The 115343-nt window shown below is 72.6% G+C and carries 92 protein-coding genes, 3 pseudogenes and 1 riboswitch (2 of these 96 cut by a window edge); of the genes and pseudogenes, 42 read left to right on the top strand and 53 right to left on the bottom strand.

Translation table 11 applies throughout. From position 1 onward, the window contains the following. Window positions 1-52: the start of a ferrochelatase gene (locus ACIPXC_RS09050; RefSeq protein ID WP_401615097.1), read on the bottom strand. Its footprint begins 1103 nt before the window's first position; 52 of the gene's 1155 nt are visible here — the first part of the coding sequence; it begins with the start codon at window positions 50-52; the stop codon falls past the left edge of the window. 170 nt (window positions 53-222) lie between these two features. Here ACIPXC_RS09050 and ACIPXC_RS09055 point away from each other — a divergent pair, with 170 nt between their 5' ends. Continuing rightward, complete coding sequence (locus ACIPXC_RS09055) at window positions 223-1476, top strand: MFS transporter (RefSeq protein ID WP_401615099.1); 1254 nt, start codon at window positions 223-225, stop codon at window positions 1474-1476. Then, window positions 1427-2755 carry a D-arabinono-1,4-lactone oxidase gene (locus ACIPXC_RS09060; protein ID WP_401615100.1) on the top strand — a complete coding sequence of 443 codons (1329 nt, stop codon included), beginning with the start codon at window positions 1427-1429 and terminating at the stop codon, window positions 2753-2755. The genes ACIPXC_RS09055 and ACIPXC_RS09060 overlap by 50 nt, the downstream gene beginning before the upstream one ends. Window positions 2756-2757: 2 nt before the next feature. Here ACIPXC_RS09060 and ACIPXC_RS09065 read toward each other — a convergent pair whose 3' ends face one another. After that, the gene (locus ACIPXC_RS09065) at window positions 2758-3540 is read right to left on the bottom strand and encodes a hypothetical protein (RefSeq protein ID WP_401615102.1); all 783 of its coding nucleotides are present in this window, start codon (window positions 3538-3540) and stop codon (window positions 2758-2760) included. 527 nt (window positions 3541-4067) lie between these two features. Here ACIPXC_RS09065 and sepH point away from each other — a divergent pair. Beyond that, a complete protein-coding gene (gene sepH, locus ACIPXC_RS09070; protein WP_401615104.1) occupies window positions 4068-5093 on the top strand; it encodes a septation protein SepH in 1026 nt (341 codons plus the stop codon). 34 nt (window positions 5094-5127) lie between these two features. On the opposite strand, the gene ACIPXC_RS09075 is transcribed toward sepH, so the two are convergent. Next, on the bottom strand, window positions 5128-5973 hold the full coding sequence (locus ACIPXC_RS09075) for a sulfurtransferase (RefSeq protein WP_401615106.1): 846 nt from the start codon (window positions 5971-5973) through the stop codon (window positions 5128-5130). 175 nt (window positions 5974-6148) lie between these two features. Between ACIPXC_RS09075 and ACIPXC_RS09080 the strand changes: the two genes are divergently transcribed. The 13 genes and pseudogenes from ACIPXC_RS09080 to ACIPXC_RS09140 form a co-directional block, all read left to right on the top strand. Then, on the top strand, window positions 6149-6937 hold the full coding sequence (locus ACIPXC_RS09080; protein ID WP_401615279.1) for a VOC family protein: 789 nt from the start codon (window positions 6149-6151) through the stop codon (window positions 6935-6937). Window positions 6938-7228: 291 nt separating this feature from the next. Continuing rightward, window positions 7229-7675 (top strand): DUF6325 family protein, encoded by a 447-nt coding sequence (locus tag ACIPXC_RS09085; protein ID WP_401615108.1) that lies wholly within the window; start codon window positions 7229-7231, stop codon window positions 7673-7675. 124 nt (window positions 7676-7799) lie between these two features. Then, the gene (locus tag ACIPXC_RS09090) at window positions 7800-8108 is read left to right on the top strand and encodes an SHOCT domain-containing protein (protein WP_401615109.1); all 309 of its coding nucleotides are present in this window, start codon (window positions 7800-7802) and stop codon (window positions 8106-8108) included. A gap of 45 nt (window positions 8109-8153) precedes the next feature. Next, complete coding sequence (locus tag ACIPXC_RS09095; RefSeq protein ID WP_401615111.1) at window positions 8154-9521, top strand: chloride channel protein; 1368 nt, start codon at window positions 8154-8156, stop codon at window positions 9519-9521. A 19-nt stretch (window positions 9522-9540) separates the two neighbouring features. Then, entirely contained in the window at window positions 9541-9981 is a 441-nt protein-coding gene (locus tag ACIPXC_RS09100; protein WP_401615113.1) for a hypothetical protein, read from the top strand. 5 nt (window positions 9982-9986) lie between these two features. After that, window positions 9987-11501, top strand: a complete 1515-nt coding sequence (locus ACIPXC_RS09105; RefSeq protein WP_401615114.1) for a gluconokinase, GntK/IdnK-type — start codon at window positions 9987-9989, stop codon at window positions 11499-11501. 32 nt (window positions 11502-11533) lie between these two features. Beyond that, window positions 11534-12451 carry a cyclase family protein gene (locus ACIPXC_RS09110; RefSeq protein WP_401615116.1) on the top strand — a complete coding sequence of 306 codons (918 nt, stop codon included), beginning with the start codon at window positions 11534-11536 and terminating at the stop codon, window positions 12449-12451. Between the two features lie 151 nt (window positions 12452-12602). Further along, window positions 12603-14183 (top strand): GMC oxidoreductase, encoded by a 1581-nt coding sequence (locus ACIPXC_RS09115; protein WP_401615118.1) that lies wholly within the window; start codon window positions 12603-12605, stop codon window positions 14181-14183. A 212-nt stretch (window positions 14184-14395) separates the two neighbouring features. Beyond that, window positions 14396-15190, top strand: coding sequence for an SDR family oxidoreductase (locus ACIPXC_RS09120; RefSeq protein WP_401615281.1), 795 nt, complete (start codon window positions 14396-14398; stop codon window positions 15188-15190). A 39-nt stretch (window positions 15191-15229) separates the two neighbouring features. Continuing rightward, a complete protein-coding gene (locus tag ACIPXC_RS09125) occupies window positions 15230-16702 on the top strand; it encodes a cytochrome ubiquinol oxidase subunit I (protein ID WP_401615119.1) in 1473 nt (490 codons plus the stop codon). After that, on the top strand, window positions 16699-17754 hold the full coding sequence (locus ACIPXC_RS09130) for a cytochrome d ubiquinol oxidase subunit II (RefSeq protein WP_401615121.1): 1056 nt from the start codon (window positions 16699-16701) through the stop codon (window positions 17752-17754). The genes ACIPXC_RS09125 and ACIPXC_RS09130 overlap by 4 nt, the downstream gene beginning before the upstream one ends. A 63-nt stretch (window positions 17755-17817) precedes the next feature. Beyond that, a complete protein-coding gene (locus ACIPXC_RS09135) occupies window positions 17818-19584 on the top strand; it encodes a cation:proton antiporter (protein WP_401615123.1) in 1767 nt (588 codons plus the stop codon). 57 nt (window positions 19585-19641) lie between these two features. Continuing rightward, window positions 19642-20037, top strand: a pseudogene (locus tag ACIPXC_RS09140) (DUF2254 family protein); the annotation flags it as partial. A gap of 4 nt (window positions 20038-20041) precedes the next feature. Here the strand turns inward: ACIPXC_RS09140 and ACIPXC_RS09145 are convergent. Genes ACIPXC_RS09145 through ACIPXC_RS09160 form a run of 4 tightly spaced genes read right to left on the bottom strand, consistent with a single transcriptional unit; the run spans window position 20042 to window position 25388 of the window. Continuing rightward, window positions 20042-20692: a thymidine kinase gene (locus ACIPXC_RS09145; protein ID WP_401615125.1), complete on the bottom strand. Its 651-nt coding sequence runs from the start codon at window positions 20690-20692 to the stop codon at window positions 20042-20044. Between the two features lie 54 nt (window positions 20693-20746). Then, entirely contained in the window at window positions 20747-21949 is a 1203-nt protein-coding gene (locus tag ACIPXC_RS09150) for an alkaline phosphatase family protein (RefSeq protein ID WP_401615127.1), read from the bottom strand. Further along, the gene (locus tag ACIPXC_RS09155; RefSeq protein WP_386394243.1) at window positions 21949-22548 is read right to left on the bottom strand and encodes a DUF5998 family protein; all 600 of its coding nucleotides are present in this window, start codon (window positions 22546-22548) and stop codon (window positions 21949-21951) included. Before ACIPXC_RS09155 ends, ACIPXC_RS09150 begins: the two co-directional genes overlap by 1 nt. A 50-nt stretch (window positions 22549-22598) precedes the next feature. Then, the gene (locus ACIPXC_RS09160) at window positions 22599-25388 is read right to left on the bottom strand and encodes a GNAT family N-acetyltransferase (RefSeq protein ID WP_401615128.1); all 2790 of its coding nucleotides are present in this window, start codon (window positions 25386-25388) and stop codon (window positions 22599-22601) included. Between the two features lie 185 nt (window positions 25389-25573). Here ACIPXC_RS09160 and ACIPXC_RS09165 point away from each other — a divergent pair, with 185 nt between their 5' ends. Further along, window positions 25574-25855, top strand: a complete 282-nt coding sequence (locus ACIPXC_RS09165) for an HPr family phosphocarrier protein (RefSeq protein WP_031146520.1) — start codon at window positions 25574-25576, stop codon at window positions 25853-25855. 243 nt (window positions 25856-26098) lie between these two features. Here the strand turns inward: ACIPXC_RS09165 and ACIPXC_RS09170 are convergent, their stop codons facing one another. The 4 genes from ACIPXC_RS09170 to ACIPXC_RS09185 form a co-directional block, all read right to left on the bottom strand. Next, window positions 26099-26776, bottom strand: coding sequence for a GntR family transcriptional regulator (locus tag ACIPXC_RS09170; RefSeq protein ID WP_401615131.1), 678 nt, complete (start codon window positions 26774-26776; stop codon window positions 26099-26101). Between the two features lie 209 nt (window positions 26777-26985). Further along, a complete protein-coding gene (locus ACIPXC_RS09175) occupies window positions 26986-27786 on the bottom strand; it encodes a M23 family metallopeptidase (RefSeq protein WP_401615133.1) in 801 nt (266 codons plus the stop codon). A 12-nt stretch (window positions 27787-27798) separates the two neighbouring features. Continuing rightward, window positions 27799-27958, bottom strand: a riboswitch (cyclic di-AMP (ydaO/yuaA leader). Between the two features lie 213 nt (window positions 27959-28171). Then, on the bottom strand, window positions 28172-29539 hold the full coding sequence (locus ACIPXC_RS09180) for a M16 family metallopeptidase (RefSeq protein ID WP_401615283.1): 1368 nt from the start codon (window positions 29537-29539) through the stop codon (window positions 28172-28174). Window positions 29540-29559: 20 nt separating this feature from the next. Beyond that, entirely contained in the window at window positions 29560-30936 is a 1377-nt protein-coding gene (locus tag ACIPXC_RS09185; RefSeq protein WP_401615134.1) for a M16 family metallopeptidase, read from the bottom strand. A gap of 240 nt (window positions 30937-31176) precedes the next feature. Between ACIPXC_RS09185 and ACIPXC_RS09190 the strand changes: the two genes are divergently transcribed. The 3 genes from ACIPXC_RS09190 to ACIPXC_RS09200 all read left to right on the top strand — a co-directional run bounded on the left by ACIPXC_RS09190 (window position 31177) and on the right by ACIPXC_RS09200 (window position 37350). Then, on the top strand, window positions 31177-33633 hold the full coding sequence (locus tag ACIPXC_RS09190) for a DNA topoisomerase (ATP-hydrolyzing) subunit A (protein WP_401615136.1): 2457 nt from the start codon (window positions 31177-31179) through the stop codon (window positions 33631-33633). A 105-nt stretch (window positions 33634-33738) separates the two neighbouring features. After that, window positions 33739-35808, top strand: coding sequence for a restriction endonuclease (locus ACIPXC_RS09195; RefSeq protein ID WP_401615138.1), 2070 nt, complete (start codon window positions 33739-33741; stop codon window positions 35806-35808). A 759-nt stretch (window positions 35809-36567) separates the two neighbouring features. Further along, window positions 36568-37350, top strand: a complete 783-nt coding sequence (locus tag ACIPXC_RS09200; RefSeq protein ID WP_401615139.1) for a CAP domain-containing protein — start codon at window positions 36568-36570, stop codon at window positions 37348-37350. Window positions 37351-37374: 24 nt separating this feature from the next. Here ACIPXC_RS09200 and ACIPXC_RS09205 read toward each other — a convergent pair whose 3' ends face one another. Next, window positions 37375-38559 carry a CobW family GTP-binding protein gene (locus ACIPXC_RS09205; protein ID WP_401615142.1) on the bottom strand — a complete coding sequence of 395 codons (1185 nt, stop codon included), beginning with the start codon at window positions 38557-38559 and terminating at the stop codon, window positions 37375-37377. 24 nt (window positions 38560-38583) lie between these two features. Then, complete coding sequence (locus ACIPXC_RS09210) at window positions 38584-39744, bottom strand: citrate synthase/methylcitrate synthase (RefSeq protein WP_401615144.1); 1161 nt, start codon at window positions 39742-39744, stop codon at window positions 38584-38586. An 80-nt stretch (window positions 39745-39824) separates the two neighbouring features. Between ACIPXC_RS09210 and ACIPXC_RS09215 the strand changes: the two genes are divergently transcribed. The 3 genes from ACIPXC_RS09215 (at window position 39825) to ACIPXC_RS09225 (ending at window position 43491) form a co-directional block, all read left to right on the top strand. After that, complete coding sequence (locus tag ACIPXC_RS09215) at window positions 39825-41060, top strand: citrate synthase (RefSeq protein ID WP_401615146.1); 1236 nt, start codon at window positions 39825-39827, stop codon at window positions 41058-41060. Window positions 41061-41176: 116 nt separating this feature from the next. Next, a complete protein-coding gene (locus ACIPXC_RS09220; RefSeq protein ID WP_401615148.1) occupies window positions 41177-42793 on the top strand; it encodes an ATP-binding protein in 1617 nt (538 codons plus the stop codon). After that, window positions 42790-43491 carry a response regulator gene (locus ACIPXC_RS09225; protein ID WP_401615149.1) on the top strand — a complete coding sequence of 234 codons (702 nt, stop codon included), beginning with the start codon at window positions 42790-42792 and terminating at the stop codon, window positions 43489-43491. Before ACIPXC_RS09220 ends, ACIPXC_RS09225 begins: the two co-directional genes overlap by 4 nt. Before the next feature lie 48 nt (window positions 43492-43539). Here ACIPXC_RS09225 and ACIPXC_RS09230 read toward each other — a convergent pair whose 3' ends face one another. The 3 genes from ACIPXC_RS09230 to ACIPXC_RS09240 all read right to left on the bottom strand — a co-directional run bounded on the left by ACIPXC_RS09230 (window position 43540) and on the right by ACIPXC_RS09240 (window position 47911). Continuing rightward, window positions 43540-45132 carry a cation acetate symporter gene (locus tag ACIPXC_RS09230; protein ID WP_401615152.1) on the bottom strand — a complete coding sequence of 531 codons (1593 nt, stop codon included), beginning with the start codon at window positions 45130-45132 and terminating at the stop codon, window positions 43540-43542. Then, window positions 45129-45614 (bottom strand): DUF485 domain-containing protein, encoded by a 486-nt coding sequence (locus ACIPXC_RS09235; RefSeq protein WP_386394260.1) that lies wholly within the window; start codon window positions 45612-45614, stop codon window positions 45129-45131. The genes ACIPXC_RS09230 and ACIPXC_RS09235 overlap by 4 nt, the downstream gene beginning before the upstream one ends. Before the next feature lie 176 nt (window positions 45615-45790). Continuing rightward, entirely contained in the window at window positions 45791-47911 is a 2121-nt protein-coding gene (locus tag ACIPXC_RS09240; protein ID WP_401615154.1) for a type IIA DNA topoisomerase subunit B, read from the bottom strand. 447 nt (window positions 47912-48358) lie between these two features. Between ACIPXC_RS09240 and ACIPXC_RS09245 the strand changes: the two genes are divergently transcribed. Continuing rightward, window positions 48359-48592 (top strand): hypothetical protein, encoded by a 234-nt coding sequence (locus ACIPXC_RS09245; protein WP_030028922.1) that lies wholly within the window; start codon window positions 48359-48361, stop codon window positions 48590-48592. A gap of 112 nt (window positions 48593-48704) precedes the next feature. Here the strand turns inward: ACIPXC_RS09245 and ACIPXC_RS09250 are convergent, their stop codons facing one another. The 7 genes from ACIPXC_RS09250 to ACIPXC_RS09280 form a co-directional block, all read right to left on the bottom strand. Further along, entirely contained in the window at window positions 48705-49631 is a 927-nt protein-coding gene (locus ACIPXC_RS09250; RefSeq protein ID WP_401615155.1) for a S1 family peptidase, read from the bottom strand. Window positions 49632-49767: 136 nt separating this feature from the next. After that, the gene (locus ACIPXC_RS09255) at window positions 49768-51372 is read right to left on the bottom strand and encodes an RNA polymerase sigma factor (RefSeq protein WP_401615157.1); all 1605 of its coding nucleotides are present in this window, start codon (window positions 51370-51372) and stop codon (window positions 49768-49770) included. A 373-nt stretch (window positions 51373-51745) separates the two neighbouring features. After that, window positions 51746-52633 carry a FadR/GntR family transcriptional regulator gene (locus ACIPXC_RS09260; RefSeq protein ID WP_401615159.1) on the bottom strand — a complete coding sequence of 296 codons (888 nt, stop codon included), beginning with the start codon at window positions 52631-52633 and terminating at the stop codon, window positions 51746-51748. 191 nt (window positions 52634-52824) lie between these two features. After that, window positions 52825-54606 carry an ATP-binding cassette domain-containing protein gene (locus ACIPXC_RS09265; protein WP_401615161.1) on the bottom strand — a complete coding sequence of 594 codons (1782 nt, stop codon included), beginning with the start codon at window positions 54604-54606 and terminating at the stop codon, window positions 52825-52827. Window positions 54607-54830: 224 nt separating this feature from the next. Continuing rightward, window positions 54831-55577, bottom strand: coding sequence for an NUDIX domain-containing protein (locus tag ACIPXC_RS09270; protein WP_046779647.1), 747 nt, complete (start codon window positions 55575-55577; stop codon window positions 54831-54833). A gap of 168 nt (window positions 55578-55745) precedes the next feature. Continuing rightward, window positions 55746-57734, bottom strand: a complete 1989-nt coding sequence (locus ACIPXC_RS09275) for a glycogen debranching N-terminal domain-containing protein (protein WP_401615163.1) — start codon at window positions 57732-57734, stop codon at window positions 55746-55748. A 209-nt stretch (window positions 57735-57943) separates the two neighbouring features. Beyond that, complete coding sequence (locus tag ACIPXC_RS09280; RefSeq protein WP_401615165.1) at window positions 57944-59209, bottom strand: DUF4192 domain-containing protein; 1266 nt, start codon at window positions 59207-59209, stop codon at window positions 57944-57946. Between the two features lie 122 nt (window positions 59210-59331). Between ACIPXC_RS09280 and ACIPXC_RS09285 the strand changes: the two genes are divergently transcribed. Together ACIPXC_RS09285 and ACIPXC_RS09290 are read left to right on the top strand one after the other, a co-directional pair. Then, window positions 59332-61491, top strand: a complete 2160-nt coding sequence (locus tag ACIPXC_RS09285) for a RecQ family ATP-dependent DNA helicase (RefSeq protein ID WP_401615166.1) — start codon at window positions 59332-59334, stop codon at window positions 61489-61491. A gap of 214 nt (window positions 61492-61705) precedes the next feature. Further along, window positions 61706-62332, top strand: coding sequence for a hypothetical protein (locus ACIPXC_RS09290; protein WP_386454593.1), 627 nt, complete (start codon window positions 61706-61708; stop codon window positions 62330-62332). Window positions 62333-62580: 248 nt separating this feature from the next. Here the strand turns inward: ACIPXC_RS09290 and ACIPXC_RS09295 are convergent, their stop codons facing one another. From ACIPXC_RS09295 to ACIPXC_RS09305, 3 genes are all read right to left on the bottom strand, one after another. After that, window positions 62581-63213, bottom strand: coding sequence for a hypothetical protein (locus ACIPXC_RS09295; protein WP_401615168.1), 633 nt, complete (start codon window positions 63211-63213; stop codon window positions 62581-62583). Between the two features lie 59 nt (window positions 63214-63272). Next, window positions 63273-63983, bottom strand: coding sequence for a ribonuclease HII (locus ACIPXC_RS09300; RefSeq protein WP_401615170.1), 711 nt, complete (start codon window positions 63981-63983; stop codon window positions 63273-63275). Between the two features lie 115 nt (window positions 63984-64098). Further along, window positions 64099-64701 carry a TetR/AcrR family transcriptional regulator gene (locus tag ACIPXC_RS09305; protein WP_401615172.1) on the bottom strand — a complete coding sequence of 201 codons (603 nt, stop codon included), beginning with the start codon at window positions 64699-64701 and terminating at the stop codon, window positions 64099-64101. A 142-nt stretch (window positions 64702-64843) separates the two neighbouring features. Here ACIPXC_RS09305 and ACIPXC_RS09310 point away from each other — a divergent pair. Then, window positions 64844-66431 (top strand): annotated as a pseudogene (locus ACIPXC_RS09310) (MFS transporter). Window positions 66432-66509: 78 nt separating this feature from the next. Here ACIPXC_RS09310 and ACIPXC_RS09315 read toward each other — a convergent pair. From ACIPXC_RS09315 to nrdR, 7 genes are all read right to left on the bottom strand, one after another. Beyond that, window positions 66510-68219 carry a DUF4153 domain-containing protein gene (locus ACIPXC_RS09315; RefSeq protein WP_401615174.1) on the bottom strand — a complete coding sequence of 570 codons (1710 nt, stop codon included), beginning with the start codon at window positions 68217-68219 and terminating at the stop codon, window positions 66510-66512. A 184-nt stretch (window positions 68220-68403) separates the two neighbouring features. Further along, window positions 68404-69318 carry an ADP-ribosylglycohydrolase family protein gene (locus tag ACIPXC_RS09320; protein ID WP_401615176.1) on the bottom strand — a complete coding sequence of 305 codons (915 nt, stop codon included), beginning with the start codon at window positions 69316-69318 and terminating at the stop codon, window positions 68404-68406. A gap of 11 nt (window positions 69319-69329) precedes the next feature. After that, the gene (locus ACIPXC_RS09325; protein WP_401615177.1) at window positions 69330-69989 is read right to left on the bottom strand and encodes a histidine phosphatase family protein; all 660 of its coding nucleotides are present in this window, start codon (window positions 69987-69989) and stop codon (window positions 69330-69332) included. A 72-nt stretch (window positions 69990-70061) separates the two neighbouring features. Further along, the gene (locus tag ACIPXC_RS09330) at window positions 70062-70667 is read right to left on the bottom strand and encodes a YdbC family protein (protein ID WP_063838155.1); all 606 of its coding nucleotides are present in this window, start codon (window positions 70665-70667) and stop codon (window positions 70062-70064) included. 32 nt (window positions 70668-70699) lie between these two features. Continuing rightward, window positions 70700-71326: an arylamine N-acetyltransferase gene (locus ACIPXC_RS09335; protein ID WP_401615179.1), complete on the bottom strand. Its 627-nt coding sequence runs from the start codon at window positions 71324-71326 to the stop codon at window positions 70700-70702. Between the two features lie 267 nt (window positions 71327-71593). After that, a complete protein-coding gene (locus tag ACIPXC_RS09340; RefSeq protein WP_401615181.1) occupies window positions 71594-74479 on the bottom strand; it encodes a vitamin B12-dependent ribonucleotide reductase in 2886 nt (961 codons plus the stop codon). A 145-nt stretch (window positions 74480-74624) separates the two neighbouring features. Continuing rightward, window positions 74625-75137: a transcriptional regulator NrdR gene (nrdR, locus tag ACIPXC_RS09345; protein ID WP_386454616.1), complete on the bottom strand. Its 513-nt coding sequence runs from the start codon at window positions 75135-75137 to the stop codon at window positions 74625-74627. A 469-nt stretch (window positions 75138-75606) separates the two neighbouring features. Here nrdR and lexA point away from each other — a divergent pair, with 469 nt between their 5' ends. Further along, on the top strand, window positions 75607-76404 hold the full coding sequence (gene lexA, locus ACIPXC_RS09350) for a transcriptional repressor LexA (RefSeq protein WP_401615183.1): 798 nt from the start codon (window positions 75607-75609) through the stop codon (window positions 76402-76404). A 110-nt stretch (window positions 76405-76514) separates the two neighbouring features. Here lexA and ACIPXC_RS09355 read toward each other — a convergent pair whose 3' ends face one another. The 5 genes from ACIPXC_RS09355 to ACIPXC_RS09375 all read right to left on the bottom strand — a co-directional run bounded on the left by ACIPXC_RS09355 (window position 76515) and on the right by ACIPXC_RS09375 (window position 84999). Beyond that, window positions 76515-78485 carry an ATP-dependent DNA helicase gene (locus tag ACIPXC_RS09355; protein WP_401615185.1) on the bottom strand — a complete coding sequence of 657 codons (1971 nt, stop codon included), beginning with the start codon at window positions 78483-78485 and terminating at the stop codon, window positions 76515-76517. 54 nt (window positions 78486-78539) lie between these two features. Continuing rightward, entirely contained in the window at window positions 78540-80396 is a 1857-nt protein-coding gene (locus ACIPXC_RS09360; protein ID WP_401615187.1) for an IucA/IucC family protein, read from the bottom strand. A gap of 98 nt (window positions 80397-80494) precedes the next feature. After that, window positions 80495-81211, bottom strand: coding sequence for a GNAT family N-acetyltransferase (locus ACIPXC_RS09365; RefSeq protein ID WP_401615189.1), 717 nt, complete (start codon window positions 81209-81211; stop codon window positions 80495-80497). A gap of 32 nt (window positions 81212-81243) precedes the next feature. Next, window positions 81244-83595: an IucA/IucC family protein gene (locus ACIPXC_RS09370; protein ID WP_401615191.1), complete on the bottom strand. Its 2352-nt coding sequence runs from the start codon at window positions 83593-83595 to the stop codon at window positions 81244-81246. A 21-nt stretch (window positions 83596-83616) separates the two neighbouring features. Beyond that, window positions 83617-84999, bottom strand: a complete 1383-nt coding sequence (locus ACIPXC_RS09375) for a diaminobutyrate--2-oxoglutarate transaminase family protein (protein WP_401615193.1) — start codon at window positions 84997-84999, stop codon at window positions 83617-83619. A 237-nt stretch (window positions 85000-85236) separates the two neighbouring features. On the opposite strand from ACIPXC_RS09375, the gene ACIPXC_RS09380 reads away from it, so the two are divergent. Then, window positions 85237-86406: a trypsin-like serine peptidase gene (locus ACIPXC_RS09380; RefSeq protein ID WP_401615195.1), complete on the top strand. Its 1170-nt coding sequence runs from the start codon at window positions 85237-85239 to the stop codon at window positions 86404-86406. Between the two features lie 193 nt (window positions 86407-86599). Here the strand turns inward: ACIPXC_RS09380 and hflX are convergent, their stop codons facing one another. The 6 genes from hflX to miaA all read right to left on the bottom strand — a co-directional run bounded on the left by hflX (window position 86600) and on the right by miaA (window position 94694). Further along, the gene (gene hflX, locus ACIPXC_RS09385; RefSeq protein WP_401615197.1) at window positions 86600-88105 is read right to left on the bottom strand and encodes a GTPase HflX; all 1506 of its coding nucleotides are present in this window, start codon (window positions 88103-88105) and stop codon (window positions 86600-86602) included. 133 nt (window positions 88106-88238) lie between these two features. Further along, on the bottom strand, window positions 88239-89783 hold the full coding sequence (locus tag ACIPXC_RS09390; RefSeq protein WP_401615285.1) for a M1 family metallopeptidase: 1545 nt from the start codon (window positions 89781-89783) through the stop codon (window positions 88239-88241). 85 nt (window positions 89784-89868) lie between these two features. After that, the gene (locus tag ACIPXC_RS09395; RefSeq protein ID WP_401615199.1) at window positions 89869-91968 is read right to left on the bottom strand and encodes a RelA/SpoT family protein; all 2100 of its coding nucleotides are present in this window, start codon (window positions 91966-91968) and stop codon (window positions 89869-89871) included. Window positions 91969-92108: 140 nt separating this feature from the next. Then, window positions 92109-92984 (bottom strand): diaminopimelate epimerase, encoded by an 876-nt coding sequence (gene dapF / locus ACIPXC_RS09400; protein WP_401615201.1) that lies wholly within the window; start codon window positions 92982-92984, stop codon window positions 92109-92111. Between the two features lie 126 nt (window positions 92985-93110). Then, window positions 93111-93623 carry a hypothetical protein gene (locus ACIPXC_RS09405; RefSeq protein ID WP_401615287.1) on the bottom strand — a complete coding sequence of 171 codons (513 nt, stop codon included), beginning with the start codon at window positions 93621-93623 and terminating at the stop codon, window positions 93111-93113. A 132-nt stretch (window positions 93624-93755) separates the two neighbouring features. Next, window positions 93756-94694 carry a tRNA (adenosine(37)-N6)-dimethylallyltransferase MiaA gene (gene miaA, locus ACIPXC_RS09410; protein WP_401615203.1) on the bottom strand — a complete coding sequence of 313 codons (939 nt, stop codon included), beginning with the start codon at window positions 94692-94694 and terminating at the stop codon, window positions 93756-93758. A gap of 227 nt (window positions 94695-94921) precedes the next feature. Between miaA and ACIPXC_RS09415 the strand changes: the two genes are divergently transcribed. Both ACIPXC_RS09415 and ACIPXC_RS09420 read left to right on the top strand, forming a co-directional pair. Next, a complete protein-coding gene (locus tag ACIPXC_RS09415; RefSeq protein ID WP_401615205.1) occupies window positions 94922-95089 on the top strand; it encodes a gliding motility protein in 168 nt (55 codons plus the stop codon). 23 nt (window positions 95090-95112) lie between these two features. Beyond that, complete coding sequence (locus ACIPXC_RS09420; protein WP_351000840.1) at window positions 95113-95358, top strand: antitoxin; 246 nt, start codon at window positions 95113-95115, stop codon at window positions 95356-95358. A 98-nt stretch (window positions 95359-95456) separates the two neighbouring features. Here the strand turns inward: ACIPXC_RS09420 and ACIPXC_RS09425 are convergent, their stop codons facing one another. Both ACIPXC_RS09425 and miaB read right to left on the bottom strand, forming a co-directional pair. Continuing rightward, window positions 95457-96179: a class III extradiol dioxygenase subunit B-like domain-containing protein gene (locus ACIPXC_RS09425; RefSeq protein ID WP_401615207.1), complete on the bottom strand. Its 723-nt coding sequence runs from the start codon at window positions 96177-96179 to the stop codon at window positions 95457-95459. 43 nt (window positions 96180-96222) lie between these two features. Beyond that, a complete protein-coding gene (gene miaB, locus ACIPXC_RS09430; RefSeq protein WP_401615209.1) occupies window positions 96223-97746 on the bottom strand; it encodes a tRNA (N6-isopentenyl adenosine(37)-C2)-methylthiotransferase MiaB in 1524 nt (507 codons plus the stop codon). A gap of 175 nt (window positions 97747-97921) precedes the next feature. On the opposite strand from miaB, the gene ACIPXC_RS09435 reads away from it, so the two are divergent. Continuing rightward, the gene (locus ACIPXC_RS09435) at window positions 97922-98917 is read left to right on the top strand and encodes a TAXI family TRAP transporter solute-binding subunit (RefSeq protein WP_401615211.1); all 996 of its coding nucleotides are present in this window, start codon (window positions 97922-97924) and stop codon (window positions 98915-98917) included. Between the two features lie 3 nt (window positions 98918-98920). Here the strand turns inward: ACIPXC_RS09435 and ACIPXC_RS09440 are convergent, their stop codons facing one another. Next, window positions 98921-99910: an ROK family protein gene (locus ACIPXC_RS09440; protein WP_401615289.1), complete on the bottom strand. Its 990-nt coding sequence runs from the start codon at window positions 99908-99910 to the stop codon at window positions 98921-98923. Window positions 99911-100065: 155 nt separating this feature from the next. Between ACIPXC_RS09440 and ACIPXC_RS09445 the strand changes: the two genes are divergently transcribed. After that, a complete protein-coding gene (locus ACIPXC_RS09445) occupies window positions 100066-100650 on the top strand; it encodes an IS607 family transposase (RefSeq protein WP_401615213.1) in 585 nt (194 codons plus the stop codon). Next, window positions 100647-100832 carry a helix-turn-helix domain-containing protein gene (locus ACIPXC_RS09450; RefSeq protein ID WP_401615215.1) on the top strand — a complete coding sequence of 62 codons (186 nt, stop codon included), beginning with the start codon at window positions 100647-100649 and terminating at the stop codon, window positions 100830-100832. The genes ACIPXC_RS09445 and ACIPXC_RS09450 overlap by 4 nt, the downstream gene beginning before the upstream one ends. Window positions 100833-101020: 188 nt before the next feature. Here ACIPXC_RS09450 and ACIPXC_RS09455 read toward each other — a convergent pair whose 3' ends face one another. Beyond that, complete coding sequence (locus ACIPXC_RS09455) at window positions 101021-102133, bottom strand: LacI family DNA-binding transcriptional regulator (protein ID WP_401615217.1); 1113 nt, start codon at window positions 102131-102133, stop codon at window positions 101021-101023. A gap of 430 nt (window positions 102134-102563) precedes the next feature. On the opposite strand from ACIPXC_RS09455, the gene ACIPXC_RS09460 reads away from it, so the two are divergent. Both ACIPXC_RS09460 and ACIPXC_RS09465 read left to right on the top strand, forming a co-directional pair. Next, entirely contained in the window at window positions 102564-103817 is a 1254-nt protein-coding gene (locus tag ACIPXC_RS09460) for a glycosyl hydrolase (protein WP_401615219.1), read from the top strand. A gap of 163 nt (window positions 103818-103980) precedes the next feature. After that, window positions 103981-106152: an endo-beta-N-acetylglucosaminidase gene (locus ACIPXC_RS09465; protein WP_401615221.1), complete on the top strand. Its 2172-nt coding sequence runs from the start codon at window positions 103981-103983 to the stop codon at window positions 106150-106152. 15 nt (window positions 106153-106167) lie between these two features. Here ACIPXC_RS09465 and ACIPXC_RS09470 read toward each other — a convergent pair whose 3' ends face one another. Together ACIPXC_RS09470 and ACIPXC_RS09475 are read right to left on the bottom strand one after the other, a co-directional pair. Then, window positions 106168-107580: an ATP-binding protein gene (locus tag ACIPXC_RS09470; RefSeq protein WP_401615223.1), complete on the bottom strand. Its 1413-nt coding sequence runs from the start codon at window positions 107578-107580 to the stop codon at window positions 106168-106170. Between the two features lie 12 nt (window positions 107581-107592). After that, on the bottom strand, window positions 107593-108297 hold the full coding sequence (locus tag ACIPXC_RS09475) for a response regulator transcription factor (protein WP_401615225.1): 705 nt from the start codon (window positions 108295-108297) through the stop codon (window positions 107593-107595). Window positions 108298-108636: 339 nt separating this feature from the next. Here ACIPXC_RS09475 and ACIPXC_RS09480 point away from each other — a divergent pair, with 339 nt between their 5' ends. The 6 genes from ACIPXC_RS09480 to ACIPXC_RS09505 all read left to right on the top strand — a co-directional run bounded on the left by ACIPXC_RS09480 (window position 108637) and on the right by ACIPXC_RS09505 (window position 114042). After that, the gene (locus ACIPXC_RS09480; RefSeq protein WP_401615227.1) at window positions 108637-109422 is read left to right on the top strand and encodes an amino acid ABC transporter ATP-binding protein; all 786 of its coding nucleotides are present in this window, start codon (window positions 108637-108639) and stop codon (window positions 109420-109422) included. 118 nt (window positions 109423-109540) lie between these two features. Further along, window positions 109541-110392, top strand: coding sequence for a glutamate ABC transporter substrate-binding protein (locus ACIPXC_RS09485; protein WP_401615228.1), 852 nt, complete (start codon window positions 109541-109543; stop codon window positions 110390-110392). A gap of 83 nt (window positions 110393-110475) precedes the next feature. After that, a complete protein-coding gene (locus ACIPXC_RS09490) occupies window positions 110476-111150 on the top strand; it encodes an amino acid ABC transporter permease (RefSeq protein ID WP_401615230.1) in 675 nt (224 codons plus the stop codon). Further along, window positions 111147-112040: an amino acid ABC transporter permease gene (locus ACIPXC_RS09495; protein ID WP_401615232.1), complete on the top strand. Its 894-nt coding sequence runs from the start codon at window positions 111147-111149 to the stop codon at window positions 112038-112040. Before ACIPXC_RS09490 ends, ACIPXC_RS09495 begins: the two co-directional genes overlap by 4 nt. Before the next feature lie 188 nt (window positions 112041-112228). Beyond that, window positions 112229-113803 carry an FAD-dependent oxidoreductase gene (locus ACIPXC_RS09500; RefSeq protein WP_401615234.1) on the top strand — a complete coding sequence of 525 codons (1575 nt, stop codon included), beginning with the start codon at window positions 112229-112231 and terminating at the stop codon, window positions 113801-113803. Between the two features lie 8 nt (window positions 113804-113811). Beyond that, window positions 113812-114042: a rhodanese-like domain-containing protein gene (locus tag ACIPXC_RS09505; protein WP_401615291.1), complete on the top strand. Its 231-nt coding sequence runs from the start codon at window positions 113812-113814 to the stop codon at window positions 114040-114042. Window positions 114043-114107: 65 nt separating this feature from the next. Here the strand turns inward: ACIPXC_RS09505 and ACIPXC_RS09510 are convergent. The 3 genes and pseudogenes from ACIPXC_RS09510 to recA form a co-directional block, all read right to left on the bottom strand. After that, a pseudogene (locus tag ACIPXC_RS09510) lies at window positions 114108-114547 on the bottom strand (hypothetical protein); the annotation flags it as partial. Between the two features lie 93 nt (window positions 114548-114640). After that, window positions 114641-115207, bottom strand: coding sequence for a recombination regulator RecX (gene recX, locus ACIPXC_RS09515; RefSeq protein ID WP_401615236.1), 567 nt, complete (start codon window positions 115205-115207; stop codon window positions 114641-114643). Between the two features lie 3 nt (window positions 115208-115210). Then, window positions 115211-115343: the final stretch of a recombinase RecA gene (recA, locus tag ACIPXC_RS09520; RefSeq protein WP_386462059.1), read on the bottom strand. It continues 983 nt past the right edge of the window; 133 of the gene's 1116 nt are visible here — the last part of the coding sequence; its start codon lies off the right edge, out of view — the gene reads right to left on this strand; its stop codon occupies window positions 115211-115213.

Here is a 115343-nt window from a genome sequence, read left to right on the forward strand (position 1 = left end):
CGTCGTACGGGGCGGCGGACTCGGCGCCGGGGGCACGGAACTGGTCTGACATGCCTCGAATCCTGCCACCCGGCCCCTGCACCCGGTAACGCACCCGGGCCGTCTCACACGTTGGATGACAGGTAAGGTCACCCTAAGTTCCTGCCGTCGTATTCCCCGTGCGAGCGCTTCACCGGCAGACGTAGCCTGTGTGAGCCGATCCAGTCCCTTACGGAGGGCACCGTGCCCAGTCCCTACCGCGCGATATTCGCGACCCCCGGCACCAAGGGGTTCACAGCCGCCGGCCTCATAGGCCGGATGCCGCTGTCCATGGTGGGCATCGGTGTCCTCACGATGATCACCGAGCTGGGCGGCAGCTACGCCCTCGCCGGCGGGATCACCGCCACCATCGCCCTGTCCGCCGCCGCCGTGGGCCCCCAGGTCTCGCGGCTGGTCGACCAGTACGGACAGCGCCGGGTGCTGCGCCCCGCCACCCTGGTCGCGGCCGCCTCGGTGACCGGCCTGCTGGTCGCGGCCGCGGGCGGCTGGCCGAGCTGGACCCTGTTCGTCTTCGCCGTCGTCGCCGGGTGCGTGCCCAGCGTCGGCTCGATGGTCCGGGCCCGCTGGACCGCCCTGTTCCGCGACACCCCCCAGCTGCACACGGCCTACTCCTTCGAGTCCATCCTCGACGAGGTCTGCTTCATCGTCGGCCCGCCCCTCGCCGCCACGCTCTCGGCCGGCTGGTTCCCCGAAGCCGGACCGGTGGTCGCGGTCGTCTGCCTCGTGACGGGCGTGTGGTGGCTGACGGCCCTGACGGCCACCGAGCCGAAGCCGCACCCGCGGCACGAGCACTCGGACCTCTCGTCCGCGCTGCGCTCCCCCGGCCTGCAGGTACTCGTGGCGACCTTCGTGGCGACCGGCGCGATCTTCGGCTCCGTGGACGTGGCCACCCTCGCCTTCGCCGAGGAGCACGGCAGCAAGTCCCTCGGCGGTGTCTTCCTCGCCGTGTGGGCCTTCGGCTCCTGCCTCGCGGGGATCGTCTTCGGTCTGCTGCACTTCAAGGGAAAGGCCGAACCTCGCTGGGTGGTGGGCATCAGTGCGATGGCCGTGAGTATGATCCCCCTCCTACTGGCCGGGAACCTTCCGTTTCTGGCCGTGGCGCTCTTCGTCTCGGGCCTCGCCATCGCTCCCACGATGATCACCACGATGGCCCTGATCGAGGCGCACGTACCACACGCGAAGCTGACCGAGGGCATGACCTGGATCAGCACCGGCCTCGCGGTCGGTATCGCGCTCGGGTCCTCCGTGACCGGCTGGGTCGTCGACGCGGCCGGCGCGGGGACCGGGTACGTCGTCTCCCTCTCGGCGGGGACGGCCGCGGCGGCGGTTGCGTTCGCGGGATACCGCCGGCTGACGAGGCCGGCGCAAGGGGAGGAGCCTGCAACCGATGGGGACGGCGACAGCACGGAACGGCAGCACGGCGACCGCGTGGCGTAACTGGGCGGGCAACGTCACCGCCACGCCCACCCGCGTGGTGACCCCGGCTTCGGTCGGGGAGCTCCAGGAGGCGGTCCGCCGGGCCGCCGAGGACGGGCTGCGGGTGAAGGCGGTCGGAACCGGCCACTCCTTCACCGCGGCCGCCGCCACCGACGGGGTCCTTCTGCGGCCCCAGGCGCTGGCGGGGATCCGCTCGATCGACCGCGCCGCGGGCACCGTCACGGTGGCGGCGGGCACGGCCCTGAAGGACCTCAACCGGGCCCTCGCCGCCGAGGGCCTCTCGCTCACCAACATGGGCGACATCATGGAGCAGACCGTCTCCGGCGCCACCAGCACGGGCACCCACGGCACCGGCCGGGACTCGGCCTCCATCGCCGCCCAGATCCGCTCCCTGGAACTGGTCACCGCGGACGGCGAGCTGCTGGTCTGCTCCGAGAAGGAGAACCTTGAGGTCTTCGCGGCGGCCCGGGTGGGCATCGGCGCCCTCGGCATCGTCACCGCGATCACCTTCGCCGTGGAGCCGCTCTTCTTCCTGACCGCCCGTGAGGAGCCCATGGGCTTCGACCGGGTGACCGCGGAGTTCGAGGAGCACTTCGCGGAGAACGAGCACTTCGAGTTCTACTGGTTCCCGCACACCGGCAACTGCAACACCAAGCGCAACAACCGCAGCCAGGGCCCCGCCGCCCCACCCGGACCGGTCAGCGGCTGGATCGAGGACGAGCTGCTCTCCAACGGCCTCTTCCAGGCCGTCAACACACTGGGCCGCGCGGTCCCGGCCACCATTCCCTCCATCGCCCGCGTGGCCAGCCGCGCCCTGTCGGCGCGCACCTACACCGACATCCCGTACAAGGTGTTCACCAGCCCGCGCCGGGTGCGCTTCGTGGAGATGGAGTACGCCCTCCCGCGCGAGGCCGTGGTCGAGGCGCTGCGGGAGCTGCGGGCGATGGTCGACCGGTCCCGGCTGCGGATCAGCTTCCCGGTGGAGGTCCGCACGGCCCCGGCGGACGACATCGCGCTGTCGACGGCCTCGGGGCGCGACACGGCCTACATCGCGGTGCACATGTACCGGGGCACCCCGTACCAGGCCTACTTCACCGCGGCCGAGCACATCTTCACCGCGCACGGCGGGCGCCCGCACTGGGGCAAAGTGCACACACGGGACGCCGAGTACTTCTCCCGGATCTACCCGCGCTTCGGCGAGTTCACCGCGCTGCGCGACCGCCTCGACCCGAACCGCGTCTTCGGCAACGACTACCTCCGGCGCGTCCTGGGAGCCTGAGGTCAGGGAGCACTCGGCGTCGACGACGGGGCCCCGCCGCCGGCGCTCGGCGTCGGCGGCGGGTCCGGATCCGGATCCGACGGCGTGGGGGTCGGCGTCGGCCCGTGCGCCGGCACCGAGGGGCTCGGCGCCGGCCCGCCGGAGCGTGACGGTCCGGGGTCCGGGCCCGGACTCGGGCTCCCGTCCTGCCGCGAGGGGCTCGGGGAACCGCCCGGCCCGGGGGTGCCGGACCCGTCCCGCCGCTCCTCCTCCCCGCCGGCCGGACCGTGTCCGGGCGGGGTGGGCCGCTCCCCGCCCGCCGTGCGGGTCCCGCCGGAGAAGAGGGTGCCGCCGCCACTGCTGACGGACGTGCCCGCCAGTGCCTCGTAGGTGCCGAGGCCGCCGATGGCGAGGGCGAAGGCGGCGCCGGAGGCCACCGCGGTGCGCTTCCATCCGCGCGTCCGGGTGCCGTGCACGGTGGCCGCGCCGAACTCCTCCGCCGGGCCCGCGGCCACGGCGGCCTCCTGCTCCTCGTGGCGCGGCGGCACCTGACGGGCCCTCGGCCGCGTGCTCTCGCGCAGCTGGTCGCCGGTGCGCCGGAACAGGTGCTGGATGACGGGTCCGCCGGCGGTGGCGACGACGCTGACCACGCCGGCGCCGAGGATGGTCCCGTAGACGCCCATCTTCGAGGCGAGCAGGGCGGCGGCGACGGTGGCGAGGGAGGAGCCGGCGACCTGGGCCACGCTCAGGTCGAGCTTTTTCGCCTCCGGTTCGGCCTCGACGTCACCCGTCGTCCTCTGACCCATCGCCATCCCCTGTGTGCCCGGCCTCTCGTGCTTCTGCTCTTTCAGCAGTTACTGACAGCTGAGCGAAGGGGATAGTTCCGTTTCGGGTGATTCTGTGAAGCAGGACACCCGCGACAAGTCGGTACACACGGGCGGGACCCGACAGCGGGCAGCCCAACTCCCGCCGTCCGGGGAAACTTCGGCGGCGCGGCGGTCCACCCGGGTGGCCCGAATGGAGTACTGTGGCGAGCCCTGGGTCTGTCCTTCCTTTCGGATGTCCGGACCCGGGAGAGGGGGCCGGCTGACGGAAAGCGGCACTCGAAGACCGGCGATGCCGCGGCATTGCACGGTTCCTGCTGCGCACAGTAACCACTTGGTCACTGTGCGTGCCCAACAGGTAACCGTGCCATAACGGCGATCAAGGGCGCATGCCCGACACGCCGGTTTAACTCGGCAAGGTTGTGGCAGGCTGCACCCGGGCAGGCCACACTCGACTAGCGGAAGCAGCGACGCACGTGACGTCGGCAGGCACCACCCGGGAGGTCCCCATGCCCGAACTGCGTGTCGTGGCCGTCTCCAATGACGGCACACGACTGGTGCTCAAGGCTGCGGACAGTACGGAGTACACGCTTCCGATCGATGAGCGGCTTCGGGCTGCGGTACGCAACGACCGCGCACGCCTGAACCAGATCGAGATCGAGGTCGAGAGCCACCTCCGCCCCCGCGACATCCAGGCCCGCATACGAGCCGGTGCCTCCGCGGAGGAGGTCGCCCAACTCGCCGGCATCTCCGTCGACCGCGTCCGCCGCTTCGAGGGCCCCGTGCTCGCCGAGCGCGCCTTCATGGCCGAACGCGCCCGCAAGACCCCGGTGCGCCGCCCCGGCGAGAACACCGGGCCGCAGCTGGGCGAGGCCGTGCAGGAACGTCTGACCCTGCGCGGGGCCGAGAAGGACTCCGTCCAGTGGGACTCGTGGCGCCGCGACGACGGCACCTGGGAGGTCCTCCTGGTCTACCGGGTGGCCGGTGAGCCCCACTCGGCGAGCTGGACCTACGACCCGCCGCGCCGGCTGGTCGTAGCCGTGGACGACGAGGCGCGTTCGCTGATCGGCGAGTCGGAGGACCTGCCGGCGGCGCCGGAGCCGAGCTTCCCCTTCGTGCCGAGGATCGCGCGCCTGCCGCGCGACCGGCCGCTGGACCGTGCCCTGGACCGGCAGCTGGAGCGGGTCGAGCCCCGGCCCGCGCCCGTACCGGAGCCGGAGGAGGAGCGGGACACCCTGACCAGCCTGCTGGAGGCGGTACCGAGCTTCCGCGGCGACATGGTCGTCCCCGAGCGCACCGAGCCGACGGACACCGAACCGGAGGCGGAGGAGCCGCCGGCCCCCGCCGCGTCGGCGGGTGCGGGCGCCGCGTACGCGGACGTCCTGATGCCCCGGACGGTGGCGGGCCACCGCGACCGGCTGACGGGCACCACCGACCGGCAGGCCGAGGCCGACGGGGTCCGCCCCGGGCGCCGCGCGGCGGTGCCGAGCTGGGACGAGATCGTCTTCGGCACCCGTCGCAAGAAGCAGGAGTAGCTCCCGGGGCCGGGCCGTGCCCGGCCCCGGCCGGCTACTGGGGGTCCGGACCCGTGGCCACCGGACGGGCCGGGTCCGCGCACCAGTGCGACCAGCTGCCCGCGTAGAGGTCGGAGTCGATACCGGCCACCTGCAGCGCGAGCACCTCATGGGCTCCGGAGACCCCCGAACCGCAGTACACGCCCACGGGCGTGCCCGCCGAGGCGCCGAGCGCCGCGAACCGGGCCCGCAGTGCGTCCGCCGGCAGGAAGCGGCCGTCGGGGCCCACGTTCTCGGTGGTCGGGGCCGACAGCGCGCCGGGGATGTGGCCGCCCACCGGGTCGATCGGCTCCACCTCACCGCGGTACCTCTCCCCCGCCCGGGCGTCCAGGAGGACGCCTTCGCGCGCCCGCAGCGCCGCCGCATCGGCGTCGAGCAGCCCCAGAGCACCCGGGGTTGGCTTGAAATCGCCCTCAACCGGAATCACCCGTTCGGCCGTGAGTTCGCCTCCCGCCGCCGTCCACGCGGCCAGGCCGCCGTCCAGGACTCGCACGTTCGGGTGACCCGTCCAGCACAACAGCCACCACGCGCGGGCCGCCGCCCAGCCCTGGCCTCCGTCGTACACGACCACGGGCGCGTCCGCCGGGACCCCGGCCCGGCGCATCGCCGCGCCGAAGGCCTCCGCGTCCGGCAGCGGGTGGCGTCCGCCCGCCCCGGCCGGACCTGCCAGTTCGCGGTCGAGGTCGACGTACGCGGCGCCCGGCAGGTGTCCGGCCTCGTACGCGGGCCGCTGGTCGGGGCCGCCGAGCTGCCAGCGGACGTCGAGCAGGACCGGCGGCCGGGAGCCCGCCAGCTCGTTCCTCAGTTCGGCGACGGAAAGGATCGCAGTTTTCGCAGTCATGGCGGCCATCTTCCTCCCCGCCCGGCACCCGCGTAACAGGGCTGTCATCAGCGGGGCACCCTCTTCCGGTCAACTCCGTTCCGGACCACCGGAATGCGGCGCGGTCGGGGAGCGCGGCGTGCGCCGGAGTGGAACCATCAGCACCGGTGACGGCACGACGGAGGAGACGGCTGACATGACCCAGGCGGCGGAAGCGACCCGGCGCACCCCCGGCACCCCGTGCTGGGTGAGTCTCATGGCGCACGGCCTCGGGAGCACCGAGGACTTCTACGCCGACCTGTTCGGATGGGAGTACGTGCCCGGGCCGGAGCAGCTCGGCCCGTACGTCCGTGCCGTGCTGGACGGCCACGAGGTGGCGGGGATCGGCGAGATGCCTCCCGACGGGCATCTTCCGATGGCGTGGACCACGTACCTGGCCACGGACGACGCCGACGCGACCGCCGAGTCGGTCCGGGCGTGCGGCGGCACGGTCGCGGTGGGACCGCTGGACGCCGGTATCGCGGGACGGGTGGCGATCTGCTCGGACCCGCTGGGAGCGGTCTTCGGGCTGTGGCAGGCGCAGGCCCACCTGGGCGCCGGGCCGCACGGCGGTCCGGGCACCCCCGTCTGGCACGAGCTGATCACCCAGGACACCTCGACGGTCGGCAAGTTCTACGAGCACGTATTCGGCCATGAGGCGCAGACGCATGTCACCGCCTCCGACGATTTCGACCACCTCACCCTGAACCTGGCGGGCCGGCCGGTCGCCGCCGTGCACGGCGTGGGCCGTTCGCTGCCGCACGACCGGGGTCCGCACTGGCTGGCCTACTTCGAGGTGGAGGACGCCGACGCCGCCGCGAGCCGGGTCGAGGAGCTCGGCGGACGTGTCGTCGAGCCGCCGCGGGAGGGCATGCGCGGTCGGCAGGCCACGGTCGCGGACCCGGAGGGCGCCGTGTTCGCCCTCCTGCGGCCACGGCGTCCTTAGGGGTGTCCCTCGGGGCCGGCGCCGAGGGACCGCTCGGCTCCAACGCCTCGGGCACGTCCGCGCTGCACCGGACGTGCGCTCCGGCCCCTGGGCCACTCGGGCACCCGGTCGCGTGGTGCTTCGGGTGCGACCGCAGGCGCACCGCGCGGCGGGGCGGAGGGGGCGCCGCGGCCGTCGGCCGGAGGTGCGAAGGCGTCGTGGGGGTGCTGCAATGAGCTGGTGGGCTGCCCCACCGCAGTGGCGCGGCTCACGGCGCGGTCACCCCCACCGCATCGCACGTGAGGAGTGGTGATGAGCGACGACATGAGCGAAAACATCGAGACGATGGGGCCTGTCGACTACCTGATCGTCGAGTTCCCGGGCAACAGGATGAACGGTGAGGGCCTGCCCCTGCTCGTCGACCTCGTGGACCGCGGCATCATCCGCATCCTCGACCTGGTCTTCGTCCGCAAGGATGCCGATGGTTCGGTCGTCGCCCTGGGGCTGAAGGACGCCGGTGGCGGCGAGATGGACCTGACCGTGTTCGAGGGCGCGGCCTCGGGCCTGCTCGGCCAGGACGACATCGACGAGGCCGGTGCCGCCCTGGAGGCCGGCAACTCCGCCGGGATCCTGGTGTACGAGAACGTCTGGGCGGCGCCGTTCGCCCGTGCCCTGCGGCGCAGCGGTGCGCAGCTCGTGGCCGGCGGCCGGATTCCCGTCCAGGCACTGCTGGCCTCGCTCGACGCGATGGAGGCGTGAGCCCCGTCCGCGGCCGGCCGGCGGCGGGCAGCCGCCCGGGCCACCGGCCTGCGGCACATGACGACCCGCGGACCGGACGCGCGGTGCGCCCGGCCGCCCCTTGGCAACCTGGGAGATGACCCCCATGCCCGGACTTCTTCGCGGTGTCGCCCGCACGGCCGTCGTGGCCGGAACCGCCACCGCGGTCTCCAACCGCGTGTCACGGCGGCAGGCGGGCCGCTGGTCCCAGCAGGAACAGCAGCAGGCGTACGAGCAGCAGCAGGCCGCCGCCGCGCCGCCGCCCCCGCCGCCCGCCCCCGCCGCCCCGGCCCCGCCCGCCGGCGACGACATGACCAGCAAGCTCGACCAGTTGCAGAAGCTGGGCGAGCTGAAGGCCCAGGGGCTGCTCACCGAGGAGGAGTTCACCCAGCAGAAGAGCAGACTCCTCGGCTGAGGCTGAGGAGCCGGTCGCTCACGGGGGACGGGAAGGGATGGCCCCATGACGGCACCGCGTACCCCGGCACCGGCGTCCGCCGAACCGCCTGCGGAGGGCGACCGGTTGCGGGACGTGCTCCGTACGCCGGGCTACCTGAAGCTCCTCGTCCTCTGCGCCCTCATCGGCATCCCCATCTCCCTCGCGGCGTTCTGGTTCCTGGTCGGTCTCCACCAGCTGGAGCACCTGATGTGGAACGACCTCCCGGAGGCGTTCGGCTGGAGCGCGCCGCCCTGGTGGTGGCCGCTGCCCCTGCTGGCGGTGGCCGGTGTCCTGGTCGGGCTGGTGGTGACCCGCCTGCCCGGCGCGGGCGGGCACATCCCCGCGTCGGGACTGCATGCCGGCGGTTCCTCCTCCGCCGCGCTGCCGGGTGTGATCCTGGCGGCCGTGCTCAGCCTGCCGCTGGGTGCGACCCTCGGCCCCGAGGCCCCGCTGATCGCCCTCGGCGGGGGGCTCGCGCTGCTGTTCCGGGACCTGGCGCAGGCGCCGGCGACCCCGCAGAGCACGGCCATCCTGGGTGCGGCCGGCGCCGCGGCGGCCATCTCCGCGATCTTCGGCAATCCGCTGATCGGTGCCGTGCTGCTGATGGAGGTGGCCGGCGTGGGCGGACCGCAACTGTTCTCGATCATGCTGCCGGCCCTGCTGTCCAGCGGGGTCGGCGAGCTCGTGTTCACCGGCTTCGGCCGCTGGACGGGCCTGGCGACGGGCAGCCTGACGCTGGACCTGGACTCGCCCTTCCCCCGGCTCGACGCCGCCGACGTGCTGTGGTCGCTGCTCCTGGCGGTCGTCATGGGCGTCTTCATCCACATGGTGCTGGCCGGCGGCCGGTTCGCGTCCGTCTACGTGGCCCGGCGGCCGGTGGCCCATACGACGGTCTGCGCCGTGGCGGCCGGTGCCTTCGGCGCGCTCTACGCGCTCGTCACCGGCAACTCCCCCGTCGACGTGGCGTCCTCGGGCCAGGCCGTGATGGGCAGCATGGCCGCCGATCCGCAGGCCTGGGGCATCGGGGCGCTGATCGCGGTCCTGCTGTGCAAGGGCGCGGCGTACGCGCTCTGCCTGGGCAGCATGCGCGGCGGCCCGATCTTCCCCGCACTGTTCCTGGGCGCCGCCGCGGGCCTGCTGTTCGCGCCGCTGCCCGGACTGGGTGTCGTACCGGGCATGGCGGCCGGCATGGCGGCCGCGGCCACCTGCGCGCTGCGGCTGCCGGTCAGCAGCGTGGTGCTCGTCGTCCTGCTGCTCGGCAGCGGCGCGATGATCCCCGTGATCATCCTCGCGTCCGTGGTCGCCTTCGTGGTGACCGAGCTGCTGCCGCCCGGGCCGGAAGTCCCCCCTGTGGGCAGGGCGGTCGCCGTTCCCGCGGCCGGGGCGAAGTGAGGAAGGAAGGAGGCACGTCATGACGAGTCATGCGGGCGGAGCACGCCCGAACGGCGTGGCGTCGACCGCGCGGAAGGGCGGCTTCAGCGCCCGCAACGGCTGGCTGCTCTTCGCCGGGTTCCTGATGATCTTCGGCGGACTGATGATGGTGTTCTCGGGCATCTCCGCGCTCGCCGGGGACGACGTCTTCGTCCCCACCCCGCACTACGCCTACGAGCTGGACCTCACGGGCTGGGGCTGGATCCACCTCGTCCTGGGCGTCGTGCTCTTCCTCGCCGGGTTCGCCGTGATCAAGGGCGCCCTGTGGGCCCGCGTCGTCGGCCTGGCGCTGGCGGGCCTCAGCATGGTCGCGAGCTTCATGTGGCTCCCGTACACGCCCTTCTGGGCGCTGGTGCTGCTGGTGGTCGACGGTCTGATCGTCTGGGCCCTGTGCACGGCGCCCGGTCTCCTGGAGGACTGATCCCGGTGCCGGTGGAAGCCGCGCCGCCGACCCCGCTGGTGCTCGTCGTCGGGGTGTCCGGCTCGGGCAAGACCACGGTGGCCCGGCTGCTCGCGAAGCGGCTCGGCTGGCCCCACCGGGACGCCGACGAGTTCCACTCCCCGGCCAACCGGGCCAAGATGGCCGCCGGCCACCCCCTCGACGATGCCGACCGGGCCCCCTGGCTCGCCGCCATCGGCGCCTGGCTGGACACGGAGTCGGCGGCGCACCGTCCTGCGGTCGTCACCTGCTCGGCGCTCAAGCGCTGCTACCGGGAGGAGCTGCTGCGCGGCCGGCCCGGGGCCCGCCTGCTGTACCTGCACGGGACGCCGGAGCTCGTACGGGCCCGCCTGGGGGCCCGGCACGACCACTTCTTCCCGCCGGCCCTGCTGGACAGCCAGTTCGCCGACCTGCAGGAACCGGGGCCCGACGAGCACCCCGTCGTCGTCGAGGTCGACCAGCCGCCGCAGGCCGTGGCGGCGGCCGCGCTCTCCCTGCTGGACCTCGCCGTCCCTTCCCCGTCGTCCGAGGAGGCCCCCATGTCCGAGCAGACGCCCCGGTGCGCGGGCCCCACGGGTGAGCAGTGGGAGCTGCGCCACGGCGGGCAGCGCGCCGTGGTCGTCGAACTCGGGGGCGCCCTGCGCCACTACGAGGCCGACGGCGCGGACCTGCTGGACGGGTTCGCCGCCGACGAGCCGGTCACCTCGGGGCGCGGCCAGCTGCTCGTGCCCTGGCCCAACCGGGTGGGCGGCGGCCGCTACCGCTTCGACGGCGCCGACCTGCAGCTTCCGCTGAGCGAGCCGGAACGGCACAACGCGATCCACGGGCTGCTGCGCTGGACCCCGTGGCGGCTGCTCGCCCACTCCGGCGACGCGGTCCGGGTGGGCACCACCCTCCACCCTCAGCCCGGATACCCCTTCCTGCTGGAGGTGTTCGCCGAGTACCGGCTCGACGACGACGGCCTGGCGGTCCTGGTCGGCGCGGTCAACGCGGGCCCCACGAGGGCCCCGTACGGGGTGGGGCAGCACCCGTACCTGACGGTCGGCACCGCTCTCGTCGACACGGCGCTGCTCACCGTGCCCGCCCGTCGGCGGCTGACCACGGACGAGGAGGGCCTGCCGACGGGCGAGGAGCCCGTCGAGGGCACGGCGTACGACTTCCGCTCCGCCCGGCCCATCGGCGCACAGGCGTTGGACACCGCCTTCACCGCACTCGAACGCGACGCGGCCGGGCGGGCCGTGGTGCGGCTGGCGCACCCGTCGGGGCGGCGCGGGACCGACCTGTGGCTCGGCGAGGGCACCCGGTACGTGCAGGTCTACACGGGCGACACCCTGGGAGAGCCCGGGCGGCGCCGGCGCGGTGTCGCCGTGGAGCCCATGTCCTGTCCGGCGGACGCCTTCCGTACCGGCAGCGGCCTCACCGTCCTGGATCCGGGGGCCGGCCATGTGCTCCGCTGGGGCCTGCGCCCCTGGGGAAGCGCGGGCCCGGGCGGGATCCGATGACCCGGCCCCCCGGACCTCCGGCGCCACCGCTCATGAGCACGGAGGAGTTCCGGACGCTGTACGGGCGGCTGCACCGGGCGGCGCGGTCCGGCGGGGACGGCCACCGGCGCGGGGCGCTGCGCCACCTGACGCCCGCACGCGTCACGGCGGCCGCGGCCGAGGTACGGCTCGGGCACACGGTGTCCCTGGCCGCGCCGATCGAGACCTGGCCGGGGCCGGACAACCCCGAGCCGGCGAAACACCGGATGACCGGTCCCGCCCCCGGTGAAGCCGGGGCCGACGGGCTGCACTTCGCCCTCGACCGGTTCGCCATGAACGTCCACGGGGACGCCGACAGCCACCTCGACGCGCTGAACCACGTGCTGTACGACGGCGAGCTCTACGACGGGGTCCCGGCCGGCGACGCGACGGCCCCGGAGGTCCGTGCGCTCTCCGTGGACCTGGTCCGGGAGGGCATCGTCGGCCGGGGTGTGCTGCTGGACGTCCCGCGGCTGCGCGGCGTGCCCTGGCTGGAGCCGGGGGACCACGTGACGCCGGAGGACCTGACGGCCGCCGAGGCCGCCGAGGGGGTCCGTGTCGGTCCCGGGGACCTGCTGCTGGTCCGGGTGGGGCACCGGCGCCGCCGCGGGGAGCTGGGGGCGTGGGAGGCGGCCCGGGCCCGGGCGGGCCTGCACCCGCGGGCCCTGACGTTCCTGGCCGAGCGGGAGGTCTGCGTGCTGGGCGGCGACGGCAACAACGACACCGCCCCCAGCCCGGTGGCGGGCGTCGCCTTCCCCGTGCACGTGCTGGCGGTGCACGCGATGGGCGTGCACCTCATGGACTACCTGCAGTTCGAGGAACTGGCGGGGGCCTGCGCACGGGCCGGCCGCTGGAGCTTCCTGTGCGTGGTCGCGCCGCTGCGCCTGCCGGGTGCCACCGGCTCCCCCGTGAACCCCCTCGCCGTCCTGTGACGGGGCCCCGCGCCGGGGCCGCCCGGCCGGGTCGCCGTCCGGTGGAAGGGCGGCTAGCTTCGATGGAGTGGGAATGCTTGGCCTCCGCACCGCGGAGGGAGAGGTCCCCGGCCCGACGGGCGGGGCCACGAGCCCAAGGACGGTGGTCGACGTGGGCGACTCTCCCCACTACGACGTCATCATCATCGGCACCGGCGCCGGGGGCGGCACCCTCGCCCACCGGCTGGCGCCCTCCGGCAAGCGTGTGCTCCTCCTCGAACGCGGCGGCTGGCTGCCGCGGGAGCGGGACAACTGGGAGTCCACGGCCGTGTTCGTCAAGGGCAAGTACCGGGCCCCGGAGTTCTGGTTCGACCGGCACGGCAACGAGTTCCCGCCCGAGGTCAACTACTACGTCGGCGGCAACACCAAGTTCTACGGAGCCGCCCTCTTCCGGCTGCGGCCCGAGGACTTCGGTGAGATCCGGCACCACGGCGGCCTCTCCCCCGCCTGGCCGCTGCGGTACGAGGACCTGGAGCCGTACTACACGCAGGCCGAGCACCTCTACCGGGTGCACGGGCGGCACGGGGAGGACCCGGGCGAGGGCCCGGCGAGCGCCCAGTACGCCTATCCGCCGGTCGAACACGAGCCGCGCATCCAGCAGTTGAGCGACGACCTGGAGAAGAGGGGGCTGCACCCCTTCCATCTGCCCATCGGGGTGGACCTGGTGCAGGACGCCGACGGGCGGGCCGTCCCCTCCAGCGTGTGCATCCGCTGCGACCGGGTGGACGGCTTCCCCTGCCTGGTGCGCGGCAAGTCCGACGCCCAGGTGATCTGCGTGGAGCCCGCCCTCGAACACCCCGGTGTGGAGCTGGTCACGGACGCCCACGTGGTCCGGCTGGAGACCGACGCGGCCGGGCGCAGCGTCACCGCCGCCGTGGTCAGGCTGCCCGACGGTTCCGAGACCCGGTTCTCCGCGGACGTCGTGGTCGTCTCCTGCGGGGCGGTCAACTCCGCCGCGCTGCTGCTGGCCTCGGCCAGTGACCGTCACCCGCGCGGGCTGGCCAACAGCTCCGACGTGGTGGGCCGGCACTACATGCGGCACAACAACCTGGCCCTGATGGCGGTGTCGAAGGAGCCCAACCCCACGCAGTTCCAGAAGACCCTCGCGCTGCACGACTGGTACCTGGGCGCGGACGACTGGGACTTCCCGCTGGGCGGCATCCAGATGCTGGGCAAGTCGGACGCCGAGCAGATCCACGGCGAGGCCCCGCGCTGGGCCGGTGCGCTCACCCCGGACATGCCCTTCGAGGTGCTGGCGCACCACGCGGTCGACTTCTGGCTGTGTGGCGAGGACCTGCCGCAGCCCGGCAACCGGGTCACCCTGGACGGTGACGGCGCCATCCACCTCGCACTCGACGAGAAGAACAACATCGAGGGCCTGAAGCGGCTGCGGCACAAGCTCCAGAGCATGCTCGGACACCTGGGCATGCACGAGCACCACCTGCTGCCGCACAGCATCTACCTGCACAAGGGCATGCCGATCGGGGCGACCGCGCACCAGGCGGGCACCGTCCGCTTCGGCACGGACCCGGCCTCCTCCGCCCTGGACGTCAACTGCAAGGCGCACGACCTGGACAACCTGTACGTGGTCGACACGAGCTTCTTCCCGAGCATCGGCGCGGTCAACCCCTCCCTGACCGCGATCGCCAACGCCCTGCGGGTCGGCGACCACCTCCTGGCCCGGCTGAACTGACCGGCCCGCCCGGGCCTGCGCCGACCGGAGGAAGATCCTCGGCCGAACGGCCCAACCGGGACCCGGCCGGCGGGCCCCCCGCCACGGCCGGTGATTACGTGGGCGGTCGGTCCGGGCCGCCCGCGGCCCGGGCGCGCCGGAACCGCTCGTCGAGGAGGCAGCACAACGTGGATTCCACCGTGGGCGCACCGCAGGGTGTGTTTCCGGCTCACCTGCTGAAGGGCCAGAAGGCGCTGGTCACGGGCGCCAACTCCGGTATCGGGAAAGCGACCGCCATCGGGCTCGGCAAGGCGGGCGCCGATGTGGTCGTGAACTACGTGGCGGACCGGGAGTCCGCGGAGGCGGTCGTCCGGGAGATCACCTCCTTCGGGGTGCGGGCGGCGGCGTACGAGGCGGACGTGTCCCAGGAGGACCAGGTCGTCGCCATGGTGGACCGGATGGTCCGGGAGTTCGGGACGATCGACATCATGGTCGCCAACGCCGGCCTGCAACGGGACGCCGCGTTCACCGAGATGACCCTCGCCCAGTGGCAGAAGGTCCTGGACGTCAACCTGACGGGCCAGTTCCTGTGCGCCCGGGAGGCGACGAAGGAGTTCCTGCGGCGCGGCGTCGTGCCCGAGGTGTCCCGGGCGGCCGGAAAGATCATCTGCATGAGCTCGGTGCACCAGGTCATCCCGTGGGCGGGCCACGTCAACTACGCGTCCTCCAAGGGCGGCGTGCAGATGATGATGGAGACCCTGGCCCAGGAGCTGGCGCCGCAGAAGATCCGGGTGAACGCCGTCGCCCCCGGGGCCATCAGGACGCCGATCAACCGCGGTGCCTGGGAGACCGAGCAGGCCCGCGAGGACCTGCTGAAGCTGATCCCGTACGACCGGATCGGCGATCCGGACGACATCGCCCAGGCGGTCGTCGCGCTCGCCTCCGACCTCATGGACTACGTGGTGGGAACCACCCTCTACGTCGACGGCGGGATGACCCTCTTCCCCGGATTCGCCACCGGCGGCTGACCGCTCCCCCCTCCGCTCGTTCTAGCAGCGAAGGCACGCATGCACACGATGTTCCAGCTGCTGGCGGCGGACGCGCCGGCCCAGTTGCTCCCGGCCCGACAGCTCATGGCCTTCACCCTGGCGTCGCACATCATCCTGGTGCCGCTGGGGGTGGCCCTGCCCTTCATCACCCTGCTGATGCACTACCGCGGCATCCGCCGCAACGACCCCACCGCCCTGCTGCTGGCACGGCGGTGGTCGGCCGTCATGGCGGTGCAGTTCGCCGTCGGCGTCGTCACCGGCACTGTCCTGTCCTTCGAGTTCGGGCTGCTCTGGCCGGGGCTCATGGGGAAGTGGGGCGACGTGTTCGGCATCGGCTTCGGTGTCGAGGCGTGGGCCTTCTTCCTCGAAGCCGTGCTCATCGCCGTGTACCTGTACGGCTGGCGCCGGCTGAAGCCCCGTACGCACTTCCTGCTCGGCCTGCCGCTGCCGGCCGCCGCGCTGATGGGGGCGTTCGGCATCCTGGCCGCCAACTCGTGGATGAACACCCCGCAGGGCTTCACCCTCGACTCCGCGGGCAATCCGGTCGACGTGGACATCTGGAAGGCCGTCTTCACCCCGATGTTCGGTCCGCAGTACTGGCACTTCGTCGTGGCGATGGTGCTGACCGCGGGGTACGTGGTGGCCGGGGTCTACGCCGTCGGCTGGCTGCGCGGCCGCCGGGACCACTACCACCGGCTCGGCTTCACCGTCCCCTTCACCGTCGCCGCCATCGCCACCCCGATCCAGTTCTTCCTCGGCGACTCCATCGCCCGGCAGGTGTTCCACAAGCAGCCGGTGAAGTTCGCCGCCCTGGAGATCGTCTGGGAGACCGACACCCACGTCCCCGAGTACCTGTTCGGGCGGCTGCACCCGGACGGGACGGTCTCGGGCGGCATCAAGGTCCCGCAGCTCGACTCCATCCTGGCCGGCTTCAGCCCGGACACGAAGGTGATCGGGCTGTCCTCGGTGCCCGAGAGTGACCGGCCGAACGCCACGCAGGCGACCATCGCCCACTGGGCCTTCGACCTCATGGCCGTGATCGGGTCCGTGCTGGTGCTGCTCGCCCTCTGGTACGCCGTGGTCTGGTGGCGGCGCCGGAGGCTGCCGGAGTCCAGGTGGTTCTGGCGCAGCGCCGCCTGCGCGGGCGTCGCGTCCGTCGTGACCGTGGAATGCGGCTGGATCGCCACCGAGGTGGGGCGCCAGCCGTGGATCGTCTACCAGAACATGCGGGTCGCCGAGGCGGTGACCGCGACGCGCTCGACCACCTTGTGGATCATGTTCGGGCTGGTGATCGTGGTGTACGTGTTCGTCTTCGGCGCGTTCCTCGCGGTCCTGTTGAAGATGCGCACCCGATGGCGGCTCGCCGACGAGCAGGAGGGGGCGGGGCCTGTGGTCGAGGCACCGGAGACGGACACACCGTACGGTCCGCGCTCGTCCGTCCCGTCCTCGTCGTCCTCGTCCTCGTCCTCGTCCGGGGAGGGCCGCCCGTGACCGCCGACGTCATCGCCTTCGTGCTGCTGCTCGCCGTGACCGCGTACACCTGCGCGGGCGGCACCGACTACGGGGCCGGGTTCTGGGACCTGACCGCGGGAGGGACGGAGCGGGGCAAGCGGCCCCGGTGGCTCATCACCCACGCGATGGCCCCGGTCTGGGAGGTCAACAACGTCTGGCTGGTCTTCATCTTCGTCATCATGTGGACGGGGTTCCCGGTCTTCTTCCAGACGGTGTTCTCCGCCATGTGGGTGCCCCTCGCCCTGGCCGCCGTCGGCATGGTCCTGCGCGGCGCCGGCTTCGCCTTCCGCAAGGCCTCGCAGCGGACCGCCGGGCGGCGCCTGTTCGGGGCCCTGTTCGCCGTGTCCTCACTCGTGACCCCCTTCTTCCTCGGCGCGGCCGTCGGCGGGATCGCCTCCGGCCGGGTCGCGCTCGGCACGGAGGCCTCGGCCAAGGCCTGGTCCAACCCCACCTCCCTGATGTTCGGGCTGCTGGCCATCGCGACCACCGCCTTCCTCGGAGCCGTGTTCCTCTCCGGCGACGCCCGCCGCTTCGACGCGCCCGATCTGGTCGACCACTTCCGGGGGCGGGCGCTGGCCTCGCTGGCCGTGGTCGCCGTACTGGCCGTGGTGGCGCTGTTCGTCACCCGCACGGACGCCCCGTACGTGTGGCGCGGCCTCACCCACGGCCCGGGGCTCGTCTTCGTCCTCCTGGCCGCGGCAGCCACGTTCGCCACGGCATGGCTGCTGCTGCGCCCGCCGGGCATCTGGGTACGCGTCACGGCCGTCGGGGTCGTCGCGGCGGCGGTCCTGGCCTGGGGCATGGCGCAGCGTCCCTACCTCATCCCCACCTCGATGACCGTCGCCGACGCCGCGGGCTCCCCGTCCACCCTCACGTGGCTGGTGTTCGTCACGCTGGTCGCCCTGGTGATCGTCGCCCCGGCCGTCTTCCTCCTGTACTGGCTGGACACGCACGGCGAGCTGGAGTCGCTCACCGACGCCGACCTGCGGCGCGGCGGCGCCGGACCGGGCGAGGGCGCCGATGGGGCCTGAGCGCCGTTCCCGGGGGCCGGGCGGCCGTCCGTCGGGCCGGGGAGGCCGGAGGGCGACGCCGTCGTGACCGAGGACCAGATCCTCCTCGGCGTCGCCCTGACGGTGGCACTGGCCGCCTGCTGCCAGATCCTCGCCGGGAAGCTGCACGTACCGGCGCTGCTCCTGCTGCTGCCGGCCGGTTTCGTCGCCGGGGCGCTGACCGGCGTCATCCATCCGAACAACCTGATCGGGGCGGAGTTCTCCGCCGTGGTCTCCCTGTCGGTGGCGGTCATCCTGTATGACGCCGGGCTCGGGCTCGACCTGAGCCGGCTCACCGGCCGCACCCGGGGGATCGTCGGCCGGCTGCTGGTGGCCGGCGTTTTCATCACCTTCCTGGCCGTCGTCGCCGTCGCCCCCGCCCTGTTCGGCATGTCCCTGGCCAGTGCCGCGATGCTGGGCGTGATCCTCGTGGTGTCGGGCCCGACGGTCGTGGGGCCGCTCCTCGAATACGTGCGGCCCACCGACAAGCTGCGGCGCGTCCTCGTCTGGGAGGGGACGCTGATCGACCCGATCGGCGGCATCCTGGGGGCGCTCGTCTTCCATGCCCTCTCCTCCTCGCAGACCGTCCTGGGCCGGGGCTACCAGCTGGGCCAGTTCGCGCTCAGCATGGCCGTCGGCCTGGCCGGCGGCGTCGCGGGCGTGGCTCTGCTGTGGCTGACGCTGCGCGTGCTGCGGCTCGGCGAGACACTCGGCACGATCGCCCAACTGGCCGTGGTGATCGTGGTGTCGGCGGGGTGCGACGTCGTCCGCGACGACACCGGGCTGATCGCCGCGACGGTCACCGGTCTGGCGGTCGCCAACCTCCCCGGATTCGACATGCCCGCCCGCCGGCCCTTCTTCGAGACACTGGTCCAGCTGATCATCGGTCTGCTGTTCGTCTCGATCTCCTCGACCGTCACCCCGGCCTCCCTGCGGCCCGTACTGCTCCCCTCGCTCGCCCTCGCCGCGTTCCTGGTCCTGGTCGTACGGCCGCTGGTCGCCTTCCTGTCCACGGGGAAGTCGGGGCTGACCCGCGGGGAACGGGGGTTCATCGGCTGGATGGCCCCGCGTGGGATCGTCGCCGCCTCCACGGCGTCCGCCTTCGCCACCGGCCTGGCCGACCAGGGCCTGGCCGGGGCCGGGAAGATCCTGCCCGTCACCTTCCTGGTGATCGTGGGAACGGTCCTGCTCTACACCCTGACCGCCGCGCCCGTGGCGCGCAGGCTCGGCGTGGCCCGCCCCTCCCGCTCGCGCCCCCTGCTGGTCGGCGGCGACCACTGGGTCGTCGACATGGGCAGGGCCCTGAGGTCGGCCGGGCTCGACGTCCTCATGTGGGCCGGCGACGCGGAAGCACGGGAGCGGATCAGGGACGCCGGACTCGAACTGGCCCAGGGGGAGCTCCTGGCCACCGCCACCAACCCGCGCGCCCGGCTGGAGGGCGTCACCACCGTCTTCCTGCTCACGGACGACGACGACTTCAACGCGCTGGCCTCGGTCGTGGTGGAGGGCAACGTCGAGGGGCCCGTCTACCGGGTCGGGCCCCCGCACGAGGGCACCGGCGTCGTCGCCCCCTACACGGGCGGCGACGTCCTCTTCGGCGCCCCTCTGGTCCGGCACGTCCTGGCCGAGCGGTACCGACGGGGCGCCCGCTACCTGGTGCAGCCGGCCTCCCGGCCCGTCCCGGCGGACTCCGAGACGCTGTTCGTGGTGCGCGCCGACGGCAGGCTCCACCCGGTCACCGAGGGCGGGACCGTCTCCCCGGCGGCGGACGACCTCCTCGTCCTGCTCGGTCCCGTACCGCGTCTGGAGTGACCGCGGCGGGGGCGACCGCACCCGGGGTGACCGCGTCCGCCACCTCTCTCCCCCGCCGTCAACGACCCGACCACCGCGCTCCAGGTGCTCGACCAGATCGAGGCGTTCCTGCACACGGTCGGCCGCACCGGCCTGCGCAACCGCTACGTGCTGGCCGACCGGGACGGCACGCCGCGGCTGGTGGTGCAGGGCCGGGACTGGGAGGACTATCTGCAGCTGACCGTGACCGAGATCCGCGAGTACGGCACCTCGTCCGTCCAGATCTGCCGACGGCTCCGCGCCCTGCTGGAGGGCCTGCTCAGCGCCCTGCCGCCGGGCCCCCTGCCGGCCGTCCGCACCGAACTGACCCTGCTGCGGGAGGCCGTCGAGCGCGAGTACCCCGACCCCGCCCGCCGCACCCGGGCCCGCACCCCCGACCCCCAGGGCATCGGCGCCCGCCCCCGCTCCGACTGACCGGTCAGGTGGTGGCGACCGGGAGGACGTCCGGGGAGAGGGCGGCGGCGTGGGCCGCGGCGGAGGTCATGCGGCGGCGGTGGTGGCGGCGGCAGAGGACCTCGTAGCCGATCTCCTCCGACGGGCGGTTCACGTCGCCGACGACGACCTGCTCGCCCTCGACGACCATCACGCCGCCGATGGTGCGGGCGTTGTGGGTGGCCCGGGCGCCGCACCAGCACAGGGCCTCGACCTGGAGCTGCTCTATCCGGTCGGCGAGTTCGATCAGGCGCTGCGAGCCGGGGAAGAGCTTCGTGCGGAAGTCCGTGGTGATACCGAAGGCGAAGACGTCCTTGCCGAGGTCGTCGACGATCCGGGCCAGTTGGTCGATCTGCTCCGGCGCCAGGAACTGGGCCTCGTCGACGATCACGTAGTCCGCCTTGCCGCCCTGGGAGAGCTCGCCCACGAGGTAGGCGTAGAGGTCCATGGCGTCGGCGACCTCCACCGCTTCGGTGACCAGGCCCAGACGGGAGGACAGCTTGCCCTCGCCGGCCCGGTCCTGGCGGGTGAAGATCACGCCCTGCAGGCCGCGGGCCGAGCGGTTGTGCGTGATCTGGAGCGCCAGAGTGCTCTTTCCGCAGTCCATCGTTCCGGAGAAGAACACCAGCTCGGGCATGGGGAGTACGGACCTTTCGGGTCGTGGGCGGGTACGGAGTGGTGACCGGAGGGGTCAGGTACGGATTTCGAGCAGCGGGACGAGCTGTTCCGCCGCGGTCATGGAGCCGTGCATTCCGGTGAGTGCCGACTCGTTGGGCTCGTTGCGCGAAGCGGTGATCGCGACGTCTGCCTGGGCCGCCGCGACGACATCGCCGATCCGGCCGAACACGCGCTCGTCGCACTCCCCCGGCGGGCCGAACCAGCCCAGTTCCAGGGCCTCTTCGCGGCTCGCGACCCAGAAGCGGTCGCCGAGCACCTCGCGCCACACCGTCAGCACGTCGGCCTCCGCCCCCGGCACCGCGTACACGTGCCGGGCCCGGCCCTCGCCGCCCAGCAGGGCGACGCCTGCGCCCAGCTCCCAGTCCTCGTCGAAGTCGATCCGCGCGTCCTCGTCGAAGGGGACGTCGACCATGCCGTGGTCGGCGGTCACGTACAGCGCGGTGCGCGGCGGAAGCTGTTCGGCGAGCCGCTGGACGAGCCGGTCCACGTACATGAGCTGGCCCCGCCAGGCGTCGGAGTCCACGCCGTGGCGGTGTCCGGCCCCGTCGAGCTCGCTGTAGTAGGTGTAGACGAGCGAGCGGTCACCGGCGGCGAGGCGTTCGGCGGCCACGTCCATCCGCTCCTCGCCGGTCATCCGGCCGAGGAAGGTGCCGCCGCTCAGGGCGACCTTGGTGAGCGGGGTGGTCTGGAAGGCGGGCGAGGACACCTGGGCGGTCGCCACGCCGGCCTTGTCGGCCTCGTGGAAGACCGTCGGGTACGGCTGCCACGGCTTCGGCGGCGCCCACGGGTGCCAGCGGAGCTGGTTCATCAGCTCGCCGGTCGCGGGGTTGCGCACGGCGTAGCCGGGCAGTCCGTGGCGGGCGGGCGGCAGCCCGGTGCCGACGGAGGCCAGCGAGGTGGCGGTGGTCGCCGGGAAGCCCGCGGTGATCGGGCGCCCGGTGCCGCCGCGCGAGCTGCCGAGGAGGGAGGTGAGGTACGGGGCCTCGTCCGGGTGGGCCTTGATCTGCTCCCAGCCCATGCCGTCGACGAGGAAGACGCAGTTGCGGTCGGCCGGGGTCAGCTCCGCGATGGCGGCGGTGTAGCCGGGGACGCCCTGGCCCGCCACGAGCGTGGGCAGCAGGTCGGCGAGCGAGCCGGCGCCGTACTCCGGGAGGGGGGCGCCGGCCAGGTCCAGCAGCTCCGGCTCGGTCCAGTCCTGCGGTGCGGGGTACACCATCAGCGGGCGGAGGTGGTGGAGGTCGCCGCGGTCGCCTCGGACAGGGCCTGCGCGAAGACCAGGGTCTGGCGCACCGCCTCCGGTCCGTCGCCGGCCTCGCTGACCCGCAGGCTGAGGTCGTCGGCGGTGGAGTTGCCGGTGTAGCCGTGGTCGGAGTCGCAGTTGGGGTCGCCGCAGGCGGCCGGCTCCAGGTCGATCCGGGAGACCGCGCCCCAGCCGATGGTCAGGACGACCTCGCGGGGCAGGGTGCCGGGGGTGTAGGACTCCGGGTTCGCGACGACACGGCTCAGCACCACGGAGGAGATGCTGGAGAGCTTGACCGACTCGGTGGAGGTCGTCGCGTACGGGGACGGGGACCCTGCGTCGGCGGCCTGCTCGTCGGTGTGGCTGACGATGAAGCGGTTGCCGGTCAGGACGAGGACGGTGACATGGCGGCGCACCTCGTTGGAGTCGAAGGTCGTCTCCTGGTGGACCAGGTACGACGAGATCGGCTCGCCGCCCACCGCGGCCTCCACCGCCTCGGCCACGAGGGCCGGGTAGTAGCCGCTGCGCTCGATCGCCGTGCGCAGCCCCTGGGTCGTCGTACCGGATTTCGCCATGGGGTCAATGGTAAGGCCCCTCGGGTGCCCTCCTACCGCGCCGTACCCGGTCAGTAACTGGGGAGGGTCCGCGGCCCGAGATCGCCACGGGCGGGCGGATGGGCGACCCGGACGGTGGCGCTCAGCACGGAGGTCCCTTCGGCGGCGACGACGACCGGCTCCAGGGAGACGCCGATCACCTCGGGATGGTCGTCGACGAGCCGGGACAGCCGCAGGAGCACCTCCTCCAGCGCGGGGGTGTCGACGGGGTCGCTGCCGCGCCAGCCGAAGAGGAGGGGCGCCGCCCGGATGGACCGGATCAGTCCGGCGGCGTCCCGGTCGGTGGCGGGCACCAGCCGGTGGGCGGTGTCGCCGAGCAGCTCGGAGGCGACCCCGGCGAGCCCGAAGGAGAGGACGGCGCCGGCGGCCGGGTCGATGACGGACCGGACGACGGTGTCGACGCCGCGCGGCACCATGGCCTGGATCACGGGCTGGAGCTCGGCGGGCTTGCCGAGCGCGTCGGTGAGCTCCTCGTAGGAGCGCCGCAGCTCGGCCTCGTTCGTGAGGTCGAGCCGTACGCCGCCCAGGTCGGCGCGGTGGCGCAGGTGCGGGGCGGTGGTCTTGAGGGCGACCGGGTAGCCCAGGATCCCGGCGGCCCGGGCGGCGGCGTCGGGGCTGGGCGCGGGGAGCGTGGGCAGGACGCGGATCCCGTAGCGCGCGAGCAGTTCGCGGGCGTCCCCGTCGCTCAGGGTCAGTACGGCCCCGCCGTCGACGTCCGCGAGCAGCCCGGCGAGCTGGGCCGCGGCGCCGGCCTCGTCGATGTCCTCGTACTCGGGGACCTGCCCGGCGTCGGCGAGGGCCCGCCGCCACTGCCCGTACCGCACGGCCTCCGCGAGGGCCTTCACGGCGCGCTCGGCGGCGGGGTAGCCGGGGATCCGGTCCGGGTCGGCGGTGGCGGTGGCGGTGGCCGCGGGGGCAGCCGGGGTCCACGGGCCGCCCGCGGCGGGGCGGTCCGGCGCCCCGGCGTCGGGGGCCCGGGTCGCGGACAGGGCCCGCACCAGCTCGGCCAGTTCCACGTGCACGACCGCCACCGGCTTGCCGGGGGCCTCGGCGACGGCCTCGCGGAGCGCGTCCGCCAGGTCGTCGGCGAGGGCGTGCTCGCTGACCCACGGGATGGCGGTCACGATCACCGCGTCGCAGTCGTCGGAGGCGAGGGCGGCGGCCAGGGCGGTGCGGAAGTCCTCCGGGGACGCCGCGGTCGTCAGGTCCAGGGGCGGCAGCGGCCGCAGGCCCTGGGTCAGGCAGGCGTCGTAGGTGAGGACGCCGAGGGACTCGGAGTTGCCGAGGATGGCGATACGGGGTCCGGCGGGCAGGGGCTGCGAGGCCAGCAGCAGGCCGACGTCCACCAGCTCGGTGACCGTGTCGACCCGGATGACGCCGGCCTGTCGCAGGAGGGCGGAGACGGTGTCCTCCGACAGGCGGGTGCCGGGGACAACGTGTCCGGCGGGGGTGTGGCGGCCGCCCTTGGCGACGACCACGGGCTTGACGGCCGCCGTGCGGCGGGCGAGGCGGGTGAACTTCCGCGGGTTGCCGAGGGTTTCGAGGTAGAGCAGGGCGACGTCGGTCGCCTCGTCCTCGTACCAGTACTGGAGGATGTCGTTGCCGGAGACGTCGGCCCGGTTCCCGGCGGAAACGAAGGAGGACAGGCCTTCGCCGCGCCGGAGCAGCGCCGAGAGCAGGGCGATGCCGATCGCGCCGGACTGGGTGAACAGGCCTGTGCGGCCGCGCACCGGCATCGGCGCGGGGGTCAGGGAGGCGTTGAGCTCCACCTCCGGGGCGGTGTTGATCACCCCGTAGGCGTTGGGTCCGATGAGGCGCATCCCGTACGAGCGCACCTGCCGCAGCAGCTCGCGCTGGCGGGCGAGTCCGGCCGGGCCGCTGTCCCCGTATCCCGCGGAGAGGACGACGAGCCCCTGCACGCCGTGCTCGCCGCAGGCGGCCACCGCGTCGGGGACCCGGTCGGCCGGGACGGCGATCACCGCGAGGTCGACGGGGGCGTCGATGGCCCCGACGGTGCGGTAGGCGCGCACCCCGTCGAGGAGGTCGCGGGTGACGGCCTCGTTGACGGCATAGAGGTGGCCGTGGAAGCCGCTGTCGCGCAGGTTGCGCAGTGCGGCCGCGCCCACGCCTGCGCCGGAGCGGCTGACGCCGACGACCGCCACCGAGCCGGGGGCCAGCAGGCGCTGCACGGAGCGGGCCTCGGCGCGCTGTTCCCGTGCGCGCTGCACGGCGAGGGACTCGGCGGTGGGTTCGAGGTCGAGGGTGAGGTGGACGGAACCGTCCTCGAAGCTGCGCTTCTGCTGGTAGCCGACGTCCGTGAACACCTTGATCATCTTGGTGTTGGCGGGCAGTACCTCGGCGGCGAACCGGCGGATGCCGCGCTCGCGGGCCACCGCGCCGATGTGTTCGAGGAGTGCGGAGGCGACCCCGCGGCCCTGGTGGGCGTCCTGGACGAGGAAGGCGACCTCCGCCTCGTCGGCGGGGGCGGAGGCGGGCCGGCCGTCGGGTCCGATGCGGTCGTAGCGGACGGTGCCGATGAACTCCTCGCCGATGGTCGCGGCGAGGCCCACCCGGTCCACGTAGTCGTGGTGCGTGAAGCGGTGCACGTCGCGGTCGGAGAGCCGGGGGTAGGGCGCGAAGAAGCGGTAGTACTTCGACTCGTCCGAGACCTGCTCGTAGAAGCTGACGAGCCGGCCCGCGTCCTCGGTGGTGATGGGCCTGATCCGGGCGGTGCCGCCGTCGCGGAGGACGACGTCGGCTTCCCAGTGGGCCGGGTAGGACGGGTCCGACTCTATGGTCATGCGCCTACCTTACGGCCGGACCGAGGCGGACAGCGCTCGCGCGGCGTAGCAGGCAAGCCGGGTCGAACCGGTGCAAGCTGGGGAAGGTCGAGGGGCGGCGGCATTGAGGCCGAAGGCCGGTAGGAGCATTCGGGATGCCGTGAGAGACTGGTCTAGACAACGTTGAGAACCTGAAGGGCATCACCATGGCAGAGCGCCGCGTCAACGTCGGCTGGGCCGAGGGCCTGCACGCTCGTCCCGCCTCGATCTTCGTCCGTGCGACGACCGCTTCCGGCGTCCCGGTGACCATCGCGAAGTCCGGCGGCGACCCCGTCAATGCCGCCTCCATGCTGGCGGTACTGGGCCTGGGTGCCCAGGGTGGCGAGGAGATCGTCCTCGCCTCCGAGGCCGAGGGCGCGGAGGTCGCACTGGACCGCCTCGCGAAGCTGGTCGCCGAGGGTCTCGAAGAGCTCCCCGAGACCGTCTGACCCTTCGGGTTCACCCCGTACGACACGAGCGGCCCGGCCGCGGCCCCGGACGGGGGGCCGCGGCCGGGCCGTTCTGTCGTTGCGCAGAGGCACGGAAGGCCGGGCCCGGGGAATTCGGCTCCGGCTGAAAAGGGCCGATGCGACAGCGCCGTGCGAGATCACGCGCGGTCCGCAGGAATTCGGCGCAGCGAATTACGCCGCGCACAGAATTCGCGCGATGCCATCCTTTGTATACGGCTCCTGTTAATGCCGGCCGCTCGACATGTTTACGGCAGGTTGCGAAGAGCTCACCGCCGGCCGTTTCCGCAGCCGGTGCGCGGCGGCCGCGCGGTCGGCGTGGACCGCGGCCAGCGCCCGCGCCCGCTCGGCGTCCCCGCGCGCCACCGCGTCCACGATCGCGCCGTGTTCCGCCCAGGACTCCGCCGGCCGGGCCGGCACCTCCACCACGAACATCCACGCCACCTTGTGCCGCATCTGCGTGAGCAGCGCGATCAGCCCGGGACTGCCGGAGGCCTGCGCGAGGGTCTCGTGGAACCAGCCCCCGAGCGACCGCAGGTCCTCGCCCTGCCCCCGCCTGGCCCGCTCCTGCCCCAGCCTGACCAGCCCCCGCAGCACCTTGAGGTGCGCGTCGGTGCGGCGCCGGGCGGCCCGGGCGGCCGCCAGCGGCTCCAGCAGCATCCGCAGCTCCAGGAGGTCCGCCGCCTCCTGCGCCGTCGGCTCGGCCACACAGGCCCCGGCGTGGCGCCGCGTGGTCACGAAGCCCTCGGACTCCAGGGTCCGCAGGGCCTCGCGGACCGGGACGCGCGAGACCCCGTACCGGCGGGCCAGCACCTCCTCGGTCAGCCGACCGCCCGGTTCGAACACCCCGGAGACGATGTCGTCGCGAATTGCCGTGCATACCGCGTGCGCAGGAATACGCAAGACTGAACCTCCGCCTATTTCCGATCACCAGCCCCCATGCGCACCCACGCGCATGCCACGACTCTATTGCAGCACAGCATAATTTCGAGAGCGGGCGGGAATCCGAAACATTGCGTCCGGGCGCAAAAACACGAAGACCCCGGCTCGGGAGGCGGGGTCTTCGTGAAGCTGTGCGCCGTACGCGCGGCGCGGTGAGCGGCGCCGAGGGGTCAGAGGCTGACGCCGTGTGAGCGCAGGTAGGCGATCGGGTCGATGTCCGAGCCGTACTGCGAGCCGGTACGGGCCTCGAAGTGCAGGTGCGGGCCGCTGGAGTTGCCGGTGGAGCCCGACAGGCCGATCTGCTGGCCCGGGGTGACCTGCTGGCCGACGGAGACGCTCAGCGAGGACATGTGGCCGTACTGCGTGAAGGTGCCGTCGTTGTGCTTGATGACGACGTTGTTGCCGTACGCACCGCCCCAGCCGGCCTCGACGACGGTGCCGAAGCCCACCGCGTGGACCGAGGTGCCGGAGGCGGCGTGGAAGTCGATGCCGGTGTGGCTGCCGGAGGACCACATGCCGCCGCCCGCCTTGTACTGCGTGCTGACGTACGAGTCGCCCAGCGGCGCGACGAAGGTGTTGAGGCGCTTGCGCTCCTCCTCGCGGGCGGCGCGCTCGGCGGCCTCGCGCTCGGCCTTCGCCTTGGCCTCGGCGAGGCGCTTGGCCTCGGCGGCCTTCTGCTTGGCGTCGGCCTCGGCCTGGGCCTGGGCGGCGGCGTGCTCGGCGGCGCGCTGCTGGGACTCGGCCTGGTCCTGGATGTCGCCCGCGAGGTCCTCGGCGACGACGACGGCGCCCAGCCCGTTCTCCGGGGCGGAGCTGCTGTGGTTGTCCGCGGCGAAGGCCGGGGCGGCGAGGGAGCCGACCACACCCGTGGTGGCGATCGCGGCGATACCGGCGTAGCCGGCGGTCTTCTTGCTCAGGCGGCTGGAACCACGGTGCTTGCCGGTACCAGCGGGACGACTGCCAAACGCCATGAAGGGTTTGATCCTTTCCTTCCTTCTCGCCTACCGGGTTAGCTGACGGGTTCGGAGCAGGAAGGTCTCCTACGGGCCTCCTCTTGCGAGGGGGTCCGATTCACCCCAGGGACTGATGTGGGTCCCCGGCTCCCCAGGCTCGCGCCTGACGGGGACTCGGCGATCGCTGCCCGGTGCCGCGGGTGCGGCGGGCCGACTGACGGACAGCACGGCCGACGCTAGGCGGATCATCAGTCAATCGCCAAACAGACGCGTCTTTTTGTTGCGTACGCCACATCACATACAAGCAACCTCACCACTAAACGGACAAAAGAGGCTCCGGCGGAAAATCGCCGGAGCCTCTTGCGCAGTGCGTCAGTTGCCCGTCGTCCGGGCTCCCGTGAGGTCAGTTGGTGACGACGGTGACCTCGCCGATCCCGAGGGCCCGCACCGGCTCCTCGATCTGCGCCGCGTCGCCCACCAGGACCGTGACGAGCCGGTCCGCCGGGAAGGCCTTCACGACCGCCGTGGTCGCCTCCACCGTGCCGGTTTCGGCCAACTGCGCGTACAGCTGCGCCTGGTAGTCGTCGGGCAGCTCCTGCTCGACCTGGTCGGCCAGGGTGCCGGCGACCGAAGCGGCCGTCTCGAACTTCAGCGGGGCCACGCCCACCAGGTTCTGCACGGCCACATCGCGCTCGGCGTCGGTCAGACCGCCCTCCGCGAGGGTGCGCAGCACCTTCCAGAGGTCCTCCAGCGCCGGTCCGGTGTTGGGGGTGTCCACCGAGCCGCTGATGGCGAGCATGGAGGCGCCCTTGCCGTCGGCGGTGGAGCGCAGCACCTGGCCGAAGGCCCGCACCCCGTAGGTGTACCCCTTCTCCTCGCGCAGCACCTTGTCCAGGCGGGAGGTGAGGGTGCCGCCGAGGCAGTACGTGCCGAGCACCTGGGCCGCCCACACGCGGTCGTGGCGGTCCGGCCCGATGCGGCCGATCAGCAGCTGGGTCTGGACCGCGCCGGGCCGGTCGACGATGACCACGCGGCCGGTGTCGTCGGCGGTCACGGCAGGCACGGGGCGGGGCTCGGCGGTGTCGCCGGTCCAGGCGCCCAGGGTGTCCGCCAGTACGGCGTCCAGGTCGATGCCGGTCAGGTCGCCGACGACCACCGCGGTGGCGGTGGCGGGGCGTACGTGGGCCTCGTAGAAGGCGCGTACGGCGGCGGAGTCGATCCGGGCGACCGTCTCCTCGGTGCCCTGACGCGGCCGGGAGATCCGCTGGGAGGCCGGGAAGAGCTCCTTGGAGAGCTGCTTGGCGGCGCGGCGCTGGGGGTTGGCCAGCTCGTGCGGGATCTCGTCGAGCCGGTTGCGCACCAGCCGGTCCACCTCGGCGTCGGCGAAGGCGGGGGCGCGCAGCGCCTCGGCGAGCAGGCCCAGCGCCTTGGCCAGCCGGGAGGCCGGGACCTCCAGGGAGACCCGCAGGCCCGGGTGGTCGGCGTGCGCGTCGAGGGTGGCTCCGCAGCGCTCCAGCTCGGCGGCGAACTCCTCGGCGGAGTACTTGTCGGTGCCCTCCGACAGGGCGCGCGCCATGATGGTCGCCACGCCGTCCAGGCCCTCGGGCTCGGCGTCGAGCGGCGCGGCGAGGTTGATCTCGACCGCGACCACCTGCTGGCCCGGGCGGTGGCAGCGCAGCAGGGTCAGCCCGTTGGGCAGCGTCCCGCGCTCGGGGGCCGGGAAGGCCCACGGCTGCGGCTCGCCGGCCTGCGGGCGCGGGTGGAAGGTCATCGTGACGGCTGCGGTGTCGCTCACTGCTCCGCCCCCTCGTTCTCGTCGCTGTCGGCGTTCTCTTCGCCCTCTTCGCCCTCTTCGCCCCCGGTCCCGTCCGCCGCGAGCGGCTCGTAGACGAGCACCGCGCGGTTGTCCGGGCGCAGTCGGGCCGCGGCCACGGCCTGCACCTCCTCGGCGGTGATGTCGAGGACGCGCTGGACGGCGGTGAGGGCCAGCTGCGGGTCGCCGAACAGCACCGCGTACCGGCACAGTTCGTCGGCGCGGCCGGCCACCGTGCTCAGCCGGTCCAGCCATTCGCGCTCCAGCTGCGCCTGGGCGCGCTCCATCTCCTCGGCGGTCGGGCCCTCGGCGGCGAACCGCGCGAGCTCCTCGTCGACGGCCGCCTCGATGGCGGGGATCTCGACGCCGCTGGAGGTCTTGACGTCCAGCCAGCCCAGGGACGGCGCCCCGGCCAGGCGCAGCATGCCGAAGCCGGCGGCGACGGCCGTCTGGTCGCGGCGTACGAGACGGTTGTGCAGCAGCGAGGACTCGCCGCCGCCCAGGATGGTCAGGGCCACGTCGGCGGCGTCGCACTCGCGGGTGCCGTCGTGCGGCAGCCGGTAGGCGGCCATCAGCGCGCGGGCCGGGACCTCCTCGACGATCTCCTCGCGCAGCTGCTCCCCGATGACGTCGGGCAGCGAGCCGTCACGGGGCGGCTGCTTGCCGTCGTGGGAGGGGATGGTGCCGAAGTACTTCTCGATCCAGGCGAGGGTCTGCTCCGGGTCGATGTCCCCGACGACCGACAGCACCGCGTTGTTGGGCGCGTAGTACGTACGGAAGAAGGTGCGCGCGTCCTCCAGGGACGCGGCGTCCAGGTCGGCCATGGAACCGATCGGGGTGTGGTGGTACGGGTGGCCCTCGGGGTACGCCAGTGCGGTCAGCCGCTCGAAGGCGGTGCCGTACGGGACGTTGTCGTAGCGCTGGCGGCGCTCGTTCTTGACGACGTCGCGCTGGTTCTCCATGGACTCGTCGTCCAGGGCGGCCAGCAGGGACCCCATCCGGTCCGCCTCCAGCCAGAGCGCGAGCTCCAGCTGGTGGGTCGGCATCGTCTCGAAGTAGTTGGTGCGCTCGAAGCTGGTGGTGCCGTTGAGGGAACCGCCCGCGCCCTGGACGAGCTCGAAGTGGCCGTTGCCCGGTACGCTCGCCGAACCCTGGAACATCAGGTGCTCGAAGAGGTGAGCCAGGCCGGTGCGCCCCTTGACTTCGTGGCGCGAGCCGACGTCGTACCAGAGGCAGACCGCGGCGACCGGGGTCAGGTGGTCCTCGGACAGCACCACGCGCAGGCCGTTGGCCAGCCGGTGCTCGGTCGCTGTCAGGCCGCCGGAGCCGGCTCGGGCTGTGGCCGTGTGACCCATGGGCATGTGGTCCCTTCGATCGCGATGCAGAGATTTCCGTCAGACCTGCCACTGTATGCAAGCGCGTCGGCCACCGGATAAGTTCCCGGCCCAGACCTGGGTCGGAGTCGGCGTTGTCGGCGCCTCGGGCCACAATGGTCGGCGTCGTACCCCGCCGGACACCGGCGGGACCCAGCCAGACCCCGCCAGACCAGCCAGACACCCAGCACATCCCATTCTTGGTTAAGGAGCCGCGCAGCGATGGCCCGCCGCAGCACGAAGACCCCGCCGCCGGAGGATTTCGAGGAGAAGATCCTCGACATCGACGTCGTCGACGAAATGCAGGGCTCCTTCCTCGAGTACGCGTACTCGGTGATCTACTCCCGTGCCCTGCCCGACGCCCGGGACGGCATGAAGCCGGTGCACCGCCGCATCGTCTACCAGATGAACGAGATGGGTCTGCGTCCCGACCGCGGGTACGTGAAGTGCGCCCGCGTCGTCGGCGAGGTGATGGGCAAGCTCCACCCCCACGGCGACGCCTCGATCTACGACGCCCTCGTGCGCATGGCCCAGCCCTTCTCGATGCGCCTGCCGCTGGTGGACGGCCACGGCAACTTCGGCTCGCTCGGCAACGACGACCCGCCGGCCGCGATGCGTTACACCGAGTGCCGGATGGCCGACGCCACGTCGCTGATGACGGAGTCGATCGACGAGGACACCGTCGACTTCACCGCCAACTACGACGGCCAGGAGCAGGAGCCGGTGGCGCTGCCCGCCGCCTACCCGAACCTGCTGGTCAACGGCGCGTCCGGGATCGCGGTCGGCATGGCCACCAACATGCCCCCGCACAACCTCGGCGAGGTCATCGCCGCCGCCCGCCACCTGATCCGCTACCCGCACGCGGACCTGGAGGCGCTGATGCGCTTCGTCCCGGGTCCCGACCTGCCGACGGGCGGCCGGATCGTCGGGCTCTCGGGCATCAAGGACGCCTACGAGAACGGCCGCGGCTCCTTCAAGATCCGCGCGACGGTGGCCGTGGAGAACGTGACGGCCCGCCGCAAGGGCCTGGTCGTCACCGAACTGCCCTTCACGGTCGGCCCCGAGAAGGTCATCGCGAAGATCAAGGACCTGGTCGGTTCCAAGAAGCTCCAGGGCATCGCCGACGTCAAGGACCTCACCGACCGCGCCCACGGCCTGCGCCTGGTCATCGAGATCAAGAACGGCTTCCACCCGGAGGCCGTGCTGGAGCAGCTCTACAAGCTGACGCCGATGGAGGAGTCCTTCGGCATCAACAACGTGGCGCTGGTGGACGGGCAGCCGCTCACCCTGGGCCTCAAGGAGCTGCTGGAGGTCTACCTCGACCACCGCTTCGAGGTCGTCCGGCGGCGCAGCGAGTTCCGCCGCACCAAGCGCCGGGACCGCCTGCACCTCGTCGAGGGCCTGCTGGTGGCCCTCATCGACATCGACGAGGTCATCCGGCTCATCCGCGACAGCGAGAACTCCGCCCAGGCCAAGGCCCGGCTGATGGAGCGGTTCTCGCTGAGCGAGACGCAGACCCAGTACATCCTGGACACCCCGCTGCGCCGGCTCACCAAGTTCGACCGCCTGGAGCTGGAGTCCGAGCGCGACCGGCTGACGGGCGAGATCGACGAGCTGACCGGGATCCTGGAGTCGGACAACGAGCTGCGCAAGCTGGTCTCCGCGGAACTGGCCGCCGTCGCCAAGAAGTTCGGCACCGAGCGCCGTACGGTCCTGCTGGAGTCGGCGGGCACCGCGGTGGCGGCCGTCCCGCTGGAGGTCGCGGACGACCCGTGCCGGGTACTGCTGTCCTCGACGGGCCTGCTGGCCCGTACGGCGACCGGCGAGCCGCTGCCGCAGGACGGGGGCGGCGCCAGGGCCAAGCACGACCTGATCGTCTCGCAGGTCGCCGCGACCGCACGGGCCGACGTGGGCGCGGTCACCTCCGCGGGCCGGCTGCTGCGGCTCTCGGTGATCGACCTGCCGCAGCTGCCGGACACGCACGCAGCACCGAACCTCGCGGGCGGCGCGCCTCTCTCGGAGTTCCTCTCCGGGCTGGAGCCGGACGAGAAGGTGGTCTGCCTGACCTCGCTGGACGAGTCCTCCCAGGGTCTGGCGCTGGGCACCGAGCAGGGCGTGGTCAAGCGCGTCGTGCCGGACTACCCGGCCAACAAGGAGGAGCTGGAGGTCATCACCCTCAAGGACGGTGACCGGATCGTCGGCGCGGTCGAGCTGCGCACGGGCGAGGAGGACCTGGTCTTCATCACCGACGACGCCCAGCTGCTGCGCTACCCGGCCGGTCAGGTGCGTCCGCAGGGCCGCCCGGCGGGCGGTATGGCGGGCATCAAGCTCTCCCAGAACGCCAAGGTGATCCACTTCTCGGCGGTCGACCCGGGCCGGGACGCGGTGGTGTTCACGGTGGCCGGCTCGCACGGGACCCTGGACGACTCGATGCTGTCGGGGAAGCTGACCCCCTTCGACCAGTACCCGCGCAAGGGCCGGGCCACCGGCGGCGTGCGCTGCCAGCGGTTCCTGAAGGGCGAGGACCTGCTCGTGCTGGCCTGGGCCGGCGGTGCGCCCGCCCGGGCGGCGGCGGCGAACGGCGCCCCGGCCGAGCTGCCGGCGGCGGATCCGCGCCGGGACGGTTCGGGAGCGCCGCTGCCGGCGGCGGTGGCGACGCTGGCGGGACCCGCGCTGTAGGGATTCCGGACCGTTCGGGTGGTACGTCAGGGGGACGTACCACCCGAACGGCGACTAGTGTTTTCCCTCTGGCACTGTCGGGTGGGGCGGGAGAACACAGAGCTGATGAGTCGTCGGTCGGGCGGGTTGATCGGGGACTGGGCCGAGGCCCAGCGCCGGATGCAGCAGACACAGCTGATCCAGCACCGCGAGGCGGAACGCCGACAACGGGCGTACGAACGCGAGGCGGCCCGTAGTCACCGGCAGCACCGAGAGGCCGAGGCGCGTCGGCGCACCGCCGAGATCGACGCCGAGGTGGCCGCCCTGCAGGGCCTGCTGGTCGCGGGCTGCCGGGCGCCAGCGTTCCGGATGGCCACCCTGGTGCGGTCCGAACAGCTGGAGCCGTTCAGCCCCGGCACCCTGGCGCAGCCGGTACCCATGCCCCGCATGGAGCAGTTCCAGCACCAGAGCAGCGGGTGGACCCTCGGCTCGCCGAACCGGGCACAGGCCGAGCGGGACGCGCACGCCCGGTACACCCGGGCCTGGCAGACCGCCAACGCCGCCGAGGCGCAGCGCCAGCAGCAACTGGCTGTGTACCGGCAGCAGTACGACCAGTGGGCGGCGCAGCAGATCGCCGGGATCCGGGCGCACAACGAAGGGCTCACCGAGCTGGCCGGAGCGCTGCGCGCGGGTGCCCCGGAAGCGGTGGTCGAGTACTTCTCGGCCGCTCTCTACACCTCCACGGCCTGGCCCGAGGCCCTGCCCCGCCAGGTGGCGGCGGCGTACGACCCGGCCAAGCGCGAGCTGGTCCTCGACTGGGAGCTGCCGGGGTACACGGTGGTACCGGAGGCCCGGTCGGTCCAGTACCTGCCGAGCACGGACCAGGACAAGGTGAAGCCCCGGCCGGTCACGGAGCGACGGGGGCTGTACCGGGACCTGCTGGCGCAGTCCATGCTGCTGGTCGTGCGCGAGATGTACGCGGCGGACGAGTTCGGTGTGCTGGACGCGGTTGTGGTGAACGGCTTCGTCGAGTGCCCCGACCCCGTCACGGGTCAGGAGGCGCGGTTCGTGCTCGCCTCGGTGTCGGCGCCGCGCAGCACCTTCACCGGACTCCGCCTCGAGCAGGTCAGCGCGGTGGACTGCCTGGTGGAGGGGTTGCGCGGGCAGCTGTCGGCGCGGCCCGACCAGCTGACGGCCGTCCGCCCGGGGCGCAGGCCCGACGAAGTGGGTGGAGGAGTCGTCAGCCACGGCGGGCACGCGGCCGGCGGCGAGGAGGAGCCGGACCTCTTCGTGATGGACCCGATCGCCTTCGAGAACCTGGTGGCGGAGCTGTTCCGGGCGATGGGCATGGAGGCGGTGACCACACAACGGTCCGGCGACGGCGGCGTCGACATCGAGGCGAACGACCCGTCCCCGATCACCGGCGGCCGGATCGTGGTCCAGGTCAAGCGCTACCGCAACACCGTGCCGCCCACGGCGGTACGGGACCTGTACGGCACGGTCCAGGACAAGGGCGCGAACAAGGGGGTGCTGGTCACCACCTCGTCCTTCGGGCCGACGTCGTACACCTTCTCCAACGGCAAGCCGCTGGAGTTGGTTCCCGGGGAGAAGCTGGTGGAGCTCCTGCACCAGTACGGGCTGCGCGGGCGTCTCGGGGGCGGCCCTGGGGCAGCGGTACCGGCGCAGCGCGCTCCCGAACCGGAGCCGTCGGCCGACCACAACGTGCTCGGTATGACCTGGTCGGGCCGGGTGGCGCTGGACGTGTGCGCCCTGGTCTGCGCCGGCAACCGGGTGCTCAGCGAGGACCACTTCGTGTTCTTCAACAACCCGTGCACACCGGACGGTTCGGTGCGCGCCCGGGCGCACGCGGCGCCGGACAAGGCGGCGCTGGAGGTCTCCTTCGACGCGCTGCCCGCCGAGGCCGACCGGCTGGTGCTGGTGGCCGCCGTCGACCCGGAGGCCGATCCGCAGGCCGACCTGGCCGGTTTCACCGATGCCCGGATCCGGCTGCTGGACGCGGCGGGCGCGGAGGCCGGGCAGCTGGAGGTCTCCGACGGCCGGGCCGGGGAGACGGCGCTGGTGCTCGGCTCGTTCCGGCGCCGGTCGAACGGCGACTGGGACTTCGTGATCGGCGGGAAGGGCTACCGGGGCGGCCTGGAGGACCTGCTGCGCGAGTACGGCGTCGAGGTCGCCTAGAAGGCTCGGTTCCGGCGAGTCCGACGACGGGTCGCCGGAGCCGGTCCGGGTGGTGGCCGCGAACGTCGTGGCCTGGCGTCGCTGCGGGGTCGGCGGCCGGGAACTGCGCCCGGGGGCGAAGTTGTTCAAGGGCGGGGCCAAGGTGTACGTGGCCCATGTGTACTGCGGTCCCGGCGGCGACCGGTCACGGTGGCGGGGCGTGAACGGCACACCGGCCGGTGGATCGTCATCGACACCGCGACGCGCCACCTGTACGGCTTCCGGCCGCAGCTCGTGACACGCCGCGCGGTCCTGGAACGGCTGCGCGAGGAGCGCTACGCGCGCGGCTTCGCCACGGCGGACCACGCGGTGGAGGCCGCCCCGACGCTGGAACGGTACGCGCGGCGGTACCGCGCCGCGACAGCGCCGGGCAGTCCGCATCCGGACCGCTGCCTGTGCCACGCCTGCCTCACCGGCGAGGCCCTGTACACGGACGACTCCCGCGACGGGCCTGCCACCACCGATGAGGCGCGCGTCGGTCCGGATCACGCTCACCACGGGGAGAAAGTGTTATCGCCGCCCGCCCCGCGGGTCTCCTCATGTGTCAGGCCGAGTGGGCCGTCACACCTCCGAGGAGATGCGATGCAGTTGCGCGACGACGAGTTCGGGCAGGACGTGGGCAGGGCAGGGGTGGAAGGGACGGGGCACGAGCGGCCTTCCGGGCCGCGCCACGCGGGTGGGAAGGCCGGTGGCCGCCGTCGGACCCGCAGGAGGATGCCGGTGCCGGCGGCGGTCGCCACCGTGGTCCTGCTGACCGGAGCCGGGAGCGCGTACACGCTCATATCCGGCGAGGCTCCTGCCCGCAGCGCGGCAACGGCCTCCTCCTCCTCGTCCTCCGACGCCGTCGGCCCGGGCCCTCTGGGCGGCCCGTCGGGCGGCCCCGCCTCACCCGCCGTCGGGTCCGGTGCGGCGGAAGGGACCCCCACGGTCACGGCGACACCGGGCGCGAGCGCCACCTCCGCCTCCCCCTCGCGCACCGCGGCGTCGGCCGGACCCTCGTCCGGGCCGTCCGCGAAGACCGTCCGGCCCGCGCAGCCGACCCGCGGCCCTTCGGGCAACGGTCCGGTGGGACCGGATCCGAAGGTGCCCGGTGCCCGTACCTCTACGCAGGACGTCCGAACGGCCCAGTCGTTGTCGCTGCAGCTGCTCAACGGCGAACGGGCCACCGTCGGCAGGCCTCCGCTCGTGCTCAGGCAGGATCTCAGCGACTTCGCCCGCACATGGGCCGAGCACATGAAGAACAACGGATTCGGCCACTCCTCCAACGCGGAGCGGGCCTACCTGAACACCGGTTCGCGTACCTGGACGGGCGAGAACATCGTGTGGTGGAGCGATGCCTCGATGACCGCCCAGGAAGCCGCCGAGAAGTTCCAGTCGATGTGGCGGCACAGCCCCGGCCACTACAAGGCGCAGGTCAACCCGGAGTTCACCGAGGTGGGCGTGGGTCTCTACCACGACGCCTCCGGCTGGTGGGGCGTGCACAACTTCTCGGACGGCACGTAGGGGCCCCTGCCCGGCCCTCCGTGATCAATACACCAGGGGCGTCCCGGAGGTGTCCGGCTCGGAGACGTCCGGCTCCGGGTTGTCCGGCTCGGAGACGTCCGGCTCGGAGACCTCCGGCTCCGGGATGTCCGGCTCGGAAGTGTCCGTATCCGGGGCGTCGCCCCAGTCCTGCGCGGGCCGGTCGACGTATCGGAGCACGCCCCACATGCTCTCGGGGTTCGCGTCCTGCGGGGCCTCCTCGCGGCAGGCCTCCAGCGCGCGCACCAGCCCTTCGCCGTCGGTGCCCGCGCCGATCAGGACCAGCTGGGTCAGGCGTGCTTCGCCCCGCCCCCAGGGCTGCGGGACGAAGCGCAGGAAGCGGCCGACCGCCTGGACCTCGTAGCGCTCGTCGTGTCCGGTGACCCCGAACCACACGAAGCCCTTGATCCGGTAGAGCCCGGCCGGGCGCCGGTCGAGGAAGTCCATGAACCGGCGCGGGGAGAGGGCCCGCTCCGAGCGGAACTCCGTGCTCTCGTAGGCGGCGTGCGCGTGGGTGCAGTGGTCGTGGCCCTCGGCCTGCGCGAGCAGGTCCTCGAAGGACAGCTGTCCCCGGGTCTCGGTCCAGGGCCGGCGGTCGAAGAGCAGTTCCGGGTCGATGCGGCCGTGGTCGGCGCCCACGACCGGGGTGCCCGGCGCGCAGAGCGCGGCCAGTTCGGTCTCGATCCTGGCCCGTTCGCGCGCGTCGACCCGGTCGGTCTTGTTGAGTACCACCAGGTCCGCGACGGCGAGGTGGCGGTCGGTCTCCGGGTGTCGGGACCTGGTGTCGTCGAACTCCGCGGCGTCCACGACCTCCACCATGCCGCCGTACCGGACGGCCGGGTTCTCGCTGGCCACCAGCATGCGGATCATTTCCTGGGGCTCGGCCAGGCCGCTCGCCTCGATGACGATCACGTCGATCCGGTGGACGGGCGCGGCGAGCTTCTCCAGGTAGGCGTCCAGCTCGCTGCCGTCGACGGCGCAGCACAGGCAGCCGCCCCCGAGGGAGACCATGGAGTCCCCGACCTGGCCGGCCACCGACATCGCGTCGACCTCGATGGAGCCGAAGTCGTTGACGACGACCCCGATGCGGGTCCCGCCGCGGCTCGCGAGGAGATGGTTCAGCACGGTGGTCTTCCCGGATCCGAGGAATCCGGCGAGGACGACGACGGGGATGGGCTGCCTGCTGTTCACCCGGTCGATCGTAGCCAGGCCCGGTCAGTCCATCAGCGGCACCGGCTGCGGAGGGGTGGGTCCCGTGTACCGGGCGGCAGGTCGGATGATCTTCGAATCGGTGGCCTGCTCCAGGATGTTCGCGCTCCAGCCGACGACCCGTGCGGCGCAGAAGGTCGGGGTGAACATCTCGCGCGGCAGTCCGCACAGCTCCATGACCACGCCCGCGTAGAACTCCACGTTGGTGTGCAGCTCCCGGCCCGGCTTCAGCTCGGCGAGGATCTCCTCCACCTGGCGCTCGACCTCCACGGCGAAGTCCACCAGGGGGCCGCCGAAGCCGAGGGCGATGTCGCGCAGCATCCGCGAGCGGGGGTCCTCGGTGCGGTAGACGGGATGCCCGAAGCCCATGATCCGGTCGCCGGCGAGGACCCGTTCGCGGATCCACGGCCCGATCCGGTCCACCGTTCCGATCGCGTCGAGGGTGTCCAGGGCCCGGCTCGGGGCGCCTCCGTGCAGCGGGCCGGAGAGGGCGCCGACGGCTCCGGTCAGACAGGCGGCGACGTCGGCGCCGGTGGAGGCGATCACCCGGGCGGTGAACGTCGAGGCGTTGAAGCCGTGGTCGACGGTGGATATGAGGTACCGCTCGATCGCGCGGGCCCGGGCCGGATCGGGCTCCTCGCCGGTCAGCATGTAGAGGTAGTTGGCGGCGTACGGGAGGTCCTCGCGCGGCTCGACCGGCTCCAGGCCCAGGCCCAGCCGGTGCAGGGCGGTCAGCAGGGTCGGCACCGCGGCGCAGGCGGCCAGGGCGTCCGCCGTGCGGCGCGCCGGGGCGAGGTCGTAGACGGGGCGGAAGCCGGCGGACGCGCCGAGCAGCGAGAGCGCGGTGCGCAGTCCGGCGAGCGGTCCGGAGAGCCGGCCGGCGCGGGCGATCCCCGGCAGGGCCTCGCTCACCTCTTCGGGCAGTCGGCGCAGCCCGGCGGTCTCGGCGGCGAAGGCGGCCCGCTCGGCGGCGTCCGCCGGGAGCGTGCCGCGGAACATCAGGTGCCACACGTCCTCGAAACTGCGGCCGGCCGCGAGCTCCACGGCCGAGTACTGGCGGTAGTGGTAGAAGCCCTCCCGGCCCCGGACGTCGCCGAGCTCGGTTTCGGTGACCACGACTCCCGCGAGGCCCCGCGGTCCTTCGATGGTGCTGTCGGTGGTGTTCATGCATCGACCATCCATGATGGATTCAATCCTTGTCAATATTGATTGAATCAATACAACGGTCCATCTGTAGGGTGTTCGGCATGAGTGACCAGACGGACGGCGAACGCAGGCTCAGCACGCAGGAGGCGGCGCGGGTGCTCGGCGTGAAGCCGGCGACGGTGTACGCCTACGTCAGCCGGGGCCAGCTGGCCAGCCGCCGCGATCCGGCCGGGCGGGGCAGCAGCTTCGACGCCGCCGAGGTGGAGGCGCTGGCCCGGCGCAGCCGGCGCGAGGCGGCGGCTGCCGCTGTCGGCGAGCTCTCCGTCCGCACGGCGCTCACCCTCATCGAACCCGACCGGTTCTACTTCCGGGGCGTCGATGCCGTGGCCCTGGCCTCGCGGTACCGCTACGAGGAGGTCGCCGAGTGGCTCTGGACGGGAGCGCTCACCCCCGGGACCCGGTTCACCGCTCCCCCGGAAGCGCTGGAGGCGGCCCGGCGGGCGGTGGACGCCCTGCCCGCGCACAGCGGTCCGGTCGACCGGCTGCGGGTGGCGGTCGCCGCCGCCGCGGTGGCGGATCCGCTGCGCTTCGACCTGTCGGAGGAGGCCGTACTCGGCTCGGCCCGCTGCCTGATCCCGACGCTGGTCGGCGCACTGCCCGCGACGGGCACCGGGTGGGCCGGCGACGGCCGGGTCGCCCGGCAGCTGTGGTCCCGGCTGACCCCGCGGGAGCCGGACCCGGACGCGCTCGCCGTACTGGACCTGGCACTGGCGCTGCTGGTCGACCACGACCTGGCCGCCTCCACGCTGGCCGTACGGGTGGCGGCGTCGGCGCGCGCGCATCCGTACGCGGCGGTGTCGGCCGGGCTCGGCGCGCTCGAAGGACCGCTGCACGGTGCCGCGGGTCGGCTCGCGCACCGGATGCTGGTGGAAGTCCTCGAACAGGGCGGGGCCGCGCCGGTGATCGCCGAGTACCTGCGGGCCGGACGCCGGGTCCCGGGCCTGGGCCACCGCCTCTACCAGGGCGAGGACCCCCGGGCGGGGGCGCTGTTCGCCCGCCTGGAAGGGCTGGAGCAGGCCGGACCCGCCCTGGCCGCGGCCCGCGAGGTGGCCTCGGTGATGGCCCGTCAGGGCGGGCTGCACGCCAACGTGGATCTGGCACTGGCGGTCCTGACGGTGTCGTGCGGCATGGCCGCCGAGGCCGGCGAGACGGTCTTCGCGGTGGCCCGCACCGCGGGATGGATCGCCCACGCCCTGGAGGAGTACCAGGAACGCCCCCTGCGCATGCGGCCCAGCGGCCAGTACCACGGACCCCGCCCGCCCCGGCCGATGCCCTGAAGGACGTCCGCCGGGCCTGCCGACGGCGCCCGGACCGCGCGGGACGTGAGTGGCGTATCCGACAAGCGGGGCGCAAACGTTCCGCTTGCGGCGGGGCCGACCTACCGTTGCTGCCCATGCGGTTCCCCCAGATGAGCGCTCGGCGCCTCGGGCTGCCCAGACGGGCCGTCTCGCAGATCCTCGTGACCCAGCTGGCCATCGCCGCCGGCGTCGTCGTCCTGGCCACCGGGCTGTTCCTCGCACCGCTCGGCGCCCAACTCGACGACCAGGCCATGCGGCGCGCCCTGGCCATCGCGCAGAGCGCAGCCGCCGACCCCGCGACAGCCGCCGGCCTGCTGGACTCCGAGGCGTCGGCGGACAGCCCGGTGCAGGCCGCCGCCGAACGGATCCGCCGGGCGACCGGCGCCGAGTACGTGGTCGTCCTCGACCTGGACGGCATCCGCCGCTCGCACCCCAGCCCCGACCGGATCGGGCTGCCCGTCTCCACCGACCCGAGCGACGCCCTGGCCGGCCGCGAGGTCATGGAGATCGACGACGGCACCCTGGGGCGTTCCGCACGCGGCAAGGTCCCGCTCGTCGCCTCCGACGGCGAGATCGTCGGCGCGGTCTCGGTCGGCATCGCCTACGACAGCGTCCGCGAACGCCTGCTCGGGGCCGTCCCGGGCCTGCTCGCCTACGCCGGCGGCGCTCTGGCCGCGGGCGCCCTCGCCGCCTACCTCCTCTCCCGCAGGATCCACCGCCAGACCCGCGACCTGGCCTTCTCCGACATAGCCGGACTGCTCGCCGAACGCGAGGCCATGCTGCACTCCATCCGCGAAGGCGTGATCGCCCTCGCCCCGGACGGCCGCGTCCGGCTGGTCAACGACGAGGCCGCCCGCCTGCTGGGCCTCGCCCCGGACTCCGCCCTCACCTTCGCCGGACGCCCGCTGGACGACGTCCTCACGGCCGGTCGCACCGCCGATGTGCTCTCCGGCCGCGTGACGGGCCGCGACCTGCTCACCGTCCAGGGCCCGCGGGTCCTGGTCGCCAACCGCATGCCCACCGCGGACGGGGGTGCCGTCGCCACCCTGCGCGACCGCACCGAGCTGGAGCACCTGAGCCGCGAACTCGACTCCACCCGTGGCCTGATCGACGCCCTGCGCGCCCAGGACCACGAACACGCCAACCGGCTCCACACCCTCCTCGGCCTGCTGGAGCTGGGCCTGCACGAGGAGGCGGTGGAGTTCGTCACCGAAGTCGTCGGCGTGCACCGGACCACCGCGGAGCAGGTCACCGAGAAGGTCCACGACCCGCTGCTCGCCGCCCTCCTCGTGGGCAAGGCGACCGTCGCGGCCGAACGCGGCATTCCCCTGCGGCTCGCGGCCGCCACTCTCCTTCCCGACCGCCTGGTCGACCCGGGCGGGCTCGTCACGATCGTCGGCAACCTGGTGGACAACGCCCTGGACGCCGCCGCCGGCGGAACGGCGCCCTGGGTCGAGGTGGAACTGCGCGCGGAGGGCCGGACCGCCGTCCTGCGGGTGCGCGACAGCGGCCCCGGGGTCCCCGCCGGGCGCCGCGAGGAGATCTTCACCGAGGGCTGGTCGACCAAGCAGCCCAGGGCCCACCGCGAGCGCGGGCTGGGCCTCGCCCTCGTACGCCGCCTCGCGGAGCGGCAGGGCGGCAGCGCCCGGGCCGGTGAAGCAGCGGACGGAGGGGCGGAGTTCTCCGTCGTACTCCCGGAGGCCCTGCGATGAACGAGACCCCGATCCACGTATTGGTCGTCGACGACGACATGCGTGTTGCCCGGATCAACGCGGCGTACGTGGCGAAGGTTCCCGGTTTCCGCGTGACCGCGCAGGCCCATTCCGCTGCGCAGGCACTGGACCTCCTCTCCACCCACCCCGTGGACCTGGTCCTCCTGGACCACTACCTCCCCGACGGCAGCGGCCTGGACCTGGTCCGGCGCCTGCGCCAGCGCGGCGACGGCACCGATGTGATCATGGTCACCGCCGCCCGGGACCTCGCCACCGTGCAGGCCGCCATGCGTCTCGGGGCCCTCCAGTACCTGGTCAAACCGTTCACCTTCGCCGGGCTGCGCGCCCGGCTGGAGGCGTACGGCTCGCTGCGCCGCGCCCTGGACACGGGCGGTGAGGCCGAACAGGCCGAGGTGGACCGGATCTTCGGCGCCCTCGCCGGCGCGAGCTCCGTGAACGAACTCCCCAAGGGCCACTCCCCCACCACGGCGGAGCTGGTCCGCCAGGTCCTGCGCTCCGCCGACGGCCCCCTGTCCACCCAGCAGATCGCCGACCGGGCGGGCATCAGCCGCCAGACCGCCCAGCGCTACCTGAAGCTCCTCGAACGGTCCGGCCGCGTCTCGCTGGCCCTGCGCTACGGGGAGACCGGCCGCCCGGAGCACCGCTACGCCTGGCTCCCGTCGGAGGGCCCTGCCTGACGCGTCCGGCGGGTCTCCTCCGGCCGGGCCCTCCGCTCGGGGCTGTGGTCAGACGGCTCCGGCGCCGGTCAGTGAGCGGACCTCCGTCTCCGCGTACTTCGCCTCGTCCGGTTCCTCGCCAGAGGTGACCGTCCCCAGCCAGCCGGCGAGGAAGCCCAGCGGGATCGAGACGATCCCGGGGTTCTGCAGCGGGAAGAACTGGAAGTCCGCTCCGGGGAACAGCGACTCCGGGCTGCCCGACACCAGGGGCGAGAACAGCACGAGAAGCACCGCGGGGACCAGGCCCCCGTACACCGACCAGACGGCTCCGCGCGTGGTGAAACCGCGCCAGAAGAGCGAGTACAGCAGCACCGGCAGGTTGGCCGAGGCGGCCACCGCGAAGGCCAGCCCCACAAGGAACGCCACATTCAGGTCCTGGGCGAGCAGTCCGAGGGCGATGGCCACCGCCCCGATACCGACGGCCGCGGCCCGGGCCACCGAGACCTCGCTGCGCTGCCTGGCGTGCCTGCGCTTGAGGGAGGCGTACAGATCGTGTGCGACGGAGGCGGACGAGGCGAGGGTGATGCCGGCCACCACGGCCAGAATGGTGGCGAAGGCGATGGCGGCGACGAGGGCGAACAGCACCGCGCCACCGGTGGTTTCGGCGCCACCGCCGAGGTAGGCCGCGAGCAGGGGGACGGCCGTGTTCCCCGATGCGTTGGAGGCCCGTACCTCGTCCGGACCGACCAGGGCCGCCGCCCCGAAGCCGAGCACGATGGTCATCAGGTAGAAGCCGCCGATCAGCGCGATCGCCCACACCACCGAGCGGCGGGCCGCGCGGGCGGTGGGTACGGTGTAGAAGCGCGACAGGATGTGCGGCAGTCCGGCGGTCCCCAGGACCAGCGCCAGACCGAGGCTGATGAAGTCGAGGCGGGCGGTCCAGTCCCCGCCGTACTTGAGGCCGGGACTCAGGAAGTCGAGCCCGTACCCGCTGCGTTCGGCGGCGGTCGTGAGCAGCCGGCCGAAGTCGCCGTGGAAACGCAGCAGCACCAGCACGGTCAGGGTGATCGCACCGCCCATCAGCAGCACGGCCTTCACGATCTGGATCCAGGTGGTGGCCCGCATGCCGCCGAAGGAGACGTAGACCACCATCAGGGCGCCCACCCCGATCACGGTGAGGGTCCTGGCTGCGGCGCTCGAGTTGCCCAGCAACAGCCCGACCAGGCTGCCCGCACCGACCATCTGCGCGACCAGGTAGAGCACCGAGACGACGACCGAGGAGGTGCCGGCGGCGATCCGTACCGGGCGCTCGCTCATCCGGGCGGCGACCACGTCGGCGAGGGTGAAGCGCCCGCAGTTGCGGACCAGTTCGGCGACGAGGAACAGCACCACCAGCCAGGCGACGAGGAAGCCCACCGAGTAGAGCAGGCCGTCGTAGCCGAAGAGGGCGATCAGACCGGAGATGCCGAGGAAGGAGGCGGCGGACATGTAGTCGCCGGCGATGGCGAATCCGTTCTCCATCGGCGAGAAGAGCCTCCCGCCGGCGTAGAACTCCTCGGCCGAGCCGTGCCGGTTGCGGCTGACCCAGGTGGTGATGCCGAGGGTCACCGCGATGAACAGGCTGAACAGCATCAGCGCCAGGGTCTGGTGCTCGGAGGTCACCGGCCCGCCCTCCTCGCCCGGTTGCGGTCCTGGCCTCGCTCCTGCTCGAAGACCGTCCAGCGCAGGTCCAGCGCGGCCCGGTCCCGGCGCAGCCGGGCGTGCCGGGCGTAGGCCCAGGTGAGCAGGAAGGTGCTGAGGAACTGGCCGAGCCCCGCCAGCATGGCCACGTTGACCGCGCCCAGGACGGGCCGGGCCATCAGGCCGGGCGCGGCCGTCGCGGCGACCACGTAGGCGACGTACCAGAGGAGGAAACCGGCGGTCGCGGGGACGACGAACCGGCGATAGCGACTGCGGACCTCCTGGAAGGCGGCGCTGCGCTGCACTTCCAGGTAGATGTCGGATGCGCCGGGCGCCGGGGGGCCGGCAGCGGCCGGACGTGGCGGGGACGGCTCCTCGCCCTCGCCCCAGCCGACGGCCAGCGCGTCGTACCAGGGGTCGTCCAGCCGGATCGTTCCGGCATCGCGACCTTCGTGCTTGTCCACCGAACTCTCCTTGTCCGCTGCCGCATTGGCCACGTGCCCACAAGGATGTGCGGAATGGACGGTTTCCGGACTGGTGTACCGGTGCTCTTCACTCCAACAGGTGATGGGGCGAAGGGCACCGGTATGCCGTGGCGCCCGCCCGTGTCAGGCGTCGCCGGCGACCGTTGCCCTTCGGCTCAGGCGTCGATGCGCGAGCGGTCCAGCGTCGCCGCGGAGCTCGTGATGAACTCCTTGCGCGGCGCCACCTCATTGCCCATGAGCAGGTCGAAGACCTGCTCGGCCGAGTCCAGGTCGCCGATGTTGATCCGGCGCAGCGTACGGAAGCGGGGGTCCATGGTGGTCTCCGCCAGCTGGTCCGCGTCCATCTCGCCGAGGCCCTTGTAGCGCTGGATCGAGTCCTTGTACCGGATGTTCTTGCGCTGGTACTCCAGAAGGGTCTGGCGCAGCTCGTTGTCCGAGTACGTGTAGACGTACTTGTCCTGGCCCTTCTTGGGCTGGACCAGCTCGATCCGGTGCAGCGGTGGCACGGCCGCGAAGACCCGGCCGGCCTCGACCATCGGCCGCATGTACCGCTGGAAGAGCGTGAGCAGCAGGCAGCGGATGTGCGCGCCGTCCACGTCGGCGTCGACGAGCAGCACGATCTTGCCGTAGCGGGCCGCGTCGATGTCGAAGGTCCGGCCCGAGCCGGCCCCTATGACCTGGATGATCGCCCCGCACTCGGCGTTCTTGAGCATGTCCGAGACGGAGGACTTCTGGACGTTGAGGATCTTGCCGCGGATCGGCAGGAGCGCCTGGAATTCGGAGTTCCGGGCGAGCTTCGCGGTGCCGAGCGCGGAGTCGCCCTCGACGATGAAGAGCTCGCTGCGGTCCACGTCGTCGCTGCGGCAGTCGGCCAGCTTGGCCGGGAGCGAAGAGGTCTCCAGCGCGGTCTTGCGGCGCTGCGCCTCCTTGTGCTGGCGGGCCGCGATCCGGGTCCGGGCGGCCGCGACGATCTTCTCCATCACGGCGCGGGCCTGCTGCTTGTCGTCGCGCTTCGTCGAGGTCAGAAAGGCCTTGAGCTCCTTGGCGACCACGGCGGAGACGACCCGGGTGGCGGCGGAGGTACCGAGCACCTCCTTGGTCTGCCCCTCGAACTGCGGCTCGGCGAGGCGGACGGTGACGACGGCCGTCATGCCCTCCATCGCGTCGTCCTTGACCACGTCGTCCTCGGCGACGCGCAGCAGCTTGGCCGAGCGCAGCACCTCGTTGACGGTCTTGGTCACGGAGCGTTCGAAGCCGGTGACGTGGGTGCCGCCCTTGGGGGTGGCGATGATGTTCACGAAGGACTTGACGTTGGTCTCGTAGCCCGTGCCCCAGCGCAGCGCGATGTCCACGCCGAGCTCGCGGGTGACCTCGGTGGGGGTCATGTGGCCGCGGTCGTCGAGGACCGGGACGGTCTCCTTGAACGTGCCCGATCCCGTCAGCCGGAGCACGTCGCAGGCGGCCTTGTCCTGGGCGAGGTACTCGCAGAACTCGCTGATGCCGCCGTCGAAGCGGAAGGTCTCCTCGGTCTTGCCGGCCCCGTCGATGGCCCGCTCGTCGCGGACGACCAGGGTCAGGCCGGGGACGAGGAAGGCCGTCTGGCGGGCGCGCTGGTAGAGCGTCTCCAGGCTGAGGCGGGCGTCCTTGAGGAAGATCTGGCGGTCGGACCAGTAGCGGATACGGGTGCCGGTCCTGCCCTTGGCGATGCGCTTGACCTTGCGCAGGCCGTTCGCCGGGTCGAAGGGGCTGTCGGGGCCCGGCTCGGTGAACATGCCCGGGACACCACGGCGGAAGCTGATGGCGTGCGTGGAGCTGCCCCGGTCGACCTCGACGTCCAGGCGGGCGGAGAGGGCGTTGACCACCGAGGCGCCGACGCCGTGCAGGCCGCCGGAGGCCGCGTAGGAGCCGCCGCCGAACTTTCCACCGGCGTGCAGCTTGGTCATGACGACCTCGACGCCGGACAGGCCGGTCTTGGGCTCGACGTCCACGGGGATGCCGCGGCCGTTGTCCCTGACCTCGACCGAGGAGTCCTCGTGGAGGATCACTTCGATGTGGTCGCAGTACCCGCCCAGGGCCTCGTCGACGGAATTGTCGATGATCTCCCACAGGCAGTGCATGAGGCCCCGGCTGTCGGTCGAGCCGATATACATGCCGGGGCGCTTGCGGACGGCTTCAAGCCCTTCGAGGACGAGCAGGTGCCGCGCGGTGTAGTTGGAACCGTCCCGGTCTGCTCCGGACAGCAGCGCGCTGGAAGGCACGGACGTGTCGGCGGTCACGCAGTTCGCTCCTCGCTGAATTTCTTTTCTGGCCCGGTCGGGCGCAGGGGTGGCTCGGGTGCCCGTCGAAGGGTACCGAGGCCAGGTAGAGCCGATGCAACGCCACCCTCGCCCTTTCCTCAGCCTAGTCCAGATCCGTACGGATGTTCGATCCTCCGGGCGGGTGAAGGAAACATCACGTTCCCTTCCGCGCATGAACCATTTAGGGTTCGGGCACGTCCTCATGAACAACCTGGCACTCTCGCCGGGGAGGATGGAACTGCAACAAGCGCACGAGTGACAACGCGAAACCGTAAAGCAACGCAATACGGCTCCTTCGCCGCCAACCGGCAACAGCCGGCCAGCTTCGGAAGGAAGTTTCGAGGAAAAGCCGCGAGCGGGAACGTTTTCGGCCTGGTTGGATGTTGACCCTGGTACGACAGCTCGTCGAGCTAGAGAAGAGGCGACGTGACTACTGTTCTGACACCCGCGACCCCGCTGACGGCCGCTGACCGATGCGACCGTTGCGGCGCCCAGGCATATCTGCGCGTCGTCCTGCTGAGCGGCGGTGAACTGCTCTTCTGCGCCCACCACGGGCGCAAGTTCGAGCCGGAACTCAAGAAGATCGCCGCGGAAATACAGGATGAGACCGAGCGGCTCACGTCCGCTCCGGCTGCCCACGCCGAACCCGAGGACCGCTGACACACAGGCCGAACCTCGCATCCGACGAGCCAGGACCGGCCAGGCCGGTCGACGGGCGGCACCCCTGAGACCCAGGGGTGCCGCCCGTCCTCACGTCCGTCGTCGGTCGCCGCTAACCCGCACGGTGCCCCTGTACGGACCCTGCCCGGGGCCCGGAGGTCCTCCCGGGTGCCCATGCGACGTCCTGGACCCCGCGCGGCTGCGCGGCCCTCTCCTGGGCTGTCACGAAGCCGGCCAGCGGAGCGATGCGCGTGTACACGCCCGGGCTGTCGGCGCGGCCGCAGCCCCGGCCCCACGAGACCAGCCCGATGAGCCTCCCCTGCGCCACCAGCGGTCCACCGCTGTCGCCCTGACAGGCGTCCTTGCCGCCCCCGCCGTCCCCCGCGCACACCATGGATTCGGCCCGGTACTGTCCGTCCGCGTCACCGGGGTAGGCGCGCCCGCAGACCTCGTCCGCCAGCACGGTCACGCGCGCCGCACGCAGGGCGTACGCATAGTCACCGAAGCCGCTGGTGTCGCCCCAGCCGTACACGTCCGCCGCGGTGCCCGCCTCGTACGCGGGGTGCCCCGCCTCCGCCATGGGGAGCACGTGGTGCGCCGGTACGGCTTCCGCCAGCTCCAGCACGGCGAGGTCCCCGGCGTTGCTCTGCGGGTCGTAGGCGGGGTTCACCCGCGCACCCCGCACCGCGATCTCCCGGCCGTCGGCCGCCCGGAGCTCCGTGCGGCCGGCGATCACCCGGAAATCGGACACCGATTCGACCGGGCCGCCGAGCACCTGCCGGCCCAGACAGTGCGCCGCGGTGACCACCGTGGTCGGGGCGACGACGACACCCCCGCAGAACTGCCCGTCCCGCGTACCCCCGAACCGGTCACGGCTGGCCAGGGCCACGACCCAGGGACTGTCGGCCACCTTCACCGGCTTCCCGCCGATCACCACGCTGTCCGCGGCCGCCTGGGGCATCTGGGCGAGCGGCGCCGCGGCCGCTCCCGCCGCCAGGGTCAGCGCGCCCGCCAGGACACGGGCAAAGGGACGACGCATGAGGCCTCCTGACTCCGAGTGTGCATGACTCCACCCAGAGTGGGATGCCCGGTGGCCGAGCGCACCCGCGCGGCCACCGCCGCGGCTGCCGGCGCCGGGCCTCGGCGCTCTCCGCAGCCGAGGCCCGCCGGCCCGCTCAGTCCAGGTAGTCGCGCAGCACCTGGGAGCGCGACGGGTGCCGCAGCTTCGACATCGTCTTCGACTCGATCTGACGGATCCGCTCACGCGTGACCCCGTAGACCTTGCCGATCTCGTCGAGGGTCTTGGGCTGGCCGTCCGTGAGGCCGAAGCGCATCGAGACCACGCCGGCCTCGCGCTCGCTCAGGGTGTCGAGCACCGAGTGGAGCTGTTCCTGCAGGAGCGTGAAGCTCACGGCGTCGGCCGGGACGACTGCCTCGGAGTCCTCGATGAGGTCACCGAACTCGCTGTCGCCGTCCTCGCCGAGGGGCGTGTGCAGGGAGATCGGCTCACGGCCGTACTTCTGGACCTCAATGACCTTCTCGGGGGTCATGTCGAGTTCCTTGGCCAGCTCCTCCGGGGTGGGCTCGCGGCCCAGGTCCTGGAGCATCTGGCGCTGCACGCGGGCGAGCTTGTTGATGACCTCGACCATGTGGACGGGGATGCGGATGGTGCGGGCCTGGTCGGCCATGGCACGCGTGATCGCCTGCCGGATCCACCACGTCGCGTAGGTCGAGAACTTGTAGCCCTTGGTGTAGTCGAACTTCTCGACCGCGCGGATGAGGCCCAGGTTGCCCTCCTGGATCAGGTCCAGGAAGAGCATGCCGCGGCCGGTGTAGCGCTTGGCGAGGGAGACCACGAGACGGAGGTTGGCCTCCAGCAGGTGGTTCTTCGCGCGGCGGCCGTCCTCGGCGATGATCTCCAGCTCGCGCTTGAGCTTGGGTGCCAGCTTGTCGGAGTTCGCCAGCTTGTCCTCGGCGAACAGGCCCGCCTCGATCCGTTTGGCGAGCTCGACCTCCTGCTCGGCGTTGAGGAGGGGGACCTTGCCGATCTGCTTGAGGTAGTCCTTGACCGGGTCGGCGGTGGCACCGGCCACCACGACCTGCTGGGCCGGGGCGTCGTCCTCGTCGTCCGAGATGACGAAGCCCTTGTTCTCCCCGCCCTCGTCCTCCTCGTCACCCTCGGCCTTGACCGCGTCGGGCCCCTCGTCCGAGTTCTCGTCCTCGCCGGCCACGTCGGCGTCCTTCTTGGCCGCCGTCTTCTTCGCCGCCGTCTTCTTCGCCGCCGTCTTCTTCGCGGCGGCCTTCTTGGCGGGCGCGGCCTTCTTGGCCGCCGTCTTCTTCGCCGCCGCCTTCTTGGCGACGGGCTCGGCCGCGGCCTCCTCGACGAGGTCGTCCGGCGCCTGCGGGTCCACCGCCGGGGCCGCCGGGACCGCGGGGGCCGCGGGCTGCGCCGCCGCCGTCCTGGCCGCCGTCTTCCTGACGGGTTCGGTGGCCGTCCGCTTGGCCGGGCTCTTCGCTGCGACGCTCTTGCGGGTGGTGCGCTTGGGCGACTCCGCGGCACTGACCATCAGCGTCACACCCTCTTCCTCGAGGATCTGGTTGAGGCTGCGCAGAACATTCTTCCACTGGGTCGCAGGAATCTGGTCAGCCTCGAAGGCCCGACGCACGTCATCGCCGGCGATCTGCCCCTCGGCCTTGCCCCGCTCGATGAGCGCCATCACAGACTCGGAATCGGCGATCTCCGGCGGGAGCGTACGGGATGTGCTGGCCGACACGAACAACCTCTCGGAACGATGGGAACGGCTTCCGACCCCGGGCCTGGTGGTGCTGGACCGGAGCCGACGACCACCGACCGGGGATGGGCCGGCGGCGCGGGCAGGGGCCGGGGAGCTGCACAGCACCCCCAAGGGCTGCTGTCTTCCCTCCGTCGGCCATCACCTCTTAAGTCATCGCGCGACCTCGCGGAGCGTTACGCCCAATCTTCGTGGCCCGAGTCACACCCCGTACGCGCGAGCGCCGGTCATGGCGTCGTACCCCGCGGTTGTGGATGGGCCGCGGCGGCTCCGGAGGGAGATCCGAAGGAGGTCCGCACGCCGGTGTCGCCGGGCCCGGCCGGGCCCGGCGACGCGTCGTTCACCCCCGCGCGCCCGCCCGTCAGTGCTCGCGCGGGGCGGGGACCACGCGCTCGACCTCCGGATGAACCGTCAGAAGCTGGCGCATCGCGTTCTCGGCGCCCGCCGCGTCACCCGTGGCGAGGGCTTCGACCATCCGTGCGTGGTGCGCGACGGAGGTCTCGCTCGGGCGGTCGCAGGAGGTCATCGGGCTGCCGGAGACCTGGAGGGCGGCCGAGACGATGCCGGAGAGGTGCTCCAGCATGCGGTTGCCGGCGACCTGGATGAGGAGCGCGTGGAACTCGTTGTCGGCGCGCGCGAAGGTGATCGAGTCCCCCTGGCCGAGGGCGTGTCCCATGATCTCGACCATGTCGGCCAGACGCTGCTGGACGTCCGGGCGGCCGTGGCCGGCGGCGAGGCGGGCGGCGAGCGGTTCGATCGTCCAGCGGAGCTCGCCGAGCTCGCGGCGCTGGTCGTCGCGCTGGGGCCCGAAGGCGCGCCACTCGATGATGTCGGGGTCGAGCAGGTTCCAGTCGGCGACGGGGCGGACCCGGGTGCCCACGTTGGGGCGGGCGCTGACGAGGCCCTTGGCCTCCAGGACCCGCAGCGATTCGCGGACGACCGTGCGGGAGACCTCGAAGCGCTGGCCGATCTCCTCCGGGACCAGCGGGCGGTCGGCACCGAGATCGCCGGAGACGATCATCTGACCGAGCTGCTGGACGAGTTGGCCGTGCAGCCCACGGCCACGGCTGCCTGCCGCGCGGCGGCCGACCCGGCTCAACTCGACGTCGGCGCCGTCCCAGTGGGGTGGCCCGACACGGTCGGACCCGGGGGCCTCCGCGTAGGGGTAGCGGTCGAGTTCGCCCGCGCCGGCGAGGCCGGAGTCGGCATGGCGGGCGGCGGTCATCATGGTGTGCGCAAGGGTACTCACGAATCCTTTGTCGGTCGTGCCTCCATGACCCTTGAGGTCTTTGGTGAAAAGCACACGAAAGGGTGATCGGTGCCACCTGCGCAATTGACGACTTATCGTAAAGAACCGGGCCTATTGCGGGGAGTTACGGTCCCCTTGACGCGACATGGACGACAACGGTCCCGTCCGTGACCGCTCCGGCGTCGGAACGATCACCAACGGACCCTGCTGCGCAGTCCGGTGAACCCATAGGCGCACAACAGGACCATCAGCGACAACAGCAGGGCAGTCGCGACGGGTTGGGTCATCACCCGGAGGGCCCCCACCAGCAGCCGGTCCGCCTCCGGCGGCCACTGCACCCAGGACAGGCCACGCAGCCGGGACGCGAGTCCGGTCACCGGGTAGGCGGACGAGCCTTCCAGCGCCTGACGCACCAGCGGCACCACTCCCACGGGCACGGCGAGCACCGCCGCCAGTCCCGCGGCGGCGGACCGGAAGACGCCGGAGGCCAGCACGCCGGCCCAGGCGCAGCCGATCAGCAGGCCGGCCCAACTAGCCGCCGGGGAGAGCCACTCCGCCGGGGCCCGCAGGGGGCCGCTGCCGAAGACGACTGCCAGGGCGGCGGCGTCGGCGGCGACCACCGCAGCGCCCAGCACCAGGGCGAGCGCGGCGCAGACGCCGAGCTTCGCGGTGAGCAGCCCCAGCCGCCGCGGCACGGTGCCCCGGTCGGCCGCGAGGGCGGGGTAGCGGTACTCCTCGCCGAAGGCCAGCGCGCCGAGCAGTCCCGCGCCCAGTGCGGCGGGGGGCAGCGGCAGCAGCTCGGGCCAGGCCGCGAGCAGCCTGGCCTGCGGGGTCTGCCCGGCCCGGGCGAGCACCAGGGCGGTGAGGACGGAGACCACGAGCACGAGGGCGGCGGTGAGGGCGGGGGTGGCGGTGCCGGACACGCGGAGCAGCTCGTAGCGCAGGGGCCGCAGCGGCCCGCCCACGCGCCGTACGGCCGAGACCGGGCCCTGGGAGCGGGCTCGCCGGGAACGGCCGCCGGAGGCCTCGGCACGCTCCGGCGCGGTGCCGGTCCCGGCGGCGGCCGCGGCCCTGGCGTGCGGTACCGGCGAGGTCGGCGCGCCGGCGTCGCCGGTCTCGTCGGCGAGCTGGTGGACCAGCACGCCGTGGCGGAACGCGGCCTCACCCACCTCGGCGCAGTTGCTGCCGTACACCGACAGGCGGCTGCCGCTCTCCTCGACGATCTCCACCGCGCGCTGGGCCGCGCGGGCCTCCTTGCCCAGGACGTCGGCCAGCCGGGCGGCGTGCGGGGTCCGCACGGCGACCCTGGGCCTCAGCCGGGTGCGCGCGAACTCCGCGGCCTCCTGGTCGGCCACGAGGCGGCCCGCCTCGATGCTGACGACGCGGTCGGCGCTCCGGGCCGCCTCCTTGGCGTCGGCCGTGGTGAAGAGCACGGCTCCCCCGAGGGAGGCGTGGCCGCGCAGCAGTCCGTACAGCCAGCCGCGTTCCCGGGGGGAGAGGCCCGCGGCGGGCTCGTCGAGGAGCAGGACGCAAGGATCGCCGAGCAGTGCCGAGGCGAGGGCGACCCTGCGCTCCATGCCGAGCGACAGCGAGCCGAGGCGCTCGTCGCGCAAGCCTGCGATACCGACGACCTCGAGCATGGTGTCGGCCCGGGAGGCGGGCACCCCGGCGGCGGCGCAGAGCATCCGCAGCTGGTTGCGGACGGACCGTGCCGGATTGCCGGGGACGTCTGCGAGCACCACCCCCACCTCACGGCCGGGGTGCGGGATCCGGTGCAGCGGGCGGCCGCGGAAGTAGGTGACGCCGCGGCCCGGTTCGAGTTCGAGCATGAGCCGCAGGGCGGTCGTCTTGCCCGATCCCGGCTCGCCGAGCAGGGCGGTCACGTGCCCCGGGCGGGCCTCGAAGGTGAGGTCGTCCACTAGGGGCGGGGCGTCGGAACGTGGATTGCTGGTGAGTCCGATGGCCTGGAGCATCGCTTCTCTCGCGGGGGGTGAGACCGCTCAGCGGCAGGGTGAGTACCCCAAGCAAGATAACGCGATATGTCAGATTTTCGGCGCAACCGGTCCGATGGAATGCCGATCGTTCCGTCGGGCTCACCCCCAACCGGGGACCCACCCTCAACCGGGGGCCCGTCCTCGGCCAAGGGCCGGGTCCGGTCGCCGCCCGGCACGGGACCGGTGGTGCGTGCGCCGCGGCGTCAGACCTCCGGGCGCAGCATCGGCGGATTGAGCAGGGTCGCCCCGCCGGCCCGGAACAGCTGGGCCGGGCGCCCGCCCTGACGGGTCGTCGTTCCGCCGGCCGGCACCAGGAAGCCGGGAGTGCCGGTGACCTTGCGGTGGAAGTTGCGCGGGTCCAGGGCCACCCCCCACACGGCCTCGTACACCCTGCGCAGTTCCCCGACGGTGAACTCGGGCGGGCAGAAAGCCGTGGCCAGGGAGGAGTATTCGATCTTCGAGCGGGCTCGCTCCACACCGTCGGCGAGGATCTGCGCGTGGTCGAAGGCGAGGCCTGCGGAGCCTTCGTCACCGAGTGCCAGGAGCTCGTCGACGGGGGCCCAGCGCGCGCTGTTGGCGTCACCACCGGCACGGGGCGCGGGGAGGTCCGGAGCCAGCACCAGATGCGCCACGCTGACGACACGCATGCGCGGATCCCGCTTGGGGTCACCGTAGGTGGCCAGCTGTTCGAGGTGCGCCCCGTTGCCCGCGCCCGGCATGGCGGGGTCGTGCGCGCACAGGCCGGTTTCCTCGGAGAGCTCTCTGGCGGCGGCGGCCGCGAGATCCTCCTCGTCTCGGACGAATCCGCCGGGCAGCGCCCAGCGCCCCTGGAACGGCTGCTCACCCCGCCGGACGACCAACGCGCAGAGCGCGTGGCGCCGCACGGTGAGCACGACCAGGTCGACGGTGACTGCGAAGGGCGGATAGGCCGACGGGTCGTAGGGCGACATGCCGCGATCATAGTCGTCTGCCTGACGATAAACAGCGCTTTGGTGACCTTGAAGACAACGGCCCGCGGGCCGGCGGGTGTGCCCGGCGGGCGCGGCCTGCGATGTACGCGGTCCGCGAGCCGCGGTAGGAACGTCACGGTCCGCAGCAAGCCCGTCCCCGGCACCCGGCTACCCACCCAGTTGGAGCGCATCCGCGGCCTCCTCCACCATGCCGAGGCCGAGTCGGCCGACCCGGACGGAGAAGGGCTCCCCCGCCACCCGCAGACCCGCGAGCCGGATCGCGCCGAGGGGGGCGCCGGGGAGCGGCACGAGGGCGACGGTGCCCGCGGGGGCGTCGGGACGGATTCCGGCGAGGGCGGTCAGTACGTGGATCCCCGCGGCCGCGGCCACGGCGGCGGGACGGCAGGCCGCCGGGTGCGGGACGGGAACGCTGCCGGCGGTGCGCTGCTCGGCGGCGAACATCTCCGGCAAGCGGTACCCGAAGGCTTCCGCCGCGTCCAGGAGTCCTCTGAGCAGGCCTGCCGCCTCCTTCTCGAAGCCCGCCGCGGCCAGGCCGGACGCGGCGACGGCGCTCTCGTACGCCCGTACCGCACCCGAGCGGTGGCCGAAGGGGTTGTGTCCGGGCTCCTTGAGGGCCATGCTCCGCAGCCCCCATCCGCAGTCCATGCCGGGGGCACCGAACAGCCGGGCCAGTTGCTCGGTCCGGGTCCGGTCGAGGAGCCCGGGGGCGAGCCGGCCGCCACCTGCGAGACCGGTGTCGAGCAGATGGGAGGCGGCTCCGGTCAGTCGGGGCAGCGGCCGACCGTCGGGGTGCAGGGCCGCGGCCGGCCGGCCGCCGTCCGGGCCGTCGATCCAGAACCTTTCCCGGAACCGCTCGCGCAGCTCGGCCGCCCGCTCCCGCCACTCCTCGGCTCCGGGCCGTCCGCATCCGGCGAGGAGGTCCGCGCCGAGCACGGCGGCCCGGTGGGCGTGAGCCTGGGTCTCACAGCGCCGGGGGCCGGGGTCGGGATCGGCCAGGAAGCCGTCCTCGCCGAAGGCGCCGCGCAGCCAGTCGAGGCACCGCTCGGCCGCCGGCAGCAGGCGGGCTACCTCCTCCTCCGCCATGCCCCAGAGGCGGGCTTCGGCGAGCACCGCCGGAAAGGCGAGGGTCGCCTCGGTGCCGGTGCAGGCCGGCGGCAGTTGGGGGCCCGCTCCGCGCAGGGGCCCCGGGATCCTTCCCACGTCGGTCCCGTGCCCCGCGGCCTGCGTCCGGGCGAGGATGCGCAGGGTGGCGGCGGCGAGCCCGGTCCCCAGCGGCAGCGCCATACGGGCGGTCCAGAGGGACTCCGCCGGCGCCAGTCCGAGCCGCCAGGGCACCCCGGCCACCGCGAAGACGTCGCCGGGCTGCTCGGGGTCCCGGGCGAGCAGCGCGCCCAGGTCCTCGACGCTCGCGCGGAACCACGCCTCGGCCCTCGGGTCGTCCCCTTCGACCCGGGCGTCGGCCAGCGGGTTCGCGACATGGCCGACGGGAGCCCGCACCACCCGGTCCTGTGTGGTCCGGAGCTCGATGGTGCGGGTTTCGCCCGGGCCCAGTTCGAGTTGCCAGCGCAGCAGCCCGGCCGAGGCGACGGCGTCGTCGGGCGCGGGCTCCGCCGTGGTGACGGCTTGCGCTCCGCCCGTGCTCCAGCGCAGGCCGGCCGCGTGCACGCCCGCGGGCAGCTCCGGCCCGGCCTGGCCGGCGGCCACGGCGGCCAGCTCCGCCAGGTCGGTGCCGAGCAGCACCTCAACGGGGAGGCGTACCGGCCGGGCCGTGTAGCTGCGCAGGGTGATCCGTTCGGTGCCGTCGGCGTGACGGACCCGTTCCACACCGATGTCGGGGTCGGGGCCGGGCTCGGCGCCGGTACGCACGGTCGCGGTGAAGGCGGCGCGGTCCGCCCCGAGGCTGCGCCCCTGGAGGGCGACCGGTTCCCGGCCTCCGACACGCAGCACGCAGCGGGAGAGGAGCCGGCGCCCGGAGCGGTAGACCCCGTCGATCCCCCGCCCGGTCAGCTGGCCGTGCTCCGGCGAGATGACCAGACAGGGGGCTGCGACGCAGATGACGGCGCCGTGCACGGGCGGCAGCTCGGGCCTGCGGGCCGCGGGCACGCCGACTGGGCGGGGAGGTGCGAGGTGAGACATGTGTCGCCTTGTCTGCGCTCCGGTGGGTTCAGATGGGCGGTGGCGCGGCCGGGGCGGCACCTCCCCCCAGCTGAACGCCCCCGCCCCCGCGCGGGTCACGGGCCGCGGCTGCGGCCGGGTGCCCTGCGGGCGGAGCCCGCTGCCCGGGGCCGGGCTCGGCGCACCGCGGAGCAACCGCGCGGGTCGGCCGTGCAGCGGCCGGCGCGCGCTCACTGCCCGCTCCCCGCGGTGCGGCGGGACCCGCGCCGGGGTGCCGTCCGACCCCGCCGGCCGGGCGGCCTGGTCACGGCGGCGGCCCGGCTGCGCCTGGGCTCCCGGCGGCGACGCTCCTCCCTCAGGCACTGCCGCAGCCCTTCGGGGTCGATTCCCTCGTTGCAGGCGTGGTGGAGCAGTTGGGCGAAGCGGTATTCGGCGTCGGCCCGCAGGGCCAGGCCGAGGGCGATCCGGGCGGTCGGTTCGTCGCCGGTGGACCAGGAGACCCAGCCGGCCAGGGTGAGGGGTGCCGCGGCGTGCTCGCCGTAGGCGCCGACACAGCGGCGGGCGAGGGCCCGCCACAGGCGCAGGGCGGGGGCCGCCTCCTCCCCCTCCATCCACTCGGCCGCGATGTCGCGGACCTCGCGGTCCTGGAGACCGAGGATCAGTGAGGCCGCCTCGTCGTGGCCGAGCAGCGCGTCGTCCCAGTCGTCGCCCCGGGTGCCGCCCTCGGCGGGTGGTGCCAGGGTCATGCGCCGCATCAGGTCCTGTGCCAGTGTGATCGTCTCGGCTCCGACCTCCTCCCGGGTGGCCCCGTGGAGGATCCTCGGCATCAGGGCGGCGGCGGCCCGGTCCAATGCCCGCTCCGCCTCCTCGGCCAGGGCCCCGCGCAGGGGCGCCAGCCTGCCCTCGATCTCTTCGAGGGAGCCGCGGATCCGGAGACCGGCGAAGGTGGCGGCGGCGGCCATCACCGAGGTGCCGACCGGGGCGAGCGGCCTGCCCTCGGCAGGGCAGCACCGTTCGTCGGGACAGACGTAGGACCAGAAGCGGCCCGCTGACAGGCACAGGGCTTCCAGCACCGGCACGTCCAGGGCGCCGCAGGCCAGCCTGATCCGCTGGGCGAGCGGCCGCAGCCGGGTCATCACGCCCTGGCCGTCCTCCTCCCCGCGAGGCTCCTGGCAGAGGTAGACGACGATGCCGTCGGGCCTGCCCCCGCGTCGTTCGCTGCCCCGGACGAGGCAGTCCGCGACCTGGCGTGCGGTGTCCTCCCACTCGGCGGGAGCGGCGGGGATACCGACGCGGAGCCGGCCGCCGAAGCGCCCGCCCTCGCCGTGCACGGCGACCATGACGAGGGAGTCGGACGGGTGGAAGCCGAGCATGTAGGGCAGTGCGTCGGCCAGTTCGGCCGGGCTGCGCAGGGTGATCTGAGGTTCGTCGGTGGTTCCGGCCGGGCTGGTGAAGAACCGGTCGGACGGGCGGCGGGATTCGCTGTTGTTCGTCATGCCCCGAAGGTCCCGTGCCCGATCCGATCCCGAAAGCCCTGTGGATAAGTGTTGACGCTTCAACTTCCACAGCGCGCGAGCAGCATTGGCGCGATGTCGGAGGCATCGGGTTGCATGGGGGCATGAACGCAGACCTGAGGTTCTCGGCCGACTCCGTACTCGCCCGTCTCGTGGGGGACCCCACGGGCACCGCCCGGCTGCGCGAGGACCAGTGGCTCGCGATCGAGGCCCTCGTCGCGCACAAGCGGCGGGCCCTGGTGGTCCAGCGCACGGGCTGGGGCAAGTCCGCCGTGTACTTCGTCGCGACGTCGCTGCTGCGGGCGGCGGGCGCCGGACCGACCGTGATCGTCTCTCCGCTCCTCGCACTGATGCGCAATCAGGTCGAGGCGGCGGCCCGGGCCGGGATCCGCGCCCGCACCATCAACTCCGCCAACCCCGAGGAGTGGGAAGGGATCCAGGCCGAGGTCGCGGCGGGCGAGGTCGACGTCCTGCTGGTGAGCCCGGAGCGGCTGAACAACCCGGACTTCCGCGACCAGGTGCTCCCCAAGCTCTCGGCGGCCACCGGCCTGCTCGTGGTGGACGAGGCGCACTGCATCTCCGACTGGGGGCACGACTTCCGCCCCGACTACCGTCGGCTGCGCACCATGCTGGCGGACCTGCCGCCGGGTGTCCCGGTCCTCGCGACGACCGCCACGGCCAACGCCCGCGTGACCGCCGACGTCGCCGAGCAGCTGGGCACCGGCGCCGGCACGGACGCGCTGGTGCTGCGCGGCCCGCTGGACCGCGAGAGCCTCAGCCTGGCGGTCCTGACCCTGCCCGACGCGGCGCACCGGCTGGCCTGGCTCGCGGACCACCTCGGCGAGCTGCCCGGATCCGGGATCATCTACACGCTGACGGTGGCGGCGGCCGAAGAGGTCACCGCGTACCTGCGCCACCGCGGGCACACCGTGTCCTCGTACACCGGCAAGACGGAGAACGCCGACCGCCAGCAGGCCGAGGACGACCTGCAGGCGAACCGGGTCAAGGCGCTGGTGGCCACCTCCGCCCTCGGGATGGGCTTCGACAAGCCCGACCTGGGCTTCGTCGTGCACCTGGGGTCGCCCTCCTCGCCGATCGCCTACTACCAGCAGGTCGGCCGTGCGGGCCGTGGTGTGGAGCACGCTGAGGTCCTGCTGCTGCCCGGCCGGGAGGACGAGGCGATCTGGCAGTACTTCGCGTCGGTCGCCTTCCCGCCCGAGGAACAGGTGCGCCGCACCCTCGACGTCCTCGCCCAGGCGGGGCGTCCGCTGTCCCTTCCCGCCCTGGAGCCGCTGGTCGATCTACGCCGCACGCGGCTGGAGACCATGCTGAAGGTCCTCGACGTCGACGGCGCCGTGCACCGCGTCAAGGGTGGCTGGACCTCGACGGGTGAGCCGTGGGTGTACGACGCCGAGCGGTACGCCTGGGTGGCCCGCCAGCGCGCCGCCGAGCAGCAGGCCATGCGCGACTACGCGGCGGCCACGGGCTGCCGGATGGAGTTCCTGCGCCGACAGCTCGACGACGAGGAGGCAGCTCCCTGCGGACGCTGCGACAACTGCGCGGGGGCACGGTTCACCGCCGAGGTGACCACCACCGCTCTGGACACCGCGCGTGGTGAGCTCGGCCGTCCCGGTGTGGAGTTGGAGCCTCGCAAGATGTGGCCGACCGGTCTCCCCGCGGTCGGTGTGGACCTCAAGGGGCGTATTCCCGCCGGGGAGCAGGCCTCGACGGGCCGCGCCCTGGGCCGACTGTCCGACATCGGCTGGGGCAACCGGCTGCGCCCGATGCTCGCCCCGCAGGCTCCCGACCAACCGGTTCCGGACGATGTCGCGCAGGCTGTCGTCTCCGTGCTCGCCGACTGGGCCCGGGGCCCCGGCGGTTGGGCCTCCGGGGCCCCGGACGCACCGGAACGTCCGGCGGGTGTGGTGGCGCTGCCGTCGCGCAGCCGCCCCCAGTTGGTGGGTTCGCTGGCCGCACGGATCGCCGAGGTGGGGCGGATGCCCCTGCTGGGCACGGTCGCCTACACCGATCAGGTGCCCGAGTTCGGGCTGGCGTCCTCCAACAGCGCCCAACGGGTCCGTGGTCTCCACCACGCCCTGGCCGTTCCGCAGGATCTGGCTGCGGCGCTGGAGCGGACGCCCGGACCGGTACTCCTCGTGGACGACCGCGCGGAGAGCGGATGGACACTCGCTGTGGCTGCCCGACTCCTGCGACGTGCAGGCGCAAAGGAGGTGTTCCCGCTGGTGCTGGCGCTCCAGGGGTGACCGATGCGTCGTTCTCGGCGTGGCGGGGCAAGGATATGAACGGCATACCGGCGAATTCCGGTCGGCGTCATCAATTGCTCGTTGCCGCATGCTCGGAAGCCACGCGAGAATTGGAGTGCTCCCGCTCGGCTCCTCGGCACCCTCCTGGGCCGTGCTGCGGCGCGCCCTGACTCCAGCCGTGCCCGTCCGCGGGCGTGTACCCGAAGGGAGGAACGTGACCTTCGGATTCACGCCGCCTTCGACTTCGTCTCTGGCAACTGCCACCGGCGCGAGCCGGCACGGCAGACTGCTGGAACCGTCCGAGTGGACGTCGGCGGGCATTCCCCTGTTGCGCAATCCACGCGAGGTCGTCAGCGGGCTGCACTCCCGGCACAGCCCGGTTCCCTCGACCGCGGTGATCGCCGTCCTCGGCCCGGAGGAACAGCTCGTGGCCAGCGCTTCCTTCGTGCAGCGCTCTGCGTCGGCCGACGGCTGGGAGTACCGCAACGCCCTGCTGTCCCGGCTGCGCCGGGTCCTTCCGCACGACCTGCGGCGACGGACCCCGGTGCGGACGGCCGTGCTGCTCTACTGCCGCGAGGGCGACGAGCGGTGGACCCCGGAGGACGGGGCGTGGATGTGGGGGCTGCGGGACGCCTGCACGCTGCACGGGCTGCGCTGCGGTGCGTACATCACGCTGACCCGCGACGGCTGGCAGGTGCTGGGCGAAGGCCGCGGCGGCCGGCGGCCCAGCTCGGACTCGCGGCCCCAGCGGCTCGGCGACACGGTGGCCGAATTCGCCCCGCTCGCCCTGCACACCGGTGGCGGCTCGGTCGAGGCCCTGCGCCGGACCGCCGCGCGCTGAATCCGTAGCGACACGCGGCCCCACGCGGCCTTCGTTCTTCGTTCTTCGTTCGCGTTGGCACAGCCCGCTCGCGGGCAGGCCTCACGGCCGTACACCCGGGACCGGGCGTACGGCGGATCAGGCTTCCGGCACCCTCGTGGGCGCCCGCACGGACGTCGGCTCAGGCCACGGCCCGCGCCTCGGCCCGGGCTTCAGCGGGGCCGGCTCGACGCCCGCCCCGCCCCTCGCCCGCGCCGGGGTACAGGGCGTCAGACGCCCGCACCCAGCACGGAGTTGATCTGCTTCGGGTCGCCGCACACGATCAGCAGCGCACCCGCCCGGGTGAGCGCGACCGGCAGGGAGCCCGCGACGGTGTCGACCGAACCGCCGTTGGCCGCGAAGACCACGACGGGACGGCCGGCGGCACGCTCGACCTGCGCCGCGTCCGCGTAGAAGACGTCGTCCCCGGCGTCGTGCAGGGCCCAGTACGCGGCCTCGCCGAAGGACAGCTCATGAGCGGCCCACGGGTGCGGGTCGCCGGTGGTCAGCACCAGGATGTCACCGGGCGCGCGCCCGGTGTCGAGCAACAGGTCCACGGCCTCTTCGGCCGCGTCCAGCGCTCCCTCGGCGGACGCCGGGATCAGCTGGATCTGGGGCACCGCCGCCGAGACGGACGGTGCGGTGGGGGCTGCGGGAACGGGTCCGGGGGTGGCCTGCGCCGCACGCTGCGCGGGGGGTGCGGGCCGGGCGGGACCGGGGCGGCCGGGCCGCGGGACGGCGGCCGGACGCGGACCAGGTACGGGTCGGGGGGTCTGCGCGGGGCGGCTCGCGGCCGGCGTGACGCGGGGACCCTGGGCACTCTCGTGAATCTGAGGCTCCTCGATGGCGGGGGTGAGAGGCATGAGTTGATATCTATCAAACACCGGTACGAAACGTACCGGGCGGTGGCACATGGGTGCGATCAGAAATCGAAGCCGAGTTGGCCTCCGTTTTCCAGCTCCGTCGACTCCTCGCCGCGGCGCACCTTCTTCATGTGGCGCCACCTGGGCAGCGCGTCGAGGTACGACCACGACAGCCGGTGGTAGGGGGTGGGCCCCCGCTCCTCCAGGGCCGCCCGGTGCACGGGCGAGGGGTATCCGGCGTTGGCGGCGAAGGCGAAGTCCTCGATTCCACCGCCCTGTTCGCCGAGTTCGGCCATCATGCGGTCGCGACGGACCTTGGCGATGACCGAAGCCGCGGCGACGGCGATGCAGGACTGGTCGCCCTTGATCACCGTACGAACCCGCCAGGGCGGGCCGAGATAGTCGTGCTTGCCGTCGAGTATCACCGCGTCGGGCCGCACCGGCAGGGCCTCCAGTGCGCGCTGCGCCGCGAGCCTCAGCGCGGCCGTCATGCCCACTTCATCGATCTCCTCGGGCGTGGAGTGCCCGAGTGCGTAGGCGGTGACCCAGCTCTCCAGGACGTCGAGCAGGGCGTCGCGTCGCTTGGGGGTGAGCAGTTTGGAGTCCGTGAGACCGGCGGGCGGCCGGCGCAGGCCCGTGATCGCCGCACACACGGTGACGGGACCGGCCCAGGCCCCTCGTCCGACTTCGTCGACCCCGGCGATGATCTTGGCGCCGGTGGTTGCACGGAGGGAGCGCTCGACGGTGTGGGTGGGTGCTTCGTACGGCATGGCGCCAGCAAGGTTACGCCGCCCCGGGCCCGCTGCACACCCCCGCCCCGACCCGACCGGTACGGGATCGGTCACGAACCCCGTCCCACCGGGCCCCCGACCGCCCCTTCCCGTCTCACACCCTGAGCAGTGGCACCATCACCTCGTCGATCAACTCGGCGACGTCCCCCTCCGTCCATTCACTACCGCACACCTTGGCCCGGTACATCAGCATCGCCGGGATGACATCCACGACAAACGGACCGGCAGCGTCCGGTCTCACGTCTCCCCGCTCGATTCCGCGCAGCACAAGCTCCCTGATCAGGCGCCGGGCAGGCTCCTGCAGCCCGGACCAGATGACACCGCGGAACCGATCCGCCGTCTTGTGATCGCATTCGTGAAGCACCGACCAGAGAGCCTGTCCGGCACGCGAGTACATGACGTCCCGCGCCCGCAGGCACAGCAGGTGGAGATCCTCACGGACCGAGCCGGAGTCGGGAATCTCACCGATCCCCGGCAGGCCGGTCCGCAGCGCCTCGGCCACGAGGTCCGCCTTCGAGTGCCAGCGCCGGTAGAGGGCGGCCTTGCCGGTCTGCGCCCCGGCGGCGACACCCTCCATGGTGAGCGCGTTCCATCCGACCGTGCTCAGCTGCTCCAACGCCGCGTCGAGAATCGCCCGTTCGAGTTCGGGACCCCGCCTGCGCCCCGGCGACGCCGATGACCAGCGCGAACCCACCATCTCTCCACCCTCCGACCGGCCCGAGACGCCGCCGCATACATTTCCAGCCTTAGTGAACGCTTGCGTTCACTAACTCCGGCTCCTACCGTGGACCCCGTAGTGAACGACAGCGTTCACTATTTCACTTTGGGGGGGATCCTCAGTGACAGGTTCTCAACTCGCCGTGCCCCGGATACCGGGCGCGGCACGCCGGGAGGGCCGCCCCGGCGTGGCCCTCACCGTCATCGCCGCCTGTCAGCTCATGGTCGTCCTCGACGCACCATCGTGAACATCGCGCTCCCGCACATCCAGACCGCTCTCGACTTCAGCACCACGGACCTCTCCTGGGTCCTCAGCGCCTACACCCTCACCTTCGGCGGACTGCTGCTGCTCGGCGGCCGGGCCGGCGACATCCTCGGCCGGCGCCGGGTCTTCCTGGCCGGAATCCTGCTGTTCACCCTGGCCTCCCTCCTCAGCGGCTTCGCCCAGGAGCCGTGGCAGCTACTCGCCGCCCGGGCCCTGCAGGGAGTGGGCGGCGCGATCGCCTCCCCCGACCTCGCTCGCCCTGATCACGACGACCTTCGCCGAAGGCCCCGAGCGGAACCGGGCGTTCGGGGTGTTCGCCGCCGTCTCCGCGGGCGGTGGCGCGATCGGCCTGCTGGCGGGCGGGATGCTGACCGAGTGGCTCGACTGGCGCTGGGTGCTCTTCGTCAACGTGCCGATCGGCGTGCTGATCGCGGTGCTCACCCCGCTCTACATCAGCGAGTCCGAGCGTCACCCCGGCCGTTTCGACATCGCCGGAGCCCTCACCTCCACCGGCGGCATGGCCTCGCTGGTCTACGGCTTCATCCGTGCCTCGGAGGAGGGCTGGCGCGACCGGCTCACCCTCGGCTCGTTCGCCGCGGCCCTGGTACTGCTGGCGCTGTTCGTCGTCATCGAGTCCCGGGCCCGCGAACCGATCATCCCGCTGCGCATGTTCGCCGACCGCAACCGCACCGGCACCGGCACCGGCACCGGCACCGGCACCGGCACCGGCACCTACGTCATCATGCTCGGCCTCGCCGCGGCCATGTTCGGCATGTTCTTCTTCATCGTCCAGTTCGTACAGAACGTGCTGGGCTTCTCCCCGATCCGGTCGGGGCTCGGGTTCCTGCCGGTCACGGTCGCCATCGTCACCGCCGCGGGCCTCTCGGAGCGCTTCCTGCCGCGCTTCGGCCCCAAGCCCTTCATGGTCATCGGGTCCGCGCACCGGCACCGGGCTGGCCTGGCTGACCCTGCTGCGCACCGACAGTTCCTACCTGTCCGGCGTGCTCGGACCGATGCTCCTCTTCGGCTTCGGCATGGGCCTCAACTTTGTGACGCTGACCCTCACCGCCGTCTCCGGGGTGGACCCGAAGGAGGCCGGTGCGGCCGCCGGCCTGCTGAACGCCAGCCAGCAGGTCGGCGGCTCCCTCGGCCTGTCCATCCTGGTCACCGTGTTCGGCGCGGCCAGCCGCGAGGCGGCCACGCAGCAGGTCCCGGCCTTCCTGGCCCAGGCGGATCCGGCGGCCGCCGCCGCCTTCCAGGAGACCGGACGGCTGCCGGATCCCTGGGGGGACCTCGTCCTCGCCCAGGGCATCTCCACCTCGTTCATGGCGGCCGTGGCCATGGCCGGCCTCGCCCTGACCACGGCCCTGCTGGTGATCCGCGTGCGCAGGAGCGACCTGGAAGCCCTGGCCGGGGCCGCCGCCAAGGCCGGTCCCGCCGCCTGAACGGCTCCCGCACGTACGGGTGGGCCGGGCGCGGGGATCTCCGCCGCGCCCGGCCCGGTACCCGCTGCTGCGCCGGCCTCAGTACTCCGTGCGGCTGCCGAAGGTGCCCAGGCGGGAGCAGACCTCGTACGAAGCCGTCACCGGTCGCTCGCGCAGGACCTGCCGGGCCCGGTACTCGCCCATGCTCATCGCGTACCAAGGAACGTCGCCGGCCCGCGACATGTCGTCGTTGATCCCGCGCAGGGCACAGGACCGCTGGGGCTCGGGCAGTCGGTCCAGAGCGGGAACGGCGTCCGCCGACAGAGACTGGAAGTAGGCCAGGTCGATCTTCTGGTCCTGCTCGAAGCGGGCCACGTTCCGCTCGGCGACCATCCCGTCCGGGGACAGCAGGCCGAAGGCCAGGACCGCGGCGGCGGCACTGCCGGCGACCGCGCGGGGCAGCCAGCGCGCGCCGAACACCCCGGCCGCCATGATCAGTACGATGACCAGCCCGAGCCACAGCTCCATGGCGGCCACCGAGACGCGCAGCCTCGTCAGCCCGTACGCGTCCACGTACAGGTCCATGCGGCGCAGCGCGGCGGCGACCACGACAAGCGTCAGCGCGCACAGGGTTGCGAGGACCACCCGGACGAGGCGCCGGTCGCCCGCCCCGGAACGCGGGGCCCAGCGCAGGGCGAGCGCGATCACCGCGAGGGTGAGCAGGGTGGCCCAGAGCAACTGCCAGAATCCCTGACGGGCGTACTCGGCGTAGGTGAGGCCGGTGCTCTCCAGGACCTTGTCGTAGCCGCCGAACAGGACGGCCAGCTGCACGGCGTTGAAGCCGGCGAAGAGCAGGTTGAGCACGACGAGTGGCAGGGCCCACTCGATCCGGGAGCGCGGCTTGCCCGGGGCCACCTGGATGCGGTCCCAGCGCAGCGGGGCGGCCGCGGTGCGGGCCGCCGCGACCGCGATCAGCGCGCCGAGGACGAAGAGCATGAACCGGACGGGCCCGTCCTCGACCGACACGTCGGGCACGAGACCGCCGAGGAGGTCGGCGAAGGCCGCATCCGCGGAGGCGAAGAGCGCGCCGAAGAGCACGAGCAGTGCCAAGGCCACGGCCGTGGCCTTGGCGACGGGCAGCCAGCGGTCCTTGCCGATCCCTCCGCGTGAGCGCAGTCCCTTCAGGGCCCAGGCGATGCCGGACACGGTGGAGTCGGCGAATCCGAGCGGGCTGAGGAAGACCCCGGGCCAGGTGCGGCTGCCGTGGAGAGCGAGCGCACCCAGCAGTACGGCGGCCAGGACCGCCAGCGTCGACGGCCAGGCCGAGTCGCGCAGGCCGGGTACGGCGAGGAGCGCGAGGCAGCCGATCACCCAGGCGAGGGTCCAGGGCCGGGCCCTACGGCCGGCCACGCGGGCGGCGGTGTACGCGGCGACGACGACGGGCACCACCGCGAGCAGCAGGCCGGGGCCCACGCCGTCAGCCAGGAGCAGCGCGGCGGCGAGGCCGGAGGCGAGGACGGTGACGAGGGTCGCGGTCCGGATGGGAGCGGCCTCGGCCGGGCGCACCACCGTGGCCCAGGAGGGCTTGGCGGGCTGCCCCGGGGGCGCCGGTCCCCAGGGGCGCGGCTGCTGTGGGTGATGGTGCGGCTGCCAGCCCGGCCTGCCGGTGTGCCCGCCCGGCCGGGGCCCTGCCGCCTGGGCGGGCGGGCTACCCGCCGGAGCCGCAGGCGTGGGCGAACCCCCTGTCGCGGCATCGGTGTCGGCCGTCTTCGGCCGGACCTCGTCCGCCCCGCCGGTGTTCTCTGACATCGGGTCCCCTCCCCTGTCGGCCACCCCGGTGTGCGGGTCGGGGCGGCGATGAGGACAGGTTAGGCAGCCGACGGGCAGTTTTGAACAGGATCAAAAGCGTGCTGTGGCAGGACCGTGACAATCGGAAGGCCGACTGCCACCCCCACCACGCGGCCATGATCAGGCCCGGTCGACCGGACACCCCCTACGCGGGCGTCGGCGGCACCCAGCCCGGAAGCGCCTCGGTGCGCGCCAGCCACTCGGCCGGCAGCACGGCGTCCCCCCGCGCGCCCAGCACTCCGCCGACGATCGCGCAGGTCGTATCGATGTCCCCGCCCACCTGGGCGGTGGTCCAGAACGCCCGCTCGTAGTCGTCCAGAGCCCGCGCCGCCGACCAGAGGGCGAAGGGCACGGTGTCGTGGGCGCTCGTGCGCCGCCCGCAGCCCAGCACGGCGGCGACGGTGGTCGCGTCGCCGTAGTCCAGCATGTCCCGGGCGCGCCGCAGCCCGGCGCCGACCGCACTGCGGGGTACGAGCGCGATCACCCCGTCCAGCAGATCGGCCGCCTTCGGCGGGGCATCCGTGCCCGCGGCCAGCGCGGCCGCCGCGGCGACGGCCATCGCCCCGCAGACCGCCTCGCGGTGCTGATGGGTCGTGTAGGCGGAGATCTCCGCCTGGTGCGTGGCCTGCTCCGGGTCGTCGGCGTACCAGGCACCCAGCGGTGCGATCCGCATGGCGGCGCCGTTGCCCCACGAGCCCTGCCCGTTGAACAGTTCGGCGGCCAGCGTGCGCCAGTCCTCGCCCTCCCGCACCAGACGAAGCATCCGGTTCACGGCCGGGCCGTAGCCCCGGTCGAAGTCGTGGTGGTGGGCGAAGGAACGCGCGAGCGCGTCCTGGTCGATCCGCCCGTGCGAAGCCAGCACGGCCACCACCGAGCAGGCCATCTCGGTGTCGTCGGTCCACTGCCACGTCTCGGTGCCGGCGGGCAGCTCCCGCCGCTTGAGCAGCGGGTAGTTCACGGGGACGAAGTACTGGGAGCCGAGGGCATCACCCAGTGCCAGCCCTCGGAGGCTGGCCATGGCGCGTGCGTAGCGCCGTTCGGGAGCGGAGTCAGGCGTCATCGCGGGTCACTCTAGCCGTCCAGGTCATAAGGCTCAGGTGTGGTCCACCGCTCAAACGGGCGGTCCATCCGGTACCGGCCATCGGGGCCCAGCAGGAGCATCCGGAAATCGCCGTTCCCCGGATTGGACAGGGCCTCGAATTCGGCCACCGACCAGTGGAACCAGCGCATGCAGAACAGCCGCATCGTCAGCCCGTGCGTCACCAGCAGCACGTTCTGGGGATGGTCCGGAGCCTCGAAACTGCGGTAGAGGCTCTCCAGGAAGGATCCGACCCGGTCGTACACGTCGGCCCCCGACTCGCCCTGCGCGAACCGGTAGAAGAAGTGCCCGTACGCGTCCCGGTACGCCTTCTGGAGCTGTACGTCCGCCCTGTCCTGCCAGTTGCCCCAGTCCTGCTCGCGCAGCCGCGGCTCCTCGCGCATCCGGACCCGTGTGGGGTCGAGCCTGAGCTCTCGGAAGGTCTGGAGGGTCCGCCGGTAGGGGGAGACGTAGGCGCTGATGCTCTCGTTGCCGAAGACCTCGCGCAGCCGGACGCCGGCCGCCGCTGCCTGCTCGCGGCCCTTCCGGGTCAGCCGCAGGGCGTGGTCGGGTTCCCTCTCGTACACCGTGTCGTCGGCGTTTCCCTCCGATTCCCCGTGTCGGACAAGGACGATGCGCCGTGGTCGAACCATCCCACGACCCTATTCGGCCACGGCCGGGCCGGCCGACCGGGCACGCCGGTCGACCTGGCGGTCGTCATACGGTCATACCGTCCAGGACGGTTCGAGGTCGACGACGTCACCGGTGAGGGCTTCGACGTCGGCCTGGATCTGGGCGCGCAGGGACAGCCTCTCGACCCGCTCCTGCCGGTACTTGCCGTGCTCGGCAGCGGCGTGCCACATGGAGAGGACCAGGAACTCTCGGCCCGGTGCCTCCCCGAAGAGGCCCCGGACCATCCCGGGCGAACCCGCCATGGCCGGGTTCCACACCTTCTCCTGCATGAGGGCGAAGTGGTCGACCCGGCCCTCCCGGACCCGGGTGTGCGCGACCCGGACGACGTCGGCGTCGGTGAAGCGCGGCTCGAAGCCGGTCTTCACGTCGAAGCGGTGGTCGAAGAGCGTGACGCGCAGGTCGGTGTAGGTGCCGTGCTGCGCGGCGGCCAGTCTGTCGTGCGAGCGCGCCATGAAGGAGTCGTAGAAGGACCGGCTCTCCCAGAACGCGAAGACATGCGCGACCCCCTGCCGGCCTCTGCTCCACCCGCCGCCCTGCCCCCGGAATCCCGGCTCGCCCGGCAGCCCCGCCCATTTTCGCTGCCCCCGCTCGAACCCGCGTCGGTCCGTCACCGTGCAGCGAATCCACTTGACCAGCACTGCGCCATCGTACGGGCCGGGCGCGGCCCCGGTCAGTCCCCGGCGAGGTACATCCCCACCAGTTCTTCCGCTTCCCGATCAGGCAGCCGAAGACCGAACTCCCGGTCGAGCACGGTGAGGATCTCGTCCGGGCCGACGAGCCTCCGCTCGGTCCTCCCGTCGGGGTGCAGCGCGGTCAGTTCCCGCCCGACGAGCGCCCGGCGGACGTCGTCGCCCGGGCGCTGGACGACGACCCGGCCGACGAAGGAGGAGTGGGGGTGACCAGAGCTGTAGTGGTTGAGCACGACGTAGTCGACGGGGTGGTACCGCTGCGGGGAGAAGGCGTACAGGTCCCGCCAGGTGTCCCCGCGCCGGAGACACAGCACGAGGACCCCGTCCTCCTCCTCGCGGATGCGGTACGTCCACTTCCCCTGCTCCACGTCGGCACCGGGGCGCCCCAGCGGAACCGGCTCGCAGGGTCCCTGGTGGCCGAACCCGGCATCGCACAGCCACTCCTCACCGTCGACCGTGACGACGAGGAGCGCATGGGTCACCGCGAGCAGGGCGTCCCCGCGGGTGCGGTTGCGGGCACCGCGCCCGGTGACCTCGAAGCCGATCCGCTCCAGGGCGGCGGCCGGCAGCGCGCCCTGTCCCTCCTGCACCAGGGCAAGGAGGTCCACAACGGGTCGATCGCCGCGGCCGTCCGGGGGGCCTTCGGCGATGTCCGGTTCACCGACCGCACCCGTGGCGGCGAACTCTTCGTCAGCCCTCTGATGTCCCTGTGCTTCGCCTTCGACCTGCCGGGCCTCGCCGCGCGCTGCCTCTACCTGGACCGCATCGAGGACAGCATCCCCCACTGACGGCGAACGCACGGAGGGGACCGGCCGTGGGCCGGTCCCCTCCGTGAACCGTGGGTCAGCGACCCGTGCGGACCACTCCGCCCGGTATCAGCTGCAGCCGCTGGTGGAGCCGCAGCCCTCGCAGATGTAGCAGGAGCCGGCGCGCTGCATCTTCGTACCGCAGGAGAAGCAGAGCGGGGCGTCCGCGGAGACACCGAGCTGCATCTCGACCAGTTCGGCGCTGCTGTGGGCCGTCTTCCGGTCCGGGACCGGGACCGCGACCGGGGCAGGCACCGACGGCACCGCGGCGAGCGGGGCCGACTGGGCAAGCGCCTCGGTGTCCACCTCCTCATCGAGCGGCTCGTAGGAGCCGGTCTCCAGGTGGCGCTGGCGCTCCTCGGCGGTGTGGATGCCGAGGGCCGAGCGGGTCTCGAAGGGCAGGAAGTCCAGTGCCAGGCGGCGGAAGATGTAGTCGACGATCGACTGCGCCATCCGCACGTCCGGGTCGTCCGTCATGCCGGCCGGCTCGAAGCGCATGTTGGTGAACTTCGAGACGTAGGTCTCCAGCGGCACGCCGTACTGCAGGCCGACGGAGACGGCGATCGAGAAGGCGTCCATCATGCCCGCGAGGGTCGAGCCCTGCTTGGACATCTTCAGGAAGACCTCGCCCAGGCCGTCGTCCGGGTAGGAGTTCGCGGTCATGTAGCCCTCGGCGCCGCCCACCGTGAAGGAGGTGGTGATGCCCGGTCGGCCCTTCGGGAGGCGCTTGCGGACGGGGCGGTACTCGATGACCTTCTCGACGGCGGCGCGGATGGTCTCCTCCGTCCTGGCGGTGACCTCCTCCTTCTCCTCCTCCTTCTTCTTGGCGGAGAGGGGCTGGCCGACCTTGCAGTTGTCGCGGTAGATCGCGAGCGCCTTGACGCCGAGCTTCCACGCCTCGAAGTAGATCTCCTCGATCTCCTCGACGGTCGCCGACTCCGGCATGTTGACCGTCTTCGAGATCGCGCCGGAGATCCAGGGCTGGATCGCGGCCATCATGCGGACGTGGCCCATCGGGGAGATGGAGCGCTCGCCCATGGCGCAGTCGAAGACCTCGTAGTGCTCGGTCTTCAGACCGGGGGCGTCGACGACGTTGCCGTGCTCGGCGATGTGGGCGACGATCGCCTCGATCTGCTCCTCCTGGTAGCCCAGGCGGCGCAGGGCCTGCGGGACGGTGCCGTTGACGATCTGCATCGAGCCGCCGCCGACGAGCTTCTTGAACTTGACCAGGGCCAGGTCCGGCTCGACACCGGTGGTGTCGCAGGACATCGCGAGACCGATGGTGCCGGTCGGCGCGAGGACGGAGGCCTGGGAGTTGCGGAAGCCGTTCTTCTCGCCGAGGCGCAGGACGTCCTGCCAGGCCTCGGTGGCCGCGGCCCAGATCGAGTTGTCCAGGTCGTCGGTGCGCGGGGCGACGGCGTTGGCGTCGGCGTGCTGCCTCATGACGCGCTTGTGCGCCTCGGCGTTGCGGGCGTAGCCGTCGTACGGGCCGACGATCGCGGCGAGCTCGGCGGAGCGCTTGTACGCGGTGCCGGTCATCAGCGAGGTGATCGAGGCGGCGAGGGTGCGGCCGCCGTCCGAGTCGTACGCGTGGCCGGTGGCCATCAGCAGGGCGCCGAGGTTGGCGTAGCCGATGCCCAGCTGGCGGAAGGCGCGGGTGTTCTCGCCGATCTTCTGCGTGGGGAAGTCCGCGAAGCAGATGGAGATGTCCATCGCGGTGATGACGAGCTCGACGACCTTGGCGAAGCGCTCGGCGTCGAAGGACTGGTCGCCCTTGCCGTCGTCGTTCAGGAACTTCATGAGGTTGAGCGAGGCGAGGTTGCAGGACGTGTTGTCCAGGTGCATGTACTCGCTGCACGGGTTGGACGCGGTGATGCGGCCGGACTCGGGGCAGGTGTGCCAGTTGTTGATCACACCGTCGTACTGGATGCCCGGGTCGGCGCAGGCCCACGCGGCCTCGGCGAGCTTGCGGAAGAGCGCCTTGGCGTCGACCTTCTCGATGACCTCACCGGTCATGCGGGCCCGCAGGCCGAACTCGGTGCCGTTCTCGACGGCCGTCATGAACTCGTCGTTCACGCGAACGGAGTTGTTGGCGTTCTGGTACTGGACGGACGTGATGTCGTCGCCGCCCAGGTCCATGTCGAAGCCCGCGTCGCGCAGGGCGCGGATCTTCTCCTCCTCCTTCACCTTGGTCTCGATGAAGGCCTCGACGTCCGGGTGGTCCACGTCCAGGACGACCATCTTGGCCGCGCGGCGGGTGGCGCCGCCCGACTTGATCGTTCCGGCGGAGGCGTCGGCACCGCGCATGAAGGAGACCGGACCGGAGGCGTTGCCGCCGGAGGAGAGGAGCTCCTTGGAGGAGCGGATGCGGGAGAGGTTCAGGCCGGCGCCGGAGCCGCCCTTGAAGATCATGCCCTCTTCCTTGTACCAGTCGAGGATCGACTCCATGGAGTCGTCGACGGACAGGATGAAGCAGGCGGAGACCTGCTGCGGCTGGGGCGTGCCGACATTGAACCACACCGGGGAGTTGAAGCTGAAGATCTGGTGCAGGAGGGCGTAGGTCAGCTCGTGCTCGAAGATCTCCACGTCCGCGGGCGACGAGAAGTAGTCGTGGTCCTCGCCGGCCTTCGTGTACGTCTTCACGATCCGGTCGATCAGCTGCTTCAGACCGGTCTCGCGCTGCGGGGTGCCCACCGCACCACGGAAGTACTTGCTGGTGACGATGTTGACCGCGTTCACCGACCAGAAGTCGGGGAATTCGACGCCGCGCTGCTCGAAGTTGACCGAGCCGTCGCGCCAGTTGGTCATGACGACGTCACGGCGTTCCCAGTTCACCTCGTCGTAAGGGTGCACGCCGGGGGTGGTGTGGATGCGCTCGATACGCAGGCCGCCCTTGGCAGCCTTGGTTCCCTTGGCGCGGGAACCACGTGCCGAGCTGCTCGCCGTCTCTGTCATGCCGCTGCCTCCCATATGCGGGCAAAAACGCCCTAAAGTGCCAGCGATATTCCGCGGCACAGTGCTGTGTCTCTGTATCTACGTCTCTTCGCGCGGCCGACCGGCCGCGGCCCGGTGCGGGAGCACCGTTCCGCGGGCAGCCCGGTCAGTCGGCGGCGGAGGCGGGCACGGGGACCGAACCGGTCCCGCCGTGCTCGCACTCTTCAGGGCGAGGCCGCCCTTCGCGGAGTTCCGCGATGGCGGTCTCGAAGTCTTCGAGGGTGTCGAACGCTTTGTAGACGGACGCGAACCGCAGGTACGCGACCAGGTCGAGCTCCTGCAACGGGCCGAGTATGGCCAGACCCACGTCGTGGGTGGTCAGCTCGGCGCTCCCGGTGGCGCGCACCGCCTCCTCGACCCGCTGGCCGAGCTTGGCGAGGGCGTCCTCGGTGACCGGCCGCCCCTGGCACGCCTTGCGCACGCCGGAGATGACCTTGGTACGGCTGAAGGGTTCGGTCACCCCGCTGCGCTTGATCACCATCAGCGAGGCCGTCTCCACCGTCGTGAAACGACGGGAGCAGTCGGGGCACTGACGGCGCCGACGGATCGACGTGCCGTCGTCCGTGGTGCGACTGTCGACGACACGGCTGTCGGGGTGCCTGCAGAAGGGGCAGTGCATGGTTCCCTCACCCTCCTTCTTGGCACGACCGAATCACCCCACGGAGCCCCTGAACAACAGAGAAGGACCCTGTCGGGGGCTCGCGGAGCAGCCACAAGCATATGCGATCCCGGGGGCCCCAGCGGACCCAGGGACCACAACTTCTGGGTGGCCGCGCCCATCCAACCACTAGATCTTGGGTTGCGGTGGATTTGGATACCTCTGCGTGTCGCAGCGTCCGATAGCCGGATACGAGGCCTCCCGGTGCCACACTGGGCACAGGGGCCGCACGGCCGCGACCCGACCGGGAAGGGTACCGTAAGCAGCGGAAGCCGGACCGAACCCGCGTTCGTCGATCCGTCGCCTATACACCCCGCGATTTACCCACGCAGGGCGATCTGCGATTTTTCACTCGAACGTGTGTTTGGCGCAACCTTTCGAAAGCAACTACCGTTGTCCAGCTAGGGAGAACATTTCGAGAGGGGCCGACGTGACCACCACAGCAGACAGTGCCGCCGCCATCACTGCCCAGAACCGCTCCCAGAGCCGACTCGAGCCGGTGCATGCCATGAACGACGCAAACCTGAACCCGGATGCGGACGCCGCCGTGCGTCCCGCGCGCTCGCTGCCAGGTCGACCTCCAGGCATCCGCGCCGACAGCTCCGGACTCACGGACCGGCAGCGGAGGGTCATCGAGGTCATTCGCGACTCCGTGCAGCGGCGGGGCTACCCGCCGTCGATGCGCGAGATCGGCCAGGCGGTCGGCCTGTCCAGCACGTCATCGGTGGCGCACCAGCTGATGGCCCTGGAGCGCAAGGGCTTCCTGCGCCGCGACCCGCACCGGCCCCGGGCCTACGAGGTGCGTGGCTCGGACCAGCCCAGCTCGCAGCCCACGGACACCACCGGCAAGCCCGCCGCCTCCTACGTTCCCCTGGTCGGCCGGATCGCGGCCGGCGGCCCGATCCTCGCCGAGGAGTCGGTCGAGGACGTCTTCCCGCTCCCCCGCCAGCTCGTCGGCGACGGTGAGCTCTTCGTCCTCAAGGTCGTCGGCGACTCGATGATCGAGGCCGCCATCTGCGACGGCGACTGGGTCACGGTCCGTCGCCAGCCCGTCGCGGAGAACGGCGACATCGTCGCCGCGATGCTCGACGGTGAGGCCACCGTCAAGCGCTTCAGGCGCGAGGACGGCCACGTCTGGCTCCTCCCGCACAACGCCGCCTACGCACCGATCCCCGGTGACGAGGCGACCATCCTCGGCAAGGTCGTCGCGGTCCTGCGCCGCGTCTGATCCCGCCCCTCCCCAGCCAGCCCCCGGGACCCACTGCGCCGGTCCCGGGGGTTGTTGTGTTCTCGGCGACCCGGCAGCCTCTGCTTCTGCTGCGCTTGTACTCGCGAGAGCTACTGGCCGTCCGCCTGGGCGGCGGCGTCGATCGCGGCCAGAGAGCGGCGGACCTGGTTGCGGTCGTTGGTGTACCAGAAATCCGGCAGCGTGGCCCGCAGGAAGCTCCCGTACCGGGCGGTGGCCAGGCGAGGGTCCAGGACGGCGACGACACCCCGGTCGCCCGAGGCCCGCACGAGCCGGCCCGCGCCCTGGGCCATCAGCAGGGCGGCGTGCGTGGCGGCGACGGCCATGAAGCCATTGCCCCCGTGTTCCTCCACCGACTTCTGGCGTGCGCTCATCAGCGGGTCGTCGGGGCGCGGGAAGGGGATCCGGTCCATGATCACCAGCTGGCAGCTGGGGCCGGGCACGTCCACGCCCTGCCACAGCGACAGCGTCCCGAACAGACAGGTCTTCGGGTCGGCGGCGAAGGTCTTGATCAGCTCGCCAAGCGTCTCCTCGCCCTGGAGGAGGATCGGGTTGCCGAGCCGACCGCGCAGTTCCTCGGCGGCCGCCTTGGCACCGCGCATGGAGGAGAAGAGCCCGAGAGTGCGGCCGCCCGCCGCCTCGATCAGCTCGGCGAGCTCGTCCATCATGTCGCCGCGGGTGCCTTCCCGGCCCGGCGTGGCCAGGTGCTTGGCGACGTAGAGGATGCCCTGCTTCGGATAGTCGAAGGGCGAGCCGACGTCCAGGCCCTTCCACAGGGGCACATCGTCCCCTTCGACGCCCTCCGGGGACAGTCCCAGGGACGCGGCGACGCCGTTGAAGTCACCGCCGATCTTCAACGTGGCGGAGGTGAGGACCACCGATCGGTCCTCGAAGAGCTTCTCGCGCAGCAGCCCCGACACCGACAGCGGCGCGACCCGGAGCGTGGCGCCGAAGCGGTCGTGGCGCTCGTACCAGACGACGTCGTACGCGGAGCCGTTCGTGATCCGCTCCGCCACCGAGTGGATGTTCTCCACCGCAGCCAGGGCCTGCTTGCGCACCGCGTCCTCGTCGTGGACGGACTTATCCCTGGTGGCCCCGATCGCGGAGATCACATTGCGCGAGGCGTCCCGCAGGGACATCAGGGCGTAACCGAGGTCCTCGGGGATCTCCTCCAGGCGGCCCGGCAGCGCCAGCTCCATGACGCGCTCGAAGGTCTCGGAGGCGGTCTGCAGCGCGTCCGCGATCTTCTCGTCGACCAGCTTGGCGGAGCGCTTCACGGCGCGGTTGACCTGGCCGGGGGTCAGTTCGCCGGTGGCGACCCCGGTCACCCTGGAGACCAGCTCGTGGGCCTCGTCCACGATCAGCACCTCGTGCTGCGGCAGCACCGGAGCGCCCTCGATGGCGTCGATGGCCAGCAGCGCGTGGTTGGTGACGACCACGTCCGCGAGCTTGGCCCGCTCGCGCGCCGCCTCGGCGAAGCACTCGGCTCCGTACGCGCACTTCGTCGCACCCAGGCACTCTCGGGAGGAGACCGAGATCTGCGACCAGGCCTTGTCGGACACGCCCGGTGTCAGGTCGTCGCGGTCGCCGGTCTCCGTCTCGTCGGCCCAGTCGCGCAGGCGCAGCAGGTCCTTGCCGAGCTTGCTCGTGGGGGTGGCCGCCTCGAACTGGTCGAAGAGTCCCTCCTCCTCGTCCTGCGGAGCGCCCTCGTGCAGGCGGTGCAGGCACAGATAGTTCGACCGGCCCTTGAGCATGGCGAACTGGGGCCGACGGCGCAGCTGCGGGTGCAGGGCCTCCACCGTCCGGGGCAGGTCACGCTCTACGAGCTGCCGCTGGAGGGCCAGGGTCGCGGTGGCCACGACCACGCGCTCGCCGTGGGCGAGGGCCGGCACCAGGTAGCCGAGGGACTTACCGGTACCGGTTCCCGCCTGGATGAGCCGGTGGGAGTTGTCGTCGATCGCTTCGGCGACGGCTTCGGCCATGGCCACCTGGCCGGGGCGCTCCGTACCGCCGACGGCGGAGACGGCGGCGTGCAGTAGGTCGGGGAGGGAGGGCTTCGTCATAGCACTGCCAACCCTACGGGGCTCCGCTGACAGCGGGCGCACACCGACGGGGATTCATGGCCGGTGGAGAGGGTTGGGCACGGTGCCGTACTGCACGGCGTGCGGGCGGTCGGGGCGGTCGCGGTAGCCGTCCTCATAGAGCCGGTTCCTGTTCAGGCACAGCCTCACGATGCGCTCGCCGAGCAGGTCGAAGAGCTCGTACCGCTCCTTGAGCTCGGGGAAGCGCGCCTGGTGGCGCAGGATCTCGTCCCTCACGAGCGACCAGAAATCGACCTCCGGGACGTCGAGGCGGTCCTCGCACAGGGCGGACAGGTAGCGGAAGACTCCGATGAACAGTCCGGAGTGGATGAACTGCGGCAGGAAGTCGGCGGGCTCGGTGAGGAGGACGGCCCGGACCTCGTCGGGCACGGAGGCCAGCTCGGGCAGCGGCTCGTCACTGATGTTGACGTCGTCCACGAAGTCCTTGACCGCCAGCCGGACCGGGACGTCGTGCTCGTCGAAGATCACGACGGCGTTCTCGCCGTGCGGCGAGAAGACCGTGCCGTAGCGGTAGAGGAAGTGGAGCAGTGGGGGCAGGACGGCCGCGAACAGCCTCCGGAGCCAGACGGTGGGTGTCAGACCGGAGCGGGCGACCAGTTCGGCGGCGAAGGACCGGCCGCGGGGGTCGGTGTGGAGCAGTGAGGCGAGCGTGCGGGCGCGTTCGCCCTCCTCCAGGAGACCGGTGAGGGGCTCGCGCCAGATCGCTCCGAGGAGTTCCTTGTACTGGTACGGGACCTCGGGGAGCCGGTCGTACACGGGGTGGCGGACGGTGACGGAGGCCACCTCTCCGAGCAGGACGACCCGGCATTCGTCGCGCAGGAAGGGGTCGCCGTCGCGGAGGGAGTGGATCCAGGCGGTGACGGCGGGGGCCGCGAGGGCGAGGTCGGAGGGCAGTCCGCGCCAGACCATGGTGTTGAAGACGGACAGCGGGAGCTTGACGCTGTGCCGGTCCGGTCGGCTGAGGTTGAGGAAGGTACGGATCGACTGCTGGGGCAGGCGGAGGTCCGGATCGACGGGGAGCGGAACGAGGTCGCCCGAGGCGAGCGCCGGGGCGAAGAGGGGGACGACGACCTCGTCCCACTGCCAGGGGTGCACGGGGAAGTAGAGGTAGTGCAGCGGGTCGAGGCCACGGTCGCGGAGGGTCCGGTCGAAGAGCGAACGCGTGGCCGGATCGAGCTCGGCGGAGTAGAGCCGGGCCGGGTCCTGCAGGCCGGCGGTGCCGCGGTAGGCGGCGAGCGAGGTGTGGGCGGCGAGCCAGGGCAGGCGCTGGCGGGCGCGGGCCTCGGGGGCCCAGGCCGCGGTGTCGGAGGCGGACAGTCCGATGCGGCCCTTGTTGAGGACCAGCCAGGGGTGGCCGGTCTGGTGGCCTTCGAGGGCCGCGTAGTCCAGGTCGGCGAGGACGTCGGCGGCGAGGGCGGTGTGGTCGAGCCGGGCGTCGGCGGCGAGGGTGGCGCTGAGCTCGCGGACGAGGTGGCCGAGGGTGGCTCCGTCTAGTCGGAGGAGGGTGCGGGCGCGGACGAGGAAGGCGTACGGGTCCCCGAAGGAGGTCGGGGCGGCCGGTGCGGGTGGGGGCGGTGTGAGCGTGATGGTGTCCGGTGCGACGTGCCAGCTGCCGTACACGCGGCGGCTGGCCCGGAAGCCGAGACTGCTGCCGTCGTCGAGGGTCAGCGTCCAGGCGTCTCCGGCGGCGGCTGGGGCGGGGACGGGGCGGATGATCTCCTCGTAGGCGAATTCGGCGAGCATCTTGGCGAGGAGCCTGCGGGCGGCGATGTCCCAGGTGGGGAGCGTGAGTTCGGGCGGCGTGCAGGGGTGCTGGGGCGACGGCGGCAGGACGGGATCCGTCGGGTCGGGGGCTGCTGGGAAATTCGGCACGGGACTCCTCGAAGATCGGGAACTTTGCTGCGCGGCGCAGAGTTTTCCAAGGGAGAGGTGCGAGCGACGACGACGGTCGGGGCGTGCGGGTACGGCGATCAGAGGAGATTGCGCAGGGCCTGCTCCCGGACCATCAGGGCGGCGCGCTTCTCGGGAAGGTCGATTTCCGCATGGCAGCGGAAGCCTGAGCTGAGGAAGGCCGATACGGAGGGGGTGTTGCGGATGTCCGGTTCCGCGACGACGCGTGTACAGCGGGGGCGGTTGTCGAGGACGAGGTCGGCGACGGCGCGGAGCAGAGCCGTGCCCAGCCCGCGGCCGCGGTTCGTGCCGTCTCCGATGAGCAGGTGGATACCCGTGTCGTGGGGGCGCGCCGGGTAGTGCCGGGAGAGCGGGTCGAGGTCGGCCCGGTAGATCTCCCAGTAGCTCATCGGTGTGCCGTCGAGGAGGCCGAGGCAGGGGATGCTGTCCCCGTCGCCGTCGAGCTGGGACCGCAGGTGTGCCGCGGTGACCGCGGCGGGCCCGTCGAGTTCCCAGTAGGCGGCCACCTCGGGGTCGTTCATCCAGCGAGTGAGGAGTTGCAGGTCTCGGCCCGGCCGTACGGGTTCGAGGCGGAAGACTCCGGCTCGGGTGGTGACGCTGCCCCAGGTGGCAGGTGAATCCAGCAGGTCGGCCTCGGCGAGGAGGGGCAGCAGGTCGGCGTTGAGGCGTGTCGCGGCGGTGGGCTGCACGAGGCCGAGGACGCCGAAGGCGTCGATGTCGTCCGGGGCGTCGAGACGGGGCTCGGCTGAAACGGCGGCGGTGTCCGTGAGGCGCATCGGGGGTCTCCTCCGCGTCGGGCGCCGACGCGTCAATCGTGAAGGGGGTTGGTGATGGTGACGTAGACGGACTGGGTGTCGACGGGGCCGACCAGCTCGTCGAGGCCGCCCAGGCGGGTGAGCAGGTTCGCCTTGCAGCGCAGGGTGGGCGAGTCGAGCAGCCGGGTGGGGAGCGGGCCGAGGCCCGCGGCCTTGGCCAGGAAGCGGCGGAATGCGGCCAGCAGGACGCGTTCGTCGGCGAGGCGCTGGGAGCCGAAGGCACCGATCAGGCCGAGCACGTTGTTGATGCCGAGGTAGTAGGCGAAGCGTTCGTCGGTCACGGAGTCGGAGACGAAGGTGTCGCTGCGGCTGCCGATGCCGGGGAGCCTCTGCTCCAGTTCCGCGCGGCGGGATGCGCGGAAGTAGTAGCCCTGGTTGTCGCGGTACCGGCCGCCGGCCGGCCAGCCGGCGGGGTCGAGGAGGACCAGCGTGTTCTGCTGGTGCGCTTCGAGGGCGATACCGGCGAGCGCGTCGAAGGCGAGGACGGGAAGGACCACGTGGTCGAGGTAGCGCAGGAACCACTCGGCGGCAACGGCTGAAGTGGTGTGTCCGGTGGCGGAGGCGAGACCGGTGACGATCTCGGCGAGACGGGAGCTCATGGTCGTCCGGCCGGGCCATGGGCGGGGGGAGGTGAGTGCGGCGATGCAGACGGCGTCGTCGCCCGGGCGGAAGGGGTTGTGACGGAGCAGGGCGTCGAGGCCGGGGACGGGGGTGCCGTCCGGAGCATCCACGGCCACCCAGGCCGGGTCGCGGACGATGTCGAAGCGGGGATGGGCCGCCTGCCACTGCTCGGCGAGGCCGGTGCGGAGCAGCCGGTGCACCTCGACGCCGCGGTGGAGTTCCTTGCGGAGGTTCTCGCGGCGGGAGTTGGTGATGCGCAGGGCCAGGGAGAGCTTGAGCATCGCGGGGACGCCGGGCCGGTGGACGGTGCGGACGGAGGAGGTCGGGTACCAGGCCTCGCCGTGCGGGCCCAGGTCGTGCAGGAGTCCTGCGTCGCGGAGGGCGGTGACGGACGGACGTTGGAGGAGGTCTCGGGCCTGCCAGGGGTGCAGGGGAAGGGGGGTGGTGCCGTCGGGCAGCGGCAGTCCGGGGGCGAGCCGGCCGAGGAGTTGCGGTGCGGAGACAGGGCGGCCGCGCTCGGTCCAGGCGGATTCGGTGGCGAGCGCGGAGGGGGCGACCGCGAACCAGTGCAGGGGGAAGGAGCCGTGGAGTTCGGGTGAGTAGCGGCGTGCTTCGGCTTCGGAGAGTCCTTCACGGCTCTTCGGGTCGGGCTGGAGGGGGTGACCGAGCAGGAGCGACTGTTCGGCGGTGAGGAAGCGGTCCGCGCAGGCGGGGGCCGGGGCGGTGGGGCGCTCTCGGCGGTCGGCGACGAACTCGGTGGTACGGCGCACCGAGTCGGCGACCCGGCCGACGAGGTCGGCGCTGCCGCGACCGTCGCCCACGCCCTCGCGGGCGAGGAGTGCGGCAAGGGTGACGGCGTCCAGGCAGGGCGCGGTGGGGGCCGTGCTTTCGAGGCGGGCGGGGCCGAAGCGGTGCCAGCCCGTGTGGGACCAGTGGCGTACGCCGACCAGCACGGCGGTGCCGGACGCGGGAAGGGGGATGCGCAGCGGGCTCCCGGCGGGGCCGTCGGGGCGGTGGAGTCCGGATTCGCGGACCCAGCACCGGAGCAGGTTCTCCACGGCCGCGGCCTCGGCGGCGCGGGCCGGGTCGGGGTCGTCCAGCGGGTCGGGGCCGGCGATCGGCTCCGGTCGGATGAAACCCGGCCAACCGGTGCGCGCTCTGGGGGTGCCGTCCTTCTGGCGGGGCACGGTGGCGGTGGCCCCGGCGTCGGCCGGGCCGGGCTGCGGGGACAGTGTGCCGGGTGCGGCCTCCGGGCTCAGGGGGAACTCGGTCGTGTGCCCGTCGGCGTGGGCGGCGGCATCGGAGCGGTGTCCAGGGGCCGGTTCGGCCGAGGGGGTGCGCGGGTCGGCCGGGCCGGGCTCCGGGTCCGACGCCGGAACGTACTCCGCGCCCCGGGCCGTGGTGGGGGCCGATGTGCCGCCGGCCGGGGCGGGCCGTGGCGGGGCAGGTTCTCCTACGGGGCCGGCGGCGGGCGTCGCGGATGCGGGACCGGGGTCCGGTGACGGCTGCCCCGAGGCGGCGGGCGCGGGCTCGGGCCGCGGGGTGGCCGTGCGGACCGGGTCGGGCTGCTGCTGCGGCTGCGGCTGCGGCTGCGGGGGCGCCTGCCATTCGAGGGCGGCGGGCAGGGAGACGGCGGAAGCCGGGTCGTCGGGAAGGGGGTTGGACCGGATCGGGGTTGTCGGGGTGATGGGAGTGGTCGGGGTGGACTGGTGCGGCTCGGGCATCGCGGGTCCTCGGGTGGCAGGTCAGCGGGTCCGGCGGGCGGCGGCCGGGATGGCGTCGGCCAGGCGGTCGAGGACCGCCCCGGCCTGCTCGTCGGTCAGGGTCAGCGGTGGGAGCAGGCGTACTACGGCGCCGTGGCGGCCGCCGAGTTCGACGATCAGGCCGCGCTCCAGGCACTCCTGGCGGACGGCCGCGGCGAGAGCCGGTGCGGCGGCCCCGGTGTCGGGATCGACGAGTTCGAGGCCGATCATCAGGCCCCGGCCCCGGACGTCCCCGATGCAGGGGTGGCCGGAGGCCAGAGCGCGCAGGGCCGTCAGCATCCGGTCACCGAGGACGCTGGCACGTTCCGCGAGCCGGTTCTCACGGACGAAGGCGAGCGTGGCGGTGCCGGCTGCCATGGCGAGCTGGTTGCCGCGGAAGGTCCCGGCGTGGGCGCCGGGGGACCACATGTCCAGGCCCGACCGGTACACGATCACCGCGAGGGGCAGGCTGCCTCCGATCGCCTTGGACAGGACCATCACGTCGGGCACCACCCCGGCGTGGTCGACGCCCCAGAAGGCTCCGGTCCGGCCGACCCCCGTCTGCACCTCGTCGGCGATGAGGGGGATGCCCCTCGACGCGGTGATCTCCCGCATGCCGCGCAGCCAGGCGTCCGGGGCGGGGTTGACCCCGCCCTCGCCCTGGACGGGTTCGACGATCAGGCCCGCGGGGAGGGGGATACCGCCCTTGGGGTCGTCGAGCAGGTTCTCCGTCCAGCGCGCGGCGAGTTCGGCTCCCTCCTTGCCCCCGACGCCGAACGGGCAGCGGAAGTCCTGCGGGTAGGGAAGCCGGGTCACCCGGGCCTCGGCAGCACCTCCCGAGGCTTCCAGGGCGCCGGCGGTCATGCCGTGGTACGCCCCGGTGAAGGCGAGCAGTCCGGATCGCCCGGTCGCGGTGCGGACCAGCTTCAGGGCGGCTTCCACGGCGTCCGTGCCGGCGGGCCCGCAGAACTGGATGCGCGCGTCGGCGGCCAGTTCCGGCGGCAGGTTGGCGAACAGTTCCGTGGTGAAGGCGTCCTTGACCGGTGTCGCGAGGTCCAGCACGTGCAGCGGCGCACCCGAGTCGAGGACACCGCGGACGGCTTCCAGCACCACGGGATGGTTGTGTCCGAGCGCGAGGGTGCCGGCGCCGGAGAGACAGTCGAGGTAACGCCGGCCGTCGGCCCCCTCGATGGTCAGTCCGCGGGCCCGGACCGGGACGATGGGCAGGGACCGGGCATAGGTCCGGGCGGCGGACTCCCGCTGCGCCTGTCGGCGCAGGATGCCGTCGTGACCTGCTGCGCGGGCGCTCTGCTTGGGCACTTGGGGCGTCGCTCGCGGCGGGCTGTGTGTCGCGGCCGCCGCCCCGGCCGGCTCGGTGAAAGCCACGAATGCCGCTCCTCCCACACTGACTGCGCTTGCGGATTGCCCTTCGGACACCGACGCTCCCCCATCCCCCGTACGTACCAACGACGGTGACGGCGACGGATCACGGGTGGACGCAAGATCCTTGGTACTCAAGATGTGAGCAAAAGGAACCGCTGCCCCGGGCTGTGTCGTCCAAGGCGGCAGCGGCATAGTGGGGGGCTCCACCCCAAGCCTCGAACCTCCAGGGGGACGAACGACATGCGACCGAACCGACCGGTCACCGCGACGCTGTGCGCGGCCGCCCTCGTGCTGACCGCCGCTGCCTGCGGCCCCGGCGACGGGGAGGCCGGCAGCGACGCCAAGCCGACCGTGGCGGCGAGCCTGCCGAACGCGGACGGGATAAAGATCCCCGACCAGCTCAAGGAAAAGCTCAAGGAACGCGGCATCGACCTGGAGAAGTGGAAGGGGGGTGAGTGGAAGAACTGGCAGCAGGAGGACTGGCTCCGCGAGGCGGGGGACTACATCAACCCGATCATCGAGGACCTCTGGAACCCCGACCGCATGCGCGACGCCGAGCAGCCGCAGCGTCCGTCGGTCGACCCGGACGCGGGCAAGGACCAGGGCGTCACCGACCCGACCCCGGTGCCGGTCGCGGCCAGGCCCGCCAACGCGCCCTACCACCGGAGCGTGCCGGAGTCCGGCAAGGTCTTCTTCGACGGCCCCGAGGGCTCGATGGTCTGCTCGGCGACCGTGGTCAAGGACCCCGCGCACCCCGGCAAGTCGAACATGGTCTGGACGGCGGGCCACTGCGTGCACGCCGGCAAGGCGGGCGGCTGGTACCGCAACATCGCCTTCGTCCCCTCCTACAACAACGCGGGGAAGCCGTCGGCGCAGCTCAAGGGCGCGCCCCGCGAGCAGGTGGCCCCGTTCGGCGTGTGGTGGAGCGACTGGGCGCAGACCTCCGACCAGTGGATCGCGACCGGCGGTCCGACCGGCGGCGCGGGCGCTCCGTACGACTTCGCCGTGCTGCACGTGACGCCCGAGAAGGGCAGCGGCAAGTCCCTTGAGGAGACGGTCGGTTCGGCTCTCCCGGTGGAGTTCACCGCCCCCGCCGTGCCGAAGGTCGCGAGCCTGACGGCGACGGGCTACCCGGCGGCGGCCCCGTTCGACGGCCAGAAGGCCTTCCAGTGCACGGACAGGCCGGGCCGGCTGACCCTGAGGGCGAACGAGCCGGTGATGTACCGCATCGGCTGCACCATGACCGGCGGCGCCTCCGGCGGCGGCTGGGTCGCGACGGGCGCCGACGGCAAGCCGACGCTGGTGTCGAACACCTCGATCGGCCCCGCCAAAGCCGGATGGCTGGCCGGACCGCGGCTGGGCCCGGAGGCGAAGGGCATTTTCGACGCCGTCAGCCGCAAGTTCAAGTAGTCCCCGCTCCGTACCGCCGCTTTCCTCGTACCGCCCCGCCCCGCCCCGGAGCGGTACGAGGACGGGAGCAGGTGCGGGAGTGGGAGCAGGAGCAGGAGCGGGAGCGAACGGCCGAGGGCCCCCTGCAGCCGCAGGGGGCCCTCGAACATCACGCCGTCATGCCCACACCGTCAGGTGGCGGGCAGCGGCCCGGCTACTGCTTCGCCAGCGCGTACGGCGCCAGGTCCGCCGCCAGTTCCTGGTGGACGCGCACCTTGAGCAGGGTGCCCTCCGGGGTGTGCTCCTCGGAGATCACCTCGCCCTCGGCATGCGCCTTGGCGACGAGCGAGCCGCGCGTGTAAGGCACCAGGGCCTCCACCTCGACTTCGGGTCGCGGCAGCTCGGAGTCGATGAGCGCGAGGAGTTCCTCGATGCCCCTGCCCGTCCGCGCCGAGACGGCGATGGAGTGCCGCTCGATGCGCAGCAGCCGCTGCAGAACGAGCGGGTCCGCGGCGTCCGCCTTGTTGATCACCACGATCTCGGGCACGTCGACCGCGCCGACCTCGCGGATCACCTCGCGCACCGCCGCCAGCTGCTCCTCCGGCGCCGGGTGCGAACCGTCGACGATGTGCAGGATCAGGTCGGAGTCGCCGACCTCCTCCATCGTGGAGCGGAAGGCCTCGACGAGGTGGTGGGGCAGGTGTCGGACAAAGCCGACCGTGTCGGCCAGGGTGTAGACCCGGCCGCTCGGCGTCTCGGCCCGGCGCACGGTCGGGTCGAGGGTGGCGAACAGGGCGTTCTCCACCAGGACGCCCGCGCCCGTGAGGCGGTTGAGCAGCGAGGACTTGCCCGCGTTGGTGTAGCCGGCGATGGCGACCGAGGGCACCTTGTTGCGGCGCCGTTCCTGCCGCTTGATGTCGCGGCCGGTCTTCATCTCCGCGATCTCCCGGCGCATCTTCGCCATCTTCTCGCGAATCCGTCGCCGGTCGGTCTCGATCTTGGTCTCACCGGGACCTCGGGTGGCCATGCCGCCACCGCCGCCGCCACCCATCTGCCGGGACAGCGACTGACCCCAGCCGCGCAGTCGCGGCAGCATGTACTGCATCTGTGCGAGCGCGACCTGCGCCTTGCCCTCACGGGACTTGGCGTGCTGGGCGAAGATGTCGAGGATCAGGGCGGTCCGGTCGACCACCTTGACCTTGACGACGTCTTCGAGGGCGATGAGCTGGCCGGGGCTGAGCTCACCGTCGCAGACGACGGTGTCGGCTCCGCTCTCCATGACGATGTCCCGCAGCTCGCGGGCCTTGCCGGAACCGATGAAGGTCGCCGGGTCCGGCTTGTCGCGGCGCTGGATGACGCCGTCCAGTACGAGAGCACCCGCCGTCTCGGCGAGGGCGGCGAGTTCCGCGAGGGAGTTCTCCGCGTCCTGCACCGTGCCGGAGGTCCAGACACCGACGAGGACGACGCGCTCCAGGCGGAGCTGTCGGTACTCGACCTCGGTGACGTCTTCGAGCTCGGTGGAGAGGCCGGCCACGCGGCGCAGGGCCGCGCGCTCGGAGCGGTCGAACTGGTCGCCGTCCCGGTCTCCGTCGATCTCGTGGCTCCAGGCGACGTCCTCTTCCATCAGGGCATCGGCCCGAAGGCTCTCGGTGAAGCTCTGCGGGTCACGCATCTCGGATGCGTCCCGCGCGTCCTGGGAAGGGGAAGAAGAGGAGGTCATTGGATCCTTACGTCGATTCGAATAGCAGTGTCACGTCCGGCGGGGACACGGTAGCTGTCTCGTCCAACGTGTCACACTGTCCGGGGATTCCCCGAACGGACCCGTCGATGGTGACATGCCCGTTCCTCGGCGGTCACACCCTTTTCCCGGCGGGCTCGGCCCTGCCCGGAGCGGCCGTGCCCGGAGCGGCCGTGCCCGGAGCCGCCGTGCCCGGAGCCGCCGTGCGGGGCGCGGCCTTGTCCGCCGCCGGGGCGCTCCACTCCGGGTGTCCCGGCATCGGCGGGGTCTTCGCCCCGTACAGCCACGGCTCCAGGAAGGGCCCCAGGTCGCGGCCCGCCTCCTGCGAGGCCAGGCGTACGAAGTCCGCCGTGCCCGCGATCCCGTCCCGGTACTCCGCCACCCAGCGCCGTTCGATCCGGTCGAAGGCGGCGACGCCGATCTCCTGTCGCAGTGCGTAGAGGATCAGCGCGGAGCCGTCGTAGACCACCGGCCGGAACAGCCCGATCTTCTCGCCGGGCGCTGCCGCCTTCGGGGCGGCCGGTGGGCCGCCCGCCGCCCGCCACTGGTCGGAGCGTTGGTACGCCTCGCGCATGCGCCGCTCCAGGGAGTACTTGCCGAGCCCGTCCGCGTACAGGGCCTCGTACCAGGTGGCGTGTCCCTCGTTGAGCCACAGGTCCGACCAGGTCCGCGGGCTCACGCTGTCGCCGAACCACTGGTGGGCGAGCTCGTGGACCATGACCGCCTCGACGTACCACTCGGGGTAGCCGTCGCCGGAGAACAGGCTGCTCTCGAAGAGCGAGAGGGTCTGTGTCTCCAGTTCGAAGCCGGTCGTGGCCCGGGCGATCAGCACCCCGTAGTTCTCGAAGGGGTAGCGGCCGACCCGCTCCTCCATCCACGCGATGTGGCCGGCGGTCTTCTTCAGCCAGGGATCGAGCCGCTGCCGGTCGGCCGCGGGCACCACGTCGCGCAGCGGCAGCCCGTGCGGGCCGGTCCCGTGCACGACGGCGGAGCGGCCCACGGAGACCTGGGCCAGCTCGGTGGCCATCGGGTGCCTGGTGCGGTACGTCCACGTCGTCGAGGCGCCCGTACGCCGGGCCGGTCCCGCCTGGAGCCCGTTGGCGACGGCCGTGAGCCCGGCGGGGGCGTTGATCCGGAAGGTGAAGAGGGCCTTGTCCGCGGGGTGGTCGTTGCAGGGGAACACGCGGTGGGCGGCGTCCGCCTGGTTGGCCATGGCCAGACCGTCCTCGGTGGGCACCCAGCCGCCGTCCCCGCGGCCGCGCGGGTCGCTGGTGTGCCGGACGGTGATGCGCAGCGCGCCGCCCTCGGCGACCGCGCGCGGCGGGGTCAGCACGAGGTCCTCCCCCACGCTCTCGAACCGTGCGGGCTCTCCGTTGACCTCGGCGGACGCCACCTTTCCGTGGGTGAAGTCCAGGTTGATCCGCTCCAGCGGCTCCAGCGCCCGGGCGTCGATGACGGTGACGGCGTCCAGCGGGGTCCGGTTGTCCTTGTACGTGAAGGACAGGTCATACGAGAGCACGTCGTAGCCGGGGTTCCCGAGCTCGGGGAAGAGCCGGTCGCCGATGCCCAGGGGCTTCGGCGGGGGCAGTACCGCGGCGACGAGGGTGAGGGAGGCCGCGGCGAGCAGGGCGGCGCGCAGGCGGGGCGAGGAGGGCTGCATCCACCACCGCTTACCAGTGCCCGCCGCGGGGCCGTGCACGGCGCGCGACGGGTCCACCCGAACGGGACCTTCCGGGGGCCGCCCCCTACGCCCGGCTGACGTCGTACACGCCCGGCACGTCCCGCATGGCGCGCATCAGCGCGGGAAGTCCGGCCGCGTCGGGCAGCTGGAGGGTGTAGGTGTGCCGGACCCGTCCCTCGACCGGTGGTTCGACGGTCGCGGAGACCACCTCGACGCCCTCGCGGGCGATGGCCTCGGTCAGGTCGGCGAGCAGATGGGGGCGGCCGAACGATTCAGCGAGCAGCGTGACCCGGCAGTCCGCCGTGGCCCGCCAGTGCACGGCGACGGAGGTCCGGCCCACGGCGCGCATCTGCGCCACGGCCGCGCACTGGACGCGGTGCACGGTGACGGCTCCGCCGCGGACCAGGAAGCCGGCCACGGCGTCCGGCGGGACCGGGGTGCAGCACCCGGCCAGCCGTACGGTGGCGTCGGGCAGGTCGGCGACGGCGTTGGCCCCGCCGCCCCGGGCTCCGACGACCGACAGGGGCGCCCGCGCGGCCGTGGTGGTGGCCATGGCGCGGTCGGGATGGGCGTCGAGCCAGCTGCTGATGGCGATACGGGCGGCGGGCGTCCTGGCGTGGTCCAGCCATTCGGCGGCGGGTCCGGAGGAGGTGTCCTGCGCGAGCAGCAGCTGGACGGTGTCCCCGTCGGACAGCGAGGAGGACAGGGAGGTGAGGCGCCCGTTGACGCGGGCGCCGACACAGCCGTGGGCCGCCGCGCCGTGCTGCGCGTAGGCGGCGTCGATACAGCTGGCTCCGGCCGGCAGGCCCAGCGTGCCCCCGTCGGCCCGGAACACGGTGATCTCCCGGTCCTGCGCCAGCTCGGCACGGAGCACGGTCCAGAAGGTGTCGGGGTCGGGCGCGGACTGCTGCCAGTCGAGCAGCCGTGAGAGCCAGCCGGGCCGGGTCGGGTCGGCCCGCTCCTCGTCCGGGTCGGCGGCGGCGTCCGGGGTCGCGGTGGCATCCGGGGGCGCGGTGGCGTACGGGTTGCCGAGCGCGACCACGCCGGCCTCGGCGACGCGGTGCATCTGCCGGGTCCGCACGATGACCTCGGCCACGTAGCCCTCGGGCGTGGCCACGGCGGTGTGGAGCGACTGGTAGAGGTTGAACTTGGGGGTGGCGATGAAGTCCTTGAACTCGGAGACCACCGGGGTGAAGCAGGTGTGCAGCTCGCCCAGGACGGCGTAGCAGTCGGCGTTCTCGCCGACGAGGATGAGGATGCGTCCGAAGTCGGAGCCGCGCAGCTCGCCGCGGGTGCGGGAGATCCGGTGCACGGATACGAAGTGTCGTGGCCTGACCTGTACTTCGGCGGCGATGCCGGCCTCGCGCAGGACGGTCCGCACGGAGTCGGCGATGCCGGGCAGCGGGTCGCTCTCGCCCGCGTGGGCGGCGATGAGGGCGCGGGTGTTCTCGTACTCCTCGGGGTGCAGGATCGCGAAGACGAGGTCTTCCAGTTCGGTCTTGAGGGCCTGCACACCGAGCCGTTCGGCCAGCGGGATCAGGACGTCGCGCGTGACCTTGGCGATGCGCGCCTGTTTCTCGGGGCGCATCACGCCCAGGGTGCGCATGTTGTGCAGCCGGTCGGCGAGTTTGATCGACATCACGCGGACGTCGTTGCCGGTGGCGACGAGCATCTTGCGGAAGGTCTCCGGCTCGGCGGCGGCACCGTAGTCGATCTTCTCGACCTTCGTGACGCCGTCGACGATGAAGCGGACCTCGTCGCCGAACTCGGCGCGGACCTGATCGAGGGTCACGTCGGTGTCCTCGACCGTGTCGTGCAGCAGAGAGGCCGTCAAGGTGGTTGTCTCTGCGCCCAGTTCGGCGAGGATCAGGGTAACGGCGAGCGGATGTGTGATGTACGGCTCACCACTTTTTCGCATCTGGCCGCGATGGGAGCTCTCCGCGAGGAGATAGGCACGCCGCAGAACGGACATATCGGCGTCCGGGTGGTGGGCGCGATGAGCCTCGGCGACATGGCCGATCGCGTCCGGGAGCCGGTCCCGGGACGTCGGCCCGAGCAGGGCCGCGCGCCCGAGCCGACGCAGATCGAGCCTGCTCCGGCCCCGTCTGCGGAGCTCAGGGCGCGCTTCGGGGTGTGCTTCGGGGTTCGTGGCCTCTGCACTCATGGACACCTCCGGCGGCTTCGACCGGCGGTGGTGGGCATGGGGTGCGCCCTCAGGGCCGGTGCCTGATGTTACCGACCCCACCACGTGGCGCAGTCCACCTCTCGCGCAGCGTGAAACGGATCACCCATTAGAGGGAAGCTTCAGGAGAAAGCCGTTTCGGTGAGCCAGGCCTCGTCGAACGTGCCCGCGGCCACGATCACGGCCGGCCCGGTCATGTCGATCCGGCCGTCGGGGTGTTCGGTGATGACGAGCGTTCCGCCGGGGAGGTCGACGGTGTACGTGGCCGGTTCGCCGGTGGTGGCGGGGTTCGCACCGTCGCGGCGGATGGCGGCCACGGCGACGGCGCAGGCGCCGGTGCCGCAGGAGCGGGTCTCGCCGGAGCCGCGCTCGTGGACGCGCATGGCGACGTGCCGGGGCCCGCGGTCGACGACGAATTCGACGTTCACACCCGTCGGGTAGGCGGACGCCGGGCTGAACGGCGGAGCGGTGAACAGGCTCCCGGCGTCGTCGAGGCTGTCGACGAACGCGACCGCGTGCGGGTTCCCCATGTTCACGTTGACGGCGGGCCAGCTGCGCGCTCCGACGCTGACGGTGACCTCGCCCTCGGGGAACACGGCGCGGCCCATGGAGACGGTGACGTCGCCGGCCTTGTCGAGGTGCACGTGCTTGACTCCGCCCCGCGTGGCGACGGCGAGGTCACCCGGTTCGACGTACCCGGCGTACTGGAGGTAGCGGGCGAAGACGCGCACGCCGTTGCCGCACATCTCGGCGACGGAGCCGTCGCTGTTGCGGTAGTCCATGAACCACTCCGCCTCGTCGGCCAGGTGCGCCGCCTCGGGGTGCGCGGCGGACCGGACGACGTGGAGGACGCCGTCGCCGCCGATGCCGGCGCGCCGGTCGCAGAGCTTCGCGACGGTGGACGCGGGCAGCTCGATGGCGTTGTCCGGGTCCGGGACGATCACGAAGTCGTTCTCGGTGCCGTGGCCCTTGAGGAAGGTGAGGGTGGTCTGCGTCACCCGCCCATCGTACCGAGCACCTGCTCAGAGCCGCCGTGCGGCCCGTCGGCGGTCATCGGGACCCGTGATCGGTCGCCGGGCCCGGAAGCCGTCGGCGGGCGGCGGGCGGAGATCGGCGGGCGCAGGTCAGCGGAGCCGGGCGACCCGGTACACGGCGAGGCCGACGACGACGATCGCGACCACGGCGTACAGCGCGGCCATGCGCCAGTCGGCCCGGCGACCGCTCCCGCGGGCCGGGAGGCCGGGCCAGGTGTAGCCGACCCGCCGGGCCGCCATCATCCCCCAGCCTCCGGCGCAGCAGCTGATCAGGAACCCGAGCATGGCGACCACGGCTCCGCCGTCGCCGAACTCGAAGGCGAGGGGGAAGGCGAACATCAGCGAACCGGCGGCGGCGAGCATCACGATGGGGGCGATCTGCCACACGCGCAGGCGGCGCTGCGGTCGCAGTTCGACCTCGAACGCGGGTCCGGCGGCCGCCTCTGCCTCGGCGGTGTCCGGGGCATCCGGGCCGTCGGGGGTCAGCCGCGCGGGGTCGGCGGGCAGCCCGAGGCCCGCGGTCCCGTCCGTCCCGTCGAGAAGCATCGGGTCCGCTTCCCTTCGGGTGTCGTCCCGCCCGGTGTCGCGAGGGCCGGCCTCCATCGCCACGCGCCCTCCCCACTCGGACTCAGTACGCCGCCATGCACCGCAGGTGATCGCACCTGCTGGAGTTTGATGATGGCACGCCCCCGACCCCGCTACGGGCGCCCGGGGCTTCCCGATGCCATCACGTGATCAGGCTGTAACCGCTCGTTCGACCAACGACTCGGCGAGCCCGGGGAGTTCCGCCCGGTCCGCGGCGGCTCCGCTGAGCCAGTGGACGCGCGGATCACGGCGGAACCAGGAGTCCTGACGGCGGGCGAACCGCTTGGTCGCCCGGACCGTCTCCGCCCGGGCCTCGTCCTCGGTGCACTCGCCGGCGAGCGCGGCGAGCACCTGCTGGTAGCCCAGCGCCCGGGAGGCGGTGATGCCGTCCCGGAGCCCGCGGGCCTCCAGCGCGCGGACCTCGTCCACCAGCCCGTCCTCCCACATCCGGTCGACGCGGAGCGCGATCCGCTCGTCGAGCTCGGGCCGGGCCACGTCGACGCCGATCTGGACGGTGTCGTAGACGGACTCGTGGACGGGCAGGTTCGCGGTGAACGGCTTGCCGGTGATCTCGATGACCTCCAGCGCGCGGACGATGCGGCGGCCGTTGCTGGGCAGGATGGCGCGGGCGGCCTCCGGGTCGGCGGCGGCGAGGCGGGCGTGCAGGGCGCCGGGGCCGCGCAGGATGACCTCTTCCTCCAGCCGGGCGCGGACCTCGGGGTCGGTGCCGGGGAACTCCATGACGTCCAGGGCGCCCCGGACGTACAGGCCGGATCCGCCGACGAGGACGGGGGTGCGGCCCTCGGCGAGCAGTCTGTCGATCTCCAGGCGGGCCAGCCGCTGGTACTCGGCGACATTGGCGGTGTCGGTGACGTCCCAGATGTCGAGGAGGTGGTGCGGGACACCGCCGCGCTCCTCGGTCGTCAGCTTGGCGGTGCCGATGTCCATCCCCCGGTACAGCTGCATGGAGTCGGCGTTGACGACTTCGCCGTCGAACCGGCGTGCCAGGGCTACGCCCAGGTCTGACTTTCCTGCCGCGGTGGGACCGACGACGGCGATGACCCGCGGGGCGGGGGCTGCTTTCCTCACCGACCCAGTCTCTCAGCCCCCGGTCAAGACACGTCCATGTACCCGATCGAGCTACGTGACGGGCCCGGAGGGGGATCGTTGCCCTGGCGAGGTTCCGGCCGGGCGCACGCCGTGCGCACGCCCGGCGCGGACCGGTTCGGCCACCGCGGAACTTCACTCACACGCGTAACGTTACGGGAGTAGACATGGGCGTTTTTGATCGGTTTTTTCGTCGCAAGGGCGAGGCCGTGACCGAGGAGGTCGCGGCCGCGGCTCCGGCGGCGGAGTCCGGTGCGGCCGGCGAGGCCGCAGCTGCTGTCGCGGAGAGCGAACCGGTGGAAGCCGTGGAGATTCCGAAGCAGCAGTCGGCCGAGGTGGCCGCGGACAGTGAGGCCGGCGAGAGCGCCCGTACGTAGCGAACGCCAACGGAAGGTGACCCATGGGCCTGCTGGACAATCTGAAGGCCAAGCTCGCTCCGGCCAAGGACAAGGTCGGCGACCTCGCGCACCAGCACGAGGGCAGGATCAGCGAGGGTCTGGACAAGGTCGCCAAGGCCGTGGACTCCAAGACCAAGGGCAAGTACAGCGGCCAGATCACGAGCGGGACGGGCAAGGCGAAGGACGCCCTGGGCAAGATCGCGCACAAGGACGCTCCCGGCGGGCCGACGCCGCCGGCGGCCTCCTGACGCGCTCACGGAAGGGGCGCGGAACCGGCATCGGCCGGTTCCGCGCCCCTTCGGCGATCCCGGACCCGTGGGCCGGCCCTGCGGGCGCCCCGGGCGCTCTAGGACCAGGCGGCGACGAAGTACCCCACGCCGTACGGGGCGTCCTCGTACAGCAGGCGCCCGGTGAGGTCCGCGCCCCCGGCGGCGCCGGCCAGCACCTGCCAGGGGGCCCGGCCGGCGGCCTGGAGCTCGGCCGCGAGGGCGGCGTCGATGCCGGCGAGCGCGGCCACGTCGGCGGCGCCCAGTGCGCGGGCGGCGGCCGCGTCGAAGCCCGCGGCGCGCTCGTCCAGGTAGCCGGGGGCCTTGAGGGTGCGGCATGCGCTGCCGTCCCCGAGGACCAGCATGGCCACGCGGTCGGCGGAGCGGCCCAGGTCCGCGCCGAGGAGGCCGCAGCCGCTCGGGGGGAGGTCCTCGGCGACGGCCACTCCGGCCACCGGAGCGGCCGACCAGCGGGCCTGACCGAGCAGCCAGCCCCCCACGGCGAGGGAGGCCGGGAGGGCGGTCCCCGTGGCCTGGCCGCTCGGCGGCTCGCCGAGGTCCGGGCCCAGGGTGACGGTCAGGTCCACGCCGAACCCGGCGAAGCTGCCGGGGGTGCCCTGGTCGTATCCACCGCCCTCGGCGGCGGCCCCGACCACGACGAGCAGGTCGGGGCGGGAGGCGGCGAGCACCGCGAGCGCGTCGGAGCAGGCGGTGCGGGCGTCGCCGAGTTCGGCGGCGGCGCCCGCGGCGACCTCCGGCACGAGCAGCGGTGGGGCGGGACAGACGGCAGCGGCTACGAGCATGATCCGCAGCCTAGCCGGGCGGCCGCCCCACGGCTCCAGGACCTCAGGAGGAGGCCGGCACCGAACAGCCGGAGGCGGCGGCCGGGAGCGGCGCGGGTACGCCCAGCGTCGGGATGCCGAGCATGACGCCCGCCGGCTGGGCCGGGGCGGCGTTGCGCTTCTCCCAGGCGTCGCCGGCGCGGGTGCGGCGCACGGTCTGCGTCGGCCCCTCGGCCAGCAGGTGGTGCGGGGCGGCGTAGGTGATGTCCACGGTGACCACGTCACCGGGGCGGACCTCCGCCTCCGGCTTGGTGAAGTGCACCAGGCGGTTGTCGGGGGCGCGGCCGGACAGGCGGTGCGTGGCGCCGTCCTTGCGGCCCTCGCCCTCCGCGACCATGACCTCCAGCGTGCGGCCGACCTGCTTCTTGTTCTCCTCCCAGGAGATCTCCTCCTGGAGGGCGACCAGGCGCATGTAGCGGTCCTGCACGACCTCCTTGGGGATCTGCCCGTCCATGTCGGCGGCGGGGGTGCCGGGCCGCTTGGAGTACTGGAAGGTGAACGCGTTCGCGAAGCGGGCCTCGCGCACCACGTGCATCGTCTGCTGGAAGTCCTCCTCCGTCTCACCGGGGAAACCGACGATGATGTCGGTGGAGATCGCGGCGTGCGGGATGGCGGCACGGACCTTCTCGATGATGCCGAGGAAGCGCTCCTGGCGGTACGAGCGGCGCATCGCCTTCAGGATCGGGTCCGAGCCGGACTGCAGCGGCATGTGCAGCTGCGGCATCACGTTCGGCGTCTCGGCCATCGCGGCGATCACGTCGTCCGTGAAGTCGCGCGGGTGCGGGGAGGTGAAACGGACCCGCTCCAGGCCCTCGATCTGGCCGCAGGCGCGCAGCAGCTTGCTGAAGGCCTCGCGGTCGCCCAGGTCGGAGCCGTAGGCGTTCACGTTCTGGCCGAGCAGGGTGATCTCCGAGACGCCCTCGGCGACCAGGGCCTCCACCTCGGCGAGGATGTCGCCGGGCCGGCGGTCCTCCTCCTTGCCGCGCAGCGCCGGGACGATGCAGAAGGTGCAGGTGTTGTTGCAGCCGACGGAGATCGAGACCCAGGCGGCGTACGCGGACTCGCGGCGGGTCGGGAGCGTGGAGGGGAACGCCTCCAGCGACTCGGCGATCTCGACCTGCGCCTCCTCCTGGATGCGGGCGCGCTCCAGCAGCACCGGGAGCTTGCCGATGTTGTGCGTACCGAAGACGACGTCGACCCAGGGGGCCTTCTTGACGATCGTGTCGCGGTCCTTCTGGGCGAGGCAGCCGCCGACGGCGATCTGCATGCCGGGGCGCTTCGTCTTCATCGGGGCGAGCCGGCCGAGGTTGCCGTACAGCTTGTTGTCGGCGTTCTCACGGACCGCGCAGGTGTTGAAGACCACCACGTCGGCGTCGCCGTCGGAGCCCTCGGGCGCCCGGACGTATCCGGCGTCCTCCAGCAGACCGGAGAGCCGCTCCGAGTCGTGCACGTTCATCTGGCACCCGTAGGTGCGCACCTCGTAGCTTCGCTTCTCGTCCACTGCCTGGCTCCGGTCGCTGCTGGTCATGCAACAAGGGTAGGCGGTGGACGGTGGCCCTCCGGCCGCCTCCCGCCCGGTCCCCGGGCCGCAGGCGGCGGAACCGGAGGCGCCGCAGGTCAAGGGCGTGCGCGGAGGTCCCGGGCGGGGTCCGCCGACGGCCCGCGCCGTGACAGGACGGCGGCCGGGTGGCAGGATCTCGGCCATGCCTCCCGTACCGCCCCGGATCAGCAGGCGCCAAGCCCTGCGGGTCCTGGTGGCCGTACTCGCCGTGCTCGGCGTCCTCACGTGGTGGCTGAAGCCCTTCGGGCCCTCGGAGCCGGAGGGCGAGCTGACCTTCAGCACGGGCGCGCGGACCGGTGTCTACCACCGCTACGGAACGCTCCTGCAGCAGGCGCTCGGGCAGGACATGCCCGGGGTGGACGTCACGCTGGTGACCAGCGAGGGCTCGCAGGAGAACCTGAAGCGGCTGGCCACCGGCGAGGCGGACTTCACCATGGCGACGGCGGACGCCGTCGCGAAGTACCAGTACGACGGCAAGCCCGGAGCGGACCTCCTGCGCGGATGCGCGCGGCTCTACGACGACTACGTGCAGCTGGTGGTGCCGGCCGGGTCCCCGGTGCAGTCGGCGCGGGACCTGCGGGGCAAGCGGGTGGCGATCGGTCAGCCCGGTTCCGGAGTGCGGCTCATAGCGGAGTGGCTGCTCGCCGCGGCGGGCATCGACCCGGTCCTGGACGTCACGCCGGTGTCCATCGGACTCGACACCATGCCCGCAGAGCTGGAGGCGGACCGCATCGACGCCTTCTTCTGGTCCGGCGGCCTGCCGACCAACGCGGTACGCGAACTGTCCGAGCGCTTCGACATCCGGCTCGTGCAGCTCGGCGACCTGGTGGAGCCGCTCCAGAGCAACGGCGGCCCGGCCCGCTACTACCGGACGGCCGTCATGCCGCAGGACGCGTACGCGCGGGCCCGCAACACCAGCTCGGTGACCACCCTGGCCGTGCCGAACCTGCTGGTGACCACGGCCAAGACCGACCCCGAGCTGACCGAGCGGCTGACCCGGACGGTGATCGGGAGCCGCGACCGGGTCGGGCGCGAGGTGCACGCGGCACAGCTGGTGGACCTGCGGACGGCGATCTACACCGACCCGCTGGAGCTCCACGACGGCGCCGGCCGGTACTACCGGTCCGTCAAGCCCTGACGCTCACGCCTCGGGCGAGGACGCGGGCGCGGGCGCGGGCGGGGCCGACAGCATCGTCGCCGCCGCTGCCGCGCCGATCAGGCCCGCATGGGTGCCCAGGGTCGCCGGCACCACCCGGAGCCCCTGGACGAAGGAGAGCGTGGCGTACTGCGCGAGGTGGGTGCGAATCGGGCCGAAGAGGGTGTCGCCGGCGGCTGCCACACCCCCTCCGATGACCGCGATGTCCGTTTCCACCAGGGTCGCGGCGGCCGCGATGGCAGCGGCCAGGGCGCGGCCGGCGCGGTCGAAGGCGGCCAGGGCGATCGGATCGCCCTGCGCGGCCGACGCCGCCACGCCCGCCGCCGTGGCGTCGCGCGGTACGCCCGCGCCACCTGTGCCGGAGCCCGCCGACGGGGTCCAGCCCCGGTCGAGGGCCCAGCGGGCGATCGCCGTGCCGGAGGCGATCGACTCGACGCAGCCGCGGCCGCCGCAGGCGCACGCCTCGCCGTCGAAGGCCACGCTGATGTGGCCGATGTGGCCCGCGTTTCCGGTGGGGCCGGGGTGGAGCCGGTTGTTGAGGATCAGGCCACCGCCGACGCCCGTGGAGACCACCATGCACAGGGCGTTCGCGTACCCGCGGGCTGCGCCCAGCCAGTGTTCGGCCGCGGTCATCGCCACCCCGTCGCCCGCCAGTACGGTCGGCAGGTCGGCGCCGCGCGCCGCGAGCTCGGCCGCGACCCGCTCCTGGATCGGGAACTCCCGCCACGCGGCGATGTTGACCGGACTCACCGTGCCCCGGGAGGTGTCCACCGGGCCGGCGCTGCCGATACCGCAGCGGACCGCGCACGCCCACTGCGGCGACGCGGACAGGTCCTCGACGACCTCGGCGACCGCCGCCATGACGCCTTCGGCGTCCACTCCGCGCGGGGTGGCACGGCGGGTGGTGGCCGTCATCGTCCCGTCGGGGTGCACCAGCGCCCCGGCGATCTTCGTGCCGCCGATGTCGATCGCCACCGTCGGGCCGGCGGCCGCCCCAGCGGCGGGCGGTGTGGGCGACGGGGCGGTGGGGGTGATCACGGTGGCGGCTCCAGGAAGGGGGTGAACACTGCTACATGTTTCCTAGTCATTCATAGTCACCTCTAGTCGGCTGTCTCGCGTACGTTGGTCTTGTGAAGCTTTCGGAGTGGGCCCGGCTGCAGGGCGTGAGCTACCAGACCGCGTGGCGGTGGGTGAAGGACGGGAAGATGCCCGTCCCGGTCCGTCAGGCGCCGTCCGGGACGTGGCTGGTCGATGAGCCTGCTCCGGCCGCCGTCGTGGAGTCGGGGCGGGTGGTCGCGTACTGCCGCGTCTCGTCCGCCGGCCAGAAAGCGGATCTTGAGCGGCAGGTGGCCCGGGTCGTGGCCGGAGCGAACGGGCTGGGCCTGGCTGTGGCCGAGGTCGTCACCGAGGTCGGCTCGGGGCTGAACGGCCGGCGCCGGAAGCTGCACCGGGTGCTGTCCGACCCGCAGGCCGCGGTGATCGTGGTCGAGCACCGCGACCGGCTGGCCCGGTTCGGCGTCGAGCACCTTGAAGCGGTGCTGTCGGCGTCCGGGCGGCGCCTGGTCGTCCTCGACCCCACCGAGACCGCCGACGACCTCGTAGGGGACATCACCGAGGTGCTCACCTCGATGTGCGCCCCCTTGTACGGGCGGCGGGCGGCGAAGAACCGGGCCGCCCGCGCGGTGGCCGTCGCGACCGGCGAGGACGCCGGGTGAAGAAGTTCCGCCCGCAGCCCGGGTTCCAGGTGCAGGCGTTCCGGTTCGCCCTGGACCCGGGCGCCTCCCAGGAGACAGCGCTGCGCTCGCACTGCGGCGCCGCGCGGGCCGCCTACAACTGGGCGGTCGGCCGACCAGGACACCACCACGGTGGTGTCGAAGCCTCGTGGAGCCGACCGTAAGACCCGCGCCACCCGCCCCCGCCGCACGGCGGAAGCGGGGCGGGCAGGTGGCGCAACCCTGCCGCACCAGCGGCAGCCGGAAACGAGAGACCGTACTCAAGCCGAAGCCCTCACGCTTTGGTGATGTGACGGACCTTCCGGGCCGGAATGCCCGGAATGCCGAGACCTGACCACGGCCTCAGCAACGGTCAGGAATCAGTATGCGCCGGGGGCGGTGCCGTGCTGTCGCGGGGCTCCAGCCGCGGCCGCTCGCTCTCGCGCACCCGGGGCGGGCCGCCGGCGAGCACGGACAGAAGTTCCTCGGCGGCCAGGCGCCCGAAGCCGGCCGTGTCACGGACGAGGGCGGTGAGTCGGGGGTGGGTGACCCGGCACAGCGCGGAGTCGTCCCAGGCCACGATCGACAGCCGGTCCGGTACGGGGATGCCCAGTTCGGCGGCGACCGCGCTGCCGGCCACGGCCATCACGTCGTTGTCGTAGACGAGTGCGGTGGGGGGCCGCGGCTCGGCGAGGACCCGGCGGGTGGCGGCCGCACCTTCCGCGTCGGAGTAGTCGGTGACCACCGAGCGCACGTGGTCCGGGCCGAGCCCGCGCCGCCCGGCCTCGAAGCGCAGGGACTCCATCCGGCGGACCGTGTGCGCGAGGCCGGGGAGCCCCGCGATATGGACGATCCGCCGGTGCCCCAGCCCGTGGAGGTGGTCCAGGACCTGCGCCATCGCCCCCGCGTCGTCGGCCCGGACCACGGAGACCGGCGACAGCACGGGCACGGAGCGGGGGGCCGCCGCGGGCGCGGAAACCGGTGCGGGCCCTGGAACCGTCGCGGGCCCGGCAGGCGGGCCAGGCTCGCCGATGGTGACCGCGGGCAGGCCCAGCTCCGCCAGCAGCGCGGGGCGCGGGTCCGCCGTACGCGGGTCGACGACGAGCACGCCGTCGACCCGGCGCTCGGCCCACCAGCGGCGGTGGACCGCGCATTCGGCGTCCACGTCCTCGACGACCTGGAACAGCAGGGCGGTCCGGGCGGCGGAGAGGACCTCCTGGATGCCGGAGACGAGCTGCAGGAAGAACGACTCGACGCCCAGGGTGTGCGCGGGCCGTGCCAGCACGAGTCCGACGGCACCCGCGCGTTCGCCGGAGAGCGCGCGGGCGGCGCTGTTGGCCTGCCAGCCGAGTTCCTCGGCGACGCGGCGGATCCGGGCCCGGGTGCCCTGCGAGACGCCCGGGCGGTCATTGAGGGCGAAGGAGACGGCGCTCTCCGACACTCCGGCCCGTCGGGCGATGTCCTTGATCGTGGGTCTGCGGGCCATGGCCTGCCTCATTCCTCCTTCGCCCGGTACGGAACCGCGGCCGGTACGGAACCGGGCGGACGGCAATGGCCGGACCGTACGCGATCCGGCCGCGGCGGGCAGCCCGGACGGCCCCGCGTCCGCCACCGGGCCCCGTCGGCGGACGGCCCGTCAACCACCGCATCCGGCACATCCCCTGGGATGCGGCGTCGGCCGGAACGGCGCCGGACATGGCCGGAATTCCACCGCTCCTTTCCATGCCGTTCCCCGGCAAGCGCCCTCACTAAACCGCATTAGTTTCCCAGCCACTTCACCGCACTCCCCCTTGCGGTTCCAGGGCTGAAGCGCATAAGTCGCCACGCCTGAGACCCTGTTGACTTTCCGCAGCAGCAGCGGCAGTTTGTGGCCCGTCCGGTGAATTCGTGCGCACCCCAGAACCCCAGGACTCCTCGTGCAGGATCACACGCTCCGCTTCGGTGCCAACTACACGCCGGCCCACGGCTGGTTCCACCACTGGCTCGACTTCGACCCCGACGCGGTCAGGGCCGATCTCGACGCGATCGCCGCGCTCGGACTGGACCACGTCCGCGTCTTCCCCCTGTGGCCGGTCTTCCAGCCGAACCGCACCCTGATCCGGCCGCGCGCCGTCGAGCAGCTCGTCGCGCTCGCCGACGCGGCCGCCGAGCGCGGCCTCGACGTCAACGTGGACGGACTGCAGGGGCACTTGTCGAGCTTCGACTTCCTGCCCGCCTGGACCACCACCTGGCACCGGCGCAACCTCTTCACCGATCCCGACGTGGTCGCCGGGCAGGAGGAGTACCTGCGCACGCTGGCCGCGGCCCTCGCCGACCGGCCGAACTTCCTCGGCATGACCGTCGGCAACGAGATCAACCAGTTCTCCGGTGCCCCGCACCCCGACCCCGACCGCATCACCCCCGCGCAGGCCGCCGACTGGCTGGAGCGGATGCTCGCCGCCTGCGAACGGGGGGCGCCCGGACGCCTCCACCTGCACGCCGAGTACGACGCCGTCTGGTACCGGGACGACCACCCCTTCACACCCGCCCAGGCGGCCGGGCTGGGCGGGGCGACCGCCGTCCACTCCTGGGTGTTCGACGGCACCGCACAGCGCCACGGGGCGCGCGGGACGGCGACCGAGCACCACGCGGCGTACCTGATCGAGCTCTCCAAGGCCTGGGCCGCGGACCCGCACCGCCCGGTGTGGCTGCAGGAGGCGGGCGCCCCGGCGCCGCTGATCGGGCCGGAACAGGCGGCGCGGTTCACCGAGGCCACCGTCGTGAACGCACTGGACTGCCCGGACCTGTGGGGCGTGACCTGGTGGTGCTCGCACGACGTGTCCCGGGGGCTCGCCGACTTCCCGGAGCTGGAGTACGGCCTCGGCCTGCTGACCAACGACGGCGCGGTCAAGCCGGCCGGCGCCGCCCTCGCCCGGATCGCCCGGGAGCGGCGCGGACGGGCGCACCGCCCCGCTCCGCGTTCCACGGCGCTCGCGGTGGACGTGGGCGGGGCGGGAGCGGCCCCGGGCCGCTCCGCGTGCGCCCCCGGCGGCGCGTTCTTCGACGCCTGGACCGTGCTGACGGACCGGGGGGTGCGGCCCGCGGTGGTGCTGGCGGAGCGCGCCGGGGACCCGTCCCATCTGGCGGCGCGCGGCATCACCGAGGTGCTGCGCGTACGCGACGTGGTGTGAGGGGGCGCGAGACGGCGTGACCCGACCCTCGCGACCCGACCCCCTCGCGACCCGACCCCTCGCGACCCGCCCCCTCGTGACCGGCTCGCCCCCCGTGACCCGACCCGTTCCCCCGTGACCCGACCCCTTTCCCTGTGATCCGACCCCTCGTGAGGAGCCCCGCATGTCCGAGACCGACCGCGGCGTCCATCCCCGTACGCCGCCCGTCCCGTTACGGCCGAGCCGGCGCCGAGTGCTGGCCGCCGGGGCCGGCGCGGCCGCGCTGCTGGGCGTTGCCGGCCGGGCACGGGCCGCGACCCCCGCGGGCCCGACGGCCGCCGCGCCGACCCCGGACCCGGCCCCGGACCCGGCCCCTGAGGCCGATCCGGCCGGCCTGGCTCCGTACGCCTCCTACTGGTTCCCGGACTCCCTCCCGGCGGGCGCCCCGGGGCCCGGGATCGTGTGGCGCTCGCTCAGCCGGTGGACCCCCGAGGACGACCCCGATCTGGCCCACAACACCGCGACCGTGCCGCTCGCCGAGCGGTTCACGCCCGTCCCGGCCAACAGGACCGCCCGCGCCGGCCAGGCCCGGATCTCCTCCCTCGTCTCCTTCGCACCGACCGCCGGGAACCCTTCGCAGGGCTCCCCCACCGCCGACTACTACGCGCTCACGCACTGGGCGTATATCGACGAGCTGGTCTTCTGGGGCGGTTCCGCCGGCGAAGGGACCGTCCTGGCCCCGAACGCGCCCGTGGTCGACGCCGCGCACCGCAACGGGGTCCGGGTGCTGGGCAACGTGTTCCTGCCGCCGGTGGCGTACGGCGGCGACCTCCGGTGGACCCGCGACCTGGTGCAGCGCGACCCCTCGGGCCGCTTCCCGATCGCGGAGCAGCTCGTCCGGGTGGCGCGGGCGTACGGCTTCGACGGCTGGTTCGTCAACGCCGAGACGGACGGCGGCGACAGCGCGCTGGCCACCCGGATGCGGGAGTTCCTGCGGGCCCTGCGGGCGGCGGGCGCGCCGCACGGTCTGCGGATCACCTGGTACGACGCCATGAACAGTACCGGCCGGGTCGGCTGGCAGGGCGCCCTGAACGGCCTCAACCAGGAGTTCTACGAGGACCGGGCCGGGAAGGTCGCGGACACGATGTTCGTGGACTTCCGCTGGACCCCGCAGACGCTGGCTGCCTCGGGCGCGCTCGCCGACCGGCTGGGCCGCTCGCGGTACGAGCTGTGGGCGGCGGTGGACACGGAGTCCCGGGGCTGGGATTCCGCCGTCCGCTGGGACGCGATCGTCCCGCGGACACGCGAGCACGTCGTCGGCTACGGCTTCTACCGGCCGGAGTGGACCCGCAACCACCTCACGGACCGCTCCCCCGGCGCCTTCCACCACGCGGACGACCGCTTCTGGACGGGCGAGTCCCTGGACCCGGCCCGGCCCGCGCCCGAGAGGTCCTGGCGGGCTCCCGCGACGGTCGTCGCCGACCGGTCCACGGTCACCGGGCTGCCCTTCGCCTGTTCCTTCAACACCGGTCACGGGCTGCGCTGGTACGAGGAGGGAGAGGTCGTCTCGGACACGCCCTGGAACCACCTGGGGCTCCAGGACCGGCTGCCGGGCCGCCGCTGGGCGGTGGAGACCGCCGGACCGCGTCCGTCCGTCACCCTGGACTTCGCGGACGCCTGGCGCGGCGGTTCCAGTCTGCTGGTCTCGGGCGCCCCCACGGCCCCGGTGACCGTCGGGCTGCACTCCACGCGGCTGCCGCTGACCCGCGGGAGCGTCGTGGAGGTGGTGCACGCGACCGGGGCGGGGCCGGTCACGGTCGAGGTCGGCGTGGCCACCCGCGAGGCCTCCGGCCCCGGCCGCCCGGTCCCGTACGTCTGGCTGCGGGCCGGGAGCACCGGCGCGGGGCCGGGCTGGCGCACGGCGCGGGCCGCGCTCGCACCGCTGGCGGGCAGGACCGCGTACGCCCTGGCCGTACGGATCGCCTCACCCGGCGGCGGGCCGCTGGTGTGGCGGCTCGGCGCCCTGTCGGTGCACGACGGCCCCGGCGGCCGGCGCCCGGCCCCGCCCACCGGGGCGGCCGTGGACGCCGCGGCCCGGCAGGACGGCCGGGCCTGGCTCCGCATGTCCTGGCGGGCGGCGGGCGGTACGGGCGGACGGCCGCGCCACTACGAGGTGCACCGGGTGCTGCCCGACGGCGGCCGCCGCTTCCTCGGCGGGACCTGCGGGACGGCGCTCTACCTCCCCGGGGTGCCGCGCGCCGGCCGGGAGAGGGCGGCCGTCTTCGAGGTGCGGGCCGTGGACGAGCTGTACTCGGTGTCCGCGCCGGCCCGCACCACGCTGTCCTGGGGGCCGTAGCCGGCCCGGCGGGAGTCAGGAGGGCTCGGGGCCGGTGCGCGGGACGGTCACGGTCACCCGCAGCCCGTGCGGCGGGTTCGTCTCGTAGGAGAGGGACCCGCCGCCGCCCGCGAGCAGGGCCCGGGAGATCGACAGGCCGAGGCCGGAGCCCTTGACGTTCTGGTGGCGGCCGCTGCGCCAGAAGCGGTCTCCGACGCGCTGCAGTTCCTCCTCGGTGAGGCCGGGGCCGCGGTCGGCGACGACGACGCGGACCGAGCGGTCCTCGGCGGCGACCGACACCTCGACCTCCTCGCCGGCGGGCGTGAACTTCAGGGCGTTGTCGATGACGGCGTCGAGCGCGCTGGACAGGGCGATGGGATCGGCCCAGCCGGTCACGGCGCTCCGGCCGGTCCCGGTGAGCCGTACGCCCTTCTCATCGGCGTACGGCCGCCAGGCGGCGATCCGTTCCGTGGCCAGCGCCCCGATGTCGGTGAGGCTGATCTCGGCGGAGGTGTGCTCGGCCAGCGCGAGGTCCAGGAGGTCGTCCAGCACCTGGGTGAGGCGTTTGCCCTCGGTGCGTACGGAGGCGATCTCCTCGTTGCCCTCGGGCAGTTCCAGGGCGAGCAGCTCGATGCGCAGGAGCAGGGCGGCGAGCGGGTTGCGCAGTTGGTGCGAGGCGTCGGCGACGAACGCCCGCTGCTGTTCCAGCGCCTCTTCGACGTTGTCGGCCATCTCGTTGAACGAGTGCGCCAGGCGCTGGAGTTCCGGCGGGCCGCTGGCGGCCGCGACCCGGGAGTTCATCCGGCCGGTGGCGATGCCGTGGGCTGCGGCGTCCAGGGTCTGCACGGGCTTGAGCACCCAGCTGGTCAGCCGCAGGGCGGCGCCGAAGGCGACGAGCATGGCGGCGGCGAGGCCGCCGGCGATGAGCAGCCAACCCCTCAGGATCCGGCCGCGCATGAGGTCGGTCGGTGATTCGGTGGCGACGACGGCGACCACGTCGCCGTCGAGGACGACCGGTGAGGCGACGAGCAGCTTGCCGTTGGTCTGCCAGGGCCAGACCTGCGGCGGGTCGTGGCTGCGGCGCCCGGCGAGCGCCTCCCTGAAGGCCTTGCGGCCCTCACCGGATTCCGGGAGCCGCCACCAGCCCGGGGAACGGACCATGGCGTTGTCGTCGCGGTTGAAGATCCCGACGCGGATGCCGTACAGCTCGTGGTAGCGGCCGAGTTCGTGCTGGAGGGCCCGCTCGCGCTCGTCGGCACCGGTGGAGCCGGAGCCCCGGGCGTCGATGACGAACTGGGCGAGGGCGGCGAAGCGCGCGCTGTCGTCGATGCGGTCGACGACCACCCGCTGCTGCTGTCCGGCGGCCAGGCTCACGGCCAGCGGCAGGCCGAGCGCGAGGAGCGTGCCCGCCATGAGGATGACGAGCAGGGGGAGCAGACGGGCGCGCACGGCAGGGGGTTCCTACGGGGCGGCCGGGGCGACGAGCCGGTAGCCGACCCCGCGGACGGTCTCGATGAGGGCGGGCATGCGCAGCTTGGAACGGAGCGAGGCGACGTGCACCTCAAGAGTGCGCCCGGTCCCCTCCCAGCTGGTGCGCCACACCTCGCTGATGATCTGTTCGCGGCGGAAGACGACGCCGGGCCGCTGCGCGAGCAGGGCCAGCAGGTCGAACTCCTTGCGGGTGAGGGGTACGTCGGTGCCGTCCACGCTGACCCGGCGGGTGGGCAGCTCGATGCTGACGGAGCCGAGGTGGACGGTGGTGGGTGCACCGCTTCCGGCGGCGACGGTCTCCTCGGAGGCTCCGGTGCGCCGGGCGACGGCGTGGATGCGGGCGAGGAGCTCGCCGGTGTCGTAGGGCTTGACGACGTAGTCGTCGGCGCCCATGTTCAGGCCGTGGATGCGGGAGCGTACGTCGGCCCGCGCGGTGACCATGATGACGGGCGTGGTGGTGCGCTTGCGGATCCTGCCGCACACCTCGTATCCGTCCTGGTCGGGCAGGCCGAGGTCGAGCAGGACCACGCCGAAGGGCGGGGCGCCGGCGGGCAGCAGTGCCTGGAGGGCCTCTTCGCCGTTGCGGGCGTGGGTGACCTGGAAGCCGTGCCGGGCGAGGATCGCGGACAGGGCGGCGGCGACGTGGTCGTCGTCCTCGACGAGCAGCAGTCTCATGTCGTCCCCCTCTCCTTCTTCTCTCGGTCGGCCCGTGCCCGGTCACGATCGCGGTCGGGTCCTTGCGTTCCCGCGGCCGGTCGGTGCCGCGCGCATGGCCGCAGAAAAGGCCACCCTGCATCCACGCCCATGCGGAGGCCCACGTCAAGAGGGTTCCGCCGCGGCGCGCCTTCCGTTATGCACCCGGTACGCGCGCATGATCGACTTCAGTGGTGCCGCGCACGGAGCGTATCCGGAGGAGGCCGGATCGTTATGCTCAATTCTCCCTCAGATGTGGTGACGTTCTGCGCGCCTCGTCACTACTGTCCTCCCAACCGAGGAGGACGGAGCTAGAAGCCGATGAGCGGAGTATCAGTGACCAAGGACGTTCAGGACGCGGCCGGTACCGCGGACGACCTGGTCGTGCTGAGCAACGTCAACAAGCACTTCGGCGCGCTGCACGTGCTTCAGGACATCGATCTGAGCATTGCCCGCGGCGAGGTGGTCGTGGTGATCGGTCCTTCGGGATCGGGCAAGTCCACGCTGTGCCGGACCATCAACCGCCTGGAGACCATCGACTCGGGCACCATCACGCTCGACGGCAAGGAGCTGCCCTCCGAGGGCAGGGACCTCGCCCGTCTGCGGGCCGACGTCGGCATGGTGTTCCAGTCCTTCAATCTCTTCGCGCACAAGACGGTGCTGGAGAACGTCATGCTGGGCCAGCTGAAGGTCCGCAGGACCGATCAGGCCACGGCCCGCGCGAAGGCGGTGTCCCTGCTGGAGCGGGTCGGTGTCGGCACCCAGGCCGACAAGTACCCGGCCCAGCTCTCCGGCGGCCAGCAGCAGCGCGTGGCCATCGCCCGCGCGCTGGCGATGGAGCCGAAGGTGATGCTCTTCGACGAGCCCACCTCGGCGCTCGACCCGGAGATGATCAACGAGGTGCTGGAGGTCATGCAGCAGCTCGCCCGTGAGGGGATGACCATGGTGGTCGTCACGCACGAGATGGGCTTTGCCCGCTCCGCGGCGAACCGCGTCGTCTTCATGGCCGACGGAAAGATCGTCGAAGAGGCCACCCCCGAGCAGTTCTTCAGCAACCCGCGCAGTGATCGGGCGAAGGACTTCCTGTCGAAGATCCTGCACCACTGAGTTTTACGTCTGGTAGTCATCCGTATGCGGATCACTGCCGGAACGGTTCCTGTCGGCCGTGCGTGCGCCGTAAGCGTCGCTCGTCGTTCAACAACGTCTCATCCGAGGGAAGTTCACCATGAAGATCTCCAAGGCCGCTGCGGCCGCGGCCGTAGCCGTAGCCCTGTCCCTGACCGCGACCGCGTGTGGCGGCAGCAAGCAGGACGCCGCCACCGACGGCGGTGCGTCCGGTGGCGCCAAGGACAAGATCGTCGTCGGCATCAAGTACGACCAGCCCGGTCTCGGCCTGAAGACCCCGGACGGCAAGTTCACGGGCTTCGACGTCGACGTGGCGACCTACGTCGCCAAGGAGCTCGGCTACCAGCCCGACCAGATCGAGTTCAAGCAGGCCGTCAGCGCCGAGCGCGAGAACCTGCTCTCCAACGGCGACGTCAAGTTCATCGTCGCGACCTACTCGATCAACGACAAGCGCAAGGAGCGGGTCGACTTCGCCGGCCCGTACTTCCTCGCGCACCAGGACCTGCTGGTCCGCGCCGACGACACGAGCATCACCAAGGTCGAGGACCTGAACAAGAAGAAGCTCTGCTCGGTCACCGGCTCCACCTCGGCGCAGAACGTCAAGAAGACCCTGGCCCCCGAGGCCGACCTGCTGGAGCAGGGCGGCTACTCCGAGTGCCTCACCGGCCTGGAGAACGGCAAGGTCGACGCCCTCACCACGGACAACTCGATCCTGGCCGGCTACGCCGCGCAGGAGCAGAACAAGGGCAAGTTCAAGCTCGTCGGCCTGAGCATGAGCAACGAGAACTACGGCATCGGTCTGAAGAAGGGCGACAAGGAGCTCCAGACCAAGATCAACGCCGCGCTCAAGAAGATGGTCGAGGACGGCAGCTGGCAGAAGGCCGTGGACAAGAACCTCGGCCCGGCCAACTACAAGAACGAGCCTGCTCCGCAGATCACCGAAGGCAGCTGATTCATCGGTGAGGGACGTCGCCGCCCGCCTGCCGCGGGCGGCGGCGCACCTCACCGGCCATCCTGGGGAGAGCGCAGGGCATCGTGTTCGATTTTCTTGATTCCGGGCAGTACGACGTGCTCGGAGCCTTCTGGGTGACGGTTCAGCTCACCCTCTACTCGGCGGTCGGGTCCCTGATCTGGGGCACCGTCCTGGCGGGGATGCGGGTCAGCCCGGTCCCGCTGCTGCGGGGCTTCGGTACCGCGTACGTCAATCTGGTGCGCAACACGCCGCTGACCTTGCTGATCATCGGCTGCTCGCTGGGCCTCAGCCAGACCCTCGGCATCGATCTGGGCGGCACCACCTTCAAGGAGACCGGATTCCGCCTCGCGGTCCTCGGACTGGTCGCCTACACCGGCACCTTCGTCTGTGAGGCCCTGCGCGCCGGCATCAACACCGTGCCCGTCGGCCAGGCCGAGGCGGCCCGCGCGCTGGGGCTGAGCTTCTTCCAGGTACTCACCCTGATCGTGCTCCCCCAGTCCTTCCGGGCGGTCGTCGCACCGCTCGCCAACGTACTGATCGCGCTCACCAAGAACACCACGGTGGCGGCGACCATCGGCGTGGCCGAGGCGGCGCTGCTGATGAAGGAAATGCTGGAGAACGAGGCACAGGCGGTGTTCGCCGTCTTCGCGGTCTTCGCTCTCGGCTTCGTCCTGCTGACCCTGCCCACCGGCCTGCTGCTGGGCTGGGTGGCCAAGCGAGTGGCGGTGAAGCGATGAGCTCCGTGCTGTACGACACCCCCGGCCCCCGGGCCAAGGTGCGCAACTGGATCTACAGCGGGGTCTTCGTCGTCCTGTTCGGACTCGTCCTGTGGTGGGCGCTGTCCCTCATGGGCGAGAAGGGCCAGCTCGACGCCGAGAAGTGGACCCCCTTCGTCACCGACAGCCGGATCTGGACCACGTACCTGATCCCCGGCCTGATGGAGACCCTCAAGGCCGGCGCGCTCGCCATGGTGATCGCCCTCCCGCTCGGTGCGGCGCTGGGCATCGGCCGGTTGTCCGACCACGCCTGGGTACGGGCTGCGGTCGGCGCGTGGGTGGAGTTCTTCCGCGCCATCCCCGTGCTGATGCTGATGCTGTTCAGCAACGCTCTCTACGCACCGCAGCTCATGGACGTCCCCTCCGACACCCGGCCGTTCTGGGCCGTGGTCACGGGCCTCGTCCTGTACAACTCGGCCGTCATCGCCGAGATCGTCCGGGCGGGCGTGCTCTCCCTCCCCAAGGGGCAGGCGGAGGCCGCGAAGGCGATCGGCCTGCGCAAGGGCCAGACCATGACCCACGTGCTGCTGCCGCAGGCCGTCACGGCCATGCTGCCGGCCCTGGTCAGCCAGCTCGTCGTGATCCTCAAGGACACCGCGCTCGGCGGCGCCCTGCTCGGTTTCGCGGAACTGCTCTCCATGAACCGGCAGATCGCGGCGAACTACAGCAACACCATCGCGACCATGTTCGTGATCGCCCTGATCTACATCGCGGTGAACTTCGCCCTCACCACCCTGGCCTCCTGGCTGGAGAAGCGGCTGCGGGGGTCGAAGAAGAGCACCGGCGCGGTGCTCGGCGCGGAAGAGGTCGACGACCCGGTCCCCGGGGCGAACACCGCGGCCGGAGCCTGACGGCACCCCCGGCCGACGAGCCCTCCGAGGCCTGACGTACGGTCAGTCCTCGTGCTTGCCCAGTGTGGTGCGGCGGAACTCATCCGCCGCACCACACTGCCGTGCGCCGACGAGTGTCACTTGACGCAGGAACCTTCAGTCGGTTGCATACCTTCTGTGATCACATACCGGACATCGGGAGCCGCGCCATGGACCCGGTGATCGTCGTCGGCGCGGGGCCCGTCGGGCTGTCCCTGGCGCTCGCCCTCGCCGGCTCGGGCGTGCCCTCCGTCGTACTCGACGAGCGACCCGGCAAGGAGGAGGTCCGGCCCGCCCGTACGGTCGTCCTGCACGCGGACACCGCGGCCATGGCGCACCGGCTGGGCTGTACGACGCTGCGCGACGAGGGGGCGTACTTCGCCGCCTGGCGCACGATGCGGCGCGGCCGTGACGGCCACCGGCTCACCTTCGAGGACCACCCGGCCCCCCTGCACGTGCCGCAGCATGCCCTGGCGCGCGGACTGCGCGACGCCGCCGCCGCGCATCCCCTTGTCCAGCTGATCTGCGACAGCCGGCTGGACTCCCTGGAACAGGACGAGCGCGGCGTCACCGCGCACACCCAGGGCGCCGAGACCACCTGGTGGCGCGGGAGTTACCTGGTCGGCTGCGACGGAGCCCGCTCCACCGTGCGCAAGCTGCTCGGCATCCGCTTCCCGGGCCGGACCGCCGTCGAGCGGCACGCCGTGGCGGCGCTGCGCACCGAACTGCCGTGGCCCGGCGAGGCCCTGCTGCAGCGCGGCGGGGCGCAGGAAGTCACCTCGCGGCCGCTGCCCGACGGGGTCTGGCGGCTGGACTGGCTGCTCCCGGCCCGCGGCGAGCTGGTGACCCCCGACGCGCTGGTCACCCTGATCCGCGACACCCTCGCCCAGTGGTGCGGCGGTACGACTCCCCCGTACGACCTGCTCGACACCGGCGTGCACACCCTGCACCACCGGCTGGCCAGGCGCTGGCGCGACGGACGGGCCTTCCTCGCGGGCGACGCCGCGCACCTGCTGGGCGCGCTCGGCACCCAGGGCGTCGAGGAGGGGCTCCGGGACGCCGAGAACCTGGCGTGGAAGCTCTCCCTGGCCTGGCACCACGGTGCCTCCGAAGCCCTGCTCGACCGTTACGAGGGCGAGCGGCGCACCGCGGTGGCCTCCCGGCTGCGCGCGGCCGACCAGGCCATGCCGGCCCTGCGGTCCGGGGGCAGCCTGCGCACCTACCTCCCCGGGGCCTCGCGTTCCGCCGAGTCCCTCCTGACCGACGGTCACCTGGGACGGGGGCCGCTGGGCGCGGAGCCGGCGTACGCCCCGCCGGTCGCCGTACGCGAGGTGCCGACCGACACCGAACCCGGCGGTCCGGTGGCCAACGTCCCGGTCACCGCGCCCGATGGAGCGACCGTGCCGCTGCGCGACCTGCTGGGCCAGGGCCGGCTGCTGGCGGTGCTGGTGGCCCCGGGAACCGGAGTCTGGGACCGGCGCCACTGGCTGGGCGCCGGGCTGATGCCCCGGCTGGCCGCCGCGGTCAGCGCCCTGCCGGTCCGCACCGACCTGCTGGTGGCCGACAGCTACCCGGGGGCCCCGGCACACACCGTGCTGCTGGTGCGGCCGGACGGGCACCTGGCGGCGACGTTCGCGGGGGTCCGCCCGGCGGAGCTGTACGAAGCGGCGGACGCCGTCCGGGCCGGTGCTCCCGCGTCCCGGGTGCCCACGCCCTCGACTTCGAAGACCGTGGTGATCGACTGACCGCCGGGATCGGCCGGTCCCGGGGATCGGCCGGTCCCGGGGATCGGGCAACGGGCCACGACCTCCGGGTGGTGGTCATCTGCGACGAGGGCTACGCGTCCAGCCTCGCGGCGGCCTCGCTGCACGCCCTGGGCCTGCACCGCGCGACCGACCTGACCGGTGGCTTCCAGGCCTGGAAGTCCGCGGGCCTCCCCATCGTCGCGGGAACCGAGCCCCCGACAGGGGCGCCGCACCCGTGAGCGCGCCGGAGCCGCACCGCCGTGCCGGGCCGACGGGCGCCTCCCGATCGTCCGCCGCGGCCGGCCGGGGTGGCGGCGATGGCTCTGAGCAGGGCGAGTTCGCGGTGGCGGTGCTGGACGGAGAGCGCGAAGGCGCCGGTCACGACGAGGACCGCGACCAGCAGTGAGGTCCGGCCCAGCGCACCGCCCATGGAGACCGTGGACACCATGGAGGCCAGCCTGGTCCGGGCTCCGGCGGCGGCGGCGTCCGGGAACTCCTCCGGTCCGCGGTCGTCCCCGGTGCCGACCTGGGCCTCTCCTTGACCGTGGTCTCGTGGACCGACCGGTCGGCGGAGACGAGGACCGGCGCCGCCGCGTAGCGCTCGGTGCGGATCGTGCCGCGCAGTCCCGTTTCGAGAAGGGCGCCGCAGGCGGTGATGAGGGCGGTCGGGCACAGCAGTGCAACGAAGGCTCCGAGGAATCCGGCCTTGCGGTGCCTGCCGGTCTGGAGGGCGTGGCGCAGCAATCATGGTGCCCCCTCTGCTGCGCGGCGCTCCCGCGGGCACTGGAGTCGCCCGGCGTCCCGGCCCAGGGGCTGCCCCCACCCCGGGCCTCGGGCTCACTCCCCCGCGTACCCGAGGCTGTCGGTCTCCTCGCCCTCCGCCTCCAGGGCTCGGCGGACCACGCGCAGGGCCATGCCCTCCGGGTATCCCTTGCGGGCGAGCATCCCGGCCAGGCGCCGGATCCGCTTGTCCCGCTCAAGGCCCCGGGTGGAGCGGAGCTTGCGCTCGACCAGCTCGCGGGCGGTCTGCTCCTCCTGGTCGGAGTCCAGCTGTCCCAGGGCCTCCTCCACGAGGGTGGCGTGCACCCCCTTGGTCCGGAGCTCCTGGGCGAGTGCCCGGCGGGCCAGGCCCCGGCCGCGGTGGCGGGACTCGACCCAGGCTCCGGCGAACGCGGCGTCGTCGATCAGGCCCACCTCCTCGTACCGGGAGAGGACCTCCTGCGACACCTCGTCGGGGATGCCCCGCTTGTGCAGGGCGTCCGCGAGCTGGCGCCGGGTGCGCGGGCTCCCCGTGAGCAGGCGCAGGCAGATCGCCCGCGCCTGCTCCTCGGGGCTCTGGGGCGGCAGCTCCTGGCGGCCCTCACGGCCTCCTCGGCTCCCGCCGCCCCCCTCCTGCTCGCGCACGGGTCAGCTCTTGGCCACGGCGGCCTTGGCCGTCGTCTTGGCCTTCGACGCGGGGGCGGGCGCCGCCGCGGCGTCGGCGGGGGCTGCGGCAGCGGCGGCACCGGCCGCGTCGTCGCCGTCCTTGCGGGCGCCCACG

The organism is Streptomyces sp. NPDC090021 (assembly GCF_044748225.1).
Taxonomy (GTDB): Bacteria; Actinomycetota; Actinomycetes; order Streptomycetales; family Streptomycetaceae; genus Streptomyces.

What these genes read in the sequence shown, in the direction of transcription:
- ACIPXC_RS09060 (WP_401615100.1), top strand. Translation starts at nt 1,427, where the DNA reads ATGGGGACGGCGACAGCACGGAACGGCAGCACGGCGACCGCGTGGCGT.
- ACIPXC_RS09065 (WP_401615102.1), bottom strand. Translation starts at nt 3,540, where the DNA reads ATGGGTCAGAGGACGACGGGTGACGTCGAGGCCGAACCGGAGGCGAAA.
- sepH (WP_401615104.1), top strand. Translation starts at nt 4,068, where the DNA reads ATGCCCGAACTGCGTGTCGTGGCCGTCTCCAATGACGGCACACGACTG.
- ACIPXC_RS09075 (WP_401615106.1), bottom strand. Translation starts at nt 5,973, where the DNA reads ATGACTGCGAAAACTGCGATCCTTTCCGTCGCCGAACTGAGGAACGAG.
- ACIPXC_RS09080 (WP_401615279.1), top strand. Translation starts at nt 6,149, where the DNA reads ATGACCCAGGCGGCGGAAGCGACCCGGCGCACCCCCGGCACCCCGTGC.
- ACIPXC_RS09085 (WP_401615108.1), top strand. Translation starts at nt 7,229, where the DNA reads ATGAGCGACGACATGAGCGAAAACATCGAGACGATGGGGCCTGTCGAC.
- ACIPXC_RS09090 (WP_401615109.1), top strand. Translation starts at nt 7,800, where the DNA reads ATGCCCGGACTTCTTCGCGGTGTCGCCCGCACGGCCGTCGTGGCCGGA.
- ACIPXC_RS09095 (WP_401615111.1), top strand. Translation starts at nt 8,154, where the DNA reads ATGACGGCACCGCGTACCCCGGCACCGGCGTCCGCCGAACCGCCTGCG.
- ACIPXC_RS09100 (WP_401615113.1), top strand. Translation starts at nt 9,541, where the DNA reads ATGACGAGTCATGCGGGCGGAGCACGCCCGAACGGCGTGGCGTCGACC.
- ACIPXC_RS09110 (WP_401615116.1), top strand. Translation starts at nt 11,534, where the DNA reads ATGAGCACGGAGGAGTTCCGGACGCTGTACGGGCGGCTGCACCGGGCG.
- ACIPXC_RS09125 (WP_401615119.1), top strand. Translation starts at nt 15,230, where the DNA reads ATGCACACGATGTTCCAGCTGCTGGCGGCGGACGCGCCGGCCCAGTTG.
- ACIPXC_RS09145 (WP_401615125.1), bottom strand. Translation starts at nt 20,692, where the DNA reads ATGCCCGAGCTGGTGTTCTTCTCCGGAACGATGGACTGCGGAAAGAGC.
- ACIPXC_RS09150 (WP_401615127.1), bottom strand. Translation starts at nt 21,949, where the DNA reads ATGGTGTACCCCGCACCGCAGGACTGGACCGAGCCGGAGCTGCTGGAC.
- ACIPXC_RS09155 (WP_386394243.1), bottom strand. Translation starts at nt 22,548, where the DNA reads ATGGCGAAATCCGGTACGACGACCCAGGGGCTGCGCACGGCGATCGAG.
- ACIPXC_RS09160 (WP_401615128.1), bottom strand. Translation starts at nt 25,388, where the DNA reads ATGACCATAGAGTCGGACCCGTCCTACCCGGCCCACTGGGAAGCCGAC.
- ACIPXC_RS09165 (WP_031146520.1), top strand. Translation starts at nt 25,574, where the DNA reads ATGGCAGAGCGCCGCGTCAACGTCGGCTGGGCCGAGGGCCTGCACGCT.
- ACIPXC_RS09175 (WP_401615133.1), bottom strand. Translation starts at nt 27,786, where the DNA reads ATGGCGTTTGGCAGTCGTCCCGCTGGTACCGGCAAGCACCGTGGTTCC.
- ACIPXC_RS09180 (WP_401615283.1), bottom strand. Translation starts at nt 29,539, where the DNA reads ATGACCTTCCACCCGCGCCCGCAGGCCGGCGAGCCGCAGCCGTGGGCC.
- ACIPXC_RS09185 (WP_401615134.1), bottom strand. Translation starts at nt 30,936, where the DNA reads ATGGGTCACACGGCCACAGCCCGAGCCGGCTCCGGCGGCCTGACAGCG.
- ACIPXC_RS09190 (WP_401615136.1), top strand. Translation starts at nt 31,177, where the DNA reads ATGGCCCGCCGCAGCACGAAGACCCCGCCGCCGGAGGATTTCGAGGAG.
- ACIPXC_RS09195 (WP_401615138.1), top strand. Translation starts at nt 33,739, where the DNA reads ATGAGTCGTCGGTCGGGCGGGTTGATCGGGGACTGGGCCGAGGCCCAG.
- ACIPXC_RS09210 (WP_401615144.1), bottom strand. Translation starts at nt 39,744, where the DNA reads ATGAACACCACCGACAGCACCATCGAAGGACCGCGGGGCCTCGCGGGA.
- ACIPXC_RS09215 (WP_401615146.1), top strand. Translation starts at nt 39,825, where the DNA reads ATGAGTGACCAGACGGACGGCGAACGCAGGCTCAGCACGCAGGAGGCG.
- ACIPXC_RS09220 (WP_401615148.1), top strand. Translation starts at nt 41,177, where the DNA reads ATGCGGTTCCCCCAGATGAGCGCTCGGCGCCTCGGGCTGCCCAGACGG.
- ACIPXC_RS09225 (WP_401615149.1), top strand. Translation starts at nt 42,790, where the DNA reads ATGAACGAGACCCCGATCCACGTATTGGTCGTCGACGACGACATGCGT.
- ACIPXC_RS09250 (WP_401615155.1), bottom strand. Translation starts at nt 49,631, where the DNA reads ATGCGTCGTCCCTTTGCCCGTGTCCTGGCGGGCGCGCTGACCCTGGCG.
- ACIPXC_RS09265 (WP_401615161.1), bottom strand. Translation starts at nt 54,606, where the DNA reads ATGCTCCAGGCCATCGGACTCACCAGCAATCCACGTTCCGACGCCCCG.
- ACIPXC_RS09270 (WP_046779647.1), bottom strand. Translation starts at nt 55,577, where the DNA reads ATGTCGCCCTACGACCCGTCGGCCTATCCGCCCTTCGCAGTCACCGTC.
- ACIPXC_RS09275 (WP_401615163.1), bottom strand. Translation starts at nt 57,734, where the DNA reads ATGTCTCACCTCGCACCTCCCCGCCCAGTCGGCGTGCCCGCGGCCCGC.
- ACIPXC_RS09280 (WP_401615165.1), bottom strand. Translation starts at nt 59,209, where the DNA reads ATGACGAACAACAGCGAATCCCGCCGCCCGTCCGACCGGTTCTTCACC.
- ACIPXC_RS09285 (WP_401615166.1), top strand. Translation starts at nt 59,332, where the DNA reads ATGAACGCAGACCTGAGGTTCTCGGCCGACTCCGTACTCGCCCGTCTC.
- ACIPXC_RS09295 (WP_401615168.1), bottom strand. Translation starts at nt 63,213, where the DNA reads ATGCCTCTCACCCCCGCCATCGAGGAGCCTCAGATTCACGAGAGTGCC.
- ACIPXC_RS09300 (WP_401615170.1), bottom strand. Translation starts at nt 63,983, where the DNA reads ATGCCGTACGAAGCACCCACCCACACCGTCGAGCGCTCCCTCCGTGCA.
- ACIPXC_RS09305 (WP_401615172.1), bottom strand. Translation starts at nt 64,701, where the DNA reads ATGGTGGGTTCGCGCTGGTCATCGGCGTCGCCGGGGCGCAGGCGGGGT.
- ACIPXC_RS09315 (WP_401615174.1), bottom strand. Translation starts at nt 68,219, where the DNA reads ATGTCAGAGAACACCGGCGGGGCGGACGAGGTCCGGCCGAAGACGGCC.
- ACIPXC_RS09320 (WP_401615176.1), bottom strand. Translation starts at nt 69,318, where the DNA reads ATGACGCCTGACTCCGCTCCCGAACGGCGCTACGCACGCGCCATGGCC.
- ACIPXC_RS09325 (WP_401615177.1), bottom strand. Translation starts at nt 69,989, where the DNA reads ATGGTTCGACCACGGCGCATCGTCCTTGTCCGACACGGGGAATCGGAG.
- ACIPXC_RS09340 (WP_401615181.1), bottom strand. Translation starts at nt 74,479, where the DNA reads ATGACAGAGACGGCGAGCAGCTCGGCACGTGGTTCCCGCGCCAAGGGA.
- nrdR (WP_386454616.1), bottom strand. Translation starts at nt 75,137, where the DNA reads ATGCACTGCCCCTTCTGCAGGCACCCCGACAGCCGTGTCGTCGACAGT.
- ACIPXC_RS09355 (WP_401615185.1), bottom strand. Translation starts at nt 78,485, where the DNA reads ATGACGAAGCCCTCCCTCCCCGACCTACTGCACGCCGCCGTCTCCGCC.
- ACIPXC_RS09365 (WP_401615189.1), bottom strand. Translation starts at nt 81,211, where the DNA reads ATGCGCCTCACGGACACCGCCGCCGTTTCAGCCGAGCCCCGTCTCGAC.
- ACIPXC_RS09370 (WP_401615191.1), bottom strand. Translation starts at nt 83,595, where the DNA reads ATGCCCGAGCCGCACCAGTCCACCCCGACCACTCCCATCACCCCGACA.
- ACIPXC_RS09380 (WP_401615195.1), top strand. Translation starts at nt 85,237, where the DNA reads ATGCGACCGAACCGACCGGTCACCGCGACGCTGTGCGCGGCCGCCCTC.
- hflX (WP_401615197.1), bottom strand. Translation starts at nt 88,105, where the DNA reads ATGACCTCCTCTTCTTCCCCTTCCCAGGACGCGCGGGACGCATCCGAG.
- ACIPXC_RS09390 (WP_401615285.1), bottom strand. Translation starts at nt 89,783, where the DNA reads ATGCAGCCCTCCTCGCCCCGCCTGCGCGCCGCCCTGCTCGCCGCGGCC.
- ACIPXC_RS09395 (WP_401615199.1), bottom strand. Translation starts at nt 91,968, where the DNA reads ATGAGTGCAGAGGCCACGAACCCCGAAGCACACCCCGAAGCGCGCCCT.
- ACIPXC_RS09405 (WP_401615287.1), bottom strand. Translation starts at nt 93,623, where the DNA reads ATGGAGGCCGGCCCTCGCGACACCGGGCGGGACGACACCCGAAGGGAA.
- ACIPXC_RS09420 (WP_351000840.1), top strand. Translation starts at nt 95,113, where the DNA reads ATGGGCCTGCTGGACAATCTGAAGGCCAAGCTCGCTCCGGCCAAGGAC.
- ACIPXC_RS09425 (WP_401615207.1), bottom strand. Translation starts at nt 96,179, where the DNA reads ATGCTCGTAGCCGCTGCCGTCTGTCCCGCCCCACCGCTGCTCGTGCCG.
- miaB (WP_401615209.1), bottom strand. Translation starts at nt 97,746, where the DNA reads ATGACCAGCAGCGACCGGAGCCAGGCAGTGGACGAGAAGCGAAGCTAC.
- ACIPXC_RS09435 (WP_401615211.1), top strand. Translation starts at nt 97,922, where the DNA reads ATGCCTCCCGTACCGCCCCGGATCAGCAGGCGCCAAGCCCTGCGGGTC.
- ACIPXC_RS09455 (WP_401615217.1), bottom strand. Translation starts at nt 102,133, where the DNA reads ATGGCCCGCAGACCCACGATCAAGGACATCGCCCGACGGGCCGGAGTG.
- ACIPXC_RS09465 (WP_401615221.1), top strand. Translation starts at nt 103,981, where the DNA reads ATGTCCGAGACCGACCGCGGCGTCCATCCCCGTACGCCGCCCGTCCCG.
- ACIPXC_RS09475 (WP_401615225.1), bottom strand. Translation starts at nt 108,297, where the DNA reads ATGAGACTGCTGCTCGTCGAGGACGACGACCACGTCGCCGCCGCCCTG.
- ACIPXC_RS09480 (WP_401615227.1), top strand. Translation starts at nt 108,637, where the DNA reads ATGAGCGGAGTATCAGTGACCAAGGACGTTCAGGACGCGGCCGGTACC.
- ACIPXC_RS09485 (WP_401615228.1), top strand. Translation starts at nt 109,541, where the DNA reads ATGAAGATCTCCAAGGCCGCTGCGGCCGCGGCCGTAGCCGTAGCCCTG.
- ACIPXC_RS09495 (WP_401615232.1), top strand. Translation starts at nt 111,147, where the DNA reads ATGAGCTCCGTGCTGTACGACACCCCCGGCCCCCGGGCCAAGGTGCGC.
- ACIPXC_RS09500 (WP_401615234.1), top strand. Translation starts at nt 112,229, where the DNA reads ATGGACCCGGTGATCGTCGTCGGCGCGGGGCCCGTCGGGCTGTCCCTG.